The 102,573-nt window shown below is 68.5% G+C and carries 99 protein-coding genes, 1 tRNA gene and 1 pseudogene; 47 read left to right on the top strand and 54 right to left on the bottom strand.

Going from position 1 to position 102,573, the window contains the following annotated elements; all coding sequences use genetic code 11:
• The 3 genes from FFS72_RS18210 to FFS72_RS18200 form a co-directional block, all read right to left on the bottom strand.
• Window positions 1-1,338 (bottom strand): PP2C family serine/threonine-protein phosphatase (locus tag FFS72_RS18210; protein WP_137875234.1); only part of this gene is annotated, 1,338 nt, incomplete at its 3' end.
• On the bottom strand, window positions 1,335-1,799 hold the full coding sequence (locus tag FFS72_RS18205; RefSeq protein ID WP_137875233.1) for an FHA domain-containing protein FhaB/FipA: 465 nt from the start codon (window positions 1,797-1,799) through the stop codon (window positions 1,335-1,337). The genes FFS72_RS18210 and FFS72_RS18205, both read right to left, overlap by 4 nt.
• A gap of 167 nt (window positions 1,800-1,966) precedes the next feature.
• Entirely contained in the window at window positions 1,967-3,298 is a 1,332-nt protein-coding gene (locus FFS72_RS18200; protein ID WP_137875232.1) for an FHA domain-containing protein, read from the bottom strand.
• A 161-nt stretch (window positions 3,299-3,459) separates the two neighbouring features.
• Between FFS72_RS18200 and FFS72_RS18195 the strand changes: the two genes are divergently transcribed.
• Window positions 3,460-3,542 (top strand) — tRNA-Leu (locus FFS72_RS18195).
• A 122-nt stretch (window positions 3,543-3,664) separates the two neighbouring features.
• Here the strand turns inward: FFS72_RS18195 and FFS72_RS18190 are convergent.
• The 7 genes from FFS72_RS18190 to FFS72_RS18160 all read right to left on the bottom strand — a co-directional run bounded on the left by FFS72_RS18190 (window position 3,665) and on the right by FFS72_RS18160 (window position 10,374).
• Complete coding sequence (locus FFS72_RS18190; RefSeq protein WP_137875231.1) at window positions 3,665-4,594, bottom strand: MerR family transcriptional regulator; 930 nt, start codon at window positions 4,592-4,594, stop codon at window positions 3,665-3,667.
• 338 nt (window positions 4,595-4,932) lie between these two features.
• Window positions 4,933-6,195, bottom strand: a complete 1,263-nt coding sequence (locus FFS72_RS18185; RefSeq protein ID WP_137875230.1) for an IS701 family transposase — start codon at window positions 6,193-6,195, stop codon at window positions 4,933-4,935.
• Between the two features lie 73 nt (window positions 6,196-6,268).
• A complete protein-coding gene (locus FFS72_RS18180) occupies window positions 6,269-6,949 on the bottom strand; it encodes an SRPBCC family protein (protein WP_137875229.1) in 681 nt (226 codons plus the stop codon).
• A gap of 138 nt (window positions 6,950-7,087) precedes the next feature.
• Window positions 7,088-7,717, bottom strand: coding sequence for a TetR/AcrR family transcriptional regulator (locus FFS72_RS18175; protein WP_137875228.1), 630 nt, complete (start codon window positions 7,715-7,717; stop codon window positions 7,088-7,090).
• A 31-nt stretch (window positions 7,718-7,748) separates the two neighbouring features.
• Entirely contained in the window at window positions 7,749-8,861 is a 1,113-nt protein-coding gene (locus FFS72_RS18170; protein WP_137875227.1) for an agmatine deiminase family protein, read from the bottom strand.
• Between the two features lie 143 nt (window positions 8,862-9,004).
• Entirely contained in the window at window positions 9,005-9,676 is a 672-nt protein-coding gene (locus FFS72_RS18165; protein WP_137875226.1) for a DNA alkylation repair protein, read from the bottom strand.
• A gap of 83 nt (window positions 9,677-9,759) precedes the next feature.
• Window positions 9,760-10,374, bottom strand: a complete 615-nt coding sequence (locus FFS72_RS18160; protein ID WP_137875225.1) for a DUF2510 domain-containing protein — start codon at window positions 10,372-10,374, stop codon at window positions 9,760-9,762.
• 389 nt (window positions 10,375-10,763) lie between these two features.
• Here FFS72_RS18160 and FFS72_RS18155 point away from each other — a divergent pair, with 389 nt between their 5' ends.
• Window positions 10,764-11,312 carry a dihydrofolate reductase family protein gene (locus FFS72_RS18155; protein ID WP_137875224.1) on the top strand — a complete coding sequence of 183 codons (549 nt, stop codon included), beginning with the start codon at window positions 10,764-10,766 and terminating at the stop codon, window positions 11,310-11,312.
• A 58-nt stretch (window positions 11,313-11,370) separates the two neighbouring features.
• On the opposite strand, the gene FFS72_RS18150 is transcribed toward FFS72_RS18155, so the two are convergent.
• Window positions 11,371-12,363, bottom strand: coding sequence for an FAD-dependent monooxygenase (locus FFS72_RS18150; protein ID WP_137875223.1), 993 nt, complete (start codon window positions 12,361-12,363; stop codon window positions 11,371-11,373).
• Window positions 12,364-12,439: 76 nt separating this feature from the next.
• Here FFS72_RS18150 and FFS72_RS18145 point away from each other — a divergent pair, with 76 nt between their 5' ends.
• The 5 genes from FFS72_RS18145 to FFS72_RS18125 all read left to right on the top strand — a co-directional run bounded on the left by FFS72_RS18145 (window position 12,440) and on the right by FFS72_RS18125 (window position 23,187).
• The gene (locus tag FFS72_RS18145) at window positions 12,440-13,027 is read left to right on the top strand and encodes a TetR/AcrR family transcriptional regulator (RefSeq protein ID WP_171018734.1); all 588 of its coding nucleotides are present in this window, start codon (window positions 12,440-12,442) and stop codon (window positions 13,025-13,027) included.
• 282 nt (window positions 13,028-13,309) lie between these two features.
• On the top strand, window positions 13,310-17,905 hold the full coding sequence (gltB, locus tag FFS72_RS18140) for a glutamate synthase large subunit (protein WP_137875222.1): 4,596 nt from the start codon (window positions 13,310-13,312) through the stop codon (window positions 17,903-17,905).
• Complete coding sequence (locus FFS72_RS18135) at window positions 17,898-19,352, top strand: glutamate synthase subunit beta (protein WP_137875221.1); 1,455 nt, start codon at window positions 17,898-17,900, stop codon at window positions 19,350-19,352. Before gltB ends, FFS72_RS18135 begins: the two co-directional genes overlap by 8 nt.
• 253 nt (window positions 19,353-19,605) lie before the next feature.
• Window positions 19,606-21,390, top strand: coding sequence for an Ig-like domain-containing protein (locus tag FFS72_RS18130; RefSeq protein ID WP_249353392.1), 1,785 nt, complete (start codon window positions 19,606-19,608; stop codon window positions 21,388-21,390).
• Between the two features lie 81 nt (window positions 21,391-21,471).
• Window positions 21,472-23,187: an Ig-like domain-containing protein gene (locus FFS72_RS18125; RefSeq protein WP_137875220.1), complete on the top strand. Its 1,716-nt coding sequence runs from the start codon at window positions 21,472-21,474 to the stop codon at window positions 23,185-23,187.
• Between the two features lie 206 nt (window positions 23,188-23,393).
• Here the strand turns inward: FFS72_RS18125 and FFS72_RS18120 are convergent, their stop codons facing one another.
• Window positions 23,394-23,576 carry a hypothetical protein gene (locus tag FFS72_RS18120; protein ID WP_137875219.1) on the bottom strand — a complete coding sequence of 61 codons (183 nt, stop codon included), beginning with the start codon at window positions 23,574-23,576 and terminating at the stop codon, window positions 23,394-23,396.
• Window positions 23,577-23,788: 212 nt separating this feature from the next.
• On the opposite strand from FFS72_RS18120, the gene FFS72_RS18115 reads away from it, so the two are divergent.
• From FFS72_RS18115 to FFS72_RS18105, 3 genes are all read left to right on the top strand, one after another.
• Window positions 23,789-24,682, top strand: coding sequence for a cutinase family protein (locus FFS72_RS18115; protein ID WP_249353391.1), 894 nt, complete (start codon window positions 23,789-23,791; stop codon window positions 24,680-24,682).
• Window positions 24,683-24,910: 228 nt separating this feature from the next.
• Window positions 24,911-25,321, top strand: a complete 411-nt coding sequence (locus FFS72_RS18110) for a hypothetical protein (RefSeq protein ID WP_137875217.1) — start codon at window positions 24,911-24,913, stop codon at window positions 25,319-25,321.
• 42 nt (window positions 25,322-25,363) lie between these two features.
• Window positions 25,364-25,978: a DUF4304 domain-containing protein gene (locus tag FFS72_RS18105; RefSeq protein ID WP_137875216.1), complete on the top strand. Its 615-nt coding sequence runs from the start codon at window positions 25,364-25,366 to the stop codon at window positions 25,976-25,978.
• An 89-nt stretch (window positions 25,979-26,067) separates the two neighbouring features.
• On the opposite strand, the gene FFS72_RS18100 is transcribed toward FFS72_RS18105, so the two are convergent.
• Window positions 26,068-27,054 (bottom strand): bile acid:sodium symporter family protein, encoded by a 987-nt coding sequence (locus FFS72_RS18100; RefSeq protein ID WP_137875215.1) that lies wholly within the window; start codon window positions 27,052-27,054, stop codon window positions 26,068-26,070.
• Between the two features lie 93 nt (window positions 27,055-27,147).
• Here FFS72_RS18100 and FFS72_RS18095 point away from each other — a divergent pair, with 93 nt between their 5' ends.
• On the top strand, window positions 27,148-28,014 hold the full coding sequence (locus tag FFS72_RS18095; RefSeq protein ID WP_137875214.1) for a LysR family transcriptional regulator: 867 nt from the start codon (window positions 27,148-27,150) through the stop codon (window positions 28,012-28,014).
• A 63-nt stretch (window positions 28,015-28,077) separates the two neighbouring features.
• Here the strand turns inward: FFS72_RS18095 and FFS72_RS18090 are convergent, their stop codons facing one another.
• The 4 genes from FFS72_RS18090 to FFS72_RS18080 all read right to left on the bottom strand — a co-directional run bounded on the left by FFS72_RS18090 (window position 28,078) and on the right by FFS72_RS18080 (window position 30,282).
• Complete coding sequence (locus FFS72_RS18090; RefSeq protein ID WP_137875213.1) at window positions 28,078-28,599, bottom strand: DUF5994 family protein; 522 nt, start codon at window positions 28,597-28,599, stop codon at window positions 28,078-28,080.
• Window positions 28,600-28,762: 163 nt separating this feature from the next.
• Window positions 28,763-29,653 carry a phosphatidylinositol mannoside acyltransferase gene (locus tag FFS72_RS18085; protein WP_137875212.1) on the bottom strand — a complete coding sequence of 297 codons (891 nt, stop codon included), beginning with the start codon at window positions 29,651-29,653 and terminating at the stop codon, window positions 28,763-28,765.
• A 15-nt stretch (window positions 29,654-29,668) separates the two neighbouring features.
• Window positions 29,669-29,812: a hypothetical protein gene (locus tag FFS72_RS26515; protein WP_171018733.1), complete on the bottom strand. Its 144-nt coding sequence runs from the start codon at window positions 29,810-29,812 to the stop codon at window positions 29,669-29,671.
• Window positions 29,809-30,282 (bottom strand): DUF5994 family protein, encoded by a 474-nt coding sequence (locus FFS72_RS18080; RefSeq protein WP_249353390.1) that lies wholly within the window; start codon window positions 30,280-30,282, stop codon window positions 29,809-29,811. The genes FFS72_RS26515 and FFS72_RS18080 overlap by 4 nt, the downstream gene beginning before the upstream one ends.
• A gap of 257 nt (window positions 30,283-30,539) precedes the next feature.
• On the opposite strand from FFS72_RS18080, the gene FFS72_RS18075 reads away from it, so the two are divergent.
• On the top strand, window positions 30,540-30,734 hold the full coding sequence (locus FFS72_RS18075) for a three-helix bundle dimerization domain-containing protein (RefSeq protein ID WP_137875211.1): 195 nt from the start codon (window positions 30,540-30,542) through the stop codon (window positions 30,732-30,734).
• A gap of 13 nt (window positions 30,735-30,747) precedes the next feature.
• Here FFS72_RS18075 and FFS72_RS18070 read toward each other — a convergent pair whose 3' ends face one another.
• Window positions 30,748-31,965, bottom strand: a complete 1,218-nt coding sequence (locus FFS72_RS18070; RefSeq protein WP_137875210.1) for an oxygenase MpaB family protein — start codon at window positions 31,963-31,965, stop codon at window positions 30,748-30,750.
• A gap of 78 nt (window positions 31,966-32,043) precedes the next feature.
• Between FFS72_RS18070 and FFS72_RS18065 the strand changes: the two genes are divergently transcribed.
• On the top strand, window positions 32,044-32,673 hold the full coding sequence (locus FFS72_RS18065) for a TetR/AcrR family transcriptional regulator (protein ID WP_137875209.1): 630 nt from the start codon (window positions 32,044-32,046) through the stop codon (window positions 32,671-32,673).
• 21 nt (window positions 32,674-32,694) lie between these two features.
• Here FFS72_RS18065 and FFS72_RS18060 read toward each other — a convergent pair whose 3' ends face one another.
• The 4 genes from FFS72_RS18060 to lysX are packed head-to-tail and all read right to left on the bottom strand — an operon-like array spanning window position 32,695 to window position 38,247.
• The gene (locus FFS72_RS18060; RefSeq protein ID WP_137875208.1) at window positions 32,695-33,300 is read right to left on the bottom strand and encodes a histidine phosphatase family protein; all 606 of its coding nucleotides are present in this window, start codon (window positions 33,298-33,300) and stop codon (window positions 32,695-32,697) included.
• Between the two features lie 29 nt (window positions 33,301-33,329).
• Window positions 33,330-34,202: an alpha/beta fold hydrolase gene (locus FFS72_RS18055; protein WP_249353389.1), complete on the bottom strand. Its 873-nt coding sequence runs from the start codon at window positions 34,200-34,202 to the stop codon at window positions 33,330-33,332.
• Entirely contained in the window at window positions 34,199-34,897 is a 699-nt protein-coding gene (locus FFS72_RS18050) for a DUF998 domain-containing protein (protein ID WP_249353388.1), read from the bottom strand. Before FFS72_RS18050 ends, FFS72_RS18055 begins: the two co-directional genes overlap by 4 nt.
• Window positions 34,894-38,247 (bottom strand): bifunctional lysylphosphatidylglycerol synthetase/lysine--tRNA ligase LysX, encoded by a 3,354-nt coding sequence (gene lysX, locus FFS72_RS18045; protein ID WP_137875207.1) that lies wholly within the window; start codon window positions 38,245-38,247, stop codon window positions 34,894-34,896. Before lysX ends, FFS72_RS18050 begins: the two co-directional genes overlap by 4 nt.
• Before the next feature lie 48 nt (window positions 38,248-38,295).
• Between lysX and FFS72_RS18040 the strand changes: the two genes are divergently transcribed.
• The 3 genes and pseudogenes from FFS72_RS18040 to FFS72_RS18030 all read left to right on the top strand — a co-directional run.
• Window positions 38,296-38,517: an RNA-binding S4 domain-containing protein gene (locus FFS72_RS18040; protein ID WP_137875206.1), complete on the top strand. Its 222-nt coding sequence runs from the start codon at window positions 38,296-38,298 to the stop codon at window positions 38,515-38,517.
• Between the two features lie 1,048 nt (window positions 38,518-39,565).
• On the top strand, window positions 39,566-40,996 hold the full coding sequence (locus FFS72_RS18035; protein WP_050066853.1) for an alkaline phosphatase PhoX: 1,431 nt from the start codon (window positions 39,566-39,568) through the stop codon (window positions 40,994-40,996).
• Window positions 40,997-41,337: 341 nt separating this feature from the next.
• Window positions 41,338-41,691, top strand: a pseudogene (locus FFS72_RS18030) (L,D-transpeptidase); the annotation flags it as partial.
• A gap of 70 nt (window positions 41,692-41,761) precedes the next feature.
• On the opposite strand, the gene rraA reads toward FFS72_RS18030, so the two are convergent.
• Together rraA and FFS72_RS18020 are read right to left on the bottom strand one after the other, a co-directional pair.
• Window positions 41,762-42,241 carry a ribonuclease E activity regulator RraA gene (gene rraA / locus FFS72_RS18025; RefSeq protein ID WP_137875204.1) on the bottom strand — a complete coding sequence of 160 codons (480 nt, stop codon included), beginning with the start codon at window positions 42,239-42,241 and terminating at the stop codon, window positions 41,762-41,764.
• A gap of 44 nt (window positions 42,242-42,285) precedes the next feature.
• Complete coding sequence (locus FFS72_RS18020; RefSeq protein ID WP_137875203.1) at window positions 42,286-42,690, bottom strand: DUF5313 family protein; 405 nt, start codon at window positions 42,688-42,690, stop codon at window positions 42,286-42,288.
• A gap of 438 nt (window positions 42,691-43,128) precedes the next feature.
• Here FFS72_RS18020 and FFS72_RS18015 point away from each other — a divergent pair, with 438 nt between their 5' ends.
• The gene (locus FFS72_RS18015) at window positions 43,129-44,301 is read left to right on the top strand and encodes an insoluble domain protein (RefSeq protein ID WP_137875202.1); all 1,173 of its coding nucleotides are present in this window, start codon (window positions 43,129-43,131) and stop codon (window positions 44,299-44,301) included.
• 57 nt (window positions 44,302-44,358) lie between these two features.
• Window positions 44,359-45,048, top strand: coding sequence for a DUF8176 domain-containing protein (locus FFS72_RS18010; protein WP_137875201.1), 690 nt, complete (start codon window positions 44,359-44,361; stop codon window positions 45,046-45,048).
• Between the two features lie 7 nt (window positions 45,049-45,055).
• On the opposite strand, the gene FFS72_RS18005 is transcribed toward FFS72_RS18010, so the two are convergent.
• The gene (locus tag FFS72_RS18005; RefSeq protein WP_137875200.1) at window positions 45,056-46,537 is read right to left on the bottom strand and encodes an adenylate/guanylate cyclase domain-containing protein; all 1,482 of its coding nucleotides are present in this window, start codon (window positions 46,535-46,537) and stop codon (window positions 45,056-45,058) included.
• 128 nt (window positions 46,538-46,665) lie between these two features.
• On the opposite strand from FFS72_RS18005, the gene FFS72_RS18000 reads away from it, so the two are divergent.
• The 3 genes from FFS72_RS18000 (at window position 46,666) to FFS72_RS17990 (ending at window position 49,572) form a co-directional block, all read left to right on the top strand.
• A complete protein-coding gene (locus FFS72_RS18000) occupies window positions 46,666-47,427 on the top strand; it encodes an SDR family oxidoreductase (protein ID WP_249353387.1) in 762 nt (253 codons plus the stop codon).
• 67 nt (window positions 47,428-47,494) lie between these two features.
• Entirely contained in the window at window positions 47,495-49,012 is a 1,518-nt protein-coding gene (locus FFS72_RS17995; protein ID WP_249353386.1) for an MFS transporter, read from the top strand.
• 20 nt (window positions 49,013-49,032) lie between these two features.
• Window positions 49,033-49,572, top strand: a complete 540-nt coding sequence (locus FFS72_RS17990; RefSeq protein WP_137875199.1) for a TetR/AcrR family transcriptional regulator — start codon at window positions 49,033-49,035, stop codon at window positions 49,570-49,572.
• Between the two features lie 110 nt (window positions 49,573-49,682).
• Here FFS72_RS17990 and ahpF read toward each other — a convergent pair whose 3' ends face one another.
• Both ahpF and ahpC read right to left on the bottom strand, forming a co-directional pair.
• Window positions 49,683-51,278 (bottom strand): alkyl hydroperoxide reductase subunit F, encoded by a 1,596-nt coding sequence (ahpF, locus tag FFS72_RS17985; RefSeq protein ID WP_137875198.1) that lies wholly within the window; start codon window positions 51,276-51,278, stop codon window positions 49,683-49,685.
• Window positions 51,279-51,423: 145 nt separating this feature from the next.
• Complete coding sequence (gene ahpC, locus FFS72_RS17980) at window positions 51,424-51,987, bottom strand: alkyl hydroperoxide reductase subunit C (RefSeq protein ID WP_050066860.1); 564 nt, start codon at window positions 51,985-51,987, stop codon at window positions 51,424-51,426.
• Window positions 51,988-52,325: 338 nt separating this feature from the next.
• On the opposite strand from ahpC, the gene FFS72_RS17975 reads away from it, so the two are divergent.
• Window positions 52,326-53,879: a succinic semialdehyde dehydrogenase gene (locus FFS72_RS17975; RefSeq protein WP_050066861.1), complete on the top strand. Its 1,554-nt coding sequence runs from the start codon at window positions 52,326-52,328 to the stop codon at window positions 53,877-53,879.
• A 21-nt stretch (window positions 53,880-53,900) separates the two neighbouring features.
• Window positions 53,901-54,347 (top strand): SRPBCC family protein, encoded by a 447-nt coding sequence (locus tag FFS72_RS17970; protein WP_137875240.1) that lies wholly within the window; start codon window positions 53,901-53,903, stop codon window positions 54,345-54,347.
• On the opposite strand, the gene FFS72_RS17965 is transcribed toward FFS72_RS17970, so the two are convergent.
• Window positions 54,344-56,644, bottom strand: a complete 2,301-nt coding sequence (locus FFS72_RS17965) for an FdhF/YdeP family oxidoreductase (RefSeq protein WP_137875197.1) — start codon at window positions 56,642-56,644, stop codon at window positions 54,344-54,346. The genes FFS72_RS17970 and FFS72_RS17965 overlap by 4 nt on opposite strands.
• Window positions 56,645-56,838: 194 nt before the next feature.
• Window positions 56,839-57,669: an oxidoreductase gene (locus FFS72_RS17960; RefSeq protein ID WP_137875196.1), complete on the bottom strand. Its 831-nt coding sequence runs from the start codon at window positions 57,667-57,669 to the stop codon at window positions 56,839-56,841.
• A gap of 181 nt (window positions 57,670-57,850) precedes the next feature.
• On the opposite strand from FFS72_RS17960, the gene FFS72_RS17955 reads away from it, so the two are divergent.
• Entirely contained in the window at window positions 57,851-59,497 is a 1,647-nt protein-coding gene (locus tag FFS72_RS17955; protein WP_137875195.1) for an MFS transporter, read from the top strand.
• Window positions 59,498-59,504: 7 nt separating this feature from the next.
• Here the strand turns inward: FFS72_RS17955 and FFS72_RS17950 are convergent, their stop codons facing one another.
• The 5 genes from FFS72_RS17950 to FFS72_RS17930 are packed head-to-tail and all read right to left on the bottom strand — an operon-like array spanning window position 59,505 to window position 62,843.
• Window positions 59,505-60,437: a CopD family protein gene (locus FFS72_RS17950; RefSeq protein WP_249353394.1), complete on the bottom strand. Its 933-nt coding sequence runs from the start codon at window positions 60,435-60,437 to the stop codon at window positions 59,505-59,507.
• Window positions 60,438-60,478: 41 nt separating this feature from the next.
• Entirely contained in the window at window positions 60,479-60,979 is a 501-nt protein-coding gene (locus FFS72_RS17945) for a copper resistance CopC family protein (protein WP_137875239.1), read from the bottom strand.
• Window positions 60,980-60,987: 8 nt separating this feature from the next.
• Window positions 60,988-61,650: a YcnI family copper-binding membrane protein gene (locus FFS72_RS17940; protein ID WP_137875193.1), complete on the bottom strand. Its 663-nt coding sequence runs from the start codon at window positions 61,648-61,650 to the stop codon at window positions 60,988-60,990.
• Between the two features lie 34 nt (window positions 61,651-61,684).
• Window positions 61,685-62,209 carry a hypothetical protein gene (locus tag FFS72_RS17935; RefSeq protein WP_137875192.1) on the bottom strand — a complete coding sequence of 175 codons (525 nt, stop codon included), beginning with the start codon at window positions 62,207-62,209 and terminating at the stop codon, window positions 61,685-61,687.
• A gap of 16 nt (window positions 62,210-62,225) precedes the next feature.
• Window positions 62,226-62,843, bottom strand: a complete 618-nt coding sequence (locus tag FFS72_RS17930; RefSeq protein ID WP_137875191.1) for a DUF6474 family protein — start codon at window positions 62,841-62,843, stop codon at window positions 62,226-62,228.
• A gap of 261 nt (window positions 62,844-63,104) precedes the next feature.
• On the opposite strand from FFS72_RS17930, the gene FFS72_RS17925 reads away from it, so the two are divergent.
• The 4 genes from FFS72_RS17925 to FFS72_RS17910 all read left to right on the top strand — a co-directional run bounded on the left by FFS72_RS17925 (window position 63,105) and on the right by FFS72_RS17910 (window position 66,444).
• On the top strand, window positions 63,105-64,616 hold the full coding sequence (locus tag FFS72_RS17925) for a TM0106 family RecB-like putative nuclease (protein WP_249353393.1): 1,512 nt from the start codon (window positions 63,105-63,107) through the stop codon (window positions 64,614-64,616).
• A gap of 238 nt (window positions 64,617-64,854) precedes the next feature.
• Window positions 64,855-65,109 (top strand): hypothetical protein, encoded by a 255-nt coding sequence (locus FFS72_RS17920; protein ID WP_137875190.1) that lies wholly within the window; start codon window positions 64,855-64,857, stop codon window positions 65,107-65,109.
• A gap of 494 nt (window positions 65,110-65,603) precedes the next feature.
• Complete coding sequence (locus FFS72_RS17915; protein ID WP_137875189.1) at window positions 65,604-65,834, top strand: hypothetical protein; 231 nt, start codon at window positions 65,604-65,606, stop codon at window positions 65,832-65,834.
• A 382-nt stretch (window positions 65,835-66,216) separates the two neighbouring features.
• Complete coding sequence (locus tag FFS72_RS17910) at window positions 66,217-66,444, top strand: hypothetical protein (RefSeq protein ID WP_137875188.1); 228 nt, start codon at window positions 66,217-66,219, stop codon at window positions 66,442-66,444.
• 72 nt (window positions 66,445-66,516) lie between these two features.
• Here FFS72_RS17910 and FFS72_RS17905 read toward each other — a convergent pair whose 3' ends face one another.
• A complete protein-coding gene (locus tag FFS72_RS17905) occupies window positions 66,517-67,284 on the bottom strand; it encodes an SDR family NAD(P)-dependent oxidoreductase (RefSeq protein ID WP_137875187.1) in 768 nt (255 codons plus the stop codon).
• Between the two features lie 512 nt (window positions 67,285-67,796).
• Between FFS72_RS17905 and FFS72_RS17900 the strand changes: the two genes are divergently transcribed.
• Window positions 67,797-68,315: a hypothetical protein gene (locus FFS72_RS17900; RefSeq protein WP_137875186.1), complete on the top strand. Its 519-nt coding sequence runs from the start codon at window positions 67,797-67,799 to the stop codon at window positions 68,313-68,315.
• A 276-nt stretch (window positions 68,316-68,591) separates the two neighbouring features.
• On the opposite strand, the gene FFS72_RS17895 is transcribed toward FFS72_RS17900, so the two are convergent.
• The gene (locus FFS72_RS17895) at window positions 68,592-68,945 is read right to left on the bottom strand and encodes a TraR/DksA family transcriptional regulator (protein ID WP_137875185.1); all 354 of its coding nucleotides are present in this window, start codon (window positions 68,943-68,945) and stop codon (window positions 68,592-68,594) included.
• Window positions 68,946-69,035: 90 nt separating this feature from the next.
• Here FFS72_RS17895 and FFS72_RS17890 point away from each other — a divergent pair, with 90 nt between their 5' ends.
• Window positions 69,036-69,617, top strand: a complete 582-nt coding sequence (locus tag FFS72_RS17890) for a TIGR03086 family metal-binding protein (RefSeq protein ID WP_137875184.1) — start codon at window positions 69,036-69,038, stop codon at window positions 69,615-69,617.
• 47 nt (window positions 69,618-69,664) lie between these two features.
• On the opposite strand, the gene FFS72_RS17885 is transcribed toward FFS72_RS17890, so the two are convergent.
• The 3 genes from FFS72_RS17885 to FFS72_RS17875 form a co-directional block, all read right to left on the bottom strand.
• On the bottom strand, window positions 69,665-70,915 hold the full coding sequence (locus FFS72_RS17885) for a lipase family protein (RefSeq protein WP_249353385.1): 1,251 nt from the start codon (window positions 70,913-70,915) through the stop codon (window positions 69,665-69,667).
• 190 nt (window positions 70,916-71,105) lie between these two features.
• Window positions 71,106-71,726, bottom strand: coding sequence for a response regulator (locus FFS72_RS17880; RefSeq protein WP_137875182.1), 621 nt, complete (start codon window positions 71,724-71,726; stop codon window positions 71,106-71,108).
• Window positions 71,723-72,868, bottom strand: coding sequence for a sensor histidine kinase (locus FFS72_RS17875; protein ID WP_137875181.1), 1,146 nt, complete (start codon window positions 72,866-72,868; stop codon window positions 71,723-71,725). The genes FFS72_RS17880 and FFS72_RS17875 overlap by 4 nt, the downstream gene beginning before the upstream one ends.
• Before the next feature lie 141 nt (window positions 72,869-73,009).
• Here FFS72_RS17875 and FFS72_RS17870 point away from each other — a divergent pair, with 141 nt between their 5' ends.
• The 6 genes from FFS72_RS17870 to FFS72_RS17845 all read left to right on the top strand — a co-directional run bounded on the left by FFS72_RS17870 (window position 73,010) and on the right by FFS72_RS17845 (window position 77,785).
• Window positions 73,010-73,600 carry a GlcG/HbpS family heme-binding protein gene (locus FFS72_RS17870; RefSeq protein ID WP_137875180.1) on the top strand — a complete coding sequence of 197 codons (591 nt, stop codon included), beginning with the start codon at window positions 73,010-73,012 and terminating at the stop codon, window positions 73,598-73,600.
• Between the two features lie 119 nt (window positions 73,601-73,719).
• Entirely contained in the window at window positions 73,720-74,346 is a 627-nt protein-coding gene (locus FFS72_RS17865; protein WP_137875237.1) for an ankyrin repeat domain-containing protein, read from the top strand.
• A 160-nt stretch (window positions 74,347-74,506) separates the two neighbouring features.
• Window positions 74,507-75,166, top strand: coding sequence for a hypothetical protein (locus FFS72_RS17860; RefSeq protein ID WP_137875179.1), 660 nt, complete (start codon window positions 74,507-74,509; stop codon window positions 75,164-75,166).
• A gap of 62 nt (window positions 75,167-75,228) precedes the next feature.
• A complete protein-coding gene (locus FFS72_RS17855; protein WP_137875178.1) occupies window positions 75,229-75,999 on the top strand; it encodes a hypothetical protein in 771 nt (256 codons plus the stop codon).
• A gap of 97 nt (window positions 76,000-76,096) precedes the next feature.
• Complete coding sequence (locus FFS72_RS17850) at window positions 76,097-77,005, top strand: hypothetical protein (RefSeq protein WP_137875177.1); 909 nt, start codon at window positions 76,097-76,099, stop codon at window positions 77,003-77,005.
• A 237-nt stretch (window positions 77,006-77,242) separates the two neighbouring features.
• Complete coding sequence (locus tag FFS72_RS17845) at window positions 77,243-77,785, top strand: YaeQ family protein (RefSeq protein ID WP_137875176.1); 543 nt, start codon at window positions 77,243-77,245, stop codon at window positions 77,783-77,785.
• A gap of 280 nt (window positions 77,786-78,065) precedes the next feature.
• On the opposite strand, the gene FFS72_RS26665 is transcribed toward FFS72_RS17845, so the two are convergent.
• Window positions 78,066-78,230 (bottom strand): hypothetical protein, encoded by a 165-nt coding sequence (locus tag FFS72_RS26665; RefSeq protein ID WP_212744370.1) that lies wholly within the window; start codon window positions 78,228-78,230, stop codon window positions 78,066-78,068.
• A gap of 1,113 nt (window positions 78,231-79,343) precedes the next feature.
• Here FFS72_RS26665 and FFS72_RS17835 point away from each other — a divergent pair.
• On the top strand, window positions 79,344-80,087 hold the full coding sequence (locus FFS72_RS17835) for a hypothetical protein (RefSeq protein WP_137875175.1): 744 nt from the start codon (window positions 79,344-79,346) through the stop codon (window positions 80,085-80,087).
• A gap of 135 nt (window positions 80,088-80,222) precedes the next feature.
• Here FFS72_RS17835 and FFS72_RS17830 read toward each other — a convergent pair whose 3' ends face one another.
• The 4 genes from FFS72_RS17830 to FFS72_RS17815 form a co-directional block, all read right to left on the bottom strand.
• The gene (locus tag FFS72_RS17830) at window positions 80,223-80,936 is read right to left on the bottom strand and encodes a TMEM165/GDT1 family protein (RefSeq protein ID WP_137875174.1); all 714 of its coding nucleotides are present in this window, start codon (window positions 80,934-80,936) and stop codon (window positions 80,223-80,225) included.
• A gap of 276 nt (window positions 80,937-81,212) precedes the next feature.
• Window positions 81,213-81,758, bottom strand: coding sequence for a peptidase (locus FFS72_RS17825; protein WP_137875236.1), 546 nt, complete (start codon window positions 81,756-81,758; stop codon window positions 81,213-81,215).
• Between the two features lie 121 nt (window positions 81,759-81,879).
• Window positions 81,880-82,704, bottom strand: a complete 825-nt coding sequence (locus FFS72_RS17820; RefSeq protein WP_137875173.1) for an SMP-30/gluconolactonase/LRE family protein — start codon at window positions 82,702-82,704, stop codon at window positions 81,880-81,882.
• Window positions 82,705-82,810: 106 nt separating this feature from the next.
• Complete coding sequence (locus FFS72_RS17815; protein WP_137875172.1) at window positions 82,811-83,434, bottom strand: superoxide dismutase; 624 nt, start codon at window positions 83,432-83,434, stop codon at window positions 82,811-82,813.
• A 175-nt stretch (window positions 83,435-83,609) separates the two neighbouring features.
• Here FFS72_RS17815 and FFS72_RS17810 point away from each other — a divergent pair, with 175 nt between their 5' ends.
• Window positions 83,610-84,749 (top strand): acyltransferase family protein, encoded by a 1,140-nt coding sequence (locus tag FFS72_RS17810; RefSeq protein ID WP_137875171.1) that lies wholly within the window; start codon window positions 83,610-83,612, stop codon window positions 84,747-84,749.
• A gap of 119 nt (window positions 84,750-84,868) precedes the next feature.
• The gene (locus FFS72_RS17805) at window positions 84,869-85,465 is read left to right on the top strand and encodes an Rv1733c family protein (RefSeq protein ID WP_137875170.1); all 597 of its coding nucleotides are present in this window, start codon (window positions 84,869-84,871) and stop codon (window positions 85,463-85,465) included.
• Between the two features lie 82 nt (window positions 85,466-85,547).
• Here the strand turns inward: FFS72_RS17805 and FFS72_RS17800 are convergent, their stop codons facing one another.
• Window positions 85,548-86,477: an LLM class F420-dependent oxidoreductase gene (locus FFS72_RS17800; RefSeq protein WP_137875169.1), complete on the bottom strand. Its 930-nt coding sequence runs from the start codon at window positions 86,475-86,477 to the stop codon at window positions 85,548-85,550.
• Window positions 86,478-86,728: 251 nt separating this feature from the next.
• On the opposite strand from FFS72_RS17800, the gene FFS72_RS17795 reads away from it, so the two are divergent.
• From FFS72_RS17795 to FFS72_RS17780, 4 genes are all read left to right on the top strand, one after another.
• Window positions 86,729-87,073, top strand: coding sequence for a rhodanese-like domain-containing protein (locus FFS72_RS17795; protein WP_137875168.1), 345 nt, complete (start codon window positions 86,729-86,731; stop codon window positions 87,071-87,073).
• The gene (locus FFS72_RS17790; protein WP_137875167.1) at window positions 87,074-87,976 is read left to right on the top strand and encodes a DUF4328 domain-containing protein; all 903 of its coding nucleotides are present in this window, start codon (window positions 87,074-87,076) and stop codon (window positions 87,974-87,976) included.
• Window positions 87,973-88,731 (top strand): glycerophosphodiester phosphodiesterase, encoded by a 759-nt coding sequence (locus FFS72_RS17785; RefSeq protein WP_050066988.1) that lies wholly within the window; start codon window positions 87,973-87,975, stop codon window positions 88,729-88,731. Before FFS72_RS17790 ends, FFS72_RS17785 begins: the two co-directional genes overlap by 4 nt.
• 67 nt (window positions 88,732-88,798) lie before the next feature.
• Window positions 88,799-89,710 (top strand): DUF5926 family protein, encoded by a 912-nt coding sequence (locus tag FFS72_RS17780; RefSeq protein WP_137875166.1) that lies wholly within the window; start codon window positions 88,799-88,801, stop codon window positions 89,708-89,710.
• 62 nt (window positions 89,711-89,772) lie between these two features.
• On the opposite strand, the gene FFS72_RS17775 is transcribed toward FFS72_RS17780, so the two are convergent.
• The 3 genes from FFS72_RS17775 to FFS72_RS17765 are packed head-to-tail and all read right to left on the bottom strand — an operon-like array spanning window position 89,773 to window position 92,659.
• Window positions 89,773-90,396: a LutC/YkgG family protein gene (locus tag FFS72_RS17775; protein WP_137875165.1), complete on the bottom strand. Its 624-nt coding sequence runs from the start codon at window positions 90,394-90,396 to the stop codon at window positions 89,773-89,775.
• Window positions 90,393-91,907 (bottom strand): LutB/LldF family L-lactate oxidation iron-sulfur protein, encoded by a 1,515-nt coding sequence (locus FFS72_RS17770; protein ID WP_137875164.1) that lies wholly within the window; start codon window positions 91,905-91,907, stop codon window positions 90,393-90,395. Before FFS72_RS17770 ends, FFS72_RS17775 begins: the two co-directional genes overlap by 4 nt.
• Window positions 91,904-92,659, bottom strand: a complete 756-nt coding sequence (locus FFS72_RS17765; RefSeq protein WP_137875163.1) for a (Fe-S)-binding protein — start codon at window positions 92,657-92,659, stop codon at window positions 91,904-91,906. Before FFS72_RS17765 ends, FFS72_RS17770 begins: the two co-directional genes overlap by 4 nt.
• A 154-nt stretch (window positions 92,660-92,813) precedes the next feature.
• Here FFS72_RS17765 and FFS72_RS17760 point away from each other — a divergent pair, with 154 nt between their 5' ends.
• On the top strand, window positions 92,814-94,481 hold the full coding sequence (locus FFS72_RS17760) for an L-lactate permease (RefSeq protein WP_137875162.1): 1,668 nt from the start codon (window positions 92,814-92,816) through the stop codon (window positions 94,479-94,481).
• Window positions 94,482-94,527: 46 nt separating this feature from the next.
• Window positions 94,528-95,241 (top strand): FadR/GntR family transcriptional regulator, encoded by a 714-nt coding sequence (locus FFS72_RS17755; RefSeq protein ID WP_050066898.1) that lies wholly within the window; start codon window positions 94,528-94,530, stop codon window positions 95,239-95,241.
• 11 nt (window positions 95,242-95,252) lie between these two features.
• Here the strand turns inward: FFS72_RS17755 and FFS72_RS17750 are convergent, their stop codons facing one another.
• The gene (locus FFS72_RS17750) at window positions 95,253-95,711 is read right to left on the bottom strand and encodes a carboxymuconolactone decarboxylase family protein (protein WP_137875161.1); all 459 of its coding nucleotides are present in this window, start codon (window positions 95,709-95,711) and stop codon (window positions 95,253-95,255) included.
• 49 nt (window positions 95,712-95,760) lie between these two features.
• Here FFS72_RS17750 and pdxR point away from each other — a divergent pair, with 49 nt between their 5' ends.
• Entirely contained in the window at window positions 95,761-97,146 is a 1,386-nt protein-coding gene (pdxR, locus tag FFS72_RS17745) for a MocR-like pyridoxine biosynthesis transcription factor PdxR (RefSeq protein ID WP_137875160.1), read from the top strand.
• Window positions 97,147-97,181: 35 nt separating this feature from the next.
• Here pdxR and FFS72_RS17740 read toward each other — a convergent pair whose 3' ends face one another.
• The 5 genes from FFS72_RS17740 to FFS72_RS17720 all read right to left on the bottom strand — a co-directional run bounded on the left by FFS72_RS17740 (window position 97,182) and on the right by FFS72_RS17720 (window position 101,631).
• A complete protein-coding gene (locus FFS72_RS17740; RefSeq protein ID WP_137875159.1) occupies window positions 97,182-97,733 on the bottom strand; it encodes a ferritin in 552 nt (183 codons plus the stop codon).
• A gap of 134 nt (window positions 97,734-97,867) precedes the next feature.
• Window positions 97,868-98,413 carry a ferritin gene (locus FFS72_RS17735; RefSeq protein ID WP_137875158.1) on the bottom strand — a complete coding sequence of 182 codons (546 nt, stop codon included), beginning with the start codon at window positions 98,411-98,413 and terminating at the stop codon, window positions 97,868-97,870.
• A 65-nt stretch (window positions 98,414-98,478) separates the two neighbouring features.
• Complete coding sequence (locus FFS72_RS17730; protein WP_137875235.1) at window positions 98,479-99,687, bottom strand: LCP family protein; 1,209 nt, start codon at window positions 99,685-99,687, stop codon at window positions 98,479-98,481.
• 327 nt (window positions 99,688-100,014) lie between these two features.
• Window positions 100,015-100,827, bottom strand: a complete 813-nt coding sequence (locus FFS72_RS17725; protein ID WP_050066904.1) for a CPBP family intramembrane glutamic endopeptidase — start codon at window positions 100,825-100,827, stop codon at window positions 100,015-100,017.
• Between the two features lie 36 nt (window positions 100,828-100,863).
• The gene (locus tag FFS72_RS17720; protein ID WP_050066905.1) at window positions 100,864-101,631 is read right to left on the bottom strand and encodes a DUF2470 domain-containing protein; all 768 of its coding nucleotides are present in this window, start codon (window positions 101,629-101,631) and stop codon (window positions 100,864-100,866) included.
• Between the two features lie 138 nt (window positions 101,632-101,769).
• On the opposite strand from FFS72_RS17720, the gene FFS72_RS17715 reads away from it, so the two are divergent.
• Window positions 101,770-102,501: a hypothetical protein gene (locus tag FFS72_RS17715; protein ID WP_137875157.1), complete on the top strand. Its 732-nt coding sequence runs from the start codon at window positions 101,770-101,772 to the stop codon at window positions 102,499-102,501.
• Window positions 102,502-102,573 lie beyond the last annotated feature (72 nt).

Raw genomic sequence — 102,573 nt, 5'->3', positions numbered from 1 at the left:
TTCCGGAGCGGGCGCGGGGGCGGGTTCCGGAGTCGGCGTCACCGCGGGTGCGGGCGGCGCAGGCGTCGGGGTGGTCGTCTCGACCGGCGTGCACACCGGCAGCAGGTCGCCGTCGGCCAGGCGCTGCATCTGGCTCTTGGCGTCCTCGAGGGACCCGGACGGCAGCCCGGCCCGAACCTGTTCCCGCGCGGACGGCTGCAGGGCGTCGACGGTCAGCACCGTGCAGGTGGTGTTGCCGGAAGGCACGAGCGTCAGGTCGCCGTCGTCGGTGACGCAGCCGACGAGGTTCGCTTCCTGCAGCGAGTAGCCGAGGACCGATCCGGGCACGCCGCGCATCACGGCGACGCGACCGTCGTCGGCGCCGACGTAGTAGTTGTTGCGGACCACCATGCGACCGACCACGAGCCCGACCGCGATGACGGTGATCAGGCCGAGCGCCACCAGAATCCAGCGCAGTCGCTTCCGCTTCTTCGGCTGCGGCTCGTCGGCAACCTGGATGCGGCGGGGGGTTGCCCGCGGGGGTCGCATCGCGGCGGCCCGGCCCGCGGCCGTGTCGGGCGGCGGGGTGTCCTCGTCCTCGTCGGACGCGGCTCCGCCGACGATGGGACGGCTGGGGCCGTAGTCGAGGTCGATGACATCCGCGACGACGACCGTCACGTTGTCCGGTCCGCCGCTGCGCAGCGCCAGCTCGATGAGTCGGTCCGCGGATTCGGCCGGGGTGCCGTTGCTGAGGACGTCGGCGATCGTCTCGTCGCTCACGACGTCGGACAGTCCGTCGGAGCACAGCAGGTAGCGGTCGCCTGCGCGTGACTCACGGACGGTGAGGGTCGGCTCGATCTCGTTGCCGGTCAACGCCCGCATGATCAGCGAACGCTGCGGATGCGTGTGAGCCTGCTCCGCGGTGATACGGCCCTCGTCGACGAGGGACTGCACGAAGGTGTCGTCGCGGGTGATCTGGGTGAGGACGGCGTCGCGCAGCAGGTAGGCGCGCGAGTCGCCGATGTGGGCGAGTCCGAGTTTGCTGCCCGCGAACAGGATCGCCGTCAGGGTCGTGCCCATGCCGTCGAGCTCGGGCTCCTCCTCGACCTGTTCGGCGATGGCGGCGTTGCCGTGACGCGTGGCGGCGGCGAGCTTGCCGAGCAGGTCGTCGCCGGGCTCGTCGTCGTCGAGGTGCGCGAGTGCCGCGATCATCAACTGCGACGCCACTTCACCGGCTGCGTGGCCGCCCATGCCGTCGGCGAGGGCCAGTAGACGCGCACCGGCGTAGACGGAGTCCTCGTTGTTGGACCGCACGAGGCCGCGGTCGCTACGCGCTGCGTAGCGCAGGACGAGGGTCACGGGCGGAGCTCGATCACGGTCTTGCCGACCCGTACAGGGGTGCCGAGTGGAACCCGGACGGCGGTGGTGACCCGCGCCCGATCCAGGTAGGTGCCGTTCGTCGACCCGAGATCCTCGACGTACCAGTCGGTTCCGCGGGGCGAGATGCGTGCGTGCCGAGTGGACGCGTAGTCGTCGGTGAGGACCAGCGTCGAGTCGTCGGCCCTGCCGATGAGGACGGGCTGGGTACCGAGCGTGATGCGGGTTCCCGCGAGGGCACCCTGCGTCACGATGAGGTTCTTCGCGACCTTCGGCTTCCCGAACGACGGCAGCACCGACGAGGTGCGGCTGTAGCGCGGCGGCACCCGCACTCCGGCGGCGGCGTACACGTCGTTGCGGAGGGTGCGCAGCACCGCCCACACGAACAACCACAGGAGCAGCAGGAAGCCGGCCCTGGTCAATTGCAGGATGAGTCCCTGCACTGCGGTCCACCTCCTCCTGGCGCGCGGCACTGTGCCGACGGCGACGTACGGCGATACGGTTGGGTCGATCGCACAAACCACAATACGGAATGTGCTGGGGCTTCGACCGCTGCAGTGCGACCTTTCGGCTCGCACTTGCTCAGCTGATCGCAGACGACGGGTCGCGGCTAGACGATGCGCACCAGGATTTCGGAGTGGCCGGCACGGATCACGTCACCGTCGGCGAGCTGCCAGTCCTGCACGGGCGCGCCGTTGACGGTGGTGCCGTTGGTCGATCCGAGGTCGGAGAGCATGGCGACCTGGCCGTCCCAACGGATTTCGATGTGCCGACGGGAGACGCCGGTGTCGGGGAGCCGGAACTGGGCTTCCTGGCCTCGGCCGATCACGTTGCGTCCCTCGCGGAGCTGGAAGTTACGGCCGCTGCCGTCCTCGAGCTGCAGGGTCGCGGTGAAGGTGCGGTTCGCGTCGAAGCTGGGGTACTCGTTGCCGTAGCTCTGGCCGTAGGGCTGCTGCTGCTGCTGCCCGTACGCCTGCTGCTGGTCGTAGCCGTAGTCCGCGTTCGCCGGGTACTGGTTGCCGTAGTCGGCTTGCCCGTAGTCCGCCTGCTGGTAGTCGCCGCGGGAGTAGTCCTGGCCGCCGCCGTACGGGTTGGCCGTGTTGGCCGGGTAGTCGGGGTTCGGCGGGTACGGGTTGGCGTAGTCGGCCTGCTGGTAGTCGCTGCGCGAGTAGTCCTGGCCGCCGCCGTACGGGTTGGCCGTGTTGGCCGGGTAGTCGGGGTTCGGCGGGTACGGGTTGGCGTAGTCGGCCTGCTGGTAGTCGGACGCAGGCGGGTACGGGCTGGCGTACTCGGCGCCGTTCGCGCGGCCACCGTTCTGGGCGTAGCCGTTGCGGGGCTGGTCGTAGCCGCCGCCTGCCGCCGAATACGACGGGTACGACTTGCCGTTCTGGGCGCCGACCGGGGGACGGTCCTGTGAGTACCGACCCTCGTCCGCGGGCTCACGCGAGGGATCGAAACCTGGGTTTTGCGTCATCTGGCCGGCTCCTGGGTTCATGGGTGCGGAGGGTCGTGCGTTCGCGGGCGGTAACGGTACTCGCTGACCCTGGCGCGGGTTCGGCGTTGAGCCCACATCCGGATCCACCGCCCCGCGGGCCCGGAACTGGCCTGTGTGCAGTGTGGACGACGGCTCGAACCGAACGGAGATCGGCCCGTATGTTTGCCATCCCTGATCGCGGATGAAGTCCTCAAGGTGTCGGGAGAACGCCTTGACTGTCAAGTCCTTGTCCGAGGACAACTCGTCGTGATCCGACTCGTTGATCGTGATGACGTACGAGTTCGGGGCGAGCATGTGCCCGCCCTCCAGCTGCTGCAGTCCCTCGAGGGCCTGCTGCTGCAAGGCGGACTCGACCTCCTGGGGAACGACGCCTCCGCCGAAGACCCGAGCGAGCCCGTCTCCGACGACACCTTGGAGCTTGCGCTCGAAGCGTTGGACGATACCCACACCGACCTCCTCTCGATCCATCGCGTGTCGCGGTGATTTCGCACCGCCCCGCCATGGTATCCGGGGCGCGCGACACTCTGCGGGCATGTGACGATCACCGCAGGTCAGCAAGGCGAATCGTGTTTTGCTAAGGCTGCATGCTAGTGTTTCCAGCGTCGCTCGGGCGAGTGGCGGAATGGCAGACGCGCTGGCTTCAGGTGCCAGTGTCCTTCGGGACGTGGGGGTTCAAGTCCCCCTTCGCCCACAACGAGCAGTTCCACGAACTGCACCGAACGAGGTCACGAACTCGAAAGAGATCGTGACCTCGTTCTCGTTTCACCCGGGACCTGAGCTCGCCGCAGCGCACCCTGTGGGCTGCGGCCTCGGTCACTGTTGCGCGGCCACCGCCCGCTCGATCCAGTTGAACACGGGCGACAGCGTCTCGGGCGGGGACCAGCCGTTGACCACGGCGAGAAGTTCGAGGTACCTCTCGCGGCGGGGGTCTGCCACCAGAGCGACCCAATCGAGCAGCCGTCGCCGCGCCTGGGGGCCGACGGGCAGGTCCACGATGCGAGCGAAAGCCGCAACGACGTCGTCGACCACGGGAGCAGCCTCCGGTGAGACCGGATCGACGCTCGCGGTCAGCGCCGGGCCGACCAGGTCGCACATCACGGCGGCGGTGTCGCGGTGCACGCCGGCCCCGTGGTGCGCGCGATCGGCGGCGAAATGGTCGGTCACACCCACCATCACTTCCCGGAACTCGTTGTCCTGCATCAGCTCGGCCAGCTCCAGCCACGCCGTGATCTGCTCCGGTTCCGGCTCGTCCGGCAGCTCGGGAGTCAGCGTGCGCATGATTCCGTGGACGGCCGCATCGCTTGCTGCCCCTCCGAACACCCCGCCGAGAAAGGCGTTGATCAATTCACGCCGTTCTCTCTCCGCCATCGTCGCGAGGGCAGGTACCGTGGCCATCGCCTCGGGGGTGGATCCTCGTTCGGTGACCGCCTGCAGGAGTGCGCGTTGTATCCGGAGCACTCGGATCTGAACCGCCAGTGCGTCGGCGTGCTGTGCGGCGACGTCGGGCAGTGTGGCTTCCCGATCCACGACCTTCCGGATCGTTTCCAGATCCAGGCCCAGGTCGCGAAGGGTACGGACGAACGTGAGTCGGGCCGCGGAGTCGGCACGATAGCGACGGTGCCCTGCCGCATTTCGGCCGGCGGGCGGAACGATTCCCCTGTCTGCGTAGTACCGAATCGTCTTGACCGCCAGGCCGGTGCGTCGCGCGAGATCACCGATGGACAGCCAGGTGTCGTCTTCCATGTCCCCACCCTGGTATCTCCCCCCGCAGGAGACGCAAGCGGATTCGACGGCCCAGCGCGGATGCGATGTGCCGACCAGTCGGAGGAGTGCGTCGACCTGTGGCATTTCGCGACGGGTCAAAGCTCTGGAAATCCTGGTGTCCACACACCTTCTGCGGCGTGCGCACGGCTGTTCGGCGAACAAAACCCCTGTGCACGCCCCGAGAAGGGTGTGCACAGGGGTTTCGTGACGGCGACTAGTAGGACTTTGTTAGGTCGGAAAGGTGTGGTGGCAGGTCGGGCAGGTGCCGATCCAGATGGCGAGTGCGCGTTGGATGTCGCGGACGATGCCGTAGAGGGTCAGCCCTGCCCACCGGCTTTTGGGCCGGTGAGCCGCAGGGTGGTCAGGAACAGGTGGGCAGCGGTGACGAGGGTGGCGTGGTGGTGCCAGCCGAGCCAGGAGCGGCCCTCGAAATGGTCGAGACCGAGTGCGACTTTGAGTTCGCGGTAGTCGTGCTCGATCCGCCAGCGCAGCTTGGCGAGGCGGACGAGTTCGTCGATGGGGGTGTCGGCGGGCAGGGTCGACAGCCAGTAGTCGGTGGGTTCGGTTGCAGTGGTGGGCCATTCGGCGAGCAGCCACACCTGCTCGACCGATCCGTCGTCGGCGCGGGGCACCCGGTGCCCGGCGGGGCGGGCCCGCAGCGCGACGAATCGTGAACTCATGACGGCATCGGGATTGCCCGGTGTGGTCTTGGTGCCGCGCCGCCACGCCGCCCGCTGCATCGCGTCCGGGCCTGCGGCGAGCACCATGTCCCGGCAGCTGGACTTCGGAACCCGGTAGCGGGCGGTGAACGGGCGCCCGGGACCGATGCGGGGCGGGGTCTCGGGTACCGCGTCGGCAGGGTAGACGCTGGTGGCGGCCTTGACCGCCACCATATAGGGGATGGCACGGTCGGTGAGGGCGGCGCGGAACTGGGCGCCCTCGCCGTAGCCCGCGTCCGCCACCACCACTCGGGGTCGGGGCCGGCCCCAGGCGAGGAGTTCGTCGATCATCTCCACCGCCATCTCCCACTTCGGTCGATGCCGTTCACCGTCGGGGACCGCCGACTTCTTCCGCCGAGCTGCCACCGCATTCGCGGCCGCGGGGCCGTCGACGCAGTGCTCGTCCCAGCTCTGCGGCACGAACAACCGCCAGTTCAACGGGCACGAGGCGTCGTCGGATGCCGCGTGCACACTGACCGCGATCTGGCAGTTCCCGACCTTGCCCAACGTGCCCGAGTACTGCCGGGCGACGCACGGCGAGAAGTCACCGTCCTTGCCGAACCCCGTGTCGTCGACCACCCACGCATCCGGTGCGATCACCTCACACGCCTTACGCGAGAGCGCCATCCGCACCGGCTCGACCTTCCATGGGGAACTGGTCACGAACTGCTGCAACCGCTGATGATCGACACCGAGCCGCTGCGCCATCGGCTGCATCGACTTGCGCTCACCGTTGAGCATCAACCCCCGCGTGTACACCCCCGCCGTCGCCACCCTGTCCTTCCGAGACAACGACGAGAACACCTCACCGACGAAGGAGTCGAGACGTTCGTCGACCTCGGACAGGGCTGCGGCATCCACCCGGTCATCGTCTCGAGAATCACATCGAAACTCGAGTCCCCACACCAGTTGTGGCAGACCTAACAAAGTCCTACTAGAGCGTGCCGTTTTCGATGTCGCGCTTCATGGCCTGCTGGTTCTCGATGTGCGAGGAGACGCCGTTCTGCACGGTGTAGTCGATCAGAATCGAGGGCGCCGAGAATGTCAGGTGCTCGGTGACGGTGGTCGCGCCGCCGTTCTCGGTGAAGGTGATCTTCTGGTGGGTGATGATGCCGGGCGCGTCCCAGGTGTCGGTGGTGTACCAGCGTTCGGCGGCGTACGTCCGTTGCTGCCCGACGGTGCGTCCGGGGATCGATGCCGAGCCGGCCGGGATGTCCTCGAGGGCGATGAACTCCCAGACGTCGGCGTCGCCGTCGGTGTAGCTGCGGCGGTCGAGGATGCCCTTCAGGAACGGGTGGCGTCCGAGGCTGTTGTTGAAGTTCGAGTACGCCGGGAACACGCGATCGACGGGTGCGTCGATGGTGATCGGCAAGGTGACGTCCCGGGTCACCAGAAGGGCACCCGCCACGCTCTTCTCAGCTTGGTACAACGCCCACGAGGCCTCCCATTCCAGGTCCACCGTGGAGGAGGACGAGGAGGAATCCGAACTCGATTGGGCGCCGGCCACTCCCACATTCCCGACCGCGAGACCGGCAGCAAGCACGACGGCCGCGAGAAGCGTAGGTGTCGACTTCCCGGCCCGCCGGCCACCGCGCTGCTCAGGACGATCGACCATTCGTGCTACCTCCGCATCGGAATTGTTGCCGTCGTTTCGGCAACCTGGCGGATGATACGTCGCCGGTGAGGTGGATCGAACCCCGAACGGATCGTTAGCGGCTGAACATATTTCGACGTGACGGGGGAGTGGAGCGCCCTACGGTTCGCTCGGCGATGGCGCCGCGCGGACGACCTGCTCCCGTTGCTGCCGAGAATCCGACTCGCCGAGTTCCACATCGATTGCGCCGCTCAGCAGTTCGCGTGCCCGTTCGAGGCTCGTCGAGCCGCTGAGCCAGCGCTCGCTGAGCCCTTCGACGAGTGCGGTGAGGCGTTCGCCGGCGTCGGCGGGGTCGATGGCGGGATTTGCCAGCCCCGCGGCCTGGGCCTGCCGGATGAGGGTCTCGGCGTCGTGGCCCCAGGCCGCGGTGGTGGTACGCAGGGTGTCGCGCAGGTCCTCGGCGAACACGGCGCTCGCGCGTAGTTCCCCCCACGCGACGCTGTTCTCCCGGACGGTGGGTGCGTCCTGGATTTCGAGGAGCAGCATCCGTTCGAGCTGCGTGCGGGGGTTGTCGGCGTCGGACGCGCCGTCGGTGTAGCGCTCGGCCCGGCTGTTGACGTGGTCGAGGGCGCTGCGCAGGATGCCCGCCCGGTCCTGGAAGTGGTAGTAGATCAGGGCGGTCGACACACCGGCCTCGGCGGCGAGCTTCTCCACGCGAAGCCCGCGCACGCCGTCCTGTGCGATCACGCGGACCGCTGCTTCCATGATCTGCTTTCGACGGTCGGCCACGGCGCCACATCCTACGGTCGGTCGGTGGCCGTCAGGCCGCGGGTTCCTGCTGAGTCGTGCAGTGGATACCGCCTCCGCCTGCGGCGATGCCGTCGATGTTGATCTGCACCACGCGGCGGTCGGGGAAGAGCCGCTCCAACTCCGCGCGGGCGGCACCGTCGGTGTCGGGGTCGCCGAACTCGGGGGCGATGACGGCGCCGTTGCAGACGTAGAAGTTGATGTAGCCGGCGGCGAAGTCGTCGGACTCGAACTCGGGCCGGACGGTGCCCGGCGCGTCGAGCACCGCGACCTCGAGCGTCCGCCCCTGCGCGTCGGTCGCCGACTTGAGGATGTCGAGGTGCCGGATCGTGACGTCGTGGTCGAACGATTCGGGGTCCGGGTCGTATCCGGCGACGACGACGCCGGGCCTGGCGAACCGCGCGTAGAAGTCGGTGTGACCGTCGGTGATGTCCTTGCCCTTGATGCCGGGCAGCCAGATGATCTTGTCGAGCCCGAGCAGCGGCATCAGCTCGGCTTCGACGTCCGCCTTCGACCAGCCGGGGTTGCGGTTGTCGTTGAGGACGCAGCTCTCGGTGATGATCGCGGTGCCCTCGCCGTCGACCTCGATGCCGCCGCCTTCGAGTACGAGGTCGGTACCGAGCGTTTCGACTCCGGCCTGCGCGGTGACGATGCCCGCAACGCCCGCATCCTGGTCGAAGTCCTGCTTCTCGCCCCAGCCGTTGAAGTTGAAGTCGACCCCGGCCTTCGTCCCGTTGCCCTCGACGAACACCGGTCCGGTGTCCCGCATCCACAGGTCGTCGAGCGGTGCGGCGACCAGTTCGACGGACGGGCCGACGAGTCCGCGCGCCAGGTCCATCTCCTCGGGGCGCACCAGCATGGTGACGGGCTCGAACTGCGCAATGGTCTGCGCGATCGTCGCCAGGTTCCGCTGGACCTCGGGCAGCAGTTCGGCGCCCCAGATCTCCTCGCTCGCGCCGAACGCCATCCACGTCCGGGCGTGCGGTTCGCCCTCGTCGGGCATCCGCCACTCGCGGGTGTCGGCGTCGTCGGCGACGTCCGAGGAGGAGCCGCCGTCCGAGCAGCCGATCGCGAACAAGCCGCCGGCTGCGGCGAGGCTCGACTGCAGGAACTGTCGTCTGAGCATGGTGTCGGTGTCCTGTTCTCCCCTCGATTCGATCTGGTGATCGGGCGGGGGTTCGTCGCAAATCTATTCCTGACTGAATTTTCAGTCAAGGTCGAAGGTTGGACGGACCCGGTGCTCAGGCAGTGGATCGGGCGAGTCGGCGGTCAGCCGACGCTCTGCCTGCGCACCATTTCGGTGATCCAGATCGGCGCGTACGGCGAGGTGCAGTTCGGGGGCGTCGGGTAGTCCTTGAGCACTTCCAGACGCTCCCCGATGCCGAGGGCGCGCCCGCGGAACTCCGCGTGCGAAATACCGATCTGCGCGAGGCAGTGGTTCATCGCCCACTGCAGGCGGTCGGGGGCGTCCTTCATCTCCGCTTCGATGACGTCGAGCAACCCGTCGAGGTCGAGGCCCTCGGGCTTCTTCGCGACGCGGTCGGTGGTCAGCGCCCAGCCGGCGCTCGCGAGCGCCGGATCGGGGTCCCCGAGCCACGTCTGACGCAGTTCCTCGGCGTGCGGGTTCTTCTTCACCACGTACCCGACGAGCCAGTCGTGCACCTTGGGTGTCCGAGATTCGCGCAGCATGGTGTCGAGTTCGTCGCGGTCGAACGCCTTCGGTCGGCAGATCAGGAGCGCGATCAGACGCGCGGACGTGACGTCCGTCGCCCACAACTCGACGGCAAGATCCTGCTGGGTCTTCAACCGCTTCGCGACGGCCCGCAGCTTCGTCAGGTTCACGCCGTGGTCGTCGCCGTGCCGCTCGTTCACCGCGCGGATCTTCGGGTCCTCCAGCTCGGCCAGTTCGACCAGCAGTTCAGGCACCGTCGTCTCAACCATCGCAGTCCTCCTGATGTCGCGTCCACGCCAGCCTAGGAAGCGGGACCGACTGCGGGAACCCTGCGCTGAGCGGGGTGCGGATGTCAGAAGGTGTCGTTGATCGTGATCCGGTCGTACGACGCCGGGTACTTGTCTCCGCCGAAGCAGTTGAGTGTGGTGGTCTGCCCGACCGGGATCTGTTCGGTCGTGCAGTCCACGAGGGCCATCACCTCGCTGCCGTTCATGAACTTGATCTCGACGATTGCACCGTCCGTGTCGCTGCGGCCGTTCGTCACCTTGAGCCCTTCGACCTGTGCGTAGCCGAGCGAGTCCTGCGTGACGGACCAGCCGGGGGCGTACTGGAACCCCGACACCTCGAAGGATTCGCCCTCGACGATCGTGAGGGGATTGTCGGGACCGCCGGGTGCGGCGTCCTCGGCCTGGTGCGTCTCGATAGCTTCGTTCACCTCGTTGGCTGTGATGCCGACAACGGCAAAGCAACCACCGATGATCAGTACGAACACGGCGACCAGGGCGAGCAGGACGTTGCGCAACGTGTGCGACTTCTTCGGCGGCGGGGGTGCAGCCGCAGGTGGGGAGGCGGCGCCCTGGGTTCGATCGGTCCACTGGGTGCCGTCCCACCACCGCATGACACCGGACTGGTCGGGGTAGTAGCCCGGACCGGGAGGGCCGCCGCCGGGGCTGGAGGTGTCGGACATGGTGGAGTCCTTCCCGCTCGTGGAGCGTTCGCTGCCCCTCGACCGTAGGCACGGCCTGGCTGTATCGACGTCGAAACCTGTCTCGGCGCGGTCCCGGGTCAGTGACGGCACGGCCACGATTGGTTTCGGGGGCATGGCATTCGGACGGGTGGTGTGAGCGCGTGCAGCTGGTTCCGAGTGATGCCCACCACAAAACCTGGCGTCACGATCCGGTCACGCTATGGTTACGGCAGCACTGACCGCAGCTGACTCGATTCGCTGCGGTCAGTAGTCATTTACGGGCCATTTCGGCCGATCGTTCCGCATCCCGCGTCATCGACCGATGAGTCGAGGGCCGCCTGCCGGTCACCATTGAGTGAGTCATCGTCCTCGAGGTGAAGGAGCGGGCAGTGCGAACCCTGGTGATCACCCAGAACATCACTGTCGATGGCGCAATCGAGATGCTGGGAAATTGGTTCGACCCCGCCGGTCAGGACGACGAGATGCTGGAGTCGACGCGATTGCACGCCGACCGCGGCGACGCGCTCGTTCTGGGGAGACGGACGTTCGAGGACTTCCGTGGCTACTGGCCTCGACTGGCAGACGACCCGACCGGTATCGCGGCGGAGTTGAACGACGTCCACAAGTACGTCGTGAGTTCGACGATGACGGACCCGGGCTGGCAGAACTCGACGATCCTCGCCGGGGACTGGCTCGATCAGGTCCGACGATTGAAGGACGGGCCGGGCGGCGAGATCGGCGTCACGGGCAGTATTCGGCTGTGCCACAGCCTGATCGAGGCTGGCCTGGTCGACGAGTACCGGTTGTTCGTCCATCCGGTGGTCCAGGGTGGCGGCAGGCGCCTCTTCCCGGACGGGTACGAGATCCCGCGGCTCGACCGGGTGGCGTCCCGGCCGTTCGGCAACGGCGTCACGCTCCTGCAGTACGCGGCCCGGTGAGGCGTGTGGACGCCGTCCGCGCGGTCGGAAGCCGAGGCTGCCGGTGCCGCTCCGGTGGTCAGGTGAGCACGTGCAGCGCCGCATCCCTGATCCGCCGGCCCCGGCTCGTCGTCGCGACCCGTGCCATCGCCGCCGACCCGCGCACCAGCAACCGCGTCCGCCGCCGCCGCGCCCGGTCATAGCGCCGGAGGGCCTCCTCGACGTCGGAGCTCTCCGTCAGCGCGCGTCCGAGGGTGACGCCGTCGACGATGGCCTCGCACGCGCCGCGTCCCAGGTTCGGCGCCATCGCGTGCGCGGCGTCGCCGATCAGCGCGACGTTGCCGCGCACGTACGAAGGCAGCGCGGGGGAGTGGTGGAGGTCGTGGTGCAGCAGCGCCTCACTGTCGATGCGATCGAGTACCTCGCGAACCGACGGGTGCCATCCTCCGAACCTGTTGCGCAGGAACGTGATTCCGTCGTCTTCTGCGCCCGGTTCGACGCGGACGGCGGCGAAGAAGTTGGTCAGTCCGCCGTCCCGCGGGGTGATGCCGAACAGGGCGCCCGCGTCCCACGTCTCGGTCGTGGTCGACGTATCGCCGGGCACCCAGCCGCGCCAGGCGGCCATGCCGAGCGGCCGGGCCCGGTATCGAGGCCCGAACATCCGGTCCCGGATACGACTACCGATCCCGTCGGCCGCGATGACGACGTCGCAGTCGGTCGGTATCGAGTCGACCGTGCGGGCGAACTCCACGGGGACGTCCGAGGCCAGCGCGTTCAGCAGTGCCGGCCGCGACACCAGGATTGCGCCGCCGGGGACTCGGAGTCGGGCGATGGTGGATCCGTCGGGCCGCAGGATCGCGCCGGAGGACTGGGGGACGCCGACGCCGCGGATTCGATCGCCGACCCCGATGGCGTCGAGCGCGCGCAACGCGGGTGGCCACATGCCGAGCGCGGTTCCTTCGGTGGGAAGGGTGGCGGCCCGTTCGAGTACTCGGACCTGCCATCCGTGCTGGATCAGGTGGTTCGCGGCGGTGAGGCCACCGATGCCGCCGCCGACGATCGTTGCGCGCATGACCTCAACCTACTACGGATGTAGTGACGTTCACTACTGACGTAGTGGACGTCACTACCGCTGTAGTGTTGCCGGAATGGCAGGTAACCGGGAACGCGCCCTCGATGCCGCTCTCGACCTGCTCGGCACCAGTGGGCTGCGGGGTCTGACGCACCGCGGCGTCGACACCGCCGCCGGCCTACCGCAGGGTTCGACGTCGAATTGGTTCCGCACCCGAAACGCCCTGGTCGATGCCGTTCTGGCGCACCTCGTCGAGCGTGATCGCCGCGACTGGGACGACACCGGATCGCGCCGTTTCCCGGCGACCCTGACGGAACTGGCCGACGGACTCGCCGGGTACGTCCTGCTCGCGACCGGGGCGCATCGCACGCGGACCGTCGCCCGGTTCGTCCTGTTCACCGCCGCCGCCACCGACCCGTCGCTGGTCGCGCCCATTTCCCGCGGTCGCGCCGACCTGCTCGAGTGGGGGACAATGATGCTGGCCATGCTCGGATCCCCCGATCCGGGCGCCCATGGACGAATCCTCACGGACTATCTCGACGGCGTGATCCTCCACGAGGTGACCACGCCCTCACTGCCCGGCCAGGCGAGCGCCCTCGACCCGAGACCCGGAATTGTTACGTTGCTCGCCGCGTTCTTCGGAGCCGATTCGGGTCGCATCTGACTGGTCGGTCAGCCCGTTAGCCCAGCTCAGATAGTGAAAAGGATTACCTTAGTTGGCGCGAAGTGGGGGCTGTGAATTATCGTTTTCGGAACATGCTGGACACACAAGAGTCCAGGGGCCACTCGGTCAGCCAGTCGTGACGGGATCACATCCCGAAAAATCGACTGCAGCGATCGCCGGGTGGGCGCGCCGATCCGACGCTGTGTCGGCGCTTGGTTTGCCACGTGATGGCCATCAGCGTTGCTGGTCGTCTGTGCATCTTCACGCACACGAAGGCTAGGTATGAAGCAATTTCCAGGCCACCGGTCTCACGGACCCCAGGGCCTCTATGACCCCTCGAACGAGCACGACGCGTGTGGTGTCGCGTTCGTCGTCGACATGCACGGGCGTCGCAGCCGCGACATCGTCGAGAAGGCCATCACCGCGCTGGTGAACCTCGAGCACCGCGGTGCCGCGGGCGCCGAGCCGAACAGCGGTGACGGCGCAGGCATCCTGCTGCAGGTGCCGGACGCGTTCCTGCGCGCCGTCGTGGACTTCGAGCTCCCGGCCGCGGGTGCTTACGCGACCGGTATCGGCTTCCTCCCGCAGGGCGCCGAGGCCGCGGACGAGGCCGCCGCGGGCGTCGAGCGGATCGCCAACGAAGAGGGCATGACCGTCCTCGGATGGCGTGAGGTTCCCACCGACGGGTCGTCGCTCGGTGCGATGGCACGCGATGCGATGCCGACCTTCCGCCAGGTGTTCCTGACCGGCGCAGGCCTGACCGACATGGCGCTCGAGCGTGCCGCGTACGTCGTGCGCAAGCGCGTCGAGCACGAGCTCGGCGACGGTGGCGCGGGCGAGGACGGCCCGGGCCGCGAGTCGGTGTACTTCCCCAGCCTGTCCGGGCAGACGTTCGTCTACAAGGGCATGCTGACCACCCCGCAGCTCAAGAGCTTCTACCTGGACCTGCAGGACGAGCGCGTCGAGTCGTCGCTCGGCCTCGTCCACTCGCGCTTCTCCACCAACACGTTCCCCTCGTGGCCGCTGGCGCACCCGTTCCGCCGCGTCGCCCACAACGGCGAGATCAACACGGTCACGGGCAACGAGAACTGGATGCGGGCCCGCGAGGCACTCATCGAGTCCGACGTGTTCGGCGAGGACAAGCTCGACAAGATCTTCCCGGTCTGCACCCCGGGCGCATCCGACACCGCGCGCTTCGACGAGGTGCTCGAGATGCTGCACCTCGGTGGCCGCAGCCTGCCGCACGCCGTGCTGATGATGATCCCCGAGGCGTGGGAGCGTCACGAGTCGATGGATCCGGCTCGCCGCGCGTTCTACGAGTACCACTCCGCGCTGATGGAGCCGTGGGACGGACCCGCGTCGGTGTGCTTCACCGACGGCACCGTCGTCGGCGCGGTGCTGGACCGCAACGGTCTGCGCCCGAGCCGCATCTGGGTCACCGAGGACGGCCTCGTCGTCATGGCGTCCGAGGTCGGAGTCCTCGACATCGACCCGGAGAAGGTGGTCTCCAAGACCCGCCTGCAGCCGGGCCGCATGTTCCTCGTGGACACCGCGCAGGGCCGCATCGTCTCGGACGACGAGATCAAGGCCGAGCTGGCGGCGGCGCAGCCGTACCAGGAGTGGCTCGACGCCGGGATGGTCCGGGTGGAGGATCTGCCCGAGCGCGAGGTTCTGCACATGAACCACGAGCGTGTGCTCATCCGTCAGCAGGTGTTCGGGTACACCACCGAGGAGCTGAGCATCCTCCTCACCCCGATGGCCAAGACCGGTGGTGAGGCGCTCGGCTCGATGGGCACCGACACCCCGATCGCGGTGCTGTCCTCGCGGTCGCGACTGCTGTTCGACTACTTCCAGCAGCTGTTCGCACAGGTCACCAACCCGCCGCTGGACGCGATCCGTGAAGAGGTGGTCACCAGCATCGGCGGCAGCCTCGGCCCCGAGGGCGACCTGCTCAACCCGGGTCCGGACTCCTGCAAGCTCCTGAGCCTGCCGTCGCCGGTCCTGCACAACGACGACCTCGCGAAGCTCGTCCACGTCAACGACGACGGCGAGTACCCGGGCTTCCGCTCGGTGGTCATCCCCGGTCTGTACCGGGTCGCGGCAGGCGGAGACGGTCTGCGCGCGGCGCTCGACAGCATCCGCTTCCAGGTCTCGGAGGCCATCGCCGGTGGTGCCCGCATCATCGTGCTCACCGACCGCAACTCCAACGAGACGTTTGCCCCGATTCCGTCGCTGCTGCTGACGTCGGCCGTGCACCACCACCTGGTGCGTGAACGCTCCCGGACCAAGGTCGGTCTGATCGTGGAGGCCGGTGACGCCCGCGAGGTGCACCACATGGCCACCCTGATCGGCTTCGGTGCTGCTGCGGTCAACCCGTACATGGCCTTCGAGTCCATCGAGGACATGATCGAGAGCGGCCAGCTCACCGACATCACCTACGACAAGGGCGTCGCGAACTACATCAAGGCCGCCGGCAAGGGCGTGCTCAAGGTGATGTCCAAGATGGGCATCTCCACGCTCGCCTCGTACACCGGCGCGCAGCTGTTCCAGGTCATCGGCCTGTCGCAGGAACTCATCGACGAGTACTTCACCGGCCTGCGCTCGCAGCTCGGCGGTATCGGTCTCGACGAGATCGCGGCCGAGGTGAAGGTCCGCCACGAGGCGGCCTACCTCCCCCGCAAGGAGGAGCGCGCGCACCGCGAGCTCGAGGTCGGCGGCGAGTACCAGTGGCGTCGTGAGGGCGAGTACCACCTGTTCAACCCGGACACCGTCTTCAAGCTCCAGCACGCCACCCGGACCGGCCAGTACTCCATCTTCAAGGAGTACACGAAGATGGTCGACGACCAGTCCGAGCGGCTGGCGTCCCTCCGCGGCCTGTTCAAGTTCAAGTCCGGTGTGCGCGAGCCGATTTCGATCGACGAGGTCGAGTCGGCCAGCGAGATCGTCAAGCGGTTCTCGACCGGTGCGATGAGCTACGGCTCCATCTCGGCCGAGGCCCACGAGACGCTCGCCATCGCGATGAACCGCCTTGGCGCACGGTCGAACTCGGGTGAGGGCGGCGAGAACCCGCGTCGCTACGAGGTCGAGGAGAATGGCGACTGGCGCCGGTCCGCGATCAAGCAGGTCGCGTCCGGACGTTTCGGCGTCACCTCGCACTACCTGACGAACTGCACCGACATCCAGATCAAGATGGCGCAGGGTGCCAAGCCCGGTGAGGGCGGACAGCTTCCGCCGCACAAGGTGTACCCGTGGGTCGCCGAGGTTCGTGGTTCGACGCCCGGCGTCGGCCTCATCTCGCCGCCGCCGCACCACGACATCTACTCGATCGAGGATCTCGCACAGCTGATCCACGACCTGAAGAACGCCAACCCGGCGGCCCGCATCCACGTGAAGCTGGTCTCCGAGGTCGGTGTCGGCACCGTCGCCGCGGGTGTGTCCAAGGCACACGCCGACGTGGTGCTCATCTCCGGTCACGACGGCGGCACCGGCGCCACCCCGCTGACCTCCGTCAAGCACGCGGGCGCACCGTGGGAGCTCGGCCTCGCCGAAACCCAGCAGACGTTGCTGCTCAACGGTCTCCGCGACCGCATCGTCGTGCAGGTCGACGGCCAGCTCAAGACCGGCCGCGACGTCGTGATCGCGACGCTGCTCGGTGGCGAGGAGTTCGGTTTCGCGACCGCGCCGCTCGTCGTCTCCGGCTGCATCATGATGCGCGTCTGCCACCTCGACACCTGCCCTGTCGGTGTCGCGACGCAGAACCCGCTGCTGCGCAGCCGCTTCACCGGCAAGCCGGAGTTCGTGGAGAACTTCTTCATGTTCATCGCCGAGGAGGTGCGTGAGCTCCTCGCCGAGCTCGGATTCCGCACCATCAACGAGGCGGTCGGCCAGGTCGAGATGCTCGACACGACTGCGGCTCAGGAGGTGTGGAAGGCGGCCAAGCTGGACCTGTCGCCGATCCTCGCGGCGCCCGAGACGGTGTTCCCGGAGCAGGACCTGTACTGCACCGGAACCCAGGACCATGCGCTCGACAGGGCGCTGGACCAGGAGCTCATCGCACAGGCACGCGACGCTGTCGACACCGGCAACCCGGTGAAGATCGAGTCGAAGATCACCAACGTCAACCGCACGGTCGGCACGATGCTCGGCCACGAGCTGACCAAGGTGCACGGTGGTGCGGGCCTGCCCGACGACACCATCGACATCACCTTCACCGGTTCGGCGGGCAACAGCTTCGGCGCCTTCGTGCCGAAGGGCATGACGCTGCGGCTGTTCGGTGACGCCAACGATTTCGTCGGCAAGGGACTGTCCGGTGGTCGCATCGCGGTGCGTCCGTCGTTGCAGGCGCCTGCCGGCTTCGTGGCCGAGGACAACATCATCGCCGGCAACGTGCTGCTGTTCGGTGCCACGGGCGGCGAGGCGTACTTCCGCGGCGTCGTGGGCGAGCGTTTCGCGGTCCGCAACTCGGGTGCCACCACGGTGGTCGAGGGTGTGGGCGACCACGCGTGCGAGTACATGACGGGTGGCCACGTGGTCATCCTCGGCAAGACGGGTCGCAACTTCGGTGCGGGCATGTCGGGCGGTACCGCGTTCGTCTACAACGCGGATCGCTCGTTCGAGGCGAACCTCAACACCGAACTGGTGGATCTCGAGGATCTCGAGAACGAGGACTTCGCCTGGCTGAAGGCCACCGTCGAGAAGCATCGCGACGAGACCGGGTCCGAGGTTGCCGCACGCATCCTCGCCGACTGGTCGCAGCAGGTGAACCACTTCGCGAAGGTCATGCCGCGCGACTACAAGAAGGTGCTCGTGGCGATCGACACCGCGAAGAAGAACGGAACGAACGTGGACGAGGCGATCATGGAGGCAGCTCGTGGCTGATCCGAACGGCTTCCTCAAGCACACCTCCCGCGAGACCCCGGTCCGGCGGCCGGTGCCGCTGCGCCTGATGGACTGGAAGGAGGTGTACGAGGACTTCGACTCGAACACCCTCCGCACCCAGGCCAGCCGATGCATGGACTGTGGTATCCCCTTCTGCCACAACGGTTGCCCGCTGGGGAACCTGATTCCCGAGTGGAACGACCTGATCTACAAGGATCGGTGGCGCGAGGCGTTCGACCGCCTGCACGCGACGAACAACTTCCCGGAGTTCACCGGTCGGCTGTGCCCCGCCCCGTGTGAGGCGTCCTGCGTCCTCGGCATCAACCAGGACCCGGTCACCATCAAGCAGGTCGAGGTCGAGATCATCGATCGCGCCTTCGACGAGGGCTGGGTCAAGCCGATCCGCACCTCGAGCCTCACCGGCAAGAAGGTTGCCGTCGTCGGCTCCGGCCCGGCCGGTCTCGCCGCCGCACAGCAGCTGACCCGCGCCGGTCACACGGTGACGGTGTTCGAGCGCGCCGACCGCATCGGCGGTCTGCTGCGCTACGGCATCCCCGAGTTCAAGATGGAGAAGCGGCACATCGATCGCCGCCTGGTGCAGATGGAGTCCGAGGGCACCGTCTTCCGCACCGGCGTCAACGTCGGTGTCGACATCACCGCCGAGGAGCTCAAGGCCCAGTTCGACGCGGTCGTGCTCGCTGGCGGCGCCACCGAGGCCCGCGACCTGCCGGTTCCCGGTCGCGAGCTGGACGGCATCCACCAGGCGATGGAGTTCCTTCCGATCGCCAACCGGGTGCAGCTCGGCGATATCGATGCACCGACGATCACGGCCGAGGGCAAGAAGGTCGTCATCATCGGCGGCGGCGACACCGGCGCCGACTGCCTCGGCACGTCGCTGCGTCAGGGCGCCGAGATCGTGCACCAGTTCGAGATCATGCCGCGTCCGCCGGAGGAGCGCGCGGAGTCGACCCCGTGGCCGACCTACCCGCTGATGTACCGGGTGTCCTCGGCGCACGAGGAGGGCGGCGAGCGGGTGTTCTCCGTGAACACCGAACAGTTCGTCGGCGAGAACGGCAAGGTGACCGCGCTCAAGGCTCACGAGGTCCAGATGGTGGACGGGCGTTTCCAGAAGGTGGAGGGCTCGGACTTCGATCTCGAGACCGACCTGGTGCTGCTCGCCATGGGCTTCGTCGGACCGGAGAAGCCGGGTCTGCTCACCGACCTGGGCGTCGACCTCACCGACCGCGGCAACGTCGCCCGGTCGGACGAGTGGGCGACCAACGTCCCCGGCGTGTACGTCGCAGGCGACATGGGCCGTGGTCAGTCCCTGATCGTGTGGGCCATCGCCGAGGGTCGCTCGTGTGCGGCCGCCGTCGACGCCTACCTCGAAGGCGGGCAGACCTTCCTGCCGTCGCCGATCAAGCCGTCCGCCGCTCCCCAGCGGTAGGCACCGGGCGCCGGTCAGCGTCGCCCGGCTCCACACCAGCAACCCGCCGCCCCGGTTCAACCGGGGCGGCGGGTTCGTTTTTGTCGAGGTCGCGGCTGTCGGTCATTCAATTGAACGAATGTCCAGCCGAAATGGACGAATGTTCAGCAAACCCGCCCGTTACCGTTTCATGACCACTAGCCTACCCCGCGAGATGTGACCGTAATCACGCATGAGGCCCGCCCTTCGAGGCCGGCCCGTCGAGGAGGTACCAGTGCGTCTTTCCCTTCCCCGTCGCCTCGCGACACCGATGATCGCGGCCGTAGCCGCAACCGGGCTGATGCTCGGCGTGACCCACGGTGTCGCCGCCGCGGACACGCCCCCGCCGGCGACCTCCGGTGACAAGACGGCCGACAACCTGCGCTGGAACCTCAGCCTGACCGGCGTGAACGGAGCCTCGGTCGACCCGACTCAGGCGGGCGTGAACATCGTCCACCCGGGCGACACCGTCACGTACACCGCCAAGATCTGGAAGACCTCGGGCATCGGCCGGTACATGACCGCGATCCGGCAGATCCAGCCCGCCGGCTTCGAGTACCTCTCGCACACGATCAGCAAGCAGTCGAACGTCGCCAACGAGGGCGCCGCGGGCGTCAAGGCGACGTGCACCGGCGGCGGCTGCAACTCGGTGCCGGTCCTGGGCAACAAGGGCTACCTCGACAACGTGGACTTCGCCGTCACCTACAAGATCCCCACCACCCAGGCCTTCGGCGACTACAACGCCGGCTTCGTGTTCGACGTCTTCGCGTTCTCCACGCAGTCGGGCGCCAACCCCGCCGGTGCGTGGGTGCGCGTCGTCGACCCGGCCGTCGGCACCACCACCGACCTGCAGGCGCCCGCGACCGCGAAGACGGGTGAGTCCGTCACCCTGACCGCGAACGTCGGCCCGGCGAACTCGGTCGGCACCGTCCAGTTCAAGGACGGCGCCGCCGACATCGGTGCACCGGTTGCGGTGTCGGGTGGCGTCGCGACCCTCGCGCACACCTTCGACACGGTCGGCGCCCACGCGATCACCGCCGCGTTCACCGCAGGTGCCGGCTTCCACGACTCTGTGTCCGGTGTGAAGACCGTCGACGTCACCGCCGACACCACCACGACGCTGAACGCCCCCGCCACGGCAGTGGTCGGTGACGACGTCACCTTCACCGCCGACGTCACTCCGGCCGGCGCGACCGGTCAGGTCCAGTTCAAGGACGGCGGCGCCACCCTCGGCGCCCCCGTCGACGTCGTGAACGGCCAGGCCACCCTGACCCGCAAGTTCGTCGAGGCCGGTTCGCACAGCGTCACCGCGGACTTCGTCGGTACGGGCGGATACAACAACTCCGCGTCCGCGGCGGCCTCGCTGAGCATCACCGACGCCGATTTCGGAACCACCACAACGGTTCTCGAGCCCGTCACCGCCGTGGTCGGAACGCCGGTGAACCTGTCGGCGACCGTCTTCCCGATTCCGAGTGGCGGCACCGTCAACTTCCTGGTCGACGGCACCTCCGTCGGTACCGCGCCGGTCGGCACCGGTGACGGCGTCGCGGTCCTGCCGCACACCTTCACCTCCGCGGGCAGCGCGAACGTCGTGGCCGAGTTCTCCGGCATCGCCGGATTCACCGCATCCACCTCGGGCGGATTCACGGTCACCGTGAGCAACCCGGACACCCGCGTCGCCACCACCACGGCCCTCGCGGTCACCGGTAACACCGCGGTCGGGCAGACGGTCACCCTCACCGCGACCGTCGACCCGGCGAACGCCGACGGCACCGTTCAGTTCAAGTCCGGCACCACCGAGATCGGCGGCCCTGTCGCCGTGGTGAACGGTGTCGCGACCCTCACCCACACGTTCGACGCGGAGGGCACCTTCGCGGTGACCGCCGGCTTCACCGGTGGCAGTGGGTTCAAGGACTCGGTCTCCGGTCCGACCGTCCTGACCGTGACCGCCGCGGGCACGCCCGGTGGCGGAACCGGCAGCGTCGACTTCGGTTCGCTGACCAGCATCTTCACGTCCTAGCCGGTTCGGCCGGGCCCGGGTGACGCGCCCCCGGGCCCGGCCGGACCATCAGATTCTTCACCTTCATCCGTAGGAGATCGCGTGCAGAAGAAGAGAATTCGCGGAATCGTCGCCCCGTTGGGGGTGACCGCGCTCGCCGGTGCCACCCTCCTCGGCGGAATCCCCGCTCAGGCCGCGCCCGTCACCACCACCTTCAACAACACCTGCCTGGCGACGCCGTCCGCGGTCGCAGGCCCGCAGAGCCAGACCCAGGAAGCCTCGATCGTCGTGGACGCGCCCGCGTCGGTCAACGCGGGCGAGGAGTACGACGTCGTCGTCACGGCTCCGCCGATCAGCGTCCCGAACTCGAACTCCGGCTCGTCGCTGCAGAGTGTGTCGCGAGTCAAGGTCGACATGGAGGTGCCGCAGAACGCGCAGATCCTCGGCACCGAGATCATTCCGGGAACCAGCTCCGGGCTCAGTGGCGTCGCACCGAACCTGTTGCGGGTCAACGAGAACGGTGCCGTCGATGCGAACGGCCCGATCCTGCGGCTGTCCGGCAACAACCAGGTCATCGGCAACAGCCCCACATCGAGCAAGAGCTCCCGGGGTGGCATCGTCGCTCTCGCGCAGTCCGGCGCGAACACCACCTTCCAGCTGCCGCAGGTGAAGGTCCGGCTCAAGGCGGGCCCCTCGGGCACGGTCGACGTCAAGCTCCGCTCCGCCGGCGACGCCGGGCTCTACGGCAACGACAAGAACTACCTGACGTTCCTCCCGGAGGCGTCGCTCATCATCACCGCGTGGGCGCCGACCCAGTGCAGCCCGCGGGACACCTCGACGGCACCGGTCAACTCCGGCGCGGGCCCGCTCGCCACCACCAGCATCGTCGAGGCCGACAAGCAGACCACGACCACCATCGCCGCGCCGGGCGCGGTGAAGAACGGTGACGAGGTCACGCTGACCGCCAACGTGAACCCGGCGGCGAACGGTGGCACGGTCCAGTTCGCGATCAACGGATCGGACATCGGCGGTCCGGTTGCCGTCGCGAACGGCACCGCGAGCACCACCCACACCTTCGACACCGACGGCGACTTCACCGTCACCGCCGTCTACTCGGGCACTCAGGGATTCGTGGGCTCGACGTCGGCGCCGAAGACGATCAACGTCAGCACCGACGACATCGTCACCAGCGTCGTGATGACGGCGCCCGACAAGGCGTACGTCGACCAGGACGTCAACCTGCACGCGCAGGTGACGCCAGCGGTCCAGGGCGGCACCGTGGAGTTCACGATCAACGGTGGTGACAAGGTGACGGGCACGGTCGGTACCGACGGTGTCGCCGTCGCGCCGTACAAGTTCACCGGCACCGGCACCCACAGCGTGGTGGCCCGCTACTCGGGCACCGACGGTGTCGCCGCATCCGTGGCGCCCGCCTTCCCGGTCAGCGTCACGAACGCACCGGCGGCGGCCGTTCAGACCACGACGACGCTGAACCCGGTCGGAACCATCGCCAAGGGTCAGCCCGTCACGCTCACGGCGACGGTCGATCCGGCGAACGCCAACGGCACCGTGCAGTTCATGCTGGGCAACGTGCCGCTCGGGGCTCCGGTCCCGGTCGTGAACGGTGTTGCGACGCTGCCGACCACGTTCGCCAGCGCGGGAACCTTCAGCGTGACGGCGCAGTTCGTCGCATCGGCCGGGTTCATCGATTCGGATTCCGAGCCGCAGACGCTGACCGTCCCCGGTGACACCGATCCGGGTCCCGGCGGAACGGGCAGCCTCGACGGCCTGCTCGGCGGATTCGGATCGTCGCAGTAGGAGAGTGAGTGCGCAGATCACCCGGGTCGGTTGGCCCGGGTGATCTGCGTTTGCCGGAGGCATGTCTCCCGATCCCCGTTTCGGCGCCGATACGTCCCCGGTATCGGCTACTCCCCCACGCAAGAGCGGAGCCCGCGGCGCGACTCCGGGGCCGTCCAGGACGAGCATGTCGCCAGGCGTATCCGAGAAGGATCGGAAGGTGCGCCCTACACGCCCGCGGTGAGGGCGACCGTCAGCGGAACCGCGGTCAGGAAGACCATGGCCGTGACGAACAGCGCGATCACCAGGGACCGGTTCCACTGTCCTCGGGCTCCACTCGCGGCGGTGACGAACAGGACGAACCCGATGCAGACGGATCCGATGGTGAGCAGTACGGAAGAGTCGATCATGGTCCGATTCTCTCCTGCCGCCGACGCGTCGGTGTCGGTCGTTCGTGTGCTTTGCTCCGCGAGCAGCACCGTGGCCCGGCTAATCGCGGTAACGTTCCGTCACCATTCGTGCATCTTTTCGAAACCTCCCGATGTCACCATCTCCTCGTTGGTCGCGTCGGTCGTAGACCCTGGAAGGGGATAGGGCGTTGAGGAGCCTGAGGAAGTTCGTTGTGTCTGCGTCGGCAGCACTGGGGGTCACGGCAGGATTGCTGTCGGTGGGCGCGCCGGCTCAGGCGGCACCCGGTGGGTGCCCGAACCTGTACGTCGTCGCGGTCCCCGGCACCTGGGAGACGGGTGCGGCAGCGACGAACCCGGGCGCACCGGGCATGCTCGCAGGCGTCACCGACGGCCTGCGCGGCGCCGACATCCGCACCGATTACGTGCACTACGCGGCGACCGCCTTCCCCTGGGAGGGCGAGGTGTACGGCGCGTCGAAGCAGCAGGCGGTGACCTACTCCCGCGGGCTGCTCGAGGCGATGCAGGCCAGTTGCCCGGCCACGCGCTTCGCGATCATCGGCTACAGCCAGGGAGCGGATGCGGCAGGCGACCTCGCAAGCGAGATCGGGACCGGCCGCAGCACGATCCGGCCGGACAAGGTCGCGGCCGTCGGACTGCTGTCCGACCCGCAGCGTTCACCGACCGACGCCCTGATCGGTCCGATTGTCCCGGGCGGCGGTGCGGCAGGCCCGCGCGCCGGTGGCTTCGGATGGATCAGCGACCGGACCGTCACGTTCTGCGCTCCCGGCGACCTGTACTGCTCCACTGAGGACGACGACTACATCACCCGGGTGGCCGGCTTCGCCGCGACGAACTCCGATCCGGGCTCGTCGGACTCTCCCGACATCGCCACAGAGGGTGGTGCGCTCCTCCGGGATCTGGTCGGTGCGGGTGGAATCCCCATGTTGCAGAACCAGTTGACGGAGCAGGCGAATCTGCAACGCGCCGACGACCTCGCCGTGTTCTACGGGTCCGGTGCGCACCAGAACTACCAGGGTTACGTTGTGGACGCCGCGGGCAACACCCCGACGACCTGGCTGGCGACTTGGTTGCGTGACAAGGCCTGACGCCCGACTGCCCACGGCTCGAATCGCACACTGCGTACCGCGGCGCCTCCACCATCGGTGGAGGCGCCGCGGTGCATTTGCGCTGCCCCCCGGCCGACGGTCGAGCATCCGCACTTCGAAAGCCTCCCGACGAAAATCACCCTTGACGCGCTGTCCGGCGTCGCGGCAGGCCCTGACTCCTCGATCGGAGGGCGACCTTCGCGCCGACAGGTGGGTCACAATGGTCCGGTGTTCGGTTTCCGCGGTCCCACCGACGTCCGAAGTGTGCGTTCGCTGTACGAGCCGAGAGACCTGTTGCATGCCTACGAGGATCATGCGACTCGGGAGGTTCGACCCGACTCCGGTGAAGTTCTGATCCGGATACCGCTTCGCGACGGGACCGACCTGGAGGTCACGATCGTCGGCGCGCGGCCGGAGTGGACCGAGTCGCGCGTCCGTGCTCTGTGCACATCGCTCACCGACGTCGACCGACGGATGCGCCGTGTCCTCGGGGACGCGTTCGTCATCGGGTGGATCGAACTCGACGCCGCGGATCACGGCACCATCGACTACTGGGAGGTCGGGGTCAACAGTGAGTACGCCGTCGACATCGTGTGGACCGGTGACGGCTGGGCCGTCGACCGGCAGGCGGCCCGGTGACACACCGGTTCGCGTCACCGGGCGCTGGTAGGTTGACCGACTGTGAATGACTCGGCTTCCGTCGGTGTCGAACGTGACCACGTGCGGCCGTTGCTGAAGCGACTGGGTTTCCGGAAGCGTGCCCTCGTGTTCACCAGGGATCGTGGCGGTCTCACGGACGTCGTGTCGCTCCAACGCTCATCGGGGAATTCCGGTGGACACGTGCGGTTCTACGTGAACTGCGGCATCTACTCCGCGGAGTTCGCGACCGCGATCGGTGGCACCGCCTCGGCGCGGCCGCGCGAGGTCGACTGCCAGTTCCGCTGCCGTCTGGAGAAGCTCGTGCCCGGCATGCCGCCCTGGTTCGAGATCACCGACGACGAGGCCGCCGCCGCTGTCGGCGCCGAGGTGTCGGCCGGGTTGGAGGTGGGCGCGGGGGCCCTCGGGCTCGTCACGACGACCGATCAGGTGGCGGACCGCATCAGTGGAGGCGTGGCGACCGAGGCGTTCCGCTACCGCATCGCGACGGGCGACTGGGACTCTGCCCGGAGGCTCTACGGATCCATCCGGTTGGAGTTCGGCGCCGAGGAGCGCTGGCCTCGGATCGATGCCGTTCTCCGCCGCCACATTCCGGAGGCCGAACTCGATTCGATCCTGTCCTCGGTTCCACCCGTGTGACCCGGCGTGGTGGTGGACTGTCGTTCGGGTTCATCCACAGCTGTGGAAAAACCTGCTCAGCACTGTCTCTGATGACGGCGACGGCGCGACTACGCCGGGACGGCGGCGGGTAGACGCCTGGCGAGCCGTGCCGCGATCGCCGCGCACACGAGCAGTTGCATCTGGTGGAAGAGCATGAGCGGCAATACGATCAGGCCGATGGGCTGACCGGGGAACAGGACGGTCGCCATCGGGAGCCCGGTCGCGAGGGACTTGGTGGAGCCGCAGAACAGGATCGCGGTGCGGTCCTCGTACGAGAAGCCCAGCTTCCGCGATCCGTACCAGGTGAGCGCGAGAACGATCGCGAGGAGGACGGCGCAGACCCCGACGAGCGCGGCCAGGCGTCCGGGGGACAGCATCGACCAGATGCCCTCGTTCATGCCGCGGCTGAAAGCGACGTAGACGACGAGCAGGATGGAGCCGCGGTCGACGAGCTTGAGTGGTTTGCCGTGCTCCTTGACCCATCCGCCGATCCAGCGCCGCAGGAACTGTCCGGCGAGGAACGGCACGAGCAGCATGAGGACGATGTCGAGCACCGCCGACCCGCTGAAGGTCACGCCCTGTGTGGACATCGTGAGTGCCACGAGAACCGGCGTGACGATGATGCCGATCATGCTCGACGCGCTGGCCGAGACGACTGCGCCGGGGATGTTGCCGCGCGCCACCGACACCAGGGCGATCGCTGACTGGACGGTCGACGGCAGCAGGCACAGGTACAGCACGCCGAGGTACAGCGGTTCACTCAGCACCGACGGCACGAGAACCTTCGCTGCGAGCCCGAGCAGGGGGAACACGACGAACGTCGTGGCCAGGATCGTCAGGTGCAGGCGCCAGTGCCTGAGCCCGTCGATCGCCTCCTGTGTGGACAACCGAGCCCCGTACAGGAAGAACAGGAGCCCGATCGCGATCTTCGCGGCCCACGCCACGGTGTCCAGGGCGATCCCGTCCGCCGGCACGATCGCGGCGAACGCGACCGTGAGGAGGATTGCGACGAGGAACGGGTCGAGCCGTCCCAGCACGGGGATCTTCGAGAACATCGTTCGACGGTAGAGGCCGACCATGTCATTCGCGAACTTGATCGCTGTGATTTCAGCGATCACGAACTGTGATCGGCATGGTTGGATGGAGTGGTGTTCGAGCCGGTGCAACTGCGCAGCTTCCTCGCCGTCGAGCAGGAAGGGGGCTTCTCCGCCGCTGCGCGCAGGCTCGGTGTGCGGCAGTCGACGGTCAGTCAGCACGTCGCCAAACTCGAACTCGCCGCGGGCAGGCAACTGTTCCTGCGTGACACCCACGGCGTGGAGTTGACGGCGGACGGGTCGGCGATGGTCGGTTTCGCCCAGGACATCCTCGACCGACACGACGCCGCTGAACAGTACTTCGCGGGCTCGCCGGTCAGCGGCAGGCTCCGGTTCGGCGCTTCGGAGGATCTGGTGCTCAACGAGCTGCCGGAGATCCTCGGCGAATTCCGGCGCAGTCACCCGCGGGTCGACCTCGAGTTGACCGTCGGCCTGAGTGAGGACCTGCACCGGGGTCTCGCCGACAACTCCCTCGACCTGATGTTCGGCAAGCGGCGGCCGGGGGAGCGGCACGGCGAGCTCATCTTCCGTGACCGCCTGGCCTTTCATGCCGCGCCGGGCTTCGTGCTGGACGCCGACGGTCCGATCGCGCTCGTCACCTATCCGCCGCCGTCGCTGACGAGGGAAGCGGCGCTGGACGTCCTGCGTCGCAGCGGCCGTGGTGCCCGCGTCGCGTGCACCACCGACAGCCTCAACGGCCTGCGCGCCGCGGCGCTCGCGGGACTCGGCGTCGTCCTGCACGCCGAGAGCCTCCCGCCGCCGGGGCTCGAACCGGTCCGCGGTCAGGGTCTCCCCGACGCCGGGGACATCGAGTTCGTCCTTGTTTCCCGGCGCACCGTGCTGAGCGAGCCGGAATCGGCTTTGCGTGCAGTCATCTTCGACAACGCCAACCGGCTGCGGGCACGCAGTCGGAGGCGGTGAAGTGCAGGACGGTCAGGCCTCTGCCGTGGGAGTACAGACTCTCTACTCGAGTTGTGTTGCGCGTCAACGACCGCCACCGCCGTCGGACTCCCACCGCTGCTGTGCTGCTGCCCCTTCTTCTCGTGCGGCTACCCCGACTGCTCCTGCCGTCAGGAGATCAGTGGTGGATGTCCGAGAACCGGTCTTCGCGGCAGCCGTGAGGATGTCGTTCGCAGAATCCGGGTCCGTCCGAGGCGGCACGACCAGCAACACGATCTTCGTTCTATGGGGACCGGCGACGTAGATCGTGTCGACCGGCTGGAAGGGGTAGCCGTCGAGGCGGACGGCGCTCCCGGCAACGAAGATGCGGGTGGGTGCCGGCGCCCACTCGTCCACGTTGTAGAGCACACGCTGGACAGGGCCGAGTCTCAAGGACAGAACTTCGAGCAGGTCTGGGAGTTCACGCGTCAAGGTTCGGGTACGTGGCCACCACGCTCCGTCGACTGCCCCTGAAGAGGGTGCCTTCGACTTGAGCCGCAGGCGCGGAGTGTGGCCGGGCCGTGCGCGCGGCGGGGTGAAATAGGGTCGGGCGGGATGCAGCGTCATGATCGACGCTCCTGACTCGGCCGCGAAGGGCCGACTATTCGAATCGGTGACGACGCGACTCGATCCGCGCACGATGTGCCTCCGATACACCCAGTCTATCCCGTGGGCAGGGTGGGGTGCGTCCTGCCGGCGCCCTGCGGCGGCCTGATGTTTGTCTGGGTGCCTAGTTCGCGGGGTGAGCGGCCGCGAAGTCGGTCGGCCACAACGGCTGCAGCATGTGCCAGTCGGCGGGGTGTGCGCCGATACCGGCCGCGAATCGGTCGGCCAACGCCTGTGTCGTGCCGACCAGTCCGCGGGTGGCGTCGATCGGCGGGTCGACGTGGAAGCCCCAGCCGTCGGGTGTGAACCAGCAGTGCACCGGCAGTAGTGGTGCGCCGGTGTCGATCGCCAGCCTGGCCGGACCGGCCGGGATGCGGGTCGGTTCTCCGAAGAAGGTGACCGGCACCCCCGTGCCGGACAGGTCGCGTTCGGCGAGCAGCCCGACGACTCTTCCCTGTCGCAGCCTTGACGCCAGTTGTTCGAACGGCGGTGTCGCGGAACCGGTGAGAGGGATGATCTCGAATCCCAGACCCTCGCGGAACCGGACGAAGCGCCGGAACAGCGACTCGGGCCTGAGCCGTTCGGCGATCACGATGGGTGGGCCCACCCGTTGCGCCAGCCAGCAGCCAGCAAGATCCCAGTTCCCGCTGTGTGTCAACGCGAGTACCACGCCCTTGCCGTGCTCGACCGCCTCGTGAACGTGGTCGAGGCCGGTGGCCGAGGATTCGACCTGCTCGGCGAGCTGCACCGGATCCATCGACGGCAGCCGGAAGGCTTCGCACCAGTAGCGCGCATAGGAACGCAGGCTCGCATGCACGAGGCTGTCTGGCACCTGGGAGGGTGTTGCGTCAACCACCCGAGCCAGATTGCGTCGCAGCTGATCCGGGCCGCCGTTGCGCGCCGCACGATCGGCCGCGATGTCGAAGAGGCGTCCGGCCCACCGTTGCGGCAGTGTGCGTACAAGCCGCCACGCCGCCGCGTACCCGAGATCCCATGCTCGTTCCTTCGGGTGCACGTTCGTTCCTGCCGCTTACCCGTCGCCGTGCTGCTGGTCGGCGGGGATCCCGCTGAACACCGGACGACTCAGCCGCTCGTCGTCCTCGATCGAGATGGCGGTGACGGTGACCTCGTCGTCGAGGTGGCTGAACAGCCCCGTCGGCCGGCCTTCGTTCACAGTGCGGCTCCTTTGTGGTCCTTCGAATGGGCGGTGGCGATGACCTGTCGCATGAGGTCGTATCCGTGATCGGCGACTGTCCCCGAGGCGATGACGACGAGGGCAAGCATGCTTCCGCTCTCGCCGTACACGAACATGACGTCCGTGGGTTGACCGGGGATCGGACCGGTCACGACGATGCCGTCCGAGTCGTCGATGAGTCGTTGATTCCTGCTGATCTTGTTCCAGTCGAAGGCGATGCGCTCCACGGGCCCGAGCCGATCCGTCAGAGCCGTGACCAGAGAGTGCAATTCGGTTGTGGTGTTGGTGGTCCAGGGCCACCAGACACCGTCCACCTCGGCGTTGTTCTCCGAACGAGGCGTGAGCAGGACACGCGACGTGCGGGTGGTCGGGCTGAACGGCTGACGGTTGTCAGGAGTCGGTGTGTGTCGTCCCATGTCGTAGTGCGACGGGAGTGAGAACGGCGTCATGTGACGCTCCTCTGGGGTGGCCGCGAATCGGCCATCTGTTTCCAACCGGCGCAGACCGGAGAAAGTCAATTCCAGCTCATGGTGCGACCGATGACTCCAGTCTACAGTCCTCACGCAGCTCGTCGCCCGGCCAACGTCTTCTGCATGCATGGTCGAGCTGATGTGGGTTGTCGTTTACACGACAAGTGATCCCGTAGTCATGGGACGGATGGAATGCGTTGACTCCAGGTTCACTCGGCGCTGGTCGACTGTCCGGCATGGTGGAAAAAGGTGAGGCAGCCGCACTGGGCGAGGTTCTCGAATCGCTCAAGAGCGATTACCCCGGTCTCGCAGGCGACGAGGTCGACGCCATGGTCGCTCGCGCCAGGGACGACTTCGCAGGCAGGCCGATCCGCGACTTCGTGCCCCTGCTCGTCGAACGCCGCATCAGGTCGCAACTCGCTGCGAGCTAGACCCGGGTCCGCGTCACGCGGCGTGGTGGGTGATGCCCGCCGCCGCGTGCCCGATGGTGGCGTCGCCGTCGATCATGGTGCGCATGAACTTTCGTTGCTGCGCCATGCCGCGCACCGCGGCGCGGTCCCGGCCGCCGTCGCGGAGGGTGGCGATGGAGCGGAACGCGTTGACGGGGAAGCGGATCACCGGATACCAGGGCAGGACGAACCACGGTAGTCCTAGGGTGCGCATCGCGCCCGGTCCGAGGAATGCGCTGGTGATCGACAGGTGCTGGGAGCGCGCGATCCGGCGGCGCAGCGTGGGGAACGCGCCGTAGTTCCAGGACAGCGGGTCGTCGATCATCGGGATCGAGAGCTGTTGCGTTGTCTCGTCGGGCGTCGACAGCGCGTACGACGTGTGGAGCAGCACGCGGACCGAGTCGCGGAAACTGGTGGGCAGGAACTCGTCGTGCACGCCCATGAGCCGGCCGACGTACCGGGTCAGGTGCGCGACGGCGTCGTACTCGGTGGGCCGGTGGACGGTTCCCATCGCGATCGCGCCGACGCTCGGCGCGATGAGCGCGCCGACGAGGGTGGCGGCCATGTCGGTCTGGTTGATCGGCAGCCCCCAGGCGTCGGAGTCCCAGTCGGGCAGTGCCGTGACGTGCCGCCGAACCATGGCATGGATCAGCCGGACCCGGACGGTGGATCGGTAACCCACCCCGCCCGGGGCGAGCCCGTTCTCGGTGATGACGTCGAGCGCCCACTGTGACGTTTCGGCGAAGCGGGCGTTCGAGCCCTTCTCGAGTGCGCCGGTGCGCAGCAGGGTCTGGTTGAAACCGGAGAACATGTAGCCGCCCAGCAGTGCGACGTCGCGGGCGATGTACAGCGCGTCCGCGCCGCCGCTGCGCATCACCTTCGCGGCGACGTCGAGTGCGTCCCGATCCACCCAGTCCGGGACCGTCTCGACCTCGGTGAAGAACTCGCGCAGCGGTTCGGGGGCGTCCGCGACGGAGTCGATGCCGCCCGCGAGCGCCTGCTCGAAGAGGGGACGGCTCACGCTCATGCCCGCTGTGTACATCCACTCGACCAGTCGGTCGGCGAGTTCGTCACCGACCGTGAGGCAGTCGCCGAGGCGTCGGAACTGCGCGGTATCCGGCTTGCGCAGGCCCAGTGCCAGGCCGAAGGCCCGGATGCCGACCGGCACGGTGCAGGGGCCGTCCGGGTGGCGGGCGGGGAGTGCAGACGTCATCGGGTGGGCCCTTCGATCGACACCAGGTTTGGACAACACGCGTGCTCCAAAACATAGGGTGACGGTAGAGTGCTGTCAATGGCACGTGCAGATGTGGTGCGGGACTACGGCGGGGTCAGTGCGGACGACCGCCGCGCGCAGCGGCGCCGCAAACTCCTCGACGCGGGGCGTCAGGCATGGGGCGAAACGGGACTCGGCGAGGTCACCGTCCGCGGGGTGTGCAGCGCGTCCGGCCTGCAGCCCCGCTACTTCTACGAGCAGTTCGCCAACCGCGACGCGTTGATCGAGGCCGTCGCGGACGAGGTCCGAGGAGAACTGTTCGCCACGCTCGTCGAATCCAGCCGCACCACGGACGGCGAACTCGAGGACAAGCTGCGCGCAGCACTGACGGCATTCCTGTGCGCCATCGACGCCGACCCGAACGTGCACCGCATCATGCGCACCGATCTCGCCGGCGTGCCCGGGCTGGAACGCCGCAGGGTCGAGAGTCTGAACATGGTCGCCGACCTGATGCTGCTGCACGGCAACGGAATTCCCGGCTTCGGAGCACCCGAGGGTGTCGATCTGCGCCGATACGCACGCTTCGTCGCCGGCGGCGTCAACCACCTCATCGACAACTGGCTCGAAACGCAGGACGAGTCGCCCGAGGAGCTCGCCGAGCTGTGCACAAGGCTGTGCATGACCTTCGCCGACGCCGTGAATCGCTGAGCGGACGCCGGATCCGCCGGATCAGCGGTGTCGCGTCAGCAGGTCCCGCACATGGCCGGTCTCGTTGACGGAAGCCGGACGCGCCTTCCCGTTGCGGGAGAAGAGAATCCGCGACACCGAGGCGTACTCGATGGGGAAGGTCAGCGGACGCTCCAGGCCGAGCAGGTGCTGCAGGTAGATGTTGATGACGCCGCCGTGTGCGAAGACGGCGACGGTGTCCTCGTGGTCGGAGTCGGCGACGACGCGACCCATGGCGTCCAGGACACGCGCCCGGAACACCTCGGCGTCGACGAACTCGGGGAGGTGGCCGGCGAGGATGCGCGCGTAGGCCTCGGGCGCCGCGGTCTTCGCCTCGTGGATGGGGATGTAGTGGGCGAGCTCGCTGTCGTACTCGGCGAGGTCCTTGTCCACGTCGACGACGAGTCCGCGGGCCTCGGCGAGCGGGGCCGCGGTCTGGCGGGCGCGCAACTGCGGGCTGCTGACGATCCGCGCCACCGGATACACGGCGAGGGCATCCGGCAATCGTGCGGCCTGGGCGTGGCCCTCGGCGGTGAGCGCCGGGTCGGCCGGCGCGTCATCGGTGAAGAGGCGTTCGGGCAGCGCGTGGCGGATCAGGAGCAGTTGCACCCAGTCACCATGACAGACGGCCCCGGCGTCTATCGGCGCGGGTCGGGACCGGCAACCGTCCGAATCAGGTCCGCGAGCCGATCGGGTTGATCGACCATCGCCACATGGTGCGCCGGACGGAGTACCTCGAACCGCGCTCCGAGCGTCGATGCCAGTCGTCGTTGACTGCGCAGCCACAGGGCGCCCCACGGTGTCGGGCGTCCGGTGTGCGCGGCGACCACCAGCGCCGCCGCCGAGAACGCCGTACGCCTGCGCAGCGCGAACACCTCTCGCGCCAGATCCGGGAAGACCGCGTTCTCCACCAACGCCGCTTCCAGATAGGACGGCGACCGCCAGATCCGTCGCACCCAGGCGCCCCTCGCATCGCCCGCGCTCGCCGAGTGGTCGAGCAGACGCCACGCAGGCACGGCCAGCCGGCGCTGCAGGCCGGTCGCGGTGACCACCGACGCCACGGTCCGTGCCGCCGCGAGGCGCCACCGCCGGGGTATCAGCCCCGCGCCGCCGCTCACGCTCGCGTCGAGCAGCACCACTGCCGCGGTCCGGTCCGGGTGCAGGCGCGCGAACGCCTCGACGTAGAACCCCGCCAGCGAGTGCCCGACGACGATCACCGGACCGGACAGATCGACGGCGTCGAGGACGGCGGCGATGCGATCGGCCTCGCCGTGCGCGGTCGGCGGCATCCCGGAGGGCGCGCTGAGCCCGAAGCCGGGCCGGTCGAACCGCACCACCGGCCGGTCCCGTGCGAGGACGGCCGCGACCGCGTCCCAGTCGAACCAGTTGCCCGCCAGTCCGCCACACAGCACGACCGGCACCCCGCCGGCACCCGACCGAATCGCACATTCGGTCAGCACCACGTGCAGGTCGTGGCCGTCGACGCGAATCATCCGACCCGGAGTCGTCACGTCGACCTGCGCTGCCAGGCGGCGACCAATGCGAGGTACGCGATCCATCCCGACACCGCGAGCAGTTGCAGACGCTGGGCGTAGCCGAGCAGCCAGAAGTCGTCACCGCGTCCGTCGGCGTCCACCGCCCACAGTGTCCACACGGTCCCGACGACGTATGTGGCGACGATCCCGACCACCGACCAGCGCAGCCACCGCGGCCAGCCGTAGCGGTACGCGGCGGCGAGGAACGCCAGCACGGACACGGCCGCAGCCGTCGCCGCGGAGGCGCTGGTGGTCTCGTGTAGCAGGCGGGCGTCGTCGTAGACGCCCGCGTCCTCCAGTGCCGCGCACTGCGCGCCGGCGTGGGCTGCGCAGTGCAGGGGCATCCGTGAATCCGCCATGGTGGCGACCGCGAACACGCCCAGCGCTGCCCAGCCGATGGTCGTCAGGAGGCGACGTCTCAGCGTCAACGCGAGGATCGCCGCGACGAGCAGGATCGCTCCGGTGACGAGATCGGCTGTGCGAAAAAGGAATCCGTACGGTTGATCGAGCGCAGCCAGTTCGCTGGTGTAGGCGCGCGCTGGGTCCAGGCCGGTCGGCAGGACGAGTTCGAGCAGCCACGACGTGTACGTGACGGCGCCGATCGCGAGGAGTGCGACGAGGACGCCCGCTCTTCGGTGCGAAGAGGGTGTGGGCGCCGTGTCGGTGATCACTGCTTCGGTTTGGCCAATGGGAAGGCGAGGGTTTCGCGGATGCTGCCGCCCGTGATGAGCATGACGATGCGGTCCACACCCATGCCGAGGCCACCGGTCGGCGGCATGGCGTGTTCGAGTGCCTGCAGGAAGTCCTCGTCGAGTTCCATCGCCTCCTCGTCACCGCCTGCGGCGAGCAACGACTGCTCGGTGAGTCGCTGCCGCTGGTCGATCGGATCGGTGAGTTCGCTGTAGGCGGTGCCCAATTCGATGCCCCACGCGACGAGATCCCACTTCGCGGCGACCCCCTCGATCGTCGGGTGCTTGCCGGTCAGCGGCGACATCGACGTCGGGAAGTTCGTGTAGAAGGTGGGGAACTCGGTGTGGTCCTCGACGAGGTGCTCGTACATCTCCTGCGCGACGGCGCCGGTGTCCCAGTCCGGCTGATACGGGATCTCGTGCGCGTCGCACAGGCTGTGCAGCTCGGAAAGTGGTGTGTCCGGCCCGATGTCGACGCCGATCTTCTCCGACACCGCACCGTGCATCGTCTTCACCGGCCACTCACCGGAGATGTCGACCTCGACCATCTCGCCGTCCGGGCCGGGCCGCAGGATGATCTCGCGGCCGTGCGCGGCGACCGCCGCCGCCTGGATCAGTTCCCGGCACAGCACCATCATCCGCTCGTAGTCGCTGTGCGCCTCGTACGCCTCGAGGATCGTGAACTCGGGGTTGTGCTTGAAGTCGACGCCCTCGTTGCGGAACACGCGGCCGATCTCGAACACCTTCTCCATCCCCGCGACGCACAACCGTTTCAGGTACAGCTCCGGCGCGATCCGCAGGTACAGGTCCAGGTGGTAGGCGTTGATGTGGGTGACGAACGGGGCCGCGTTCGCGCCGCCGTGCACCTGCTGCAGGATCGGCGTCTCCACCTCCAGGAACGCCCGCGACGTCAGAGTGTCCCGCAACGACCGCACGATCGCCGTCCGCGCCACCAGCAGCTCACGCGCGGCCGGGTTGATCGCGAGGTCCACATAGCGTTGCCGCACCCGGGTTTCCGGGTCGGACAGGCCCTTCCACTTGTCGGGAAGCGGGTGCAGGCACTTGCCGTTCATCCGCCAGTCCGCCGCCAGCAGCGACAGCTCGCCCTTGCGACTGCGTCCGATCCTGCCGCTCACCTCGATGAGGTCCCCGAGGTCGAAGTCTGCGGTGAACTCGTCCAGGCGGTCGCCGACGATGTCGCGGTCGAACAGCACCTGAAGGTCGCCGGACCAGTCGCGGACCACCGCGAATGCGACGCCGCCATAGGCGCGGATCCGCAGCACGCGTCCCGCGATCCGCACCTGCGTCCCCTCGGGTGACGCCCCCGCCGCTTCGACGCTGTGCGTCGGCGGGTACGCCACCGGGTACGCGTCGACGCCCTCGTCGGCGAGGCGGGCGAGCTTGTCCATCCGCACCCGGACCTGCTCCGGCCTGCGTGGGCCGGGAGGCACCACCTCGGTCGGGGGGACGAGCGGTGCGACGCCGTCGGGGGCGCTGCCGTCGGCGTGCAGTCCCGCACTGATCGACGTGGGCACCGATTCGTGTACGCCGGTGTGGGCCGCGGCGTCCCCACGCCGGAAGCTCGGCAGCGTCAGGAAGCCCTCCGCGATCGCGGACGCGACGCCGACCTTCGGCAGGACCCGTCGATCGGCGAAGCACAGGTACCGCGGCGCCCAATCCGGCTTGTACTTCACGTTCGACCGGTACAGCGCCTCCAACTGCCACCACTTCGACGCAAACACCAGCAGCGACCGCCACATCCGCAGCACCGGGCCTGCGCCGATCCGTGCACCCTCCTCGAACACGGACCGGAACACCGCGAAGTTCAACGAGATCCGGTTGATGCCGAACCGTTCGCCCTGGGTGGCGAGCTCGGTGACCATGAGTTCCACGGTCCCGTTCGGTGACTGCGGGTTGCGGCGCATCAGATCCAGCGACACCCCGTTCGCGCCCCACGGGACCAGCGACAGGATGCCGAAGACCTCGCCCGGGGTTCCGCCGTCCCCCTCCGGTCCGAGGGCTTCGACGAGCAGGCAGTCGCCGTCGGCCGGATCTCCGAGCCGTCCCAGCGCCATCGAGAAGCCGCGTTCGGTCTCGGTGTCGCGCCAGGCGTCGGCCAGCGCGACCACCCGTGCCATGTCTTCGGGCGGGACGTCGCGGTGCCGCCGGATCCGCACCGTCACCCCTTGCTTGTGGACGCGGTTCACGGCCTGCCGCACCTGCCGCATGTCGCGTCCGGCGAGGTCGAAATCGCGGGTGTGCAGGATCGCCTCGTCACCGAGCTGCAGCACCACGAGCCCGGCGCGGTCGTACGCGGTGGCTCCCGCTTCGCTCGCCCCCATGACCGCGGGCGTCCACCCGTACTTCGCGGCGAGGTCCAGCCAGGCGTCGATGGCGTGCGGCCACGCCTCCTCGTCGCCGATCGGATCGCCGCTGGCCAGGCACACTCCCACCTCGACGCGGTAGGTGACGGCCGCCTTCCCCGACGGCGCGAACACGACGGCCTTGTCGCGGCGGGTCGCGAAGTAGCCGAGCGAGTCGTCGCCGCCGGACCGCGCCAGCAGACCCCGCAGCGCGGACTCGTCGTGGCCCGTCAACGCGTTCGACGCGCGCTGCGATCGGAACAACACCACGACGGCCGCGAGCAGCGCGAGCGCACCGAACAGGCCGAGCAGCGTGTTGACGAATCCGTGCGGACGGCCGCTGAACTGCTCGTTGTCCACGGCGGCGAGGGCCGTCACCCGGTTCAACGCCCACAGGAACCGTTCGTCCTGCGGCAGTGATCCCGGGAAGAGTTCCACCAGGCCCCACCCGACGAGCGTGCCGAGTGCCAGCCCGGCGACCAGGACGCCGAGCGCCTTCCAGACGGCTCCGCGGCGCACCCGGGTGTAGAACTGCGGCCGGGCCGCGACGAGGAGCGCGATCACCGCGACGTGCACCGCGCACGCGACGGCCGCGTTGGCGTCGCGGTCGGCGATGGCGACGGCGAGATTCGCCAACCCGATCAGGGTCAGGTAGACCGTCAGCAACCACCACGCGATCCGCTTGCGGCTGGCGAGGGCCGCGGCGAGCAGGCCGAGCACGAGTGCCCACGCGAAGCTCGTGTCGGGCGCGTCGAAGTAGTAGTCGTCGATGTACACGCGGACCGGGCGGACCAGGTACCGGATCACCGGCGACAGGCTCCACAGGAACACCAGCACGGCGAAGACGCCGATGATCAGGCCCGCGATGTGCGGTACCTGCGACAGGCGTGAGGCGGTCGGGCGACGTAACGCACGTGATGGACTCGGCTTCGACGGAGCTGACAGTTCACCTGTGGCGGTCGGCGGCATGAACCCAGTGTGAGGGCTCGCCGAGTCCGGTGCGGGATGATGGAGGGCATGTCCGCCCCCGAAGACGTCCCCATCCGTGACGAAGTCATCCGCCTCGGCCAGTTCCTCAAACTCGCCAACCTCATCGAATCAGGCGCCGAAGGCAAAGAGGTGATCGCCGACGGCCACGTCACCGTCAACGGCGACGTCGAAGTGCGGCGCGGTCGGCAGCTGCGGGAGGGCGACGTCGTGGAGATCGGCGGGATGAGCGCGCGCGTCGCGCGGGAGTGACGGTCGGCCCGACACTCACCGCGGCGTGGGTGTGATCTGGACGAACGGTTCGGGCATGTACGGCCGGCACGCTTGATCCTTCAGGTCGCGCTCGGATGGCGTGAGGAGTTGCTTTCCGTGCCCGACGACGAGCCACCGGGGTTCGGTGGTTGTCCTGCCGTCCGCTGCGTTCTCTGTGGTGAAGCGGACGCGAGGACTCCACAGCGTGTAGAGCAGGTGGTTGCTGCCGGCGAACAGGCCGCCGGTATCGCGGTCTCGGTAGTAGAGAGAGGCCGGGTGTGAAGTACTCGCAGAGGGTGAACTCGATGGTGCCCTGGTCGTCGATCACCTTCGCGCCCACGGTCTTGTACAGCTCGCCGCCGGTCGCAGGATTCGGTGTACCGGTTGGGTGATACCAGTCGGGTAGCGCTTCCTCGGGTGAGACTCGGGAAAGAATGCTGGTGGCCCCGTCGCGATCGTCGAGTGCGCGCGGCCTGTCAATCCGGTACTGCATGGCGAACCGTGCGGCGTCGGCGGTCGCCTCGTCGAGTGGGATCGCGATTTCGGAGCGGTACTCGGCGGGTGGGTAGTTCCACGGCGGCAGCGCCGTGGTGGGGGCGGCCGCGGACGATTCGCTGCCTTCTCCGGCAGCGCAGCCCGCCGCGATGAATGCCGCGGCGGCGAGAATCGTCGCGATGGCAACCGGGCGAGTCCGCACGGCTAGTCCGTACCCATCGCAAGTCGATTCGAGTAGGTCTGCTGGTAGTGCATCGCGAGCAGCAGTTCGCGCGACACCTTCACGTCTTCCGGCAACTGATCCCCCGATCGTCGACACCCCGACGGCAGAGTGTAGAGCACCAGTGACGGCACGCTCGCGGTACCGGACAGAGCGGGGTAGCGGCATTCAGAGTTGTCCGAAATGTACTGGTGTGCTGGATGTTCACTGAAAGTGCTGCGGTGCAAGAGTTTTCGAGCGGTTCACGGCGCCGTCACCCTGTGGCCACGCGCCCCGGAGATACGGTGCCTAGCGTCCGTGCGGTCCTCACCAGCCCACGGAGGTATCCGCACTGTGACCACTTCATCGTTCAACCGACGCGCGTTCATCGGTCGAACCGCCCTCGCCGGAATCGGCGTTGCCCTCGCGGGGAGCGTCGACACCGTGTTCCGTCCCGCGGTCGCTGCAGCTCAGCCCGGACTGGGGCTCGGGTACGGCCCGCTCGTCCCGGACCCCGCCGGAATCCTCGCGCTGCCTGTCGGATTCTCCTACTCCATCATCGCCAAGTCGGGTGAAACCCTCCTCGACGACGGCTCCCCGGTGCCGAGCGACCCCGACGCCAACGGCGTGTTCGCCCGCGGCGCGACCACCGTCATCGTCACCAACCACGAGGTCGGCAGTGACGAACCGTTCGGTGTTCCGGTCGTCGACGGCATCACCTACGACCCGGGTGCCCGCGGCGGCACCACGACCACCACGGTCGGCCCGAACGGTGCACGCCAGGGCCAGTACGTGAGCGTCGCAGGCACCGTCAACAACTGCGCGGGCGGCATCACGCCGTGGGGCACGTGGCTCACCTGCGAGGAGACGGAGGCGAAGGCGGGCTCGAAGGGCTTCACCCTCGACCACGGCTACGTCTTCGAGGTCGACCCCGCGAGCCAGGCCGCGAACGTCGGCAAGAGCGGGATCCCGCTGAAGTTCCTGGGCCGCTACGCCCACGAAGCCGTCGCCGTCGATCCCGCGACCAGCGCCATCTATCTCACCGAGGACGCCTCCGGCCCGAACGGCCTGTTCTACCGGTGGACGCCGCCGCAGGGATTCGTCGGTGGCCCGGGTGCGCTGCACGCGCTGGCGAAGTCGCCGGGCGGGGACACCGCGGGCAGCCTGCAGGCCATGAAGTGCTTCGCCGACGGCGTTCACGTGCCGGACCTGTCGCAGGCCACCGTGCCGGGCGTCCGCTACACCGTGGAGTGGGTCGACGTCCCCGACCGCGACGCCAAGTCGACGCCGGTGCGCAAGCAGTTCACGAACGAGCAGGTCACCCGCAGCCGCAAGCTCGAAGGCCAGTGGTGGGGCCACGGCGGCGCGTACTTCGTCGCCAGCTACGCGCGCACCAGCGACGGCAGCGTCGCCGAGCACGACGGCCAGGTGTGGTTCTACGACCCCGCCACGAAGACCGTGGAGTTGAAGACGCTGTTCGGCGTCAACCCGGACCCGGCCGTCGACACCGGCAACTACGACGGTCCCGACAACATCACGGTGTCGCCGCACGGCGGCGTGATCCTCGCCGAGGACGGCGAGGGCGTCAGCCACCTCATCGGTGTCGGCGAGGAGGGCGATCCGTTCGTGATCGCTCGAAACGACCTGAACGACAGCGAGTTCGCCGGCCCCGCGTTCAGCGCCGACGGCAGGACGTTGTTCGCGAACATTCAGACGCCGGGCATCGTCGTCGCCATCCGCGGCCCCTGGCGCCGTGCCACCGGCGGCTCGTCCTTCGGTTCCTGACCCACACGAGCCGAGAGTGCACCTGCCTGCATCCCCACGCGGGTGATGCGACGTTCCCCCAAGCACTTCGTGCAGGGAGGTGCCCCCAGGTGCACTCTCGTTCGGGGGTAAGGGGAGGGGCGGCCGAGCGGGCACTGTTGTACGGCGTCTTACGGTGCCACACTGGAGTGATCGGTCACGTCAGTTCGAAGGGCGGTGTGGCCATGAGAACTTCACATCGAGTGCGGTCCACGTGGATGCGGCTGGTGGTGGCAGCGGCGGCGGTTCTGTTGTTGCAGTGGGCATTCGCCGCACCGTCCGCGTCGGCTCAGCTGACGTCCGCGGTCGGCGACGTCACTGCCCACACGTTCACGGTCGACGCGGCAGGCGAGGTTCGCGTCATGCCGGCGTCGATGGGCAAACCGGGGTACGAGACACCACTGGGCACCTTCGAAGTGCTCGAGAAGTTCCGGTATCTGGTGATGGATTCGTCCACCTACGGTGTGCCGATCGACGCGCCCGAGGGGTATCGCATCGAGACCGAGTACGCGGTGCGCCTCACGTGGGGCGGGATCTTCGTGCACGCGGCGCCGTGGTCGGTGGAGTCGCAGGGGTACGAGAACGTCAGTCACGGCTGCATCAACCTGAGTACCGAGAACGCGCGGTGGTTCTACGACAACGTGCAGGTCGGAGACCTGGTCACGATCGTCGGCTGACGAGTGGGCACCTACCGTCGCGGCGTCGCGAGTGACGGCGACGGTAGGTGCACGCTCGGCGGTGCGGGGGTCAGTCCTCCGCGCGGACCACGACGCCGTCGTGGTCGCTGTAGACCATCTCGCCGGGGTTGAACGTCACGCCGCCGAAGGTGACGGGGACGTTCTTCTCACCCGAACCGGTCTGGGTGCTCTTGCGGGGGTTGGTGCCGAGGGCCTTGATGCCGATCTCGAGGGTCCGCAGGATCGCGGAGTCGCGGACCGCGCCGTTGACGATGACGCCTGCCCAGCCGTTGTCGACACCGCGGCCGCCGATGATGTCGCCGACGAGGGCGGTGTGGACGCTCGCGTCGCCGTCGACGACGAGGACGCCACCGTTGCCGGGCTCACTCAACGTCTGCTTGACGAGCAGGTTGTCCTGGAAGCACTTGATGGTGGTGATGCGGCCGGAAAACACTGCATGCCCGCCGAACTGGAGGAACTGCGTGTCGCAGCTACGGATGTCGGGGCCGATCTCGTCGGCCAGATCGGCGGTGGCGACCTGCTCGGTCATGGGATGTCCCTTCGTTGGCGAATCATCCACAGCCTAGTTCCTTGTTACCGGCCGGTACCGGACTGCTCGCCGCGCCCGTGACGCGACTCGTAGTCGTCCCGCGTCCGGGCAGCGCGCCGCTGGGCGCGCTCGTTGAGCAGATCGGCGTCGAGGCCGTGCGCGAGGAGGCGATGCCTGCGGTAGATGTTCATCAGCGCCACAGCGAAATACAACACCGGAAGCAGCAGCAGCGCCATCATCGCCAGCGGAATCCAACGCTCGCCGGGCACGAGCAGATAGAACGCGACGAAGATCGGAATCAGTGGCAGCGTGAAACGCAGGACGTATCGGACCGACGATCCGGGGCCGACGAGGTCGTTGCGGACCCACTCCTGCATGGAGTCGGGCAGGGTGCGGCCGAACAGGTAGCCGAGGTACTGCGTGGCGCTGGGTTTGTGCTGGTCGGACATCAATCAAGGATAGTTCCGGCACCCCTGGACGTGTCGTGCGGGGCGCACGCCCATTCGATGTGATGGAGATCACGAATCGAGGTGGAGGCAGTGTTTGAACTGGGGAAACAGTGACGAAACCGGAGATCGCACGCAGACCGAACGGTCGGTCCGGCAGTTGGTTCGGCTTGTCGGCCGCCGATGACCGCACCTAGTATTCCGCACTGAGCACTCCCAGCAGGGAGTCGTCCGAGGCGTACCCGATGGGGGCCCGGATGAAGCGAAACTGTGTGGTCGCGCGCGTTCGCCGCGCGTCCGCCGTCCCGGGGGGGAAACAGTGAACGGCGTCTTCATATCGTCGTGGCCACGCATCGGCAGTGCGCCTCCCGTTCCACGCCATCGCTCCGCACGACTTTCGCGCGCGGATCTCGCAGCACCGGACCACCGGAGGGAATTGTCATGAACACTGTTTCGAAGGGGCGGCATCGCCGTCGCGCCGAGCGAGTCACGGTCGCAGGCGCAGTGCCGGTGGCGTTGGCGATCGTGTGCGCCGGTGTCGCGAACTCGGCGCCTGCGCAGCAGCCGGGTGTCGCCGTCGAGGACGCCCCCGATCTGCAGCCCGGTGTGCCCGTCGCCGAATCCGCTCCCGCTCCCGCACCCGAGCCGGTGGAGGAGCCGAAGGAGTACTGGGTCGCGCCTCCAGTCGAATACGACAACGTCCCCACCCGTACCGCTCCGACGTCGTACTACGAGAACGACGCACCGATCGCACCCGCAGCCGTGTCTCAGCTGCACCTGCCGGTCGCCGTGGAGCCCGTCGCCCCGATCGAGGCACCCGAGGAGCGCCTCCGTATCGGTGATTACGTTGCGGACCAGCCGAACTGGATGTCGGATACCGTTCTCGAGCGGACCAACAACTCCGCGGCCGTGTACGAGGCGCAGGTGAACACCTTCTGGAGGTCGACGGGCGTCGAGGCGTCCCGCGCCGACCGCATCGGTGCCGCCACCATCGGAGGTGCCGCACTCGGCGGGCTCGGAACCGCTGCCGCAGTGGGGATTCCGGCCGCCGTTGCCGGCGGACTGGTCGGTGGATACCTCGGGGGGAACTTCGGTGTAGGACTGGCGCCCGCGGCGGGATTCCTCCTTCCGGGCGTGGGGCACGTCGGTGCGCCTGTCATCGCGACCGCGGGTGGTGCCGCGATCGGTGCTGCGGTGGCCGGTGTCCCGACCGCACTCGTCGCGGGCGCTGTCGGCGCGGGTGTCGGTGCTGCACACGGCATGGCGTTCGGTGCGGGCGACACGCTTTCGGAGCCGATCGAGATGCAGCTGAGCCAGGCCCCGACCGTCGACGAGGCCGCCGTCACGGCGTCGACGCGCGGCGCACTCGAGCAGATCGAGACCATCCCGGGTGGACAGCAGGTCGCGGGCGCGGTCCGCGCTGCCGCCTTCTGGGTTCCCCCGCAGATCGCGGCGGCCGGCGAGCAGGCGCGTGGCGCCGTTGTCGCGCTCCCGGGCGGCGCGGAGTTCGTCGCGGGGCTCGACGCGTCCGGTGCGGACGCCGCGGACATCTTCGAGCCGCAGGTCCAGCAGTCCGGTGCGGCGAGCGGTGCAGTCCAGGCAGGACTGGTCTGAGGGGTGCTCTAAACTCCGCTCGCGCAGGCGATTGCGTGTCGTGGGAGGTCGAAGGGTATGGACCGGTCGGAGCTGTCTCCGGAGGAGTTCGACAGGTGGGTGGCCACGGAACCGAGTGGCACCGACGTGTCCGACGTGGAAGAACCGGGGTGGCTGAAGGCCGGCCCGGCGTCCCCTCCGGTCCGGACTCCCGTGGCGCGCACAGCGAACTCGGATGCCCCGACGCCGCGCACGCGTCGTCGGCGGCGGGGCGGCGTCATCGCCGTGGTCGCGGCACTGGCGGTCGCGGGAGCGCTCGCGGCGGCCGGTCTCACCCTGAATTCGTCCGACCCCGAACCGGATTCGGTCGTCGCCGAACCGGCCGCGCCTGCCGTCGAGGACACCACCTGGTGTGAGGGGCTCGGCGCGGGTGCTCCGGCGACGACCGAGTCCGAGGATCCCGGCGCGGCAGCGATCGCGGGCTTCGAGCGGGCCTACTACGTCCTTCGGGACGGTCGGCGGGCGAGGGAGCACGTCGCCCCGGACGGTCGGGTCGGCACCGCGGAGCAACTCGACGAGGGCATTCGGCAGATCCCCGTCGGCACGAATCACTGCGTGCTGGTCCGGAAGGCCACCGAGGGGGCGTACTCGGTGGACGTGTTCGAACGTCGCCCGGACGGGACCGTCGAGCACTACCCCCAGACGGTGATGACCGTGACCACACCCGACGGCACGCGGATCACCGCGATCAGGAGTCGCGAAGGGTAGTCGTTCGTCAGGTCTTGTTCGACGGTTGCCTGGCGTACGCCATCCGGACGGCGGCCCGGAGGACCTGAGGTGTCCGGCGTGCGGCGGTGAGGACCGCGCGGTCGACGGCGGTCAGACGTGGCCTGTGGCGCGGGACGACCGTTCTCGTGGTGTCGGTCAGGGTGAACAGGGCCCATCGTCCGGGCACGCCCTTGAGGACGTGGGAGCCTCGCGAGGTGTACCGGAGACCGGATCCTGCGGTCAGATCACGGACGGCGCGCGAGACCAGGACTTCGCCGGGGCCGGCGAGGGCGCCGATGCGTGCCCCGACGTGCACGGTCATTCCGGTGAGGTCGGGCCCGCTGCGTTCGAGGGGACCGGTGTGCACGCCCGTGCGCACCGCGAGTCCGAGGCGCCTCCCGTCCCGGCAGACGGTGTCGGCGCAACGGACGGCGTCGGAGGCGCCGTCGAACACGCTGAACGTTCCGTCACCCGAGACGTTCACGAGGCGACCGCCGTGCCGGTCGACCGCGTCCCGGACGGCCCGTTCGTGAGCGGACAGCAGGTCCCGGTAGTCGTGGTCGCCCAATGCTGCCAGTGTCGTGGTGGAGTCGACGACGTCGGTGAACAGGACACAGCCGAGGAACCGGTCGACGTCGCCGATGGTGGCGGCGTGGTTGTCGACCTGCTCCACCTCCTCGAGCACCGGCAACCACGCCTCGCCGAGCGAGGCACCGGGCGACGCCTCGGGCAGGACGGACATCGTCGCGTTCGGGATGGCGGTGGTGATCCGCTCGCACACGGACTGCGGTCGTGGTGACCCGCCGGGATGCAGGACTCGGGTGGGGCACTGGATCGAGTCGAGTGCGTCCCAGCAGTTCATGTGCACCAGCCACTCGAGGTGCGCGCGGGCGGTCGTGGGAGTCGCGGTGGATCGTTCCAGCAGGCCCATCAGCCGCCGGTTCAGGGGCGAGTCGGCCGACGGATCCCACATCTCCAGGGTGCGTCCGGATCCCCAGTGGTCGTAGACGTCGCGCCATCCCGCGACGTAGGCCGCGGGGTCGTGTCCCTCCCAGCCGGGTGGGGTGCGGCCGTCCGGCTGAACCAGCCCTTCGACGATCGGCTGGTTCAGGACGAGGGCGTCGACCCGTTCCGGGTGTCGCGCGGCGACGAGGACGAGCGGTCCGCAGGTGCTGCCGGTTCCGGACAGAATCGCGGTGCGTATTCCGGCGTCGTCCATGACGGCGAGCACGTCGTCGGCCTGTTCGTCGATGTCAGGGACGTGGTCGACGGGGTCGGACAGGCCGAAGCCGCGTCGCAGCATGTTGACGGAACGTCCCCGGTCGGCGGTTCGCTCGAACAGGTAGTGCAGGTGGGGGTCGGTCCACATCAGGTCCGGATGCAGGCCGATCTCGAAATACCACACGACCTCGGGTTCGCCGTCGCCCAGCGCCTGATAGGCCAGCGCAGAACCGTCGCGCTGGACGTACCGGGTGACCGGTGGGTCCATACCCCTCACGGTAGTCCGGTGATGCGGTGGTCGTCGCCGCATGGACGACCGCCTGTCCTTGACTCGACCCCGGGGGTGACGCGCATCCTGGAACAGATCACGTCGTCGGGGCCGTGAACGGTGTCGGCGTGCCGTTCGAGCACCGGGAGGTATCGGTCATGCGGATCGTCGTCGTCGGAGGTACCGGGCACATCGGCAGGCAGGTCGTCGAACACCTGCAGTCGAGTGGACACGCGGCGGTGGCGGCGTCGCCGTCCACCGGGGTGGACGTGCTCACCGGCGCGGGCGTCGCAGATGTGTTCGCCGGCGCGGACGTGGTGGTCGACGTGACGAACCCGCCGTCGTTCGACGGTCCGGTGGTGTTGGACTTCTTCGACCGTTCCACCACGAATCAGCTCGCCGCGGAGGCCACGGCCGGGGTGCGGCACCACGTCGCGCTCTCGATCGTCGGGGTGGACCGGATGGTGCCCTCGGACACCGTCGGTTACCTCGACGGGAAGGTCCGGCAGGAGCAATTGATCACCGCCGGCCCCGTTCCGTACACGCTGGTACGGGCGACACAGTTCCACGAGTTCATCGGCATGATCGCGGATGTCTCCACTCGCGACGACGGTGTGCATCTGCCGCACTACCTGTTTCAGCCGGTGGCCGCTGCGGACGTCGCTGCCCTCGTCGCGGACACCGCGGTGGGTGAGCCCCGGCGGGTCGTCGAGATCGCCGGTGCGACAAGGGCTCCGATGGACGAGTTCGTCGGAGGGGTGCTGCGGACTCGTGGTGACGCGCGCACCGTGATCCGGGACGACGACGCCGGGTATTTCGGGGCGCGCCTGGCCGACAACGGCTTGGTGCCGGTTGCGGACGGCACCGTGATCGGGCCGACCGCGCTCTGACTCCGACGGCGGCCGGAAGACCAGCCGCAGGATCATAACTGTACCTTACGTACGGTACAGTTATGGCGTGACCTTGACGGAGGAGAACGGCATCGGAACGGCGTCGCGCAGGTGGGCGCTGCTCGTCACCGTCGGCGCGGGCCTGTTGCTGATCACCCTCGACAACTCGATCCTCTACACCGCACTGCCCACGCTGACCGCAGATCTCGGCGCCTCGGTCACCCAGGGGCTGTGGATCATCAACGCCTATCCACTCGTCATGGCCGGCCTACTCCTCGGTGCAGGCACGCTGGGGGACCGCATCGGTCACACGAAGATGTTCGTCACCGGACTCGTGATCTTCGGGCTGGCGTCGGTCCTGGCGGCGTTCGCGCCGACGCCGGAACTGCTGATCGCGGCGCGTGCGATTCTCGCTGTCGGCGCCGCAGCGATGATGCCCGCAACCCTTGCCCTGATCCGGATCAACTTCCCCGACGAGCGGGAACGAAACCTCGCCATCGCGATCTGGGGCAGCCTCGCCGTGGTCGGCGCGGCGCTGGGGCCGATCATCGGTGGCCTTCTGCTGCAGCACTTCTGGTGGGGTGCAGCGTTCCTCGTCAACGTGCCGATCGTCGTCGCGGCGATCGTCGCGATCGTCGTCATCCGCCCCGCGAGCGAGGCGGACCCGGGTAAACGCTGGGACGCGGTGTCTTCGATCCAGGTGATGGTCGGTCTCGCCGCCACGGTGTACGCGATCAAGGAGATCGGGCACCGGCCGCCCTCGCTTTCCGTCGTCGCGGTGTCGCTCACGGTCGCGGCTATCGGGTTCACCTTGTTCGTCCGACGGCAGCGGACGCTCGACCAGCCGCTGCTCGAGTTCGCCATCTTCCGGAATCCGGCGTTCACCGCAGGAGTTCTGGCCGCGGCCGCGTCGATGTTCGCGATTGCCGGTATCCAGTTGGTGACGACGCAGCGGTACCAACTCGTCGCGGGTTTCACCCCGCTGGAGTCGGGTCTGCTCGTCTCGGCCATCGCCGTCGGATCGCTGCCCACCGCGATGCTCGGCGGTGCGTTTCTGCACAGGGTCGGGTTGCTGGTGTTGATCTGTGGCGGGCTGACCCTCTCTGCAGTCGGTGTGCTGGTCACCGTGATCGGCTTCGGCACGTCCTTCGGGCTGCTGGTGGCGGGACTGCTGGTCACCGGCGCCGGGCTCGGCGCCGCGATGGCGGTGGCGTCGACCGCGATCATCGGCAACGTCCCGGTCCGGCGCGCGGGGATGGCGTCGTCGGTGGAAGAAGTTTCCTACGAGTTCGGCAGTCTCACCGCCGTCGCATTGCTCGGCAGCCTGCTCGCGATGATCTACAGCGTGACGGTGGACCTGCCAGACGGCGCACCGCCCGCTGCAGGCGAGGCACTGGTCGATGCGCTCGCCGTCGCCGAGGGCGATCAGGCGGTGATCGACGCCGCGTCGAGCGCGTTCGACACTGCCTATCTCGGTGTCATGGGTACGGTTGCCGTCATGTTGGCGATCGGTGCCGCCATCACCGGCATCTTGCTGCGCCGGCACGTCCCCGGTACCGCGTCGCAGCTCCCGTCCGAGCACTGAGCACCACCGAGGGGATCGACGTGCGAACCAGTAAGCGACTGCAGATTCTCGACGCGGCCGTGACCGTGGTCGAACGCGACGGTGTCACCGCGTTGACCTTCGAATCGGTGGCGACCGCGTCCGGTCTCACCAAAGGTGGCCTGCTGTACCACTTCGCGTCGAAGGACGAACTCGTCCTCGCGTTGCATCAGCATCTGGCTGGGATGTGGGAGTCCGATCTGGTTGCGGCGCTGGGAGTCCCGGTCGAGGAGGCCACTGCGGACCAGCGTCTCGCCGCGTACGCGAAGGTGAGCATCCGAGGGGCGACCGGACCAGAGCTGCTGATGATGCTGGAGGCATCGACGAATCCGGTTCTGCTGCAGCCGTGGCGGGAGGTCATCGCCCGCTGGGTACCGGATCCGTCGACCATCGACGTCGACGACGTCGACGCGGTGACGCGGATCCTCGCCTGGCTCGCGGCGGATGGGCTGTGGCTCAGCGAGTCGGTCGGCGGTCGTCACCTCACGCCCGAGTTGCGGATCGTTCTCGCCGAACGGATCGGCGACATGCTAGGGCCGTAGCCGGCTCGCGCACCGCCGCGCCCGTAGGGATGTCCCACCCCTACGACCGAAGGTGGCCTCCGCGCGCATCCATCGCACGAAGGCCACCTTCTGTCGGAGGGACGGTGCGGTCAGACGGTGGCAGGCTCCGCGACAGGCGCGGTATCGGTGACGCTGGTACGGATGAGGTGGTCGAACGCGCCGAGGGCGGCGGTCGCACCGGCACCCGAGGCGACGATGATCTGCTTGTACGGAGCGGTGGTGCAGTCGCCTGCGGCGAACACGCCGGGAACGGACGTCCGGCCGTGAGCATCGACGACGATCTCGCCGCGTGGGGTGAGATCGACTGTGCCGGAGAGCCATTCGGTGTTGGGCAGCAGGCCGATCTGGACGAACACGCCGTCGAGCTCGAGGGTGTGCGACTGGTCGGTGGTGCGGTCGGTGTAGGTGAGGCCGGTGACCTTGCTGCCGTCGCCGAGCACCTCGGTCGACAGGGTGCTGAGCAGGATGTCGACGTTCGGCAGGCTGCGGAGCTTGCGCTGCAGGACGTCGTCGGCGCGCAGCTGCGAGTCGAACTCGACGAGCGTGACGTGCGAGACGATGCCCGCGAGGTCGATGGCCGCTTCGACACCGGAGTTGCCGCCGCCGATCACCGCGACCCGCTTGCCCTTGAACAGGGGGCCGTCGCAGTGCGGGCAGTAGGTGACGCCCTTGTTGCGGTACTCGTTCTCGCCGGGAACGTTCATCGCGCGCCAGCGTGCACCGGTGGACAGGATCACGGTCTTCGAGAGCAGGCGGGCGCCGCTCGCGAGCTCGACCTCGACCAGTCCGCCCTCGACCTCGGCGGGCGTCAGCTTCGCGGCGTTCTGGGTGTTCATGATGTCGACGTCGTACTGGCGCACGTGGTTCTCGAGTTCGGCGGCGAACTTGGGGCCCTCGGTGTAGGGGACCGACGCGAAGTTCTCGATGCCCATGGTGTCGAGCACCTGGCCGCCGAAGCGCTCGGATACGACTCCGGTGCGAATTCCCTTGCGGGCCGCGTAGATTGCGGCGGTTGCGCCTGCGGGTCCGCCACCGACGACGAGCACGTCGAAGGGGTCCTTCTCGGAGATCGCGGCGGCCGTGCGATCGGCGGCGCCGGTGTCGAGCTTGCCGACGATCTGCTCGAGGGTCATGCGGCCGGAGCCGAAGGGCTCGCCGTTGAGGAACACGGTCGGGACCGCCATCACCTGGCGGCTGTCGACCTCGTCCTGGAAGAGGGAGCCCTCGATCGCGATGTGCTTGACGCGAGGATTGAGCACGGCCATGACGTTCAGTGCCTGCACGACGTCGGGGCAGTTCTGGCAGGACAGGGAGAAGTAGGTCTCGAAGTAGAAGTCACCTTCGAGATCGCGCACCTGGGCGAGCAGATCCGCGGCTTCCTTCGACGGGTGCCCGCCGACCTGCAGCAGGGCGAGCACGAGGGACGTGAACTCGTGACCGAGGGGGATGCCGGCGAACTGGACCTCGATGTCGGTGCCGACGCGACGGATCGCGAAGGACGGCCGACGCGGGTCGTCGCCGGTGCGCGAGTGGGTGACCTGGTCGGACAGGCCCGCGATCTGGTCGAGGAGTCCGGCGAGTTCGGTGGACTTCGCGCTGTCGTCGAGGGAGGACACCAGCTCGATCGGCTGGGTCACCTTCTCGAGCAGCGACTTCAGTTGGGTGGCGAGACCGGCTTCGAGCATGAGGATCAACTCCGTGTGATGAGAGGCGACGGGGGAGGGGCAGTGACTCAGCTCGAGCCGAGGTGCAGGGTGCGCAGCGGTGGACCACCCGGCGGCACGGGACGAAGTTGTCCCGTGCCACCGGTGTGGTCGAACGTGCGGCGAATCAGATCTTGCCGACGAGCTCCAGCGACGGAGCGAGGGTCTCTTCGCCCTCTTCCCACTTCGCGGGGCAGACCTCGCCCGGGTGCGAGCGGACGTACTGGGCGGCCTTGACCTTGCGGAGCAGCTCGGCGGCGTTGCGGCCGATGCCCTCGGCGGTGACCTCGGTGAACTGGACGACGCCGTCGGGGTCGACGAGGAAGGTGCCGCGGTCGGCGAGGCCCTGGTCTTCGCGGAGGACCTCGAAGTCGGTGCTGATCTGCAGGGTCGGGTCGCCGATCATGGCGTACTCGATCTTGCCGATGGTCTCGGACGAGCCGTGCCACGCCTTGTGCGTGAAGTGGGTGTCGGTGGAGACGGAGAAGACCTCGACACCGAGACGCTGCAGCTCCGCGTAGTGATCGGCGAGGTCACCGAGCTCGGTGGGGCAGACGAAGGTGAAGTCTGCGGGGTAGAAGAAGAAGATCGCCCACTTGCCCTTGATGTCCTCGTCGGTGACGGTGACGAAGGCACCGTTCTTGAACGCCTCTGCGGAGAACGGCTTGATCTTCTTGTTGATCAGCGACATAAAGAGCCTCACTCGATTCGGGGTGTCGTTGTTGTCTGAATCGAAGCTAACGAGGACTGATTGATTGTGCCAATCGATGGAACTTAGAAGTTCGATAGAGGAGAGCTATAAGCGCTAGTCGCTAATTGGAATCATGCCAATTTTGGGTTGCGGTGTGACCAACGACATAGGCGCGCGGCGCCTCGCCGGCGGGTGTGACTCGACGGGAGTGATGCCGCCGCCACACCCGTCGAGCGGAACGACGGCGGGTGCATGCTCGAACGGTCTGTGGCGAGTGCCACGTGCGGGGTAGGTTGTTGTCTGTAACCGCGAAATCTACTAACCAGTAGGGGTACGAAATGCCTGCTCCGTCCGCTGCGACCTTCGACCGGCTCCGGCAGCTCGTCGCGATTCCCGACGCCGCGAGCCGTCCGACCCGGCCCGTCGTCGAGGCCTTCACCGGCCGCGAACTGACGACGATCCCCGTCGGCACCGCGCAGGACGCGATCGACGCCATCGCCCGCGCGCGGGTCGCGCAGCGCGAGTGGGAGGCGCGCACTCCTGCGGAGCGCGCCGAGGTCTTCCACCGGTACCGCGACCTGGTGCTGTCCAACCGCGACGCACTGCTCGACATGGCTCAGGCCGAGACCGGCAAGGCCCGGGTGTCCGCACTCGAAGAGGTCCTCGACATCGCGCTGACCTCTCGCTTCTACGCCAAGCTCGCTCCGAAGGCGCTGCGGTCGACGCGCGTCCAGGGCATGCTCCCCGGTCTCACCAAGACTGTCGTCCACCACCACGCGAAGGGTGTCGTCGGCGTCATCTCGCCGTGGAACTACCCGATGACCCTCGCCGTCTCCGACGCCATTGCCGCGCTGCTCGCGGGCAACGCGGTCGTCATCAAGCCCGACAGCCAGACCCCGTACTGTGCGCTCGCCTGCGTGGACCTGCTGTACCGGGCGGGGCTGCCGAAGGACCTGTTCGCCGTCGTCCCCGGACCCGGCTCGGTGGTCGGCACCGCGATCGTCGAGAACGCCGACTACCTGATGTTCACGGGTTCCACCGCCACCGGGCAGCTGCTCGCCGAGCAGGCCGGCCGCCGGCTGATCGGGTTCTCCGCCGAACTCGGCGGCAAGAACCCGATGATCGTGACGAAGGGCGCGAACCTGCGCGAGGTCACCGACGCCGCGGTGCGCGCCTGCTTCTCGAACTCGGGTCAGCTGTGCATCTCCATCGAGCGGATCTACGTCGAGCAGCCGGTCGCGGCCGAGTTCACCCGCATGTTCGGCGACCGGGTGAAGAAGATGAGCCTCGCCCCGGGCTACGAGTTCGGCGTCGAGATGGGCTCGCTGGTGTCCGAGGCCCAGGTCAAGACGGTGGCCGGGCACGTCGAGGATGCGGTCGCGAAGGGCGCGACCGTCGTCGCGGGCGGCAAGGCTCGCCCCGACCTCGGCCCGTTGTTCCACGAGCCGACCGTGCTGACCGGCGTCACCGACGACATGGAGTGCGCGCGGAACGAGACGTTCGGTCCGCTGGTGTCGATCTACCCCGTCGCCAACGTCGAGGAGGCCATCGCGAAGGCCAACGACACCGACTACGGACTCAACGCCAGCGTGTGGGCGGGCACCAAGGCGGAAGGCGAGGCCATCGCGGCGCGTGTGCGTGCTGGCACCGTCAACGTCGACGAGGGTTACGCGCCCGCCTGGGGCAGCACGGCGGCCCCGATGGGCGGAATGGGTGTCTCGGGCGTCGGACGACGGCACGGCGTCGACGGCCTGCTCAAGTACACGGAGTCGCAGACCGTCGCCACCACCAGGGTGCTCAATCTCGGTGGCCCACGAGGACTTCCGCCGAAGGTGTGGTCGAAGGTCCTCGCCCCCTTCATCGCCGTCATGAAATACCTGCCCGGACGGTGAAACCGTGAGACCGTGGTGACCATGGACCTCGCGACCATCGACGTCGACGCACCGCCCTCACGGGTGTGGGATCTGGTCACCGACATCGCCGGCTACCACCGGTTCAGCCCCGAGAACACGGGCGGGCGCTGGACCGGTGGTGAGCCGGTGACGGTCGGCGCCACCTTCACCGGCAGCAACCGCCACCGGCTCATCCGGTGGACCACGCACTGCACGGTCGTCGACGTCGTTCCCGGGCGCCGGTTCTCGTTCGAATCCGACGAGCCGAAGGCCCGCTGGACCTACGAGATCGAGCCCACCGCCACCGGCAGTCGCATCACCGAAACCCGCGAAATCTACGGCACCCCCGTCTTGTACGTGCGCCTGGTCCAGCGGTCCCACCTCATCGGCAGCAACCGGGACGGCCTGATGCAGCAGGGCATGCGCGACACCCTCGCCGCCATGAAGGCCGAGTTGGAGAAGCGCTAACCTGCCCGTTCCACGGTGACCTTGACGTTCTTCATCAACGGCTGATCGCTCTGGACGCTGTAGTCGCCGATCGCGCACAGCACGTTCATCTCCGGCATGTAGCCGGCGCTGCTGCCGCGGGGTATGTCGTAGGCGATCGCGGTGTAGCCGCGGAGCGTTCGAGTGCTGCCGTCGCGGGCGTGACTGGTGATGTCGACGAGATCGAAGGTGCCGATACCGCGCTCGCGCATGTCGTCTGCGTTCATGAAGATCAGCGTCCGCAGGTTCTTCACACCGCGGTAGCGGTCGTTGTCGGAGTAGATCGTGGTGTTCCACTGATCGTGCGACCGCATCGTGCCCAGCGTGAGGATGCCGTCGGTCGGCACGACGTCGGGCAGTGGCGCAGAGGAGAATTCGGCCCTACCGGTCGGAGTGTCGAAGATCAGTTCGCGTGCCGGCTGCTTGATCCGGAAACCCAGCGGCAGCCGGACGCGACGGTTGAAATCCTCGAAACCGTCGAGGGCGCTGGCCATCGTGTCGCGGATGCGGTCGTAATCGGCGACGTAGTCCTCCCACGGCGTGACGCTGTCGGGCAGCGCCGCCCGCGCCATGCCCGCGACGATCGCCGGCTCCGACAGCAGGTGCGGTGACGCCGGCTTCTTCATGCCGACCGACAGGTGCACCATGCTCATCGAATCCTCCACCGACGTCGACTGCAGTCCGCGCCGCTGCTCGTCCTTCTCGGTGCGCCCGAGGCACGGCAGGATCAGGGCGTCGCGCCCGTGTACGAGGTGGCTGCGGTTGAGCTTCGTGCTCACCTGAACCGTCAACGCGCAGTTGCGTAATGCCTCGAACGTGTACGGGGTGTCCGGCGCCGCGAGCGCGAAGTTGCCGCCCATCGCGACGAACACCGTGACGTCGCCGCGGTGCATCGCCTCGATCGCCCGGACGGTGTCCAGGCCGTGCTCGCGGGGCGGGTCGATGCCGCAGGCGTCGGCGAGCCGGTCGAGGAACGCGTCGGACGGCCGATGGTCGATGCCGCAGGTGCGATTGCCCTGCACGTTGCTGTGCCCGCGGATCGGGCACGGCCCCGCACCCTCGCGGCCCAGGTTTCCGCGCAGCAGAAGCAGATTGACGATCTCCCGGATGGTGTCGACGCCGTGGTCGTGCTGGGTGACGCCGAGGCACCAGCTGATGATGCTGCGATCGGCGCGGCGGTAGACGTCGGCGGCGCGGCGGATGTCGCCGCGAGTCACACCCGACTGGTGCTCGATCTCGTCCCAGGGCGTCGCCTCGCACAGGGCGCGGTAGTCGTCGAAGCCGTGGGTGTGGCGTTCGATGAACTCGATGTCGAGCGCTTTCGGGTCGGGGCTGTCGAACACGGCCTTCGCGATGCCCCGGATCAGAGCCATGTCGCCGCCGATGCGCGGCTGCAGGTTCATCGTCCCCGTCGGGGTCGCGTGGAACGTCGCCATCGCGGCGAACTCGTGCGGGATGATCGCCTTGCGTGAGGCCGCCTCGACCAACGGGTTGACGTGCACGATCTGCGCCCCCCGCTTGTACGCCTCGACCAGCGCCGTCAGCATCCGCGGCGCGTTCGACGCCGCGTTCACCCCCATCACGAACAGCGCGTCCGTCGTCTCCCAGTCCTTGAGGTCCACCGTCCCCTTGCCGGTGCCGAGGGACGCCTTCATAGCGCGTCCGCTGGCCTCGTGACACATGTTCGAGCAGTCGGGCAAGTTGTTGGTGCCCAGCTCGCGGGCCATCAGCTGGTACAGGAACGTGGCCTCGTTGCCGAGCCGACCGGACGTGTAGAACGCCGCGCGGTTGGGGTCGTCGAGCTCGCGCAACGTCCGCCCGACCAGCTCGAACGCGTCGGCCCAGCTGATCGGCACGTACCGATCGGCCGCGGCGTCGTAGCGCATGGGCGCGGTGAGGCGACCCTGCTCCTCCAGCGCGTGGTCCGACCACCCAGACAGTTCGGTGACGGTGTGCGCGGCGAAGAACTCCGCACCGACCCGCTTGTGTGTCATCTCCCAGGTGACGTGCTTGATGCCGTTCTCGCAGATGTCGAGGTGCAGGCCCTTGAGGTCGTCCGGCCAGGCACAGCCGGGACAGTCGAAGCCACCGTCCTCGTGGTTCATCTTCATGATCGCGCGCGGGCCGTCGACCAGCGCACCCTGCTTGGCCAGGAACTTTCCCACGCTCATCCCGGCGCCCCAGCCCGCCGCCGGATGGTCGTAGGGCGAGAACGAGGGCGGGCCGTCCGGCTCGTCGCCTGCCGGTGCGGGTTTCTTGTTCGCCGGTTCGACACTCATATCGGATCGCTCCTGCCGTGACGAGAGATCGTGCGGGCTGGTGGTCGCGCTGAGATTGGGGGCAAGTCTATTGCGGGAACGACTGCCGAACCAGGAACAGCGCCGCAGTGGACGACGCCGACCGCCGTCCACGGCTGCCCCAGATGCCGAGTGAGGCGTGAGTTCTGCTGCGCACCGGGGTGATCCGGTAGCCGTCAGCTGCGTGCGCCGATGGCGCGGGTGACGAGTGCGTCGAACACGCGGTCCGGCAGCAGCCACTTCGCGAAGATGAGGGGCCGGGCGCCGAAACCGACGGCGTAGCGGGTTCGCGGCCGCCGAGCGGCGACGGCCTTCACGATCGCGTCGGCAACAACCTCCGGCGGCGAGTTGCGCCTGCGGTTCGTTTCCGAGCTCAGTGCGGTGGCCACCGACGTGGCGAAGGCGGCGTAGGCGCCGCTGCCGGAGACCTCGCGGAGGTGGTCGGCCGCGATACCGCCCCATTCGGTCGCGATACCGCCCGGTTCGATGACGACGACGTCGATGCCGTGCGACGCGGTTTCGAGGCGCAGGCAGTCGCTCAGCGCTTCCATGGCGAACTTGGTGGCGTGATACCACCCGCCCATCGGGGTGTGGATCTTGCCGCCCATGGAACTGATGTTGACGATGGTGCCGCTGCGCCGGCTCCGCATGTGCGGCAGCACCAGCTGCGTCAGGCGGGCGGCACCGAACACGTTGACCTCGAACTGGCGGCGCGCCTCGTCCAGCGGGACGTCCTCGATCGCGCCGTACGAGCCGTAGCCGGCGTTGTTGACCAGCACGTCGATCCGGCCGGTCTCCGTGATGATCCTCTCGACGCCGGCACGCACCGACTCGTCGTCGGTGACGTCCATGCCCAGCGGCCGGATGCCGTCGGCGGCCAGTTCCTGCAGGCGGTCGGTGCGGCGAGCGGCGGCGTAGACGATGTGGCCACGGGCGGCCAGTGCGCGAGCGGTGGCTTCGCCGATGCCGGACGACGCTCCGGTGACGAGGGCTGTCCTGTCGGTCATGTCGGACTCCAAGCTGTGGGGTGCAACGGTCCACCAACCAGCATGCCCCTGATCCGTTTCCATCCAACGATTGATTTCCGCTCGTGTCCGGCGTGTGTGAGTGCGACACCTGCGCCATCGGTGGTGGGATCGGCGAACGGGGCGGCGACACCGCCCCGACTCGATGCACGGAGGGCGACGCATGACATCGGACACGAACGCCGAACCGCGGGCCACTCGGCGGGACTGGATCGGGCTCGGGGTGCTGGCCGCAGGCCTGTCGATGATCGTCGTGGACGGCACGATCGTCGGAGTCGCGCTGCCGGTCATCATCGACGACCTCGACATGGACCTGACGGATGCGCAGTGGGTCAACAGCATCTACTCGGTGGTGTTCGCGGCGCTGCTGCTCACGGCCGGACGCCTCGGTGACCGGCTCGGCAGGCGCACCATGTTCATCTTCGGGGTGCTGGTGTTTCTGCTGGGCAGTGTGCTGGCCGCCCTCGCGGGCAGTGCCACCGCGCTGATCGCTGCACGTCTCGTGCAGGGCATCGGCGGTGCTTTCGTGTTGCCGACGACGCTGTCGAGCGTCAACGCGACCTTCCGCGGCAAGGACCGCGTCGTGGCGTTTGCGGTGTGGGGCGCGGTGATCTCCGGGATGGCGGCAGTCGGTCCGCTGCTCGGCGGCTGGCTGACCACCTACTTCACCTGGCCGTGGATCTTCGTCGTGAACATTCCGATCGGTGTCGCGGTGCTGATCGGTGCGCTCCTCGCGGTCCGGAACACCAAGGCGACCATCACCGTCCCCGGCCTGGATGTCGACGGATTGTTGCTCAGCGCAATCGGATTCGGCGGCGTCATCTTCGCGCTCATCGAGGGGCAGAGCCTTGGCTGGTGGACGCCGATCGCCGAGTTCACCATCTTCGGGTTCACGTGGCCGGCGGACGCGCCGGTGTCGGTGGTGCCGGTCGCCGGTGCGATCGGCGTGGTCGCACTGGTGCTTTTCGTGGTGTGGGAGCGGCACCGGGCCGTCGGCAGCCACCGGTCCGCGATTCTCGACCTCACCCTGTTCAAGGTGCCCACGTTCACGTTGGGGAACATCACCGCGCTGGCCGTCGCGATCGGCGAGTTCGGCCTGCTGCTCGTGCTGCCCCTGTTCCTCGTCAACGCACTCGGCCTCACCACGATGGGCGCGGGCCTCGTCCTTGCCGCGATGGCACTCGGCGCGTTCGGGTCCGGTGCCGCGGCCCGGCACCTCGCGGCCGCGCTCGGCGCGACTCGGGTGGTGATCCTCGGGTTGGCGCTCGAGGTGGTCGGAGTCGCAGTGGTCGCGGTGTTCGTGTCGTCGACGGTGTCCCCGTGGCTGCTCGCAGTGCTGCTCGCGGTCTACGGTGCCGGACTGGGACTGGCATCCGCTCAGCTGACGGGCACCGTCCTGGCGGACATCCCGACGGAGAAGTCCGGTGAGGGCTCGGCCACCCAGAGCACGGTCCGCCAGCTCGGCTCGGCGCTCGGCTCGGCCATCCTCGGTGCGGTGCTGTCGGTGTCGCTGGCACACACCCTCACCAACCAGCTCGAACCGGTGCAGGGCGTGCCGCCGCAGGCGCAGGAACAGCTGGTCACGGCGACCCGTGATTCCGCGGGCGGCACCATCAGCGGCCTGCGGGAGCAGGGCGACACCGGCACCCTCGGTCCGGCGGGCCCCGAGGTGACCACCGCCCTGTCCGAGGGGTTCGGTGACGCCACCCGCATCTCGCTGTTCGCGGCGGCGGGCTTCCTCGCGCTCGGGCTCGTCAGTGCGACCGCCCTGCACCTGCGGGCACGGCGGGACGAGGACGTCGTCGTGTGAGCGGCGTTCAGCCCGTCGTCGCGAGCGCGGCGGCGAGGCCGAACACCACGGCGAGTGCGGCGACCTCGATGCTCGCGTTGCGGAGCGAGACGTCCTCCGGGGTGCGGTGCGCCGCGGCGGCGGGCACCCAGCGGGTGCGCCACCACCATCCGAGCGCGACGAGGGCAAGCAGCCCAATCGTTTTCGCCAGGATGATGCGCCCGTAGCCGGTACTCACGAGTGCGTCGACGTCGCCGAGCTTGACCGCGGCGTCCACCGCACCCGTGACGGCCACCGCGACGACACATTTCCATGCCAGGTCCGAGTAGCGGGGGAGGATCGCCGCCCAGGCGCCCCGTCCGCGCAGCAGCAGGGACATCGCGAGCAGTGGCCCGATCCACGCCGCCGCCGCGAGCACGTGGATGGCGACGAGCGCCGGGCCGAGGGTCTGCGCGGACATGTGTCCGGTGACGGGTCGCGCCAGCAGGGCGAGCGCGGCCACCGCGGCAAACGGGGTCAGCGGCCACTGGGCATCACGCCGGAACGCGATCGCTGCCGCGACAGCGAGCCCGACCGTGGCGACGACGGCTGCGGCGCCGAGTTGCCCGACGCTGATCTCCGAGACGAAGTGTGCGAATGCGTCCGGGGTGAGGCGGCCTGCTGCGACTTCGACGGTCTCGGCGGCGGCGGCAACGAGCAGCACGGCCTCGGCCACCGCCCACGCCCCGGCGGTGATCGCCAGTGGCCGCCACAACCGGACCGCCGGGACAGCGGGCCTACGGTCGTCGCGCTGCAGCAGGGCGAGGACGCACACGCCGAGGAACGTCGACCCCAGCAGGTCGGACAGCACGCGGATCGCCGCGGCCGCATCCGGCCCGGCGGGGTGCGCCAGCGCCCACGCCAGCGCGACCCCGAGCAGCCCGGCCAGGCCCGCAAGTGCGCTCGTGCGCGAGTTCGGCAGCCGGGGCTGCCGAACTCGCGCACGGGGTGCGGAGCCGCCTGTCACCGCTTGCGGAGCGCGAACGCCAACCCGCCGCCGAACAGGACGACAGCGGCCACGATGAACGGCCACATCGGGACACCGCCCGACTCGTCACCCGACTCGGACGACGGGTTCACCGGCGTGCCCGGCGTGCCGTTGCCCGCTTCGGTGAGGGTGAAGGTGCTGGTCCCGGTCACGGGATGGCCGTCGGCAGAGGTGACGCGGTACGCGATGGTGTACTCGCCGACCGGCCCGAGGTCGCCGACCGCGACGCTCGCGGTCGGACCGGAGATCGTGGGCTCACCCTTCGACCACAGGTTCCCGTCCGGACCGACGACGGTCAGCGACGCGAAACTCTCCTGCAGCGGCTCGTTGAACGTGACGGTGACCCGCTCGGGTCCGCTGGCGATCGACGTACCCGTCTCGGGGTCGACCGCGACGACGGCGGAGTGCGCGCCCGCGACCCCGACGCCGAGCATCGCGGCCAGCGCCGTCAGGAGCGTGACGGCGAGGATCCGCATCCGCGCGGTCACGAGCGGCGTCCTCGGACGGTGGCGCCGATGCCGAGCGCGGCACCGAGCGCGCCGAGGGCCAGGCCGATGCCGCCCAGCCAGCGGGCGGTGGTGTCGGTGGCGTCGACCTCGGTGGCGGCCTCGGAGTCGGTGGTCGAGGCGGCGCCGTGTGCGGTGCCCTCGTCAGCGGCGGCCGTGAGCGTCAGGGTCGGAGCGGGATGCTCCGGCTCGGCGCCGTTCTCGGACACCTGATCCCAGGCGACGACCTTGCCGTCGCTGTAGGTCTGTACCGCGTTGAAGGACACCGACTCCTCGGCGGGCAGGGGGCCCGCGGAGAGCAGGAACTGCTGGAACTGGCCGGGACCGACGGAGACGCCGGGGTCGGCGGTCCACGTCACGGAGGTGGCCGCGCCGCTCGCGGGATCCTTGGCGACCTGTGCTGTCCAGCCGGGAAGCGGTTCGGTGCGAGCCGATTTCAGGTTCGGCAACGCGACCTCGACCTTGGTGGTGCCCGCGGTGTCCGACTCGGTGGGCACCCGGAAGGTCAGCACGGTGTAGCCACCCTGGGCTGCGCCGGGCGCGTTGACGGAGACGTGCGCGGACGCGACTCCGGTGCCGCCGACGAGGAGCGCCGCGGTGGCACCGACCACGAAGGTGGTGCGGGGGGAACGGATCTTCATCTGTCGTCTTTCTCGAAAAGTGTTGGGGGACGGGCTAGGCGAAGGCCAGGCCCGGGGGTCCCCGTCTCGAGACGACATGGTCGAGGAGGAGGTGACGCAGCGAATCCGGTGCCGTAGGTGTCGGCTGTCCGGATCGGATTCGGGGCAGGGCGGGAGCGTGTCGAAGCACCACCCGCAGCACGCGGGTGATCGACCCGTGCAGCTTCTCGGCGGCGAGGATCAGCGCCGCGCACAGCACGGTCGCGGCGGCGTGCGCGGCCAGCATCACGGCGGCGGACGCGCCACCCTGAGCGTGCTGGTGCGCGACCGCACTCGACAGGGCGAGGTGGCCGAGCAGTTGGCCGCCCCCAAGGGCAGCGACGAGGGCGACTCGCGTGCCCCCGGCAGTGGCTGCGAGGGCGCCCGCGCCGGTGCTGCACAGCACCAGCAGCGTCAGCGCCGCCGCCGTCGGAAGTCCTCCACCCGCCAGCCCGTGTCCCGCGACGGCGAGAGCAGCCGTCAACGCGCCGACGGCGCCGCCACGCAGGGTGGCGGCGCCGGACGGGCGGTGCGGGGTCACGGGAACGACGGTGCGATCAGTGCACGCCGAGCTTCGCGAGCAGATCGGCCTCGACGCCGTCGAGTTCGGTCGAGATCGCGAGGTGCGCGGACTTGCGTCGCTGCGCCGGCATCAGCTCGGCGGCGTGGACGGCGGTGTCGAGTTCGGCGAGCCTGCCCCGGACGGCCGCGGTGAACTTCGCGGTGTCGGCGTCGGGTTGCCGCTTGGCGATCTCGTCGGCGGTCCGCTCCGCGCCCGCGATCCGTGCACTGAGGCGTGCGCCGTGCCCGGTGTAGGCGCCGAGTTCCTCGGGGGCGACCCCGAGCCGGTGGGCGCGTTGCTGGTCGAGCTGGGTGCGGGCGAGCACCGTGCCGCGGTAGACGAGCGGTAACAGCACCGGCGTCAGCAGCCGAGCGATTCCGAGGTACCGCTTGACCTGGGATGCGGTGATGCCGGTCTTGGAGGCCGCCTTCTCCTGGGCCTTCAGGGTCGCGAGCTGGGCCTTTTCGACCTTCTTCGCGGACTTCGTCTCCGACCGCAGCTTCTTGCGGCCGTTGCGGGCACCGTGCTTGGCCTCGAGTTTCGCCTTGTGCTTGAGGGCCTTCGCCTCAGCGCGCCGGGTCGCGCGCGTCTTGCGTTTCCTGAACAAACCCATGCGGGTGGCCCCTCCATCTGGTGCTCGAGCGCCGGAACTCTGCCGGGTACAGGGTATCCGTGCGGAGACGGCGCTCGGCCGCTCGGGGCGAGCCGCATGCACGGGTTGTCGGACCCGCGGACCATAATCTCTTTCATCGTGAATTCTTCGCAAGGCCCACGGGAGCCGGTTCTGCCCGCCGCCACCCCGAACGGGCGGCGGTCGGTACTCGTCGACCCGAGGGCACTGACGGGCTGCCGGCATCGCGTCCACCTCGACACGATGTACCCGCAGGCCGTCGCGAACGTCCCCGAGGACGTCGGCGTCCAGCAGCGGCGCGAAGCGGCGCGCGCGTTCCGTGAGTCGATGCGCGAGCGCCTGATGGACGGCGCGGGGTCCGCGCTGTCCTGGATCATCATCGACCCCACCACTCGGGCGTCGCAGCGGGCCACCGCCACCTTGCAGGCGTGCGCGGACGGAGTCGACCGCATCTGGGGTGCGGTGCTGCCCGACGAGCACGACACCGGTCGCCGCGGCCGTTCGGAACTGTTGATCCGCGACCGTGAACGCGGCGGCTACATCCCTGTCATCGTCGTCAATCACAAGGTCACCGACCCGGGCTCCGGAGCGGTCACCTCCGGCCTCGACAGCTGGGCGCCCGCGGTCGACGAGACCCGCAAGGTGCGTGCCCAGCTCCGCGACCAGTTCCGGCTCGCGCAGATCCATCGCATGCTCGAGCGTCACGGTCACGCCAGCCCGTCGAACCAGGGCGGTGCGATCGGATACGGCGGTGAGTGCATCCTCGTGCACGACCTCGGCGCGGTGATGGAGCAGTACGACGCGCGGTTCGCGGATCGGGTGGCGGTGGCGCGGGGCGAGGTCGCGACGGCGCCGTCGCAGGTGGGGGAGTGCCGGTCCTGCCCGTGGTGGCCGGACTGCAAGGCGGCACTGACGGAGTCGCGCGATGTGAGCCTCGTTGCGACGGGGTCGCGGGCCGAGGTGCTGCGGGGTGCGGGGGTGCACACCATCGACGCGCTGGCCGCGTGGGAGGGGCCGGCCCCGGAGGAGTGGCAGGGCAACGGTTTCGCCGACACGGTGATCGTGGCGCGCGCGTGGCTGACGGGTGTGCCCCTGGTGCGTCGCACCGAGGAGGTGACGGTCACCCGCGCCGACGTCGAGGTGGACGTCGACATGGAGAGCTACCAGGAGCACGGCGCCTACCTGTGGGGCACGCTCCTGACCGAATCGGGCGTGACGCAGCCGTATCGGCCGTTCGTGACGTGGGATCCGCTCCCGACCGTCGACGAGGCCCGCTCGTTCGCCGAGTTCTGGGGCTGGCTGACGGCCACCCTCGAGAGCACGCTCGCTCAGGGGAAAACCTTTGCGGCCTACTGCTATTCGCGTGCCGCAGAGGACAAGTGGCTGCTGGATTCGGCGACTCGATTCGCGGGCCTGCCCGGTATTCCGACCGTGTCGCAGGTGCGCACGTTCATCGACGGCCCGCACTGGGTGGACGTCTATCAGGCGGTCAGTGACCAGTTCATCTGCCCGAACGGCAAGGGACTCAAGAAGATCGCGCCGGTCGCCGGGTTCAGGTGGCGTGACGCCGAGGCGAGCGGCGAGGCGTCGATGAGCTGGTACCGCGAGGCCGTCGGGTACGACGGGGAGCCGGACCTGTCTCAGCGTGAACGCCTGTTCGTCTACAACGAGGACGACGTGCGCGCGACGAAGGTGCTGCGGGAGTGGATGACCGACCGTGCCACAGTCGAGGTGCCGCTCGCGGCGGACCTGTAGCCGGACCGGCTGCGCGGGGCATGGTTCCCGGCACGGCCGTGCGGTACGCCTCGCTGATTGCAGGCCGATGAGGTCTTCTGTGGATGCGAAACGGGGTTGTGTAAGACGCTTGAGCTGCGAGTATGTGATTTCTCGTTATCCGGTGTGGGTGGGGCGGCGACTGCTAACCTGCCGACGTCGGGGGGCTGGTCGAGTCGGTTGACTGCCCATCACTGCTCGTAGAAGCGGGAGTTCCAGCGTGGGCAAGAACATTGCGCGGCGGGGTGCGTCGATTCTTGGTGCGGCCGCGATCGTTGTCGGTGGGGTTGTCGCGGGTGGGGTCGTCGGTACGGGGACCGCAAGTGCGGCTTGTATCGATGACGGCCATGGTGGCTGTGTCACAAACTATCAGCCGATCTTCCCCGGGCCTGTCGGAGAGTTCCTCGCGGACGTCTATCTCGGCAGCACCGACGCCGTGAAGGACGGTTACTCCGTGCTGCAGTTCTTCTCCTGACTCGGGAGGACGGAAAGCGCTCGAGGTGATCGCGCCGGTGGCCGGGTTCCATCGGCGCGATGGCGAGGACGACGCTCCACCTACTCACCGAGTGAACGGAACATCCGGTCGATCTGATCGTGAAGGCTTCACTCGGGTGCGGCGGTCATCGGCGCAGGCGATTCCTGAACGGGTGGAGGGTATTCGGGCTGGAACGAGAGCTTGCAGGTGCGGGCGCTCGAGTGGTGTGGCGATGCGGGTGCGCCGAAGATGTTGCGGGAGTGGATGACCGACCGCGCCGGGGGCGAGGTCCCGCTCGCGTCGCCGCTGTAGTCGATCCACGCTGCGTGGTTGATGAGGTCACCGCGAGTGCGAAGGGTTGCGTACAAGTGAGTTGCGGACAGGCGATTTCCGATATGTCGGTATCCGCTGAGGGTGGGTGCTTTACTTGCTCCCGTCGGGGGGTATCCCAATTTGCCGGGCCCCATCATTGTTCGTAGAACAAAAGTTCCATCGTGGGTAAGAATGTCGCGCGCCTTGCTGTTGCCGCTGCGTTGTTCGGCGGTGTTCTGGCCGTCGGTGGTGGCACGGCGTCGGCGGCGGAAGACCCGCCGGTGTTCGGCTCAGCGAATGGGGATCTGTACTTGGGGTCCACCGCAGGGGGATGCCTGGGTCAGGGGCAGTGCTTCGAATATTCCTATGGAGTGCTGGAAACATTGTTCGGAGAGACGCCGTTCAGTTCTTAGTCGGTTCGCTGGTTGGGCGCGTTCAGGTTTCGTCAAACGTGACCATGACGAAGGCTCCGGTCCCCTGTACGCCCACTTCTGTTCGCGAGACGGCCTGGTGGACAGGGTGATCCAGCGGGAGATCGCCGTGCTCCGCGATGTTCGACCCGAGCAGCTGCACGCAATCGACGAGTCACTCGACGGGCACTCACGCGCCGACTGCATCGTTGCGTATGACGCTTGACCTGCGAGTATCCGATTCTGCGAAAGCCGGTCGGGGAGGTGACGACAGGCGCTAGTGTGCCGACGTCAGGGGTGCCCGATCGATCAGGTGCCCGTCGTCGCTCATCGGGAACCGGGGGTTGTCAGCGTGGGTAGGAAAATGGTGCGTCGGGGTGTGTCGATGGTCGGTGCCGCGGCCGTCGTCGTGGGTGTCGTCGTTGGGGGCGGAGTTGTCGGGGCTGGCACCGCGAGCGCCTATTGCCAGGACAATCCGGAGGGTGGCTGTTACAACGATTCCTCATCGGCCATTCCCGAGCCGGTCAGCGATCTTCTGGTAGTCGTTCTCACTGCTCTCCTGCCCGTGACGGAGAGCTTTGATCGCATGGTGGAAACCGTCTCTCAGTCGTGACCCGGCGGGGGTGGTCGTCGCGTTCGCGCAGACCACCCCCTTCAGAGCAGTTGGCCTGCCCCGAATCGGTCGCTACCGCGGCGCCATGCGCAGGGCGCCGTCCATGCGGATGGTTTCGCCGTTGAGGTAGTCGTGTTCGACGATCATCTGCGCGAGCTGCGCGTACTCGGCGGGCTGGCCGAGTCGGGACGGGAACGGGACGCCGGCCTCGAGGCCCTTGCGGTACTCGTCGGTGACGCCGGCGAGCATCGGGGTGTCGATGATGCCGGGGGCGATCGTGTTGACGCGGATGCCGTACTGCGCGAGGTCACGTGCGGCCGGGACCGTCATGCCGTGCACGCCGCCCTTCGAGGCCGAGTAGGCGATCTGTCCGACCTGGCCCTCGAACGCGGCAACGGAGGCGGTGTTGATGACGACGCCGCGCTGGCCGGAGTCGTCGACGGTCTCGGTCTTGGCGATGGCGTCAGCCGCGAGGCGCATGACGTTGAACGTGCCGAGCAGGTTGACGGTGATGACCGTGCGGAACAGTTCGAGATCGTGCGGGCCGTTCTTCGACAGGATGCGGCCCGCCCAGCCGACACCTGCGCAGTTGACGACGGTGCGCAGAGGCAGACCCGACGCGACGATCTGATCGACGGCGGCCTGCACCTCGTCGCCGCTGGTGACGTCGGTGGGGATGAGGGTGACGCCGGCGGGGACGTTGTCGCCCGCGCGCTCGATGGACTGCGCGAGGTCGAGCCCGAAGACGGTGGCGCCTGCGTCGGCGAAGCGCTTCGCGGTGGCGGCGCCGAGGCCGGAGGCTGCTCCCGTGACCAGTGCTGCGGTTCCCTGGATTTCCACTGTGTCGCTCCCTTTGTGCCGAATACTTGGTCGTCCTAGTACTTGGAGAAACGATAGCGCAGACCCCGCGGACCGGGATCGAGGGCACTTCAGCGGGAGGTGTGGCCGGGCGACGGATCCGATCCGACGAGGTTATTGCGTACAACACTTGACCTGCGGATATGCCGGTAGCCGATTTCGGTGACGGGGTGGATGGTCTGTTCCTATGCTGTCGCTGTCGGGGGGCGTTCTGAGCGTCGCGGTCCGGGGGCGTTCGTAGGTGTCGTTGCCCCGTCAACCCAGGCGTCGCCGACCGAGTGCAGGTACCGAGACAGGGAAGCTCGTCACAATGACGCCTCCCGATGAGGGGAATTCGACACATGAAACGAAGCAGGACATCCAGCGCAGCCACGCTCATGGCTGCCGTGTCCGTGGCGGTGGGCAGTCTGACAGTGGGGGTCGGTCCCGCGACAGCACAAGCGCCGGAAGGGTGGGAGCTGCTCGGGAGTGTTGACTCACCGGGGTGCTGGACGATGTGCCCACTCAGCTACGTGGCGGACGAGACGCGGGTGGAGAACGTGAGGATTCGCAGGGACACTCCCACGGACATCGAGCGGGGATCCCTGGTCGCCTTCCCCGTCAAGTTCTTCATCGGCCCGTCCGATCCGGCCAGAAGCGTCACCAAGGTGGTCGATCACCCGCCGGCCGGGTTCGTGTTCATCGGGGTGCAGGCGAAGCGCATCGGCTTCCAGACGGGAGAGAGCTTCGAGACCATTGTCGACGTCGACGAGTCGACGGGGGCAGTGACGGTCGAAGCCCCTCCTGGGGGGTGGCCAATTCCGAAGCAGGTGACTACCGATCAAGTGGAGGTGACCTTCACCTACCATGTCCCGATCACGACCCGATTGGGCAGCGTCAGCAGCCATGCCACCGCCGAGGTGTCCGGAATCGACCCGAGCCGCGTCCGGGCGCTCTCGGGTGTAACCGATGTCGTGGAGTTGGAGGCGAACGACCTGGCTCCCGCATCAGTGGGGCGGGTCTTCGGCTCGTAGTCGCGGAGGTTGCGCGTGTGATGCCGCAGAGCGAAACACACAGTCACGTAAGAATTTCGGTGAAACCGGGTAGGTGAATGACTCGAAGGTCGCACGACCACGTGTCCTTCGCCTCCCGGCACACTGAAGCAAACCGCTCGACTCGCCCAGGGACGAGTGGGTTGATACGCCACGGCTGGTCCCGTTCGTTCCTGTCCTGGCCGTGATTCACGCGGACGCGGTGTGTCAGCAGCGTCGTGCCGCCGAATGGGCCATGTCACGCCATGCTGTCGAGTTTCAGGCGCAGTGGATGCACCGTCGGGCCGCGGGAAGCGCGTCCAAGCGTTCGTCGCTGATCGGGCGTCCGCACTTCTCGCACACCCCGTAGGTGCCTGCGTCGAGACGGTGCTCGGCGGCATCCAGTTCCTCGAGGTCCCGTCGGGCCTCGGCGAGCAGGGAGGCCGTCTGAGCGCGTTCGAAGGCGACGGTCGACCCCTCGGGGTCGTGCTCGTCGTCATCGGTGGTCAGGTGCGAGCCCTCGATGATCTCGTCGAGGCGGGCGGAGAGGAAGTCGATGCGGTGCGTCGCGTCGGCGCGTTCGGCGGCAATCCGCTCACGCGGCACCGCGACACCCGATTGCGGATGCGTCATACCTGGTTCAACGTGAAACCACGACGATCCGTTACCCGATGAGTTCTGCGTGTTCGGATGGTCGGTACTCGGTGAGACGAGGAGGCATCCATGACCATCGACCTTGCCCCGGCGGCGACCCAGGTGTCCCGGGCCGCTGCAGGCGTCCGCGACGACCATCTCGACCTCCCCACACCGTGTACGCAGTGGACGGTGAGCGTGCTGCTCAGCCACCTCGTGGCGCTGAGCGAGGCGTTCACGGCGGCGGCCGAGAAGCGTCCCTTCCCCGGAGACGGGGCCACCATCCCGCCGCTGCCATCCGACTGGCGGACCCGGCTGGAGTCGAACCTCGACGCGGTCGTCGCCGCCTGGCGCGATCCCGCGGCCTGGGAGGGGGAGGCGTCCGCGGGCGGCGTCACGATGCCCGCCGAGGTGATGGGCGTGGTCGCCCTCGACGAACTGGTGCTGCACGGCTGGGACCTCGCCGTCGCGACCGGGCAGCCGTTCGACGCGGACCCCACCGACGTGCAGGCGTGTCTCGGCTTCGCGGAGGCGATGTCGCAGCCGGGCGACGAGGCGAGTCGCGAGGGGCTGTACGGGCCAGTGATTTCAGTGCCTGCGGGCGCGGAGGAGTTCGCTCGCCTCCTCGGGTACGCGGGCCGCGATCCCGGCTGGGTCGCCGTCCGCGAGTGATGTGTGCCCCGATCGGGACACACATCACTCGTTGGCGGGAAGCACACTTACGGTCGGGTCACCAGGTCGTTCCCCGGCGTGATGGCGCCGCAGTTCGTGGGTGCGGGCAGGTCGGCGAAGCGGTCGTTCAGCCAGCCGAACGCCTCCACCGACCACGCCAGCATGGTCGGAACGTGGCTGAGTGCGTCGTACTGGGTGTACTTGATCTGCGGATTGCCATCGGCGCAATACTGATTGGCGAGAGAACGCACGTCGCCGGCGATCATGACGCCGTCACCCGGACCGACGTTCGGCTTGTCGCCGGGCGTGCCCTCCAACGTGCCGCCCGCGCCCTGGCCGATGAACATCGGGATTGTCGGGGTCGGGGCCTCGCCGAGGTTCACCTTGCGAGCCGCGTCCATGAACGGCGCGACGCTGGCGGGATCGGCGTACTCCGGCCTCACCATCTGCTGCCATGTCAGCCCCGGGTACTGGAACAGCACATTGGCGATCGACGCGTCCTGGATGTTGTCGAACAGGCGCTGTCCGTGGTCGTTGAGGTACTCGCTGAAGTCGATGTCGTAGGACCGCGCGACGCCCGCGATCGCCATCAGCGCGACTCCGGACCAGCCGACGCTGCCGTTGATGTAGGTCAGATTGCGGGCCGGGTTCACGAGCACGCCGGCCTCGGCGGCGCCGACGAGCCTGTCGTTGACATCGGGTGCGTAGCCGGGCGCGAGTGCCGCAGCCCAGTTCGTCGCGATGGCGCCGCCGGAGTAGCCGAACAGTCCGACGCGGGTGTCGGCGTCGAGTCCCGTCTCCGCGGAACGGGTCGCGGCGCGAATGGAGTCGAGGGTGTTCATGCCGTACTCGGGGCCGGCAGCGAAGTCGGCCTGCTGCCCCTCGGTGTCGGCGACGATGACCGAATACCCCTGGGCCAGCAGCGCTGCGAGGAACTGCGCCTCCGATGCGTTGATCGCACCACCGAAGCTGACATCGCCTGCGATCGCACGCGACGGACTGTGCTCGGGATTGAGGGAATCGTAGAAGGACTGGTAGGCAACGGCTTTGGTCGGATCGAATCCGGTCGGTGGCTTGAGCACCGACGTGACGTTGGTGGCCGGCCTGCCCTGCGCGTCGGTCGTCCGGTAGACGAGCTGCACAGCGGTGACGGGCATCGAGATGCCGACGACGTGGTACGGCATGGTTCGGGTCGCGACCACGGTTCCGGGGTCGAGTGCCGCGAGCGGGGTGCCGCCCGGGGAGCTGTAGAAGGGGTCGGTAGCGGCCTGGGCGGCAGGGACGAATCCCACGGTCACCGCCGTCGCCACCGATACCGCCGCGACCAACCGTGCTGCCCTTGCCGACCGCGTTCTCTGCATCTGCACCTGCTCGACCTCCCCTGTGGGCGTGACGGGCGTCACGTCGGGTCGGAAGGTTACCCGCCGGTAGGTGGCCCCACAAGAGCAAACTGGACATGAAAATGGCGAGTGTCAGGTTTCGGTTGCGTCAGCGGATACCGTCCCGCCGCAGCGCGATCGACACGGCCGCAGCCCGGGAGTCGACGCCGAGCTTCGCGTAGATGTGCGCCAGATGGGTCTTCACCGTGGCCTCGCTGATGTGCAGTCGGCGTCCGAGTTCCCGGTTCGTCAGGCCCTCGGCCAGCAGCGTCAACAGTTCCGCCTCGCGGGCCGTCAACGCCTGATCGGGGCGACGCATCTTCTCGAGTACCCGCGCCGCGACCGGCGGCGACAGCACGCTCTGTCCCGCGACGGCCCCCCGGATCGCGGCGAACAGGTCACGCGGCGCGGAATCCTTGAGCAGGTAGCCGATCGCGCCTGCATCGAGCGAGCGCACCACGTCCGCATCGGTGTCGTAGGTGGTGAAGACCAGCACCGGCTGCTCGGGTCGGGCGGCGCGGATGCGGCGGATCGCCTCGACACCGTCGATTCCAGCCCCCAGCGCCAGGTCCATCGTCACCAGGTCGGGGGAGCGCTCGACGGCGAGCGCGACGGCGTCCTCCCCGCTCTCGGCCTCACCGATCACCTCGATGTCGGGTTGCGAATCCAGTAGGGCACGCAGCCCGGCACGCACCACCACGTGGTCGTCGACGAGCAACACCGAAATCACAGCCGGCCCCCCTGCGTCGAACCGGTCGGGATCTGCACCGCGACAACGGTGCCCTCGCCGGGTGCGCTCTCGACCCCGAACGTACCGCCGAGGGCCTCGACCCGCTGACGCATCGCGCGCAGCCCGAATCCGTTGTCCTCGTCGACGTCGAACCCGACGCCGTCGTCGAAGATGTCCAGTGCCACCGCGTCGGGTAGGTAGGTCAGGGTCACCCCGACGGTGTCCGCCCGCGCGTGCCTGCGGACGTTCGACACCGCGCTCTGCGTTATCCGCAGCAGTGCATGCCGGACGTCGGGCGGCAGTGACACCGGATCGCCCACCACCTGGAATTGTGCGGACGGGATGTACCCCCGCGCCGCGGCCAAGAGTGCCGCGTCGAGCGCCTCGAGGTCGGGCGAACCGAGGTAGTGCACCAGATCGCGTGTCTCTCCGAGGTTCTCCCGCAGCGACACCGTCGCGATTCGAACCTCACTGCGGGCCTTCGAGTCCGGGCCGTCCCACAGTTCGTCGGCGGCCTCCAGGTGCAGGAGCGCGCTGGTGAGTCCCTGGGTGACGGTGTCGTGGATTTCGCGCGCGATCCGTTCCCGTTCCGCCAGTGCCCCCGCTTCCCGTTCCGTATCGGCCAGACGCGACTTCGCCTCGACGAGTTCGCCGAGCAACCGTTCCCGCTCGGCGCTTTCGCGCTGCACCTGCCCGAACGCGAGGACGATCAGAGCGCCCGTGCACAGCGGCGCCAACAGCACCGGCCATTCGGTCCGTCCACTGAACGACGAGAACTCGATGCCCGCGAACAAGGCCAGCGCCGCGACCACGGGATAGGCGAGCCGACGGGGGAACGCACTCGTGCACAGGAAGAAGATCGGGAACGCCGACCATGCGAAGCTCGGCGCCAGCCACACCAGCGCCACCCACGTCGTCAGCACCGGCCACACCCACGGCTGCCACACCGATCCTCGGCGCGACAGCACGACGACCACCGCATACAGCGCGGCGAGGACCAGAACGAGCGCCGCGACGATCACCCATCGCCCGTTGACCCCGTGATAGGTGAGGTAGCGGGCGGTGGACGCCGCGAGCAACAGATAGAAGGAGGCGTGGATCGCGAGACCGATCGGTCCTCGGAACGCCGCATTGACCTGCATCTCGTCGATCCTACGGACCACGGCGCGGGCGCGGATCGGCCATTCGGATGATGTCGCGCCACCCGGGCGATCGATGCCTACGCCGTGGGGTGGGCGTCAGGCTCGATGTCGACCGAACAACGTCACCCGAAAGGCTCGACCATGTCTCTCTCCCGTCGTGTGCCTCGCGTCCTTGCGATCACAGTTCCCGCGCTCACCCTGCTCGCCGTCACCGCGTGCGGCTCGACCGAGGACGGCGCGGCCGCCGAGAGTGCCACGCAGGTCACTCCGGCCGCGGTGTCGCAGCAGCAGCCCAACGGCAGTGACGGGGGAACGGTGAGCGCCACCCGCCTGTCCGTGGACACCGCCGGACGCGCCGCTCAGGCCGCGCTGGCGCAGTGCAAGGCGGACGGACTCGGGTTCGTGACCGTCTCGGTCGTCGACCGCGCAGGAAACGTCCAGGCCATGCTGCGCGGTGACAACGCCGCCGAACACACGGTCGACGCATCGCGGCAGAAGGGCTACACCGCAGCGGCATTCGGCGCGAACACCTCCGATCTCGCCGGACGCGCGAAGGGTGACGGTCCGACGGTCGCCGACCTGCCGGGAACTCTGTTCCTCCCCGGCGGTGTGACGGTCAAGGTCGGGAACGCCTCGATCGCCGGCATCGGGGTCGGCGGCGCGCCCGACGGAAACGCCGATCAGGCCTGCGCCGCCGCCGGTCTCGCAGCGATCGAGGGAAGTCTGAAGTGAGGGCCGCGCCCCTGGCTGCGGCGCTGATCGGGACCGTTCTGGTCGCATCCGGTTGCGGGAGCGGAATACCCGACGGAACCAACCCTTCCCCGGCGACATCGGTGTCGGAAGCTGGAACGGTGTCGGCGGAATCCTCACCGACACGGGACGTCTCGACGAAGGAGGCCGAGGAGGCGCTGTTCGACGCCTCTGCCGCGAACGACGTGGACGGAGTGCGGGAAGCGCTGGCCCAGGGCGCGAGCATCGAAGCCAGGGGAGGTGGGGGTCGGACCCCGTTGGTGACGGCAACGAAGGCGAACGCCGTGGCGGCGGCGAGCGCACTGATCGAAGCCGGAGCCGACGTGAACGCGAAGGACGACATGCAGGACTCGGCGTTCCTCTACGCGGGCGCAGAGGGGCTGGACGAGATCCTCGCTCTCACCCTCGCCCACGGTGCGGATGTGCAGAGCCTCAACAGGTTCGGTGGAACCGCACTGATCCCGGCGTCGGAGCACGGCTACGGGGAGACCGTTCGGACGCTCATCCGGGCCGGGGTGCCGGTGAATCACGTCAACGATCCCGGGTGGACGGCGCTGCAGGAGGCCGTCGTCTACGGTGACGGCTCGTCCCGGTACGTCGACGTCGTCGGGCAACTACTCGACGCGGGCGCCGACCCGTCGATCCATGACGACCGCGGACGCACCGCGTTGCAGAACGCGCAGCAGCGGGGTCAACGCGAGGTCGCCGCACTTCTGGCGGCGCCGTGACTGGTGCCGATCCGCATAGCATTCGACTCTTCGACGTGCAGCTGATCGGATAGCCGATTCCCCTGTGGCGTGGCTGATCTGCCCCTATGGTGGGCAGGCTGTCGGGGGCGAGGCGGACACGGTGTACGTCGGTTGTCCGGCACGGAAGGGGAGTTCGTCAATGGCCGGAAATCTGGCGCGTGGGGGTGTCGCGATTCTGGCGATGCTGACCGTCGCCGCGAGCGGTGCGGCGGCGGGTGTGGCGAATGCCGCGGGTAGCGCGGGTAGCAGCGACGAGGCGTGCTCCCTGATCGAGGGAGGCTGCGGCGGCGAGACACAGCTCGGCTACGGGAGCCGCGGTGACATCGCGATCAAATACATGGGCCCGTACTACGCCGTGGCTGGGCAGGACGTCACGTTCACCGCCGAATTGGGAGTCCCTTTCGGCGAGGGCTTGAGCCAGGGGGCCGTGGTCGACTCCGTCACGCACCGCGCGCCCGAGGGGTTCACCTTCACCGGTGCCGATGTCACGTCGTACGAGCAAGCACCCGGTGTCTATCCGGTCAAGTTCCTGGAGTCGTCGGCGGTTGTCGATTCCGAAACGGGCGATGTCACTGTCACGGCCCCAAGTGACGGTTGGGCTGTTCCCAGCCGGGCGGCCGGAGGCATCGTGTACGTCAACATCCACTACCGAGTGGCCAAGCCCATCACGGACGAATTCATCCGCAGCCACATCACCTTCACCGGCCCGAAAGTCCCTGCCTCCGATGAGTGGGTGGCAGAGGGGGCGACCTTCCCCGGAGTTGTCGATCCCGCGTTCGTCGGAAGCTCGGAATCCTGATCGATTCGGCTGCAGCACAGAAGGTGTCGCCGTCGGCGACCGTGACTATCGGAGGAGAAGACATGAGGACTGGTGGGCGAGTAGCGCGCGTGGGCGGGGCGGCATTTACGGCGCTGACCGTCGTCGCGGGTGGGGTGGTACTCGGATCGGGAACTGCGGCGGGGGATGCGATCATCTTCGGCAGTTCGACGGGGAGTGCCGGGTCGACCCCATCGTGGTTGGACGAGGCGCTGGACGGGCTGCGTCCCTGTAGGACGAAGCAGTCACCTACGGACGCACCGGATCCGGGTCCCTGCTATCTCGACGGCAACCAGGTGCAGGCGACACACGGTGACTATCTTGCCACGTACAACGCGGCAAGTGAGGTGGCGCCCGGTGCGGAGGTCTCGTTCGGTGCGGTGATCAAGGCGAAGGAAGCCGCCTTCGACGTCGCGGACCCCGAACACACTGTGGACGTCACCAGCGTCACTCTCCAGCCTCCCCAGGGTTTCGAGTTCGTGAGAGTCAACGTGACCGGATACACGCCGTGGTCGAATCAGGATGGCCTTGTAGTCCAATTGGATTCGACCGTGGTCGTGGATCCCGAGACAGGCAGCATCACAGTCAACGCACCTGACGGCGGTTGGCCGATGTGGCCGGGGATGGACGCCAACAGGTTCGATGGCGGCAGCGTCCGCGTCGGCTTCACCTTCAAGGCGCCTGAGCAGGCCAAGGACAGTGTCCACGGCTTCACGTTCACCGGTACCAATGTCCCGGATTCCCGGGGGTTGGTGGTGTCGAAGCACATCCGAGTGTCGGCGGACGGTGAAGGCACCGGGAGTTCGGGCTCCTGATCTCCGCTCACCGGTCGAGGGGTTCGTGTGCTCGTCGGCCGGTGGTGGCGTTTCTCCGCGCGCACGGGGAGAGGCGCGGGGTGCAGCGTTGTTTGTGATGGTGCTGTTTAACGCTGTGACCTGCGCAAATCTGGGTGGTGATTCGTGGTTCTGTGCTGGTGCGATCATCTACGCTGCGAGGGCTGTCGGGGACGGGGCGGGCATCGGGGTCGTCGGCTTCCCGGCACGGAGGGAGAGTATGGCGATGGCAGGACATGTGGCGCGTACGGGCGGGGCGGTGCTCGCGGCATTGACGATTGTCGCGGGTGGTGCGCTGGCCGGTGTGGGTTCCGCGGGTGCACAGTCGTCGGAAGACGGGTTCCAAGGGTCGGTCGGGGATCTTCTTTATGACCTTACCATCACCGGATTTCCTCCCTGCGAACCGGTCTCGCAGGACAACATGCCGTGTGACGACGGGCGGTTCGACAATGGGATGGTCACCGTCGGGAACATCAAAGTGGATCTCGACGGCCCCAACGAACTGAATCTTGGTGACACCGCTCAAATCACGGCGTACCTCTGGGAGAGCCCACCCTATGGAGTCGACTTGAGTAAGGAGCCGGAAACGCAAATCACCAGCGCGACAGTCCGAGTCCCACGCGGGTTCGTGTTCACCGGTGGTGAGGTGAGTTCCGGGCCAACACAGGTGTTTGACGCGACATTCGTAGTGGACCCGGCCACCGGCGATGTCACCGCCACGGCTCCGACGAACGGGTGGACGATACCCCGGTTCCAGGCGGCGAATGGTGTTTACCATTCGCGAGGAATCGGTGTGAAGCTGAACTTCGAAGCGACCGAGTACGTCTATCGGGGAGAGTCCGCTGTGCGATTCAGCGGCACGGGTGTCCCGTCGTCGGATTGGGTGCAGACAGGCGAGACTCGGGTCCTGCCTGAACCTGTCGCTTCCATCGCTTCCGGTAGCTCCGTGGGCAGCTCCGAGATCTTCGATAGCGTCGCCGGTTCCTGACGGCCGACTGCGGTCGAGGGGAGCCCCTCGACCGCAGTCCGGAACCCTGTTTGCACCGGAGTTCGAGTGCTCGGGCCGGTCGAGGGGTGCGCGACCCCCTTCGATCGGCCCGGGGGCGGACCGGCGCCTGGCCCAGTGCACGACTCCCGCGAGCGATGGGATCGGGAAGATGGATGCGGCCGCGATGCAGGAGGCCGTCAACTTCGGTGACGGTGATCGGGTTAAGCTGCTGCTCTCATGGCACTCAGCGCAACTATTCACACCTTCGTCGTCCAGTTGGCGGACGTCGATCGCGGCGTCTATCAGGATCTGGAGTTGCGGGTCGCCCGCCATCCTTCCGAAACCGCCGAGTTCATGCTGACGCGGCTGCTCGCCTACTGTCTCGAATACGAGGACGGCATCGCCTTCAGCGACGGTGGGGTCTCTGCCACCGATGAACCCGCGGTCCTCGTCCGCGACCTCACCGGCCGCCTCACCGTCTGGATCGACATCGGCGCACCCGACGCCGACCGTATCCACCGCGCTGCCAAACTTGCCGACCGCGTCGCCATCTACACCCACCGCGACCCGGCGAAGGTGCTGGCCCAGCTCACCGGTAAGCGCATCCACCACGCTGAGGACATTCCGCTCTACAGCTTCGACCGCCCGTTCGTCGATGCCGCGTCCGCTGCCGTCGAGCGCCGGAACACCGCCACCCTCTCCGTCACCGAACGGTCGCTGTTCCTCGAACTGAACGGAACCGGTTTCAGTACGCCGATCGAGGAGCATCGATTCGTGTAGTCGGGTCCGCCCGCATGGCGTGAAGTCGGGGCAGCCCCAGCGGCGTCCAATGCGGGCCGGGGAAAGAAGGGCCCAACGTCTAACGCCGTGACCTGGCGAAGGAATCCATCGATTCCGAATCGATGTGACCCATCGGTCACCTACGCGGAGCGGGCAATCGTGGCTGGGTGCAGGGCAAGCTGATCCGGGGTCCACAGCTGGGCCGTTGTCTGGGATCTCGGGGTAGATCCGAACCGCCGCCCGGTGAGCCGGACAAGCGACAACGGCAGCCCGAAATTCTCTACCGGCTGAGGGACTCTTGCGTCTCCTCGGCCGGTAGGGCGTCGGATCCGCGGGACCAGGCCCAGTGCCCGATTCCCTCGAGCGCGACGATCGCAAGGATCGAGGCGGCGGCGACCGGCCCGGCCGGGCTGCCGGGGGAACGTCCGTCGAGGAGTAGAAGCACGCCGAAATCGAGAAGCATTGGTGCGAAGCACTATTGGATGCGCCTTCTCGGGCAGGTGCCTGCCGAGGATCGCGTCGACGACGATGGCGAGAGCATCGGCCGTGACCCTGCCGATTGTTGAGCCGATCCACACGCCGACCCGGTCACTGTCGGCGGCCCAAAACTGTTTGTGTACAACGCTTTAACTGCGGATGTGCCGGGTTACCGATTCCGGTGTCGGGGGGATTGCCGGGCGTTATGCTGGCGCCGTCGGGGGGCGTTCCGATGGGTGTGGACGTCCCGTCATCACGTTCGTTGAACAAGGGGATGTTCATGTTCGGAACTCTGGCGCGCCGCGGTGCGTCTGTCGTTGTTGCTACGGCTCTGCTCGGTGGGGGTGTGGCACTCGGCTCTGGTACGGCGTCAGCCTGGACACTCGCCGAGCCTGAAGAAATTGTTGCGGGCAGCGCCGTCATCGCGCTGGTGGGGGTGGGCTCCCTGGACATGGGGTACCTTACGTGGGGCTGCGGCCTCACCTGCGTGACCCCTGTGGATTACATGGAAGAATGGTTGCGGGGCGAAGCTGATCCGGGGTCCTCGGCCGGGCCGTTGTCCGGGATCTCGGGGTAGGGCCGAACCGTCACCCGGTGAGCCGGACAAGCGACAACGGCAGCCGGAATTCTCTACCGGTCGAGGGACTCTTGCGTCTCCTCGGCCGGTAGGGTGTCGGATCCGCGGGGCCGGGCCCAGTGCACCATTCCCGCGAGCGTGTCGATCCCGAGGATCGAAGCCGCGGCGGCCGGTCCGGCCGGGCTGCCGGGAGAATGTCCGTCGAGAATCAGAAGCGCGATGCAGGCGGGAAGTATTGTCGCGGTGCCTCATTGGATGAACCGTTTGAGTCATGGGACGGCGCCCAGCGACCCCGCCGGCAGCGGTGGCACCGGCGTTTCGGGGTTGGGTCGGTCTCCGGTCAGCGGCGGTATCGGGTTTCCTCTTCGGGAAGCGATTAACGCTTTGACCTGCGGAAAAGAGATTGTGGGGATTTGCGGTGGGGGCCAGTTTCACCATCTACAGTCGCCGGGTAGTCGGGGCGGGCGAGGGGCCGGTCCTGTCAACCAACGGAGGGGATTGTCGATGGGTGGACATCTGGTGCGCGCGGGTGGGGTGATGCTCGCGGCGCTGACGATTGCTGCGGGTGGGATGACGGTAGGGATGGGAACTGCGGGAGCACTTTCGAGCAGCGGCCATTCGGACAGGCCCTGCCCACCGCAAGTAGGGCCATGGTTCCCCCATTTGCCTACCCTTGAAGAAGTCCTGATGCCCTGTGACGACGAGGAGTTCTTCTCCGTGTCGAAGGTCGGGGAAGCCTATCTGGGCTATCGAGGACCCGCTGGGGCCGCACCGGGTGAGGTGGTCGAGTTCGATATGTGGTTCTCGCTCGAGTTTCCCCTCGACCGCAACGACGTCCCCGCCTCGCAACCGGACCGGGTCGTCACCACCATCGCGCACCATGTTCCGCGCGGCTTCGAGTTCCGGGCAGTCGAGGTGCACGAGGGGTCGAGGCGGCTGGACGTGACTACTGAGGTCGATCCGGTCACCGGGGATGTCACGATCACGGCGCCCGGTGATGGCTGGGTGATCCCGAACGACGAAACGATGGACACGCTCGATGTGACGATGACCTATGTGGTCACCGAGGTGGGTGAGGACGGTGCCAGCCGGGTCGGGTTCACCGGCACGGACTCCCCGGTGTCGGGGCAATGGGCAGCGACGGGGAACACCCGGGAACACCAGGACTTCATGGAAGGTCCGTTGGGGAGCGTGGCGCTGGGAAGCACCGCGCTCGGAGGCGTCGTGTTCGGTTCATCGGGTTCCTGACGCCGGTCGATCGGTAGAGGGGACTGCGGGTCTCCTAGACCGATAGGGCGTCGGAACGCCGGGAACGCAGCCAATCCCAGACGCCCGCCACGTCACCTCATGGGTGGCGTGGCGGGCGGTTGGACTGGATGCTGTTCAGCGTGCCTGATGGTCGAGAGGTGCAGGCCCCTCCTGGGCGGGCAAGGCTGCGGCCCGCCGGGCAAGCGCGTATCGGATGCCTCCCGTCATGGCCGCGATCCCGAGGATCGATGCCGCCGCGATCGGTCCGGCCGGGCTGCCGGGGAACAGTCCGTCGAGCAGCAGCATCACGCCGAACACGAGAAACAGTGTCGCGGCGCCCCATTGGATGAACCGTTCCGGCAAGTGCTTGCCGAGGACCGCGCCGACGATGATGGCCAATGCATCGGCCGCGACCATGCCGATCGTCGAGCCGATCCACACGCCGACCCAGTCGTTGTCGGCCGCGAGGGTGATCGTCGCGAGCATCGTCTTGTCGCCGAGTTCGGCGAGGAAGAACGCGGAGGCGACGGCCAGGAACGCGGAGGTGCCGACGCGGCCGGCCTTGCCCTGCTCCTCGTCGCTGAGGCTGTCACCGCGCAGCGTCCACGCCGCGAAGCCGATGAACGCGATACCGCCGAGAATGCTGATGAGCGTCGTCGGCAGGGCCGCGCCGAGGGAATGCCCGACGGCAACCGAGACGAGGTGGACGACGGTGGTGGCGACGGTGATGCCGCCGATGACGACCCACCAGCGGTAACGCAAGGCGAACGTCATCGCCATCAGCTGGGACTTGTCGCCCAGTTCGGCGACGAAGATGACGCCGAAACTCAACAGCAGTGCGGCAAGCACGGGTGATCCTCCGTTTCGTATCGGAGGATGTTGGGAACGCTCCTCCGGCCGCGGACGCGGGGTGCGCCTACGGCCGAAGGTCTCGCCCACCGGTGACAACCGGTTCGGGCAGCCGGGCGGACCTCCGTCGCCGAAACTTCCGAGGTCCAAGCCAGTATGTCGACTGCTCGATTGGGGGCTACTCCCCTTCGCTAGCCGAAAGAATACCCAGAACTGGACAACTTGCCAAGTACCACAACAAGTTTGGACACCCGAACTTTCAGATTCCGTACCCGCTCAAGCGGCGAGCAACATCGCCAAAATTGCGGTGTCGGGATCGCTGTTCGGATCGAGGCTGACCCGGCTGATCATCGACGTGACCGTGCCGTCCGCCTCCGTCTCCACCCAGGCCGCGCGATGATCGAGGCCCAGATACGGCAGGCCCGGCAAGAGTAGGCACCCCGACGCGGCGCCCGTGCACTCCGGCAGCGAGGGCACCGTCTCCGACGGTGGATGCAGCATCATCAGCGCCGGCGGCTGCCGATCCGCGAAATACCCAGGGCTGACCGCTGATTCGCCGATCACCGGACCTTCTGCCAGCACCAGTCCGACTGTGCCCGGCTCCGGATCGTCCGGCAGCTGCTCGTGTGCTCCGAAAACCGTTGACGTGGAGAGCAACCCCGGGATGGACGCCACCCGGACGGCAAGGACGAGCAACTGTGCCCATTCCTTCGTGGTGTCCGGCCAGCGTCCTGAGATGACGAACCCCCGCAGCATCCCGGCGGCATGGAAGGGTGAGACCCCGATGTATTCGTTCCTGCTCACGACCACGCCTCCTGCCATCGTCGCTCGACCCGGCGACGCTGCCGGCAGATACCTCAAGGATGCGCCCAAAACGGCTGGCAGACAACTCGGGTCGAGTGCCAGCGAGCCCACGAAGGCGCCGGCCCACGTGGCTCGGACGTCACGTTCCGGCAACCCCGACGCGCAGGCGCAGCACGGCCCCCACCATGTCCTCCGCCGACCACTCGGGAGTGCGCAGAGTGCACACGAAGAGGTCACGCCCGTCCGCGCCGCCCAACGCCAGAGAGTGCGGACCCGGCACCGGCAGGCGGTCGGTGACCCGGCCGCCCGCGTCGAGCCTCAGCACCTCGTCCGTGGTGACGGACGCCGCCCAGATTCCGTCCTCCGCATCGATCGCCAGCCCCTCCGGGCGCGCGGACTCCTCGAACTCCGCGAACACCCGCTGCTGCTCGAGGCTGCCGTCCGGGGCGATGGTGAACGCCGTCAGGCGCGGCGGCGCCGAGCGGCTCTCCGCAACGGTCAGCGTCACCCTGTCCGAGCCGACCACGATGCCGCCCGCGCACGTCAGCGAGCTGGCAACGTCGTGCACGGTCCCGTCGGGTTCGATCATGGCGAGGTCCGCCGTCGACGCGTCGTCCCCGCGGCTGCCCACGTACGCGCGGCCGGACTCGTCCACGTACAGGCCCGCGAGTGGGCGGGTCGCGACGCCGTCGAGGTCGGCGTGAATGACCAGGCTGCCGTCGACCTCGCGACGTATCAGCAGATGGTCGTTGCTGGATGCGATCAGTAGCCGTCCGTCGGGAAGAAAGCCCAGGCCAGCGGGCAGTCCGACGACTTCGGCCACGGTGTTCAGGGTGCCGCCGTCGAGGTCGAGTGCCATCACGGTCCCCGCACCGTGGTCGGAGAACCAGATCCGGCCGTCGTGCCAGCACGCACCCACCGGGTAGGCGAGCCCGTCGACAAGTGTGTCCACCGTCACGGTCACCCCTTCACGATACGACCGGACGACCGCTCCGAGACACCCCCGAGCCCCCCGAAAAAACGAATCGCCGCACCCGAAGACCGGGTGCGGCGATCCGACGAGCCGAATGTCAGGCGATGAGACCTGCGGTCGCGGTGCGGGCCTTCTCGAAGCGCGCAGCGACGTCCGCCCAGTTGACGATGTTCCAGAAAGCCTTGACGTAGTCGCCCTTGACGTTCTGGTAGTCCAGGTAGAAGGCGTGCTCCCACATGTCGAGCAGGAGCAGCGGGACCAGGCCGATGGAGATGTTGCCCTGCTGGTCGTACAGCTGGACGATGATCAGCCGCTGGCCGATCGAATCCCAGGCCAGGATGGACCAGCCGGAGCCCTGGATGGCGTTGGCGTTCGCGGAGAAGTGGCTGCGGAACGCGTCGAAGCTGCCGAACTGGTCGTCGATCGCCGCGGCCAGCTCACCCTCCGGCTTGTCGCCACCGTCCGGGGACAGGTTGTTCCAGAAGACGGTGTGGTTGGTGTGGCCGCCGAGGTGGAACGCGAGGTTCTTCTCGTGCAGGTTCACCACAGGAGCGAGCGCGTCGGCTTCGCGCAGCTCAGCGAGCTTCTCGAGGGCGGTGTTGGCGCCGGCGACGTATGCGGCGTGGTGCTTGTCGTGGTGCAACTCCATGATCTTGCCGGAGATGTGCGGCTCGAGAGCTGCGTAGTCGTAGGGCAGTTCAGGCAGCGAGTAGACAGACACTTCGGTCCCTTCCTTACGGGCGCGGGTGACGCCCGGCATGTACCTTCTTCGATCCTTGCTCGGGCTCTAACCCAAACTCATTGGTACACCCTTCGCAATATTTGCGATCAGGCGCCCAACGGTCGGGACTGCCCGGAATTCGTACACGAGGTGAACGAAACCTTAAACTTGCGTGATGCCCGAGCCGACCGTCGCCCCGTCCCAGGGGACGCGACTCCGATTCGGCGGGGCGAATCTCCTGCGGACGCTCGCCGTCCTTGCGGTCCTGTACTCCCACATCTCGTACTACCTGATCGACGACCTCGGCACCGGATGGTGGGTGATCGACGTCGTCTACGAAACCCTGGTCGACGGTGTGAAGCTCAACCAGCACCTGTCGTTCCTCGGTGTCGCTGTCTTCATGATGCTCACCGGGCTGCTGTTGACTGCGTCCGTCGCCCGCACCGCACCGAGCCGATTCCTCGTCAACCGCATCGGACGCTTGCTGCCCGCCCTCTGGATCGCCGTGGCGCTCGCGATCCTGCTGGTCACACTCGGCATCAACGGCATGTTCAGCGGACAGGACGGCATCACCTACGGGCAATCTGCGCTCAGCTTCGTCCTCGGGGGATTTTTCCTCACACCCGAGGTCGCGGTACTCGGCGTGACGTGGACGCTCGTCGTGCAGATCACCTTCTACCTGTACAGCGTCGCGACCCGGCCCCTGCTGCGGCGGGCACCGATCGCCGTGCCGATCCTCGGCGCCGTCCTGTGCATCGGCGTCCTGCTCTACAACGTGTACATCCCACAGCCGTACTCGGTTCCGATGCTCACCAAGGTCGCGGCCACCCTTCCCGCCGTGTTCCTCGGCCAGATCATCTACATGGCGTGGACGTCGATGGCGAGCTGGCGATGGCTCGTCGTCGCCGCACTCGCGCAGGCCGAGGTAGTGCTCATCGCCACCGACATCCGTGCCTACTGGGCAGGCGACCGCTACCTGTGGACGATCGCCGTCGTGGCCGCCGCGGTCCTCGTCCTCGCGCGCTACGACGGACCGATCGCACACTGGTCGGTGGTCCGGTGGACCGGCACCCGCAGCTACGCCATCTACCTGCTGCACACCCTGATCCTGTACCGGGCATACGACCTGGCTGTCGGTGCGCTCGGCAAGACCGGTGCGGTCATCGTGTTCCTCGCGGCCACCGCCGTCGCGTCGGAACTGCTCTACAAGCTGGTCGAAGTGCCCGCGGGACGCTGGATCGGGTCGCTGGCCTCCCGCGTCGGCAACCCGAAACCGACCGTTCGGGACAAGTCCGAGGTCGCGGACCCCGCATAGCTCCCCGGCGGTAGTGACCCACGCCACATGTGATCGCTCCCGAAACCGCTTGATCTTGGTCGCGACCAGGTCGACTCTGAAACAAGGGTCTGATGAACAAGTGACCAGGAGGGGCTCACATGTGGCGGGATGTGTGCGACTACGCGGCACTGACGCGGCGATCGCTGCGCCTCCGACACGACCCCCTTCGCAGACACCCCGACCGCCTCGAAGCGCTGCTCGCCGTCGGCCTCCTGCTCCTCCTCGTGGTGACGATCCCCCTCTCCGTGTGGCTCGGCGGCGCCGCCCGGGACCAGCAGTCGGCGCTCGCCGAACAGCAAGCCCGTGATCATCGGCAGATCGTGGCCACCACCGTCGAGGACGCCACCAGCCAGCCCCTCGCCTCCGACTCCGTACCCGTCAGCATCGACTCCGCGCCCGCGAGGTGGGTCGTCGACGAGCGCCCCCACCGCGGCGACGTGCCCGTGGACGCCGAAGCCCCGGCAGGTACCGAAGTGGCGATCTGGGTCGACGCCGACGGGAACCTCGCCGCTCCGCCCATCACCGACACCGCCGTGGCCACGGCCGGAGTGATGGTCGGCCTCTTCACCTGGACGTCCGTCGCCCTCGTCGCGACCACTGCTTTCCTCGGAGTCCGCGCCCTCCTCGACCGCCGCAGGCGGAGGCAGTGGAGCGCGGACATTCGAGCCTTCCTCGGGTCCGCCACCTCGCATTGAATTCACCGCCTTCTTCCTGAATGGCCCATTCATTCAGTCGAACCGAATGAATGGGCCATTCAGGAAAGAGCGCGGGGAGCTGTCAGCCGAGCTGCGGCATGACCTCGGACGCGACGAGCTCGAGCTGGTCGAGGTCGCCCAGGTCGAGGGTCTGCAGGTAGATGCGGGTCGAGCCGAGTTCGGCGTACCGGCCGATCTTGTCGACCAGTTCGGCGGGCGAGCCGGCGAGACCGTTGGTGCGCAGTTCGTCGACCTCGCGCCCGATGGCGGCGGCGCGACTCGCGATCTCGGCGTCGTTCCGGCCGCAGCACAGGACGAGCGCGTTGGAGTAGACGAGTTCGCCGGGGTCGCGGTCGACGGCGCGGCAGGCGCTGCGCACCCGCTCGAACTGGGTGGTCGTCGCGTCGAGCGAGCCGAACGGCACGTTGAATTCGTCGGCGTACCGGGCGGCCAGTTCGGGGGTGCGTTTGCGGCCGTTGCCTCCGATGAGGATCGGCGGCCCGGCGTGCTGGTGGGGCTTCGGGAGTGCGGGGGAGTCGACGATGCGGTGGTGGGCTCCGTCGTAGGAGAACGTGTCTCCGATCGGCGTCTTCCACATGCCGGTGATGACGGCGAGTGCGTCCTCGAGGCGGTCGAAGCGTTCCTTCAGCGGCGGGAACGGGATGCCGTAGGCGAGGTGTTCCTCCTCGTACCAGCCCGCGCCGAGACCGAAGTCGACGCGGCCGCCGCTCATCGCGTCGACCTGCGCGACGGTGATCGCGAGGGGGCCGGGGTGGCGGAACGTCGCGGAGGTGACGAGGGTTCCGAGGCGGATGGTGGACGTTTCGCGGGCGATGCCTGCGAGGGTGATCCAGGCGTCCGTCGGTCCGGGAAGGCCGTCCGAGTTCATCGCCAGGTAGTGGTCGGAGCGGAAGAACGCGCCGTATCCGAGTTGTTCGGCGGTCTGGGCGACCCGCAGCAGTTGTTCGTAGGTTGCGCCCTGTTGGGGTTCGGTGAAGATACGCAGTTCCATGCCGTCAACTCTGCCCGATGCCGGGGAGTGCCGCCGCGCTCGTAGTGTTGTGCACTATCTGTGAACAACACTGTGGAGACTGTGGATAACTCGGTGGACAAAGTGTGGCTTGAGTCACAGCCTGTTCCGGAAAACGCCGGATGGCCTGTGGAAACCCGTCCACAGTGATCCACGGTCTGTGGAATTCACACCTGGGGACCGAACCGGGAACTCGAATGCCGAGCCTGTGCAGAACGTGACAGTATCGAGGCGTGAGCTTCGCTGACGTTCCCACCGCCGCGGTGTCGGAGGTTCCCGCGCCGCCGTACACGGATGCCGTCCTTCTCGACATCCGCGAGGACGACGAATGGGCGGACGGACACGCCCCCGACGCCCTGCACATCGCGATGAACGACGTCCCCGCCCGGATGGACGACATCGACATCGACGCCGTCGTATACGTCGTGTGCCGGTCCGGTGGCCGCTCGATGCGCGTGGTCCCGTACCTGAATCAGAACGGATTCGACGCGGTCAACGTCGCGGGCGGCATGGTCGCCTGGCAGAAATCCGGTCGTCCCCTGGTTGCGGACGACGGCAGGGCGGCGAAGATCTACTAGATGAGCGTCCAGGTCTGCGTTCGTTGCGCCAATCGTTGGCCCGTCGTCGGTGCGCCCGCCCGCTGGTGTCCCGGGTGCCGCGGCGCGCTGATGTCCCCGATCCGTCCCGGCCGCGTCGAGCCACGTGAAGGCCGGAACTTCCGGTGGGTCGCGCGTCGACCCGGTGCCTCGTCGCTGCCGGACGCACCTCGCGGCGTCGCCGACGACCGGACGCCCACCTACCGAGAGACTCCGCGCTGGGGTTTGACGGACCCGAGGCAGGCCGACGCCCCGACCCTCCAGACACGCACCGAGCGGCTCGCCGAGGTCGCGCCGACCCTGCTGGGCGCCACGGCCGCGTTGTTCGTGCTGGCCGCCGTCGCCGAACTGCTCCGGTATGCCGTGCTGCTGTACAACCGCACCGCCCTCGTCTCGCCAACACTGCTCGCCGTCTCCGACGCACTGGTGTTCACGATGGGTGTGATGGCGCCGATGGTCGCGTTCGCTGCCGCATCCGCGTCGGTGGCGTGGCTGCTCGGTGCCCGGCGCGCTGCGTGGGAGGCGGTGGGTCGGGACGATCCCCGCTCCGCGGCGGTCGTCGCATTCGGATGCCTGGTTCCGGTGGTGAATTTGGTCTGGCCCGGGGTGTTCCTGACCGAGCTCGCCGCCGCGGACGACCGGATCCGGTCGCTGGTGCGGGTGTGGTGGGCGACGTGGGCGATCAGCGGCGTGATGCTCGTGGTGAGCCTCGTGTGGCGTTCCCACGACTCCCTGCAGGCCCGCGCCAACGGGGTCCTCTTCGCGGTCCTGATGAACCTGGTCGCGGCGGCGGTGGCGGTGCTGACGCTCATGGTGACGCGCCGCGTCGACGGCCTCGACCTCGGTGGCCGGCCGCGGTCCCGGACCCGGTGGGTGGTCGCGTGAGTCCGGACCGCAGGGGCCCGCTCGTCGTCGCGCACCGGGGCGCGTCCGCCGCACTGCCCGAGCACACGCTCGCCGCCTACGAACTCGCCCTGAAGGAGGGTGCGGACGGACTCGAGTGCGATGTGCGGCTGACGCGCGACGGGCATCTGGTGTGTGTCCACGACCGCACCGTCGACCGCACCTCGACGGGGACGGGAGTGGTCAGCGAGATGACCCTCGGGAACCTGTCGGAGCTGGAGTTCGGTGGCAACGGCGAGCCGGTGTTGACCCTCGCCGAGCTGATCACCCTCGTGCTCGACCACACCTCACGGCCGACGAAACTGTTCATCGAGACGAAGCACCCGGTGCGGTTCGGTGGCCTCGTCGAGAGCAAGGTCCTCGCGGAGCTGGCCCGATTCGGGCTGGCCGCACCACCGTCCGCGACCCATTCCCGCGCGGTCGTCATGTCGTTCTCGGCGGGAGCGGTGTGGCGGATCCGCCGTTCGGCCCCGCTGCTGCCGACTGTCCTGCTGGGGGAGTCGTCGCGCTATCTCGGTGGCGGCGCCGCGACGACGGTCGGCGCGACCGCGGTGGGCCCGTCGATCAAGTCGCTGCGCGAGCACCCGGAGATCGTCGATCGGGCGGCCGCGGCGGGACGGGCCACCTACTGCTGGACGGTGGACGACCGCAGCGACGTCGAGTTGTGCCGCGACCTCGGGGTCGGGTGGGTGGCCACCAACCATCCGGGGCGGACCCGGGAGTGGTTGGGCCGCTGACGTCGCCTCGGCGCGGACAGTGCTGAGCGCTGCCTCGCGGCAGGTCGGGGAGTGTAGGTTTCCCGACGTGGGTAAGAGCAAAAGAAACAGTGGTCCGAAGCCCGACAGCAACCGCGCCGCGAAGCTGGCCGAGCGGCGCGCAGCGCAGGAGGCGGCCGCGTCGACCGCGGTGCCGCGTCCATTCGAGGGCCTCGCGGCCGAGTGCGATCTGATCGCGCTGCGCGAGTTCGTCCCGTCCGCGACGGCGCCGCTGCCCGTGACGTCGGGCGAGCGCGCCGTGACGGTCGCGACGGTGCTGCCCGGCGCGGTCGCAGCACTGGTGCGTGACGAGGACACCCCGACCGGTTTCGTGGGCCTGCAGGTGCAGGTCCAGTCGCCCGACCTGGGCGCGGATCTCGCGGCGGCCGCGACGTGGGCGACCACGGCGGCCCCCGGTGAGTCGCTGACGTCGGCGAACCCGACTTCCGACGGTCCGCGTATCGCGGACGTGGTCGACCCGAACGCTGCCCTCGACATCACCGTGTACCAGGATTTCAACTGGTGGATTCCGGAGGGCGTCACCCCGGCGCCTGAGGTCGCGGCGACGGTCGAGCAGGCCAACTCGGTGATCATGCCGTCCGCGCGACTCGAGGCCGACGGCGTCGTCGCGGCGTGGTGGGTCGACGCGGGGGAGAAGGCTCACCTGCGCTGGGTGCGTCCCGAGGACGAGGACGCGCTGATGCTGGCGCTGGCGCGGGTGCACGCGTCCGGTGGCCTGCACCTCGGTGAGGGCTCCCGGTACGCGGGCTCGTTCCGCGCCCACGGCCTGCTGGTGCCGGTGTTCGACCTGGACCCCGAGAAGCACGCGCAGGAGTGGGCCGCTGCGACCGCCGAGCTGGGCGACCGCCTCGCGCAGGCGCTCGCCGTCGACGCCCCGCTGACCTCCGACGAGCGGCGCGCCCGCGACGGCCTGCGCGGTCGCCAGATCACCCTGCGTTAAGCGGCTCCGCCGTCCGTGAGTCCCTGGGGTCCGACTGCGGGCCACCGGGACTCACGGGCGGGTCAGCGCACGACGACGACGTGCAGGTTGCGGGGGCCGTGGACGCCCTCGACGCGCTCGAGTTCGATGTCCGACGTCGCGGACGGTCCGCTGATCATCGTCGTCGGTCTCTCCGGCACCAGCCGTGACAACGACTCCGGTACCCCGACCTCGATCGACTCGACCGACACCACGCACACGTGGACGTCGGGGACGAGCGTCAGCGCTCGGCGGCCCTGGTCGGGACTCCCGTCGAGGAAGATGGTGCCGGTCTCCGCGCAGGTGACGGTGGACGACGTCACGACCGCGTCCAATTCCGACAGCTGCGGTGCCGGTACGTCGGCCGAGTCGACGACGACGTCGCCGTCGAAGCCGCCGAGCCACGACTCGTCCAGTCCTGCAGGCACTCCCACGCGGCGCGCGCCGAGGTCGTCGAGTACCCGGGTGAGGGTCTCGGCGAGCGTTGTGGGATCGCACCGATGGACGTGCGCCTTGTAGTCGACGAGCCGGTCCACGAGCAGTTCGATCCGCTCGTCGTCCGGCATCGTCCGACCGGTCCGGTAGTCGCGTGGAATCTGCTGCGGCACAGGTGGAGCCAGGGTCTGCGCGTCCCGGATCCGCGACAGGATCGTCTCCCGCGAGCTCATTTCCGTCCCTCTTCCCGTGCCCGGTCCACTTCCGCCCGCCCTTCTGGCGAGTCCCACCACTGCCGGAACGTCTGCTTCGGCGGCGCGGGGATGTCGCGGGCGGCGGTCCACCCGTTCAGTGGAGGCGGGAGCGTCGAGATCTTCCCCTTGCGTCCCGCGGCGAGCCTGCCGAGTCCGGCGGCCTTCTGCGCCAACGTGAATCGCCGCGCCGAACTCATCGCCACCGACGCCGCCTTCATGGCGACCTTCTCCGCCGAGAATCCGGCGTTCTCCACCTTCTGGTGGCGCAGCTCGACGAGCAGTGACGGGATGTCGATCTTGACGGGGCACGCGTCGAAGCAGGCGCCGCACAGGCTCGATGCGAACGGCAGCGTGGCGTTCGGGTCGTCGGGGGCGTCCATCCCGGCGAGTTGCGGGGTGAGGACCGCGCCAATCGGGCCGGGATACGTGGATCCGTAGGCGTGCCCGCCGGTGCGCTCGTACACGGGGCACACGTTCAGGCAGGCGGAGCAGCGGATGCAGTGCAGCGCTTGGCGTCCGATCTCGTCGGCGAGGGCGGCGGTGCGCCCGTTGTCGAGCAGGACCAGGTGGAACGACTGTGGCCCGTCGCCGGGGGTGACACCCGTCCACATCGACGTGTACGGATTCATCCGCTCACCCGTCGAGGAGCGCGGCAGCAATTGCAGGAACACCTCGAGGTCCGCGAACCGGGGGAGCACCTTCTCGATCCCCATGACCGTGATGAGCGTCTGCGGGATCGTCAGGCACATGCGGCCGTTGCCCTCGGACTCGACGACGCCGAGCGTTCCCGTCTCGGCGATCCCGAAGTTCGCCCCTGACACCGCGACCGGGACCGTCATGAACTTGTGCCGCAGGAACTTGCGTGCCGCGGCGGCGAGGTGTGCGGGCTCGGAGTCGAGGTCGGGGTCGACGCCTGCCATCTCGCGCAGGAAGATCTCCCGGATCTCCGACCGGTTGCGGTGGATCGCGGGGACCAGGATGTGCGACGGCTTGTCGTGTCCGAGTTGAACGATCAGCTCGGCGAGGTCCGTCTCGTAGGCCGTGATGCCCTGGGATTCGAGGTGCTCGTTGAGTTCGATCTCCTGGGTGGCCATCGACTTGACCTTGATGACCTCGTCGGACCCGGTGGCCCGGATCAGGTCGGTGACGATGGCGTTGGCCTCGTTCGCGTCCGCAGCCCAATGGACGACTCCGCCGCGTGCGGTGACCGCGGCCTCGAGCTGTTCGAGCAGTTCCGGCAGCCGGTTCATGACGTCGGTCTTGATCGCGGACCCGCTGTCGCGCAGCAGTTCCCAGTCGGGGAGTTCGCCGGTCACGTGCAGACGCTTGGCGCGGATCGTGTGGGTGGCCTTGCCGATGTTGCGTCGCAGCTGGGCGTTGGCGAGTTCGTGGTGCGCGGCCTTCGGGAACTTTTCGGTGCCGCGCAGGAACCCGACGCCCTGCGGGGCGCGGGGCGGGACGGCGGGGAGTCCGAGCGGGACGGTGGTCATCGCGGCGCCACCTCCGCGGGTTCGGTCGAGACCAGGATCTCGGCGAGATGGACGGTGCGCGTTCCCATCTGCAGTCGGGACATGCCACCGCCGATGTGCATGAGGCAGGACGAGTCGCTGGCGCACAGGGATTCGGCTTCGGTGTCGGCGACGTTGCGGATCTTGTCGGCGAGCATCGCGGTGGACGTCTCGGCGTTCTTGATGGCGAAAGTGCCGCCGAACCCGCAGCAGGAGTCGGCGTCGTGTAGTTCGACGAGGTCGATGTCGCGGACGGCGCGCAGCAGTTGGAGGGGCTTGTCGCCGACGCGGAGCATCCGCAGCGAGTGGCAGGTGGGGTGGTAGGTGACCCGGTGCGGGAACCAGGCGCCGACGTCGGTGACGCCGAGGACGTCGACGAGCAGTTCGGACAGCTCGTAGGTCTTGGCCGCCGCCGTCTGCACGCGCTCGCGCAGCGCGGTGGTGCCGTAGCGGTCGGCGACGATCTCGTGCTGGTGGCGGATGGAGCCGACGCAGGATCCGGACGGCGCGACCACGACGTCGTACGACGCGTCACCGAACTCGTCGGCGTAGTTCTCGACCAGGGGGAGGGCGTCCGGCTGGTAGCCCGTGTTGACGTGCATCTGCCCGCAGCAGGTCTGGCCGGGCGGGAACACGACGTCGTGGCCGAGGCGGGTGAGCAGGAGCGCGGTGGATTTCGCGGCGTCGGGAAACAGGGTGTCCCCGAGGCAGGTGGCGAACAGCGCGATTCGCATGTGATCTCCGCAATAGTTGTTTGTGGTCAGACCACAGTAAGCCACGGTCAGCGCGTTTCCGCAACAATCGGCCTCCCCTGCGCTCAGGGCTCGATTGTGACGTGGGTCATGGTGTACGTTGCTGTGGTCTGACCACACACCCCCAGGAGTTCCCGTGGCAACCGACCTACTGGCGGAGACGTTCACCCCCGCCACCGATGCCGTCGCGCACAACCTCACCCTGACGGCGCTCGTCGGCCTGACCCCGCTGGTGACGTTCTTCGTCCTGCTCGCCGGCCTCAAGCTCAAGGCCTGGTACGCCGGTCTCGGCGCGCTCGCCGTTGCTGTGGTGGTCGCGATCGTCGGGTTCTCGATGCCCGTCTCGCTGACTGCGCTGTCGGCACTGCAGGGCATCGCCTTCGGACTCTTCCCGGTGATGTGGATCGTCGTCACCGCGATCTGGTTCTACGAACTCACAGTCGTCAGCGGCCGCTTCGAGGATCTGCGGCGGGTGTTCAGCTCCATCGGCCGCGGCGACATGCGCGTGCAGGCGATGCTGATCGCGTTCTGCTTCGGCGGCATGCTCGAAGCGCTTGCCGGATTCGGTGCCCCCGTCGCGATCACCGGCGCCATGTTGATCGCGATCGGGATGCCGCCGATCCGTGCGGCGGTCACCGTCCTCGTCGCGAACACCGCGCCGGTTGCCTTCGGCGCCATGGCGATTCCGATCACGACCGCAGGAAACCTGACCGGCATACCCGCGACCGAGATCGCCGCCGTGGTCGGTAGGCAGACGCCGATCCTCGCGCTGTTCGTCCCGTTGCTGCTGCTCTTCCTCGTCGACGGCAGGCGCGGACTGCGTCAGGTCTGGCCGATCGCTCTCGTCACGGGCGCGGTGTTCGCGTTCGCGCAGTTCTGGTGCTCGAGCCATTTCTCGTACGAACTCACCGACGTCGTCGCCTCGCTCGCCGGCCTCGCGGCGGCCGTGGCGATGCTCCGGTTCTGGTCGCCCGCCACCCCCGACGACCAGCGCTCCCATGTCGAACCGGAACCGCTCGGCGCGTCCCGAGTGCTGCTGGCCCTCTTCCCATACCTGCTGGTCGTCGTGGTGTTCGGCGTCGCGAAACTGTGGACGGTCGGGTTCGACGTGCCGGCCTGGCTGGCCACGACCGACCGGAAGATCGAATGGCCCGGCCTGTACGGCAACCTCCTCACCGGCAGCGGCGACCCCGCATCGAGCGCGGTCTACACCTTCTCCTGGCTCTCGAATCCGGGCACGCTGCTGCTCATCAGCGGTCTCGTCGTCACCGCCGTGTACACACTCGTCTCCAGCGGTGGACGGTTCCCGATGACGTTCGGCATGGCGGCGACCACCTTCGGTCACACCCTCGTCAAGATGCGGCTGCCGATCGCCACCGTCGCGACCGTGCTCGGTCTGAGCTACGTCATGAACCAGTCCGGTCAGACCGTCGCGATCGGTACCTGGCTCGCAGGCACCGGCGCCATCTTCGCGTTCTTCTCGCCGATCCTCGGCTGGCTGGGCACCGCCGTCACCGGGTCGGACACCTCCGCGAACGCCCTGTTCGCCAAGCTGCAGCAGACCGCGGGACAGGCCGCGGGCATCGACCCGACACTGCTGGTCGCGGCGAACACGTCCGGTGGCGTCGTCGGCAAACTCGTCAGCCCGCAGAATCTGACCATCGCGGCGACCGCGGTCGGGCAGGCGGGCAGTGAGCCGGTCCTGCTGCGCAAGGTGATCGGCTACAGCCTCGGGATGCTGTTCGTCCTGTGCGTCCTGGTGTTCCTGCAGTCGACACCGGTGCTCGAGTGGATGCTGCCGTGACCGTGGCCGACCGCCCGACGAGTGCCACCGCCTAGGCTCGCATGCCATGCCCGAATCCTCGTCTCCGCAGCCCGGCTCCCGCGCATGGGAGCAGGTGCTGGCACGGCTGGAGCAGATGCTCCTGTCGGGCGAGGTGACGCCCGGTCAGCGGCTGCCCGGCGAACGCGTCCTGGCGGCGAACCTGGGAGTCGGCCGATCCTCGGTCCGTGAAGCACTCCGGGTGATGGAGGCGCTCGGCCTGCTGCGGGCGCAGACCGGGTCGGGGCCGAGCGCGGGCGCGATGATCGTCAGCCGCCCCACCGGTGGCATGTCGATGCTCCTGCGCATGCAGGTTGCGGCACAGGGGTTTCCGGTGTCCGACGTGGTACAGACCCGGCTCGTGCTCGAGACGGAGGTGATGCGCACGCTCGCGGCACGACGTCCGGCACCGGACCTCGCGACGGCCGTCGAGCTGCTCGACGCGATGGACGACGCGGCGCTGAGTGAGACGGAGTTCCTGATCCTCGACTCGCAGTTCCACGTGGCGCTGGCCGACGCGGCGGGAAACCAGGTGGTCGCGGCGATGATGGCTGGCCTACGCGAATCCATCGAGGCCTATGTCGTCGGTGGCGTGGACGTCGCGGCCTGGCCGACCACCTGCACCCGCCTGCGGCACGAGCACCGGGGGCTGGTGTCGGCGGTGGAGGACGGCGACCCGGACCTGGCCGAGCGCCGGATCCTCGACCACATCCGGGGCTACTACGAGGGCCTCGGACACTGACGCGCCGGACCTCAGCGGACGGTCGGGACGCGGCGGGTACTCACCGCGATCCGGTTCCAGGCGTTGATGGTGAGGATGACGCTGATCAGCTGTGCGAGCTCCTGGTCGTCGAACTGCTCGGCCGCCCGGTCGTACACCTCGTCGGGGACGAATCCGTCGGTCAGCACCGTGACGGACTCGGTGAGTGCCAGGGCAGCGCGCTCGCGGTCCGAGTAGAGCCCGGTTGCCTCCTCCCAGGCGCTGAGCAGGTAGAGCTTCTGTTCGCTGATGCCGGCCGCGCGGGCGTCACGGGTGTGCATGTCGAGGCAGAAGGCACAGTGGTTGATCTGTGAGGCGCGGGTGAGCACCAGCTCGACCAGGGTGGGGTCGAGGCCCTTCCTCGCGGCGGCGTCGAGGGCGACCATCGCCTTGTAGACCTCGGGAGCGGCGTCGAACAGATTGACACGTCGTGCGGTCTCGGTTGTCGTCATGGTTCAACCGTAGGACGCGAATGGTCCCTGCAAATGGTTCAATCGAGCAGTGACATCGTGGGCCAATCTCGGGTTGGATCTGCACCTGGACCTTCGTGGCAGGTCCGGGGTGCGCGCGGCGCTGGCTGCCGCGCTCCGCGAGGACGTGCGCTCCGGCCGGCTCCCCCCGGGGGTGCTCCTTCCTCCGTCCCGAACGCTGGCCACGGACCTCGGGGTCGCCCGCAACACGGTGGCCGACGCCTACGCGGAACTGGTCGCCGAGGGATGGCTCACTGCCCGGCAGGGGTCCGGAACCCGGGTGGCTGCGCGCGCCGCGGTCGCGACGATCGGACGACCGACGCGGCCGACCCCGCCGCCGCGGCCCGTCCACAACCTGATGCCCGGGTCGCCGGACGCCGCGTCCTTCCCCCGTGCCGCCTGGCTCGCGTCCACCCGCCGCGCGCTGACCGAGGCGCCGAGCGACGCCTTCGGCCCGGGCGACCCTCGGGGCCGTCCGGAGCTGCGAAAAGCACTGGCGGACTATCTGTCCCGCGCCCGCGGTGTTCGTGCCGACCCGGACCGCATCGTGGTCTGCGCGGGCACGGCGCACGCGGTCTCGCTGCTCGGATCGGTGCTCGGCGGGCCGATCGCGGTCGAGTCGTACGGCCTGCACGTGCACCGAGACCAGCTCGCGGCGGCGGGTGTGCGGACCGTGCCGATCCCCGTCGACGAGGACGGAGCGAGGGTGGCCGCGCTCGCGTCGGTCACCGTCACGGGCGCACTGCTCACGCCCGCGCACCAGTTCCCCATCGGGGGGCCGCTTCATCCGGAACGCCGTGCCGCGGTGGTGGACTGGGCGCGCGACACCGGTGCGATCCTCCTCGAGGACGACTACGACGGAGAGTTTCGCTACGACCGACAGCCCGTCGGTGCGATGCAGGATCTCGAACCCGACCGGGTCGCGTACCTCGGCTCGGTGAGCAAGAGCCTGTCCCCGGCACTGCGACTGGGCTGGATGGTGCTGCCCGACGGCCTGGTCGACCCGGTGCTCACCGCCAAGGGCATCTGGGAGCGCTGGGTGAGCGTGCCGGACCAGCTCACGCTGGCTGATTTCGTGACGCGCGGCGGCTACGACCGCCAGATCCGGCTGATGCGGACGCGGTATCGCAGGCGCCGAGACCAATTGGTGACGACCCTCGCCGAGCGGGTACCGCACGTGCGGGTGTCCGGCATCGCGGCGGGCCTGCACGCCGTCGTCGAGGTGCCGCCGGGCCACGAGCGGCCGGTCCTGGCCGCCGCAGCCGACGAGGGCCTCGCGCTCGGTGCGCTGTCGGTGTTCCGGCACCCCGACAGCACGGACGCGTGGCGCGAGGGTGTGGTCGTCGGCTACGGCGCCCCGCCCGAGCATGCGTTCGCCGGCGCCCTGGACGCACTGTGCCGGGTCCTGACGCGCTGACGCACAGTGGTGCGCCTACGGAGGGTTGGGGCGTCCTACAGTGCTCCGCCCGCCGCGGGCGGTGCCCCGACGGATTCGCCTGCAGCACTGTTCATCTCGCGGGCCACGAAGTTCTCGAGGTCGAACAGGTTGGTGCCCGCCCGGTTCGCGACCGCGAGGAGGGTGTTCATGGTGGCCACTTCCTCGACCTGCTCCTTGAGGAACCACTGCATGAACTGCTCGCCGAGGTAGTCGCCCTCCTGTCGCGCGGTGCCCGCGAGCGCGACGATCTGCTCGGTGACGGTGCGCTCCTGCGCGAGTGCCAGCGCGATCGGTTCGCGGTGGTCCTCGAACTGCGACCTGACCGGGTCGACGCCGCTGAGCTCGACCGGAAGATCACGGTCGAGGAAGTACTGGACGATCATCATCGCGTGGTTGCGTTCCTCGACGGACTGCGCGAAGAAGTACTTCGCCAGCTGCGGCAGATCGGTGCCCGCGAAGTGGACGGCGATCGCGACGTACTGGTGCGACGCGGTGAACTCGTGACGGATCTGATCGTGGAGGAGGGCGTGAAACTTGGTGTCGTTCGCGTCATCCGGCTGGCTCATGGGCACGACAATAGTGCTGGTCAGGGCGTTGCGCATCCAAGTGCAGCCTTATTGAGGGCAGTGTTTCCTAACTGAGTCGACCCTTCCCCGCGGGCAGGGTGGGCGGCGCGAGAACCCTTCCGAACTGGGGGATCTCAGACGGAACCACCCGCCGCGGGAGGGGCCGACGGGTCGGCTCCCGCGGCCGCTTTCATCTCCCGCGCCACGAAATCCTCGACGTTGAACAGGTTCCCGTCGGCGCGGTCCACGATCGCCAGGAGGGTCGTCATGGACGCGACCTCCTCCACCTGCTCCTTGAGGAACCACTGCATGAACTGCTCGCCGAGATAGTCGCCGGTGTCCCGGGCCGTGCGCGCCAGCATCGTGATCTGGTCCGTCACCGTCTGCTCCTGTCGCAGAGCGAGTTCCACCGGCTCGCGGACGGATGCGAACGCGGTGACGACCTCGTCGACACCGGGAATGGTCACCGTGAGGTCGTTGTCGAGCAGGTACTGGACCATCATCATCGCGTGGGTGCGTTCCTCGTCGGCCTGCGAATAGAAGCGCCGCGCGAGCTGCGGAAGGTCTTGCCCGTCGAAGAAGACCGCGACCGCGATGTACTGCTGCGACGCGGTGAACTCGCTACGGATCTGCGCGTGCAGGAGGGTGTGGAAGTCGCTGCGCTCACGGGACTCGGCCATGCGCGGAGAGTACCGCCGCGGCCGGGTACGCCGGGGGAGCAGCCACACAGCGGGCAGCGCCGCGATCAGTTGGCCGCGATCAGGTCCGCGGGCACCGGTTCGTCGTTCGCGAGGGCCTCGAAGAACCGGGACGCCTTCTCCTGATCCCACAGCAGGACATTGCCCGACCCGGAGACGTCCTCGAACCCGCCGACCGGCACTGTCGTGGTGACCAGGTCGCCGCGCATCGCCCACGCCAGCGACGCCAGGTTCCACAGGTGGTCGCCGTCGTCGACCAGCAGCGAGCCCGCAGTGTCGGTGACCAGCGACCACAACCGGAACGGGTTGAGCATCGTGCCGAGGCTTGTCGCCTTGTCCAGCAAGGCCGCCATGAACAGACGCTGGTTGTTCATCCGGTCCAGGTCGGCGAGTGGCGTCGCACGCGTGCGGACGAACCCGAGCGCCTCCGCGCCCGTCAGATCCTGGCAACCCGGCTGCAGATTGATACCGGCGAGCGGATCGTCGATCGGGTACGGCACACACAGATTGACGCCGCCGATGGCGTCGACGATGCCCGCGAATCCCCCGAACCCGATCTCCGCGTAGTGGTCCATCCGCAACCCGGTGGCCTCCTCGACGGTGCGCACCAGCAGTTGCGGGCCGCCGCCGTCGATCGCGAAGGACGCGTTGATCTTGTCCTCGCCCCAACCGGGGATGTTCACGTACGAGTCACGAGGAATCGACACCATCGTCGCGGCACCGCTCTTCGGGACGTGGATGACGATGATCGTGTCCGTGCGCTTGCCCGCGATGTCGCCACCCGCGGACAATTCCTGGTCCTGCTCGGCGGTCAGACCCTCGCGGCTGTCCGACCCGACGAGCAGCCAGTTCGTTCCCGGGGTGTCCGCGATCCGGCCCGGGTAGTCGGCGAGCGCGTCGATGCGGTTCAGCGACCGGTCGAGGTAGACGACGGAGACGACCATGAGGATCACGAGCACCAGCGGGATCAACCCGATCCGCCTGCCCCAGTGCCGTCGCCGCCGCGACGGACGCGGAGGGTTCGCGGGAGGCTCGGTACCGGGGCGTCCGCTCCGCGGCGGCGGGGGCGGCGGCGACGCCGGTGGCGGCGGCCTGCGGCGCTGTGGGTCGACGTACGGCTGAGGCGTCTGCGTCGGCGCGTACTCCGACCGTGACTGCGGGCCGGGTCCACCCGGTCCGGGCGTGGCCGGACGTGGCGCGACCGGTTCCTCCGACCACGCGCGCGGCGCCGCGGGCCTGCCGTCGCGGCGGATCACCTGGGTGCCCTCGCCGGGTGGTGGTCCAGGCTGCTGCCGATACGCGGGTGTGGGCGCCGGATAGCGCGGCGGGGGGACGTTGCCGCGACGCGGCGGGGCGATATTGCCGCGTTGCGGCGGGGGGACATGGCCGTGTGGTGGCGGCGGCGGAACGTTGCCGCGCGGCTGCTGCTGCGGCGTACCGGGGCCGTGCGGGCCCCAGGACTGTCCCCGGCGAGGATCGGCCGCCCGACCCCGGTCGCGCGGGTCGGGGTTGCGGGGACGGTCGTCGTTCACATCGGAAACTGTACTGGTCACGGCCCGGTGCGTCGCCGACCTCCGCTGCGCTCAGGGAAGCCAGGACACGTGGCCGCGCAGCAGTGTGTAGCCGACGAACGCGACCGCGTCGATGAGCCAGTGCGCGACGACGAGGGGCCACAGTTTTCCGGTCCGCTGCCAATAGCGTCCGAACACGATCCCCATCACGACGTTGCCGAGACCGCCGCCGAGGCCCTGGTAGAGGTGGTAGCTGCCGCGCAGCAGCGCCGACGCGGCGAGGGACGCGTTCTCGCTCCACCCGAGCCGTCGCAGCCTCGAGATCAGGTACGCGACGACGAGGATCTCCTCGGCGGCGGAGTTCGCGAGTGCCCACAGCACGAGGGCGGGCAGCCGCCACCAGTGGTCGTCGACAGTGCTGGGGACCACTGTCAGGTTGGCTCCGACCGCGGTTGCGGCGAGGTAGAGCGCGAGGCCGGGCAGCCCGATCAGCGCGGCCAGACCGACGCCGGGGAGCAGGTCTCGGCGCCACCGCGGGTGCCGTCCGAGTCCGATGCGGTCGGGGCCGAGTCCGCTACGCCACAGCAGGTACAGGCCGAGGGCGGCCCACGCGCACAGTCGGACGATGCCGAGCAGTTGGCGTCCGAGGTCGATCCAGCCGAACGTGGAGCGGGAAGCGTTGAGCGCGACCGACTGGTCGGACAGCTGGCCGGGCTGCAGGGCCGTCTCGATCAGCGACAGGATCCCGGACAGTCCGCTGAGCCCGAACGTGACGAGCAGAACGATCGTGACCTCGACCCACAGTGCGCGGCGTTGCGCTCGGTCGAGCGGCGGTTCGGTCTGTGGGGGCGGCGTCGGGCGCAGCCAGTCGTCGAGCCGGGTCACGTCACGCACGATAGGCGCCTTCGGCGCCCCAGCGCCTCAGTGCCGGGCGCGGAGCCCGTTGAGGAAGGGGCAGCCGACGAGGATGCGCAGTGCCCGGTTGAGGCCGGCGGCGTCCTCGACGGGTTCGGTGAACGAGAGCCGGACGTCGCTGTCGCCGGTCGGCGACTCCACGCGGAGACGGATGCCGTAGCGGTCGAGGCCGAGGGGGCGGACGCGACCGCCTCGCATGGTCGCGGGAAGTCGATGCGCCAGCTGGTGGATCAGGTCGCCGTGACCGGATTCGAGGTGCTCGAGCCAGCAGTCCTCCACGGACCAGAACGGGTCGGGGACGGCGTCCAGCAGGTCGTCGAGCGGGACGGGCTCGGCGCCGTGGCTGTCGGCGACGACGGCGGAGTCGAGGACCAGTCGCAGCAGGGTCGTCGTGTGCCCGACGTCGAGAAGCGCGGGATTCGGGTGGTCGGCGGCGACCGCGGCGGCGAGGGCGCGGGATGCCTCGCCGGGCACGGCGTGCAGCGAGCCGCGCAGCCACACGAGGGACCGGACGCGCTCCCGCAGGACGAGCGGCGCGTTGTCGGTGAGTTCGAGGACGGCGGGGAGACCGCCGCGCCCCGCTTGCCAGGCGAGCGCGGTGACCGCGACGTCGGACGGGACGGCGAGCACGACGTCACCGCACGAGCGGAGGTGGTGGACCGCCACGGTGACCGGGTCGATGCCGTCGACGGCGAGGACCGCCTGCTGAGCGCGTGCGCAGGCGGTGCGGACGCGTTCGGCGGTGGTCGGGCCGAGCGTGGTGGCGGCGGTCATGTGGTGCTCCTTCTAATCGGGTCCCCTGCGGCTCGAGGTCGTCCAGGTGCGATGTCGGTCACGATAGGTTAGCCACGCCTAAGTTAGGGTATGCATACCCAGGCGCGCAAGAGTTCCGCGCCGGATTACTGTTGACCGGTGGCCACCCTGCTCAACCTGCAACCTCCCGCCCCCCGCGACCAGCAACCGCCCTTCGCCGGGCTCCTCGCCGAGACCTGCGCCGACGCCGCGGCAGTGCGCGCTCGCAGTCGCGACGCACTCTTCGGCGCGCCGCTGCTCGCCGCGTCCGCGATCGACAGCATCGGCGCGAGCGACGGACCCCTCTGGCTGCGGCTCGACATCGCCCCCGACGCGCTGCCCGCGACGCTCCCCGAACTGACGCGCATCGAGGTGGAGTGCCCGTTCGAGTACCTCGACGACGCCGTCGCCCTCGCTCACGGTGACCCGCACCCCCTCCCGGCGCGCCTCGCAGTCCGCGTCGACCCCGCGGGTGCGGGACGCGGCTGGGCTGCCGAGTCGTCGGAACGGATCGCCGCAGCGGGTGCGCAGCCCGTGCTCGCCGCCGGTCTCGCTGCGGACGACGTCGCCGACTTCCTCGCCGTCCTCGCGCACTCCGACGCCGGGTTCGTCGCCCACGCGACCACCGCAGGTGAGGTCGTCGCGATCCTCTCCGCCACTGTCGCGGCACTGCGCGGCGACGACATCCCCGCCGCGTTCGCCGCCGCCGACCCCGCGCCGATCGCCGCGCTCACGACAGCGGCCGCCGAGGCGGTCCGCGAGATCCTCGTCGCGATCGCGGTCCCGGCAGACGCAGGCATCGCAGCCGACCTCCGCGAGCTGGGAATCACCGCCGACATCGGCATCCGCTGACCCTGCGGCCCGTCGACCTGGCGCGGCCGGCGGCCGCCACCTGACGGACAGCCGGGCTGGGCGGGGTCGTGG

The sequence above is a fragment of the Rhodococcus sp. Q genome, assembly GCF_005503035.1.
Classification (GTDB): Bacteria; Actinomycetota; Actinomycetes; order Mycobacteriales; family Mycobacteriaceae; genus Rhodococcus_G.
This window is presented reverse-complemented; position numbering and strand designations above follow the sequence as displayed.

What these genes read in the sequence shown, in the direction of transcription:
- rraA (WP_137875204.1), bottom strand. Translation starts at nt 42,241, where the DNA reads ATGACCGAGCAGGTCGCCACCGCCGATCTGGCCGACGAGATCGGCCCC.
- FFS72_RS17890 (WP_137875184.1), top strand. Translation starts at nt 69,036, where the DNA reads ATGACCATCGACCTTGCCCCGGCGGCGACCCAGGTGTCCCGGGCCGCT.
- FFS72_RS17740 (WP_137875159.1), bottom strand. Translation starts at nt 97,733, where the DNA reads ATGAGCCAGCCGGATGACGCGAACGACACCAAGTTTCACGCCCTCCTC.
- FFS72_RS18040 (WP_137875206.1), top strand. Translation starts at nt 38,296, where the DNA reads ATGTCCGCCCCCGAAGACGTCCCCATCCGTGACGAAGTCATCCGCCTC.
- FFS72_RS17965 (WP_137875197.1), bottom strand. Translation starts at nt 56,644, where the DNA reads ATGAGTGTCGAACCGGCGAACAAGAAACCCGCACCGGCAGGCGACGAG.
- FFS72_RS18005 (WP_137875200.1), bottom strand. Translation starts at nt 46,537, where the DNA reads ATGGACCCACCGGTCACCCGGTACGTCCAGCGCGACGGTTCTGCGCTG.
- FFS72_RS17720 (WP_050066905.1), bottom strand. Translation starts at nt 101,631, where the DNA reads ATGACCGCCGCCACCACGCTCGGCCCGACCACCGCCGAACGCGTCCGC.
- FFS72_RS18100 (WP_137875215.1), bottom strand. Translation starts at nt 27,054, where the DNA reads ATGTTCTCGAAGATCCCCGTGCTGGGACGGCTCGACCCGTTCCTCGTC.
- FFS72_RS18120 (WP_137875219.1), bottom strand. Translation starts at nt 23,576, where the DNA reads ATGATCGACTCTTCCGTACTGCTCACCATCGGATCCGTCTGCATCGGG.
- lysX (WP_137875207.1), bottom strand. Translation starts at nt 38,247, where the DNA reads ATGCCGCCGACCGCCACAGGTGAACTGTCAGCTCCGTCGAAGCCGAGT.
- FFS72_RS17870 (WP_137875180.1), top strand. Translation starts at nt 73,010, where the DNA reads ATGTCTCTCTCCCGTCGTGTGCCTCGCGTCCTTGCGATCACAGTTCCC.
- FFS72_RS17955 (WP_137875195.1), top strand. Translation starts at nt 57,851, where the DNA reads ATGACATCGGACACGAACGCCGAACCGCGGGCCACTCGGCGGGACTGG.
- ahpF (WP_137875198.1), bottom strand. Translation starts at nt 51,278, where the DNA reads ATGCTCGAAGCCGGTCTCGCCACCCAACTGAAGTCGCTGCTCGAGAAG.
- FFS72_RS17855 (WP_137875178.1), top strand. Translation starts at nt 75,229, where the DNA reads ATGAGGACTGGTGGGCGAGTAGCGCGCGTGGGCGGGGCGGCATTTACG.
- FFS72_RS17775 (WP_137875165.1), bottom strand. Translation starts at nt 90,396, where the DNA reads ATGAGCTCGCGGGAGACGATCCTGTCGCGGATCCGGGACGCGCAGACC.
- FFS72_RS18150 (WP_137875223.1), bottom strand. Translation starts at nt 12,363, where the DNA reads ATGCGCGCAACGATCGTCGGCGGCGGCATCGGTGGCCTCACCGCCGCG.
- FFS72_RS17755 (WP_050066898.1), top strand. Translation starts at nt 94,528, where the DNA reads ATGCCCGAATCCTCGTCTCCGCAGCCCGGCTCCCGCGCATGGGAGCAG.
- FFS72_RS17930 (WP_137875191.1), bottom strand. Translation starts at nt 62,843, where the DNA reads ATGGGTTTGTTCAGGAAACGCAAGACGCGCGCGACCCGGCGCGCTGAG.
- FFS72_RS17910 (WP_137875188.1), top strand. Translation starts at nt 66,217, where the DNA reads ATGGTCGGTGCCGCGGCCGTCGTCGTGGGTGTCGTCGTTGGGGGCGGA.
- FFS72_RS18010 (WP_137875201.1), top strand. Translation starts at nt 44,359, where the DNA reads ATGGACCGGTCGGAGCTGTCTCCGGAGGAGTTCGACAGGTGGGTGGCC.
- FFS72_RS17960 (WP_137875196.1), bottom strand. Translation starts at nt 57,669, where the DNA reads ATGACCGACAGGACAGCCCTCGTCACCGGAGCGTCGTCCGGCATCGGC.
- FFS72_RS17800 (WP_137875169.1), bottom strand. Translation starts at nt 86,477, where the DNA reads ATGGAACTGCGTATCTTCACCGAACCCCAACAGGGCGCAACCTACGAA.
- FFS72_RS17735 (WP_137875158.1), bottom strand. Translation starts at nt 98,413, where the DNA reads ATGGCCGAGTCCCGTGAGCGCAGCGACTTCCACACCCTCCTGCACGCG.
- FFS72_RS17860 (WP_137875179.1), top strand. Translation starts at nt 74,507, where the DNA reads ATGGCCGGAAATCTGGCGCGTGGGGGTGTCGCGATTCTGGCGATGCTG.
- FFS72_RS18065 (WP_137875209.1), top strand. Translation starts at nt 32,044, where the DNA reads ATGGCACGTGCAGATGTGGTGCGGGACTACGGCGGGGTCAGTGCGGAC.
- FFS72_RS18090 (WP_137875213.1), bottom strand. Translation starts at nt 28,599, where the DNA reads ATGACGCTGCATCCCGCCCGACCCTATTTCACCCCGCCGCGCGCACGG.
- ahpC (WP_050066860.1), bottom strand. Translation starts at nt 51,987, where the DNA reads ATGTCGCTGATCAACAAGAAGATCAAGCCGTTCTCCGCAGAGGCGTTC.
- FFS72_RS17900 (WP_137875186.1), top strand. Translation starts at nt 67,797, where the DNA reads ATGTGCCCACTCAGCTACGTGGCGGACGAGACGCGGGTGGAGAACGTG.
- FFS72_RS18070 (WP_137875210.1), bottom strand. Translation starts at nt 31,965, where the DNA reads ATGACGTCTGCACTCCCCGCCCGCCACCCGGACGGCCCCTGCACCGTG.
- FFS72_RS17750 (WP_137875161.1), bottom strand. Translation starts at nt 95,711, where the DNA reads ATGACGACAACCGAGACCGCACGACGTGTCAATCTGTTCGACGCCGCT.
- FFS72_RS18190 (WP_137875231.1), bottom strand. Translation starts at nt 4,594, where the DNA reads ATGGAAGACGACACCTGGCTGTCCATCGGTGATCTCGCGCGACGCACC.
- FFS72_RS18075 (WP_137875211.1), top strand. Translation starts at nt 30,540, where the DNA reads ATGGTGGAAAAAGGTGAGGCAGCCGCACTGGGCGAGGTTCTCGAATCG.
- gltB (WP_137875222.1), top strand. Translation starts at nt 13,310, where the DNA reads ATGAAGCAATTTCCAGGCCACCGGTCTCACGGACCCCAGGGCCTCTAT.
- FFS72_RS17945 (WP_137875239.1), bottom strand. Translation starts at nt 60,979, where the DNA reads ATGCGGATCCTCGCCGTCACGCTCCTGACGGCGCTGGCCGCGATGCTC.
- FFS72_RS17810 (WP_137875171.1), top strand. Translation starts at nt 83,610, where the DNA reads ATGCCCGAGCCGACCGTCGCCCCGTCCCAGGGGACGCGACTCCGATTC.
- FFS72_RS17875 (WP_137875181.1), bottom strand. Translation starts at nt 72,868, where the DNA reads ATGCAGGTCAATGCGGCGTTCCGAGGACCGATCGGTCTCGCGATCCAC.
- FFS72_RS17770 (WP_137875164.1), bottom strand. Translation starts at nt 91,907, where the DNA reads ATGACCACCGTCCCGCTCGGACTCCCCGCCGTCCCGCCCCGCGCCCCG.
- FFS72_RS18165 (WP_137875226.1), bottom strand. Translation starts at nt 9,676, where the DNA reads ATGGTTGAGACGACGGTGCCTGAACTGCTGGTCGAACTGGCCGAGCTG.
- FFS72_RS17975 (WP_050066861.1), top strand. Translation starts at nt 52,326, where the DNA reads ATGCCTGCTCCGTCCGCTGCGACCTTCGACCGGCTCCGGCAGCTCGTC.
- FFS72_RS17765 (WP_137875163.1), bottom strand. Translation starts at nt 92,659, where the DNA reads ATGCGAATCGCGCTGTTCGCCACCTGCCTCGGGGACACCCTGTTTCCC.
- FFS72_RS17850 (WP_137875177.1), top strand. Translation starts at nt 76,097, where the DNA reads ATGGTGCTGTTTAACGCTGTGACCTGCGCAAATCTGGGTGGTGATTCG.
- FFS72_RS17970 (WP_137875240.1), top strand. Translation starts at nt 53,901, where the DNA reads ATGGACCTCGCGACCATCGACGTCGACGCACCGCCCTCACGGGTGTGG.
- FFS72_RS18145 (WP_171018734.1), top strand. Translation starts at nt 12,440, where the DNA reads ATGGCAGGTAACCGGGAACGCGCCCTCGATGCCGCTCTCGACCTGCTC.
- FFS72_RS17825 (WP_137875236.1), bottom strand. Translation starts at nt 81,758, where the DNA reads ATGGCAGGAGGCGTGGTCGTGAGCAGGAACGAATACATCGGGGTCTCA.
- FFS72_RS17835 (WP_137875175.1), top strand. Translation starts at nt 79,344, where the DNA reads ATGGGTGGACATCTGGTGCGCGCGGGTGGGGTGATGCTCGCGGCGCTG.
- FFS72_RS18170 (WP_137875227.1), bottom strand. Translation starts at nt 8,861, where the DNA reads ATGCTCAGACGACAGTTCCTGCAGTCGAGCCTCGCCGCAGCCGGCGGC.
- FFS72_RS17925 (WP_249353393.1), top strand. Translation starts at nt 63,105, where the DNA reads ATGTACCCGCAGGCCGTCGCGAACGTCCCCGAGGACGTCGGCGTCCAG.
- FFS72_RS17805 (WP_137875170.1), top strand. Translation starts at nt 84,869, where the DNA reads ATGTGGCGGGATGTGTGCGACTACGCGGCACTGACGCGGCGATCGCTG.
- FFS72_RS17790 (WP_137875167.1), top strand. Translation starts at nt 87,074, where the DNA reads ATGAGCGTCCAGGTCTGCGTTCGTTGCGCCAATCGTTGGCCCGTCGTC.
- FFS72_RS18080 (WP_249353390.1), bottom strand. Translation starts at nt 30,282, where the DNA reads ATGACGCCGTTCTCACTCCCGTCGCACTACGACATGGGACGACACACA.
- FFS72_RS17940 (WP_137875193.1), bottom strand. Translation starts at nt 61,650, where the DNA reads ATGAAGATCCGTTCCCCCCGCACCACCTTCGTGGTCGGTGCCACCGCG.
- FFS72_RS18160 (WP_137875225.1), bottom strand. Translation starts at nt 10,374, where the DNA reads ATGTCCGACACCTCCAGCCCCGGCGGCGGCCCTCCCGGTCCGGGCTAC.
- FFS72_RS18015 (WP_137875202.1), top strand. Translation starts at nt 43,129, where the DNA reads ATGAACACTGTTTCGAAGGGGCGGCATCGCCGTCGCGCCGAGCGAGTC.
- FFS72_RS17845 (WP_137875176.1), top strand. Translation starts at nt 77,243, where the DNA reads ATGGCACTCAGCGCAACTATTCACACCTTCGTCGTCCAGTTGGCGGAC.
- FFS72_RS17895 (WP_137875185.1), bottom strand. Translation starts at nt 68,945, where the DNA reads ATGACGCATCCGCAATCGGGTGTCGCGGTGCCGCGTGAGCGGATTGCC.
- FFS72_RS18180 (WP_137875229.1), bottom strand. Translation starts at nt 6,949, where the DNA reads ATGGTCGATCGTCCTGAGCAGCGCGGTGGCCGGCGGGCCGGGAAGTCG.
- FFS72_RS18020 (WP_137875203.1), bottom strand. Translation starts at nt 42,690, where the DNA reads ATGTCCGACCAGCACAAACCCAGCGCCACGCAGTACCTCGGCTACCTG.